General features: G+C 61.1%; 93 protein-coding genes, 1 tRNA gene and 1 pseudogene (2 of these 95 only partly in view). 45 read left to right on the forward strand and 50 right to left on the reverse strand.

Features of this window, described 5'->3' with window-relative positions:
• Positions 1–304 carry the 5' portion of a cytochrome b gene (locus ACVWSC_RS08720; RefSeq protein ID WP_442113255.1) on the reverse strand. Its footprint begins 245 nt before the window's first position, so only the first 304 of its 549 coding nucleotides appear in the window; its start codon is at positions 302–304; its stop codon lies beyond the left edge, outside the window.
• A gap of 169 nt (positions 305–473) precedes the next feature.
• On the opposite strand from ACVWSC_RS08720, the gene ACVWSC_RS08725 reads away from it, so the two are divergent.
• Positions 474–1,757 (forward strand): arsenic transporter, encoded by a 1,284-nt coding sequence (locus ACVWSC_RS08725; protein WP_442113256.1) that lies wholly within the window; start codon positions 474–476, stop codon positions 1,755–1,757.
• Positions 1,758–1,833: 76 nt separating this feature from the next.
• On the opposite strand, the gene ACVWSC_RS08730 is transcribed toward ACVWSC_RS08725, so the two are convergent.
• The gene (locus tag ACVWSC_RS08730; protein WP_442113257.1) at positions 1,834–2,778 is read right to left on the reverse strand and encodes a DUF1853 family protein; all 945 of its coding nucleotides are present in this window, start codon (positions 2,776–2,778) and stop codon (positions 1,834–1,836) included.
• A gap of 136 nt (positions 2,779–2,914) precedes the next feature.
• Here ACVWSC_RS08730 and ACVWSC_RS08735 point away from each other — a divergent pair, with 136 nt between their 5' ends.
• The 10 genes from ACVWSC_RS08735 (at position 2,915) to ACVWSC_RS08780 (ending at position 14,593) form a co-directional block, all read left to right on the forward strand.
• On the forward strand, positions 2,915–3,805 hold the full coding sequence (locus ACVWSC_RS08735; protein ID WP_107022970.1) for an NAD(+) kinase: 891 nt from the start codon (positions 2,915–2,917) through the stop codon (positions 3,803–3,805).
• The gene (locus ACVWSC_RS08740; RefSeq protein ID WP_442113258.1) at positions 3,805–4,776 is read left to right on the forward strand and encodes a metallophosphoesterase; all 972 of its coding nucleotides are present in this window, start codon (positions 3,805–3,807) and stop codon (positions 4,774–4,776) included. The genes ACVWSC_RS08735 and ACVWSC_RS08740 overlap by 1 nt, the downstream gene beginning before the upstream one ends.
• Positions 4,773–5,645: a rhomboid family intramembrane serine protease gene (locus tag ACVWSC_RS08745; protein ID WP_442113259.1), complete on the forward strand. Its 873-nt coding sequence runs from the start codon at positions 4,773–4,775 to the stop codon at positions 5,643–5,645. Before ACVWSC_RS08740 ends, ACVWSC_RS08745 begins: the two co-directional genes overlap by 4 nt.
• 13 nt (positions 5,646–5,658) lie before the next feature.
• The gene (locus tag ACVWSC_RS08750) at positions 5,659–5,919 is read left to right on the forward strand and encodes a YeaC family protein (RefSeq protein ID WP_133211015.1); all 261 of its coding nucleotides are present in this window, start codon (positions 5,659–5,661) and stop codon (positions 5,917–5,919) included.
• The gene (locus tag ACVWSC_RS08755) at positions 5,916–6,746 is read left to right on the forward strand and encodes a DUF2797 domain-containing protein (RefSeq protein ID WP_442113260.1); all 831 of its coding nucleotides are present in this window, start codon (positions 5,916–5,918) and stop codon (positions 6,744–6,746) included. The genes ACVWSC_RS08750 and ACVWSC_RS08755 overlap by 4 nt, the downstream gene beginning before the upstream one ends.
• A 12-nt stretch (positions 6,747–6,758) precedes the next feature.
• Positions 6,759–9,416 carry an aminopeptidase N gene (pepN, locus tag ACVWSC_RS08760; protein WP_442113261.1) on the forward strand — a complete coding sequence of 886 codons (2,658 nt, stop codon included), beginning with the start codon at positions 6,759–6,761 and terminating at the stop codon, positions 9,414–9,416.
• A 232-nt stretch (positions 9,417–9,648) separates the two neighbouring features.
• The gene (locus tag ACVWSC_RS08765) at positions 9,649–10,692 is read left to right on the forward strand and encodes a WD40/YVTN/BNR-like repeat-containing protein (RefSeq protein ID WP_442113262.1); all 1,044 of its coding nucleotides are present in this window, start codon (positions 9,649–9,651) and stop codon (positions 10,690–10,692) included.
• Between the two features lie 20 nt (positions 10,693–10,712).
• On the forward strand, positions 10,713–13,094 hold the full coding sequence (locus ACVWSC_RS08770; RefSeq protein WP_442114277.1) for an efflux RND transporter permease subunit: 2,382 nt from the start codon (positions 10,713–10,715) through the stop codon (positions 13,092–13,094).
• A gap of 103 nt (positions 13,095–13,197) precedes the next feature.
• Complete coding sequence (locus tag ACVWSC_RS08775; protein WP_442113263.1) at positions 13,198–13,488, forward strand: DUF5629 family protein; 291 nt, start codon at positions 13,198–13,200, stop codon at positions 13,486–13,488.
• Positions 13,454–14,593: a lactonase family protein gene (locus ACVWSC_RS08780; protein ID WP_442113264.1), complete on the forward strand. Its 1,140-nt coding sequence runs from the start codon at positions 13,454–13,456 to the stop codon at positions 14,591–14,593. Before ACVWSC_RS08775 ends, ACVWSC_RS08780 begins: the two co-directional genes overlap by 35 nt.
• A gap of 222 nt (positions 14,594–14,815) precedes the next feature.
• Here ACVWSC_RS08780 and ACVWSC_RS08785 read toward each other — a convergent pair whose 3' ends face one another.
• The 19 genes from ACVWSC_RS08785 to ACVWSC_RS08875 all read right to left on the reverse strand — a co-directional run bounded on the left by ACVWSC_RS08785 (position 14,816) and on the right by ACVWSC_RS08875 (position 37,138).
• Entirely contained in the window at positions 14,816–15,409 is a 594-nt protein-coding gene (locus tag ACVWSC_RS08785) for a glutathione S-transferase (RefSeq protein WP_442113265.1), read from the reverse strand.
• Complete coding sequence (locus tag ACVWSC_RS08790; RefSeq protein WP_442113266.1) at positions 15,406–19,053, reverse strand: AAA family ATPase; 3,648 nt, start codon at positions 19,051–19,053, stop codon at positions 15,406–15,408. Before ACVWSC_RS08790 ends, ACVWSC_RS08785 begins: the two co-directional genes overlap by 4 nt.
• Complete coding sequence (locus ACVWSC_RS08795) at positions 19,050–20,291, reverse strand: exonuclease SbcCD subunit D C-terminal domain-containing protein (RefSeq protein WP_442113267.1); 1,242 nt, start codon at positions 20,289–20,291, stop codon at positions 19,050–19,052. Before ACVWSC_RS08795 ends, ACVWSC_RS08790 begins: the two co-directional genes overlap by 4 nt.
• A gap of 51 nt (positions 20,292–20,342) precedes the next feature.
• Positions 20,343–21,971: a BatD family protein gene (locus ACVWSC_RS08800; RefSeq protein WP_442113268.1), complete on the reverse strand. Its 1,629-nt coding sequence runs from the start codon at positions 21,969–21,971 to the stop codon at positions 20,343–20,345.
• Positions 21,968–23,686: a tetratricopeptide repeat protein gene (locus ACVWSC_RS08805; protein WP_442113269.1), complete on the reverse strand. Its 1,719-nt coding sequence runs from the start codon at positions 23,684–23,686 to the stop codon at positions 21,968–21,970. The genes ACVWSC_RS08800 and ACVWSC_RS08805 overlap by 4 nt, the downstream gene beginning before the upstream one ends.
• Positions 23,683–24,759: a vWA domain-containing protein gene (locus ACVWSC_RS08810; protein ID WP_442113270.1), complete on the reverse strand. Its 1,077-nt coding sequence runs from the start codon at positions 24,757–24,759 to the stop codon at positions 23,683–23,685. Before ACVWSC_RS08810 ends, ACVWSC_RS08805 begins: the two co-directional genes overlap by 4 nt.
• A complete protein-coding gene (locus ACVWSC_RS08815) occupies positions 24,752–25,246 on the reverse strand; it encodes a DUF4381 domain-containing protein (RefSeq protein WP_442113271.1) in 495 nt (164 codons plus the stop codon). The genes ACVWSC_RS08810 and ACVWSC_RS08815 overlap by 8 nt, the downstream gene beginning before the upstream one ends.
• Positions 25,243–26,187: a DUF58 domain-containing protein gene (locus ACVWSC_RS08820; protein WP_442113272.1), complete on the reverse strand. Its 945-nt coding sequence runs from the start codon at positions 26,185–26,187 to the stop codon at positions 25,243–25,245. Before ACVWSC_RS08820 ends, ACVWSC_RS08815 begins: the two co-directional genes overlap by 4 nt.
• Positions 26,188–26,191: 4 nt before the next feature.
• Positions 26,192–27,151 (reverse strand): AAA family ATPase, encoded by a 960-nt coding sequence (locus ACVWSC_RS08825; protein ID WP_442113273.1) that lies wholly within the window; start codon positions 27,149–27,151, stop codon positions 26,192–26,194.
• A gap of 204 nt (positions 27,152–27,355) precedes the next feature.
• Positions 27,356–28,288, reverse strand: coding sequence for a phosphatidate cytidylyltransferase (locus tag ACVWSC_RS08830; RefSeq protein ID WP_442113274.1), 933 nt, complete (start codon positions 28,286–28,288; stop codon positions 27,356–27,358).
• Positions 28,289–28,290: 2 nt separating this feature from the next.
• The gene (locus ACVWSC_RS08835; RefSeq protein WP_442113275.1) at positions 28,291–28,911 is read right to left on the reverse strand and encodes a lysophospholipid acyltransferase family protein; all 621 of its coding nucleotides are present in this window, start codon (positions 28,909–28,911) and stop codon (positions 28,291–28,293) included.
• A 15-nt stretch (positions 28,912–28,926) separates the two neighbouring features.
• Positions 28,927–29,376: a hypothetical protein gene (locus ACVWSC_RS08840; RefSeq protein ID WP_442113276.1), complete on the reverse strand. Its 450-nt coding sequence runs from the start codon at positions 29,374–29,376 to the stop codon at positions 28,927–28,929.
• Positions 29,373–30,719, reverse strand: coding sequence for a phosphatase PAP2/dual specificity phosphatase family protein (locus ACVWSC_RS08845; protein WP_476461746.1), 1,347 nt, complete (start codon positions 30,717–30,719; stop codon positions 29,373–29,375). The genes ACVWSC_RS08840 and ACVWSC_RS08845 overlap by 4 nt, the downstream gene beginning before the upstream one ends.
• Positions 30,719–32,476 carry a bifunctional alpha/beta hydrolase/class I SAM-dependent methyltransferase gene (locus ACVWSC_RS08850; protein WP_442113278.1) on the reverse strand — a complete coding sequence of 586 codons (1,758 nt, stop codon included), beginning with the start codon at positions 32,474–32,476 and terminating at the stop codon, positions 30,719–30,721. Before ACVWSC_RS08850 ends, ACVWSC_RS08845 begins: the two co-directional genes overlap by 1 nt.
• A gap of 10 nt (positions 32,477–32,486) precedes the next feature.
• Positions 32,487–33,110, reverse strand: coding sequence for a CDP-alcohol phosphatidyltransferase family protein (locus tag ACVWSC_RS08855; protein ID WP_442113279.1), 624 nt, complete (start codon positions 33,108–33,110; stop codon positions 32,487–32,489).
• A gap of 203 nt (positions 33,111–33,313) precedes the next feature.
• The gene (locus ACVWSC_RS08860) at positions 33,314–34,642 is read right to left on the reverse strand and encodes an MFS transporter (RefSeq protein WP_442113280.1); all 1,329 of its coding nucleotides are present in this window, start codon (positions 34,640–34,642) and stop codon (positions 33,314–33,316) included.
• A gap of 46 nt (positions 34,643–34,688) precedes the next feature.
• Positions 34,689–35,882 carry an L-2-hydroxyglutarate oxidase gene (lhgO, locus tag ACVWSC_RS08865; RefSeq protein ID WP_442113281.1) on the reverse strand — a complete coding sequence of 398 codons (1,194 nt, stop codon included), beginning with the start codon at positions 35,880–35,882 and terminating at the stop codon, positions 34,689–34,691.
• 116 nt (positions 35,883–35,998) lie between these two features.
• Positions 35,999–36,709 (reverse strand): FadR/GntR family transcriptional regulator, encoded by a 711-nt coding sequence (locus ACVWSC_RS08870; RefSeq protein WP_442113282.1) that lies wholly within the window; start codon positions 36,707–36,709, stop codon positions 35,999–36,001.
• A gap of 75 nt (positions 36,710–36,784) precedes the next feature.
• On the reverse strand, positions 36,785–37,138 hold the full coding sequence (locus ACVWSC_RS08875) for a hypothetical protein (RefSeq protein ID WP_442113283.1): 354 nt from the start codon (positions 37,136–37,138) through the stop codon (positions 36,785–36,787).
• 466 nt (positions 37,139–37,604) lie between these two features.
• Between ACVWSC_RS08875 and ACVWSC_RS08880 the strand changes: the two genes are divergently transcribed.
• Positions 37,605–42,470 (forward strand): NAD-glutamate dehydrogenase, encoded by a 4,866-nt coding sequence (locus ACVWSC_RS08880; protein WP_442113284.1) that lies wholly within the window; start codon positions 37,605–37,607, stop codon positions 42,468–42,470.
• Between the two features lie 255 nt (positions 42,471–42,725).
• On the opposite strand, the gene ppsR is transcribed toward ACVWSC_RS08880, so the two are convergent.
• Positions 42,726–43,544 (reverse strand): posphoenolpyruvate synthetase regulatory kinase/phosphorylase PpsR, encoded by an 819-nt coding sequence (ppsR, locus tag ACVWSC_RS08885; protein WP_442113285.1) that lies wholly within the window; start codon positions 43,542–43,544, stop codon positions 42,726–42,728.
• A gap of 176 nt (positions 43,545–43,720) precedes the next feature.
• On the opposite strand from ppsR, the gene ppsA reads away from it, so the two are divergent.
• The 8 genes from ppsA to ACVWSC_RS08925 all read left to right on the forward strand — a co-directional run bounded on the left by ppsA (position 43,721) and on the right by ACVWSC_RS08925 (position 51,808).
• Entirely contained in the window at positions 43,721–46,096 is a 2,376-nt protein-coding gene (gene ppsA, locus ACVWSC_RS08890; protein ID WP_442113286.1) for a phosphoenolpyruvate synthase, read from the forward strand.
• A gap of 107 nt (positions 46,097–46,203) precedes the next feature.
• Positions 46,204–47,202 carry an alpha/beta fold hydrolase gene (locus ACVWSC_RS08895; RefSeq protein ID WP_442113287.1) on the forward strand — a complete coding sequence of 333 codons (999 nt, stop codon included), beginning with the start codon at positions 46,204–46,206 and terminating at the stop codon, positions 47,200–47,202.
• 89 nt (positions 47,203–47,291) lie between these two features.
• Positions 47,292–47,780 (forward strand): ribonuclease E activity regulator RraA, encoded by a 489-nt coding sequence (rraA, locus tag ACVWSC_RS08900; protein WP_442113288.1) that lies wholly within the window; start codon positions 47,292–47,294, stop codon positions 47,778–47,780.
• Between the two features lie 27 nt (positions 47,781–47,807).
• Positions 47,808–48,803, forward strand: a complete 996-nt coding sequence (locus ACVWSC_RS08905; RefSeq protein WP_442113289.1) for a zinc transporter ZntB — start codon at positions 47,808–47,810, stop codon at positions 48,801–48,803.
• Between the two features lie 95 nt (positions 48,804–48,898).
• Entirely contained in the window at positions 48,899–49,153 is a 255-nt protein-coding gene (locus tag ACVWSC_RS08910; protein WP_442113290.1) for a CrfX protein, read from the forward strand.
• 2 nt (positions 49,154–49,155) lie between these two features.
• A complete protein-coding gene (locus ACVWSC_RS08915) occupies positions 49,156–49,980 on the forward strand; it encodes a mechanosensitive ion channel family protein (RefSeq protein ID WP_442113291.1) in 825 nt (274 codons plus the stop codon).
• Positions 49,981–50,093: 113 nt separating this feature from the next.
• Positions 50,094–50,660 (forward strand): RNA polymerase sigma factor SigX, encoded by a 567-nt coding sequence (gene sigX, locus ACVWSC_RS08920; RefSeq protein ID WP_442113292.1) that lies wholly within the window; start codon positions 50,094–50,096, stop codon positions 50,658–50,660.
• A 110-nt stretch (positions 50,661–50,770) separates the two neighbouring features.
• Entirely contained in the window at positions 50,771–51,808 is a 1,038-nt protein-coding gene (locus ACVWSC_RS08925; protein WP_442113293.1) for an OmpA family protein, read from the forward strand.
• 224 nt (positions 51,809–52,032) lie between these two features.
• Here ACVWSC_RS08925 and cobA read toward each other — a convergent pair whose 3' ends face one another.
• The 5 genes from cobA to ACVWSC_RS08950 all read right to left on the reverse strand — a co-directional run bounded on the left by cobA (position 52,033) and on the right by ACVWSC_RS08950 (position 57,754).
• Entirely contained in the window at positions 52,033–52,779 is a 747-nt protein-coding gene (gene cobA, locus ACVWSC_RS08930; RefSeq protein ID WP_442113294.1) for a uroporphyrinogen-III C-methyltransferase, read from the reverse strand.
• A gap of 29 nt (positions 52,780–52,808) precedes the next feature.
• Positions 52,809–54,479 carry a bifunctional protein-serine/threonine kinase/phosphatase gene (locus ACVWSC_RS08935; RefSeq protein WP_442113295.1) on the reverse strand — a complete coding sequence of 557 codons (1,671 nt, stop codon included), beginning with the start codon at positions 54,477–54,479 and terminating at the stop codon, positions 52,809–52,811.
• A 9-nt stretch (positions 54,480–54,488) separates the two neighbouring features.
• Complete coding sequence (locus ACVWSC_RS08940; RefSeq protein WP_442113296.1) at positions 54,489–55,700, reverse strand: nitrate/nitrite transporter; 1,212 nt, start codon at positions 55,698–55,700, stop codon at positions 54,489–54,491.
• A 248-nt stretch (positions 55,701–55,948) separates the two neighbouring features.
• Positions 55,949–56,524, reverse strand: a complete 576-nt coding sequence (locus ACVWSC_RS08945) for an ANTAR domain-containing response regulator (protein WP_442113297.1) — start codon at positions 56,522–56,524, stop codon at positions 55,949–55,951.
• Positions 56,525–56,539: 15 nt separating this feature from the next.
• Complete coding sequence (locus ACVWSC_RS08950; protein WP_442113298.1) at positions 56,540–57,754, reverse strand: CmpA/NrtA family ABC transporter substrate-binding protein; 1,215 nt, start codon at positions 57,752–57,754, stop codon at positions 56,540–56,542.
• Positions 57,755–57,905: 151 nt separating this feature from the next.
• On the opposite strand from ACVWSC_RS08950, the gene ACVWSC_RS08955 reads away from it, so the two are divergent.
• Complete coding sequence (locus tag ACVWSC_RS08955) at positions 57,906–58,928, forward strand: quinone-dependent dihydroorotate dehydrogenase (protein ID WP_442113299.1); 1,023 nt, start codon at positions 57,906–57,908, stop codon at positions 58,926–58,928.
• A gap of 95 nt (positions 58,929–59,023) precedes the next feature.
• Here ACVWSC_RS08955 and rmf read toward each other — a convergent pair whose 3' ends face one another.
• Entirely contained in the window at positions 59,024–59,239 is a 216-nt protein-coding gene (rmf, locus tag ACVWSC_RS08960) for a ribosome modulation factor (protein ID WP_128326123.1), read from the reverse strand.
• Between the two features lie 541 nt (positions 59,240–59,780).
• Here rmf and rlmKL point away from each other — a divergent pair.
• The gene (rlmKL, locus tag ACVWSC_RS08965) at positions 59,781–61,982 is read left to right on the forward strand and encodes a bifunctional 23S rRNA (guanine(2069)-N(7))-methyltransferase RlmK/23S rRNA (guanine(2445)-N(2))-methyltransferase RlmL (protein ID WP_442113300.1); all 2,202 of its coding nucleotides are present in this window, start codon (positions 59,781–59,783) and stop codon (positions 61,980–61,982) included.
• Positions 61,983–62,088: 106 nt separating this feature from the next.
• On the forward strand, positions 62,089–64,485 hold the full coding sequence (locus ACVWSC_RS08970) for a sensor domain-containing diguanylate cyclase (RefSeq protein ID WP_442113301.1): 2,397 nt from the start codon (positions 62,089–62,091) through the stop codon (positions 64,483–64,485).
• Positions 64,486–64,489: 4 nt separating this feature from the next.
• Here the strand turns inward: ACVWSC_RS08970 and dacB are convergent, their stop codons facing one another.
• The gene (gene dacB / locus ACVWSC_RS08975) at positions 64,490–65,953 is read right to left on the reverse strand and encodes a D-alanyl-D-alanine carboxypeptidase/D-alanyl-D-alanine endopeptidase (protein ID WP_442113302.1); all 1,464 of its coding nucleotides are present in this window, start codon (positions 65,951–65,953) and stop codon (positions 64,490–64,492) included.
• 313 nt (positions 65,954–66,266) lie between these two features.
• Between dacB and ACVWSC_RS08980 the strand changes: the two genes are divergently transcribed.
• On the forward strand, positions 66,267–66,611 hold the full coding sequence (locus ACVWSC_RS08980; protein ID WP_133211096.1) for a YggL 50S ribosome-binding family protein: 345 nt from the start codon (positions 66,267–66,269) through the stop codon (positions 66,609–66,611).
• 40 nt (positions 66,612–66,651) lie between these two features.
• Here the strand turns inward: ACVWSC_RS08980 and ACVWSC_RS08985 are convergent, their stop codons facing one another.
• The 6 genes from ACVWSC_RS08985 to ACVWSC_RS09010 form a co-directional block, all read right to left on the reverse strand.
• Entirely contained in the window at positions 66,652–70,311 is a 3,660-nt protein-coding gene (locus ACVWSC_RS08985) for a transporter substrate-binding domain-containing protein (RefSeq protein ID WP_442113303.1), read from the reverse strand.
• Between the two features lie 8 nt (positions 70,312–70,319).
• Positions 70,320–70,946, reverse strand: a complete 627-nt coding sequence (locus ACVWSC_RS08990; protein ID WP_442113304.1) for a response regulator — start codon at positions 70,944–70,946, stop codon at positions 70,320–70,322.
• 303 nt (positions 70,947–71,249) lie between these two features.
• Positions 71,250–72,581, reverse strand: coding sequence for a deoxyguanosinetriphosphate triphosphohydrolase (locus tag ACVWSC_RS08995; protein ID WP_442113305.1), 1,332 nt, complete (start codon positions 72,579–72,581; stop codon positions 71,250–71,252).
• A gap of 110 nt (positions 72,582–72,691) precedes the next feature.
• Positions 72,692–73,024 (reverse strand): hypothetical protein, encoded by a 333-nt coding sequence (locus ACVWSC_RS09000; protein ID WP_442113306.1) that lies wholly within the window; start codon positions 73,022–73,024, stop codon positions 72,692–72,694.
• Positions 73,021–73,398: a phage holin family protein gene (locus ACVWSC_RS09005; protein WP_442113307.1), complete on the reverse strand. Its 378-nt coding sequence runs from the start codon at positions 73,396–73,398 to the stop codon at positions 73,021–73,023. The genes ACVWSC_RS09000 and ACVWSC_RS09005 overlap by 4 nt, the downstream gene beginning before the upstream one ends.
• Positions 73,399–73,406: 8 nt before the next feature.
• On the reverse strand, positions 73,407–73,721 hold the full coding sequence (locus ACVWSC_RS09010) for an ElaB/YgaM/YqjD family protein (protein WP_442113308.1): 315 nt from the start codon (positions 73,719–73,721) through the stop codon (positions 73,407–73,409).
• A gap of 301 nt (positions 73,722–74,022) precedes the next feature.
• Between ACVWSC_RS09010 and ACVWSC_RS09015 the strand changes: the two genes are divergently transcribed.
• Positions 74,023–75,231, forward strand: coding sequence for an ammonium transporter (locus ACVWSC_RS09015; protein WP_442113309.1), 1,209 nt, complete (start codon positions 74,023–74,025; stop codon positions 75,229–75,231).
• Here ACVWSC_RS09015 and ACVWSC_RS09020 read toward each other — a convergent pair whose 3' ends face one another.
• A complete protein-coding gene (locus ACVWSC_RS09020) occupies positions 75,232–77,190 on the reverse strand; it encodes a monovalent cation:proton antiporter-2 (CPA2) family protein (RefSeq protein ID WP_442113310.1) in 1,959 nt (652 codons plus the stop codon).
• A gap of 178 nt (positions 77,191–77,368) precedes the next feature.
• On the opposite strand from ACVWSC_RS09020, the gene ACVWSC_RS09025 reads away from it, so the two are divergent.
• From ACVWSC_RS09025 to ACVWSC_RS09040, 4 genes are all read left to right on the forward strand, one after another.
• Complete coding sequence (locus tag ACVWSC_RS09025; RefSeq protein ID WP_442113311.1) at positions 77,369–77,605, forward strand: glutaredoxin family protein; 237 nt, start codon at positions 77,369–77,371, stop codon at positions 77,603–77,605.
• Between the two features lie 91 nt (positions 77,606–77,696).
• Positions 77,697–78,128, forward strand: coding sequence for a D-Ala-D-Ala carboxypeptidase family metallohydrolase (locus ACVWSC_RS09030; protein ID WP_442113312.1), 432 nt, complete (start codon positions 77,697–77,699; stop codon positions 78,126–78,128).
• An 88-nt stretch (positions 78,129–78,216) separates the two neighbouring features.
• Positions 78,217–78,528 (forward strand): transcriptional regulator, encoded by a 312-nt coding sequence (locus tag ACVWSC_RS09035; protein WP_442113313.1) that lies wholly within the window; start codon positions 78,217–78,219, stop codon positions 78,526–78,528.
• A gap of 50 nt (positions 78,529–78,578) precedes the next feature.
• A complete protein-coding gene (locus ACVWSC_RS09040; protein WP_442113314.1) occupies positions 78,579–79,466 on the forward strand; it encodes a pseudouridine synthase in 888 nt (295 codons plus the stop codon).
• Positions 79,467–79,653: 187 nt separating this feature from the next.
• Here ACVWSC_RS09040 and ACVWSC_RS09045 read toward each other — a convergent pair whose 3' ends face one another.
• Both ACVWSC_RS09045 and acnA read right to left on the reverse strand, forming a co-directional pair.
• Positions 79,654–81,219, reverse strand: a complete 1,566-nt coding sequence (locus ACVWSC_RS09045) for a methyl-accepting chemotaxis protein (RefSeq protein ID WP_442113315.1) — start codon at positions 81,217–81,219, stop codon at positions 79,654–79,656.
• 251 nt (positions 81,220–81,470) lie between these two features.
• Complete coding sequence (acnA, locus tag ACVWSC_RS09050; protein ID WP_442113316.1) at positions 81,471–84,212, reverse strand: aconitate hydratase AcnA; 2,742 nt, start codon at positions 84,210–84,212, stop codon at positions 81,471–81,473.
• Positions 84,213–84,464: 252 nt separating this feature from the next.
• On the opposite strand from acnA, the gene rlmM reads away from it, so the two are divergent.
• Together rlmM and tusA are read left to right on the forward strand one after the other, a co-directional pair.
• On the forward strand, positions 84,465–85,529 hold the full coding sequence (gene rlmM, locus ACVWSC_RS09055) for a 23S rRNA (cytidine(2498)-2'-O)-methyltransferase RlmM (RefSeq protein ID WP_442113317.1): 1,065 nt from the start codon (positions 84,465–84,467) through the stop codon (positions 85,527–85,529).
• A gap of 47 nt (positions 85,530–85,576) precedes the next feature.
• Positions 85,577–85,819, forward strand: coding sequence for a sulfurtransferase TusA (gene tusA, locus ACVWSC_RS09060; RefSeq protein ID WP_330080494.1), 243 nt, complete (start codon positions 85,577–85,579; stop codon positions 85,817–85,819).
• Here the strand turns inward: tusA and ACVWSC_RS09065 are convergent.
• Positions 85,816–87,213: an MATE family efflux transporter gene (locus ACVWSC_RS09065; RefSeq protein WP_442113318.1), complete on the reverse strand. Its 1,398-nt coding sequence runs from the start codon at positions 87,211–87,213 to the stop codon at positions 85,816–85,818. The two genes, tusA and ACVWSC_RS09065, sit on opposite strands and share 4 nt — an antisense overlap.
• A 157-nt stretch (positions 87,214–87,370) precedes the next feature.
• Between ACVWSC_RS09065 and pdxB the strand changes: the two genes are divergently transcribed.
• Positions 87,371–88,513, forward strand: a complete 1,143-nt coding sequence (gene pdxB / locus ACVWSC_RS09070) for a 4-phosphoerythronate dehydrogenase PdxB (RefSeq protein ID WP_442113319.1) — start codon at positions 87,371–87,373, stop codon at positions 88,511–88,513.
• 536 nt (positions 88,514–89,049) lie between these two features.
• Here pdxB and ACVWSC_RS09075 read toward each other — a convergent pair.
• Complete coding sequence (locus ACVWSC_RS09075) at positions 89,050–89,223, reverse strand: PA1571 family protein (protein WP_442113320.1); 174 nt, start codon at positions 89,221–89,223, stop codon at positions 89,050–89,052.
• Positions 89,224–89,506: 283 nt separating this feature from the next.
• On the opposite strand from ACVWSC_RS09075, the gene ACVWSC_RS09080 reads away from it, so the two are divergent.
• The 4 genes and pseudogenes from ACVWSC_RS09080 to mqo all read left to right on the forward strand — a co-directional run bounded on the left by ACVWSC_RS09080 (position 89,507) and on the right by mqo (position 95,097).
• Positions 89,507–91,279, forward strand: a complete 1,773-nt coding sequence (locus ACVWSC_RS09080; protein ID WP_442113321.1) for an ABC transporter transmembrane domain-containing protein — start codon at positions 89,507–89,509, stop codon at positions 91,277–91,279.
• 783 nt (positions 91,280–92,062) lie between these two features.
• Positions 92,063–92,173: pseudogene (locus ACVWSC_RS09085) on the forward strand (hypothetical protein); the annotation flags it as partial.
• A 228-nt stretch (positions 92,174–92,401) separates the two neighbouring features.
• On the forward strand, positions 92,402–93,106 hold the full coding sequence (locus ACVWSC_RS09090; protein WP_442114278.1) for a methyl-accepting chemotaxis protein: 705 nt from the start codon (positions 92,402–92,404) through the stop codon (positions 93,104–93,106).
• Positions 93,107–93,495: 389 nt separating this feature from the next.
• Complete coding sequence (mqo, locus tag ACVWSC_RS09095) at positions 93,496–95,097, forward strand: malate dehydrogenase (quinone) (protein ID WP_442113322.1); 1,602 nt, start codon at positions 93,496–93,498, stop codon at positions 95,095–95,097.
• A 75-nt stretch (positions 95,098–95,172) separates the two neighbouring features.
• Here the strand turns inward: mqo and ACVWSC_RS09100 are convergent, their stop codons facing one another.
• The 3 genes from ACVWSC_RS09100 to ACVWSC_RS09110 form a co-directional block, all read right to left on the reverse strand.
• Positions 95,173–95,547 (reverse strand): glycine zipper domain-containing protein, encoded by a 375-nt coding sequence (locus tag ACVWSC_RS09100; RefSeq protein ID WP_442113323.1) that lies wholly within the window; start codon positions 95,545–95,547, stop codon positions 95,173–95,175.
• A 226-nt stretch (positions 95,548–95,773) separates the two neighbouring features.
• Positions 95,774–95,850, reverse strand: a tRNA-Pro gene (locus ACVWSC_RS09105).
• A 60-nt stretch (positions 95,851–95,910) separates the two neighbouring features.
• On the reverse strand, positions 95,911–96,132 hold the full coding sequence (locus ACVWSC_RS09110; RefSeq protein WP_442113324.1) for a YgdI/YgdR family lipoprotein: 222 nt from the start codon (positions 96,130–96,132) through the stop codon (positions 95,911–95,913).
• Between the two features lie 181 nt (positions 96,133–96,313).
• Here ACVWSC_RS09110 and moaB point away from each other — a divergent pair, with 181 nt between their 5' ends.
• Positions 96,314–96,853 carry a molybdenum cofactor biosynthesis protein B gene (gene moaB, locus ACVWSC_RS09115; protein ID WP_442113325.1) on the forward strand — a complete coding sequence of 180 codons (540 nt, stop codon included), beginning with the start codon at positions 96,314–96,316 and terminating at the stop codon, positions 96,851–96,853.
• Positions 96,854–96,872: 19 nt separating this feature from the next.
• Positions 96,873–98,060, forward strand: a complete 1,188-nt coding sequence (locus ACVWSC_RS09120; protein WP_442113326.1) for a molybdopterin molybdotransferase MoeA — start codon at positions 96,873–96,875, stop codon at positions 98,058–98,060.
• Here ACVWSC_RS09120 and ACVWSC_RS09125 read toward each other — a convergent pair.
• Together ACVWSC_RS09125 and ACVWSC_RS09130 are read right to left on the reverse strand one after the other, a co-directional pair.
• Positions 98,049–99,296, reverse strand: a complete 1,248-nt coding sequence (locus tag ACVWSC_RS09125) for a glycosyltransferase family 4 protein (protein WP_442113327.1) — start codon at positions 99,294–99,296, stop codon at positions 98,049–98,051. The genes ACVWSC_RS09120 and ACVWSC_RS09125 overlap by 12 nt on opposite strands.
• Positions 99,297–99,360: 64 nt before the next feature.
• Positions 99,361–100,815: a mannose-1-phosphate guanylyltransferase/mannose-6-phosphate isomerase gene (locus tag ACVWSC_RS09130; RefSeq protein ID WP_442113328.1), complete on the reverse strand. Its 1,455-nt coding sequence runs from the start codon at positions 100,813–100,815 to the stop codon at positions 99,361–99,363.
• 277 nt (positions 100,816–101,092) lie between these two features.
• On the opposite strand from ACVWSC_RS09130, the gene yegS reads away from it, so the two are divergent.
• Positions 101,093–101,992: a lipid kinase YegS gene (yegS, locus tag ACVWSC_RS09135; RefSeq protein WP_442113329.1), complete on the forward strand. Its 900-nt coding sequence runs from the start codon at positions 101,093–101,095 to the stop codon at positions 101,990–101,992.
• Here yegS and ACVWSC_RS09140 read toward each other — a convergent pair.
• The 3 genes from ACVWSC_RS09140 to ACVWSC_RS09150 form a co-directional block, all read right to left on the reverse strand.
• Positions 101,976–102,635 (reverse strand): response regulator, encoded by a 660-nt coding sequence (locus ACVWSC_RS09140; RefSeq protein WP_442113330.1) that lies wholly within the window; start codon positions 102,633–102,635, stop codon positions 101,976–101,978. The two genes, yegS and ACVWSC_RS09140, sit on opposite strands and share 17 nt — an antisense overlap.
• A complete protein-coding gene (locus ACVWSC_RS09145) occupies positions 102,625–103,521 on the reverse strand; it encodes a sensor histidine kinase (protein ID WP_442113331.1) in 897 nt (298 codons plus the stop codon). The genes ACVWSC_RS09140 and ACVWSC_RS09145 overlap by 11 nt, the downstream gene beginning before the upstream one ends.
• 445 nt (positions 103,522–103,966) lie before the next feature.
• Complete coding sequence (locus ACVWSC_RS09150; RefSeq protein WP_442113332.1) at positions 103,967–104,464, reverse strand: histidine kinase; 498 nt, start codon at positions 104,462–104,464, stop codon at positions 103,967–103,969.
• 349 nt (positions 104,465–104,813) lie between these two features.
• On the opposite strand from ACVWSC_RS09150, the gene ACVWSC_RS09155 reads away from it, so the two are divergent.
• Positions 104,814–105,749, forward strand: coding sequence for a chemotaxis protein CheV (locus ACVWSC_RS09155; protein ID WP_442113333.1), 936 nt, complete (start codon positions 104,814–104,816; stop codon positions 105,747–105,749).
• Positions 105,750–105,794: 45 nt separating this feature from the next.
• Positions 105,795–106,598 (forward strand): MOSC domain-containing protein, encoded by an 804-nt coding sequence (locus ACVWSC_RS09160; RefSeq protein WP_442113334.1) that lies wholly within the window; start codon positions 105,795–105,797, stop codon positions 106,596–106,598.
• A gap of 107 nt (positions 106,599–106,705) precedes the next feature.
• Here the strand turns inward: ACVWSC_RS09160 and ACVWSC_RS09165 are convergent, their stop codons facing one another.
• The gene (locus ACVWSC_RS09165; RefSeq protein ID WP_442113335.1) at positions 106,706–108,634 is read right to left on the reverse strand and encodes a transglycosylase SLT domain-containing protein; all 1,929 of its coding nucleotides are present in this window, start codon (positions 108,632–108,634) and stop codon (positions 106,706–106,708) included.
• Positions 108,635–108,855: 221 nt separating this feature from the next.
• On the opposite strand from ACVWSC_RS09165, the gene ACVWSC_RS09170 reads away from it, so the two are divergent.
• A complete protein-coding gene (locus ACVWSC_RS09170) occupies positions 108,856–110,781 on the forward strand; it encodes an ATP-binding cassette domain-containing protein (protein ID WP_442113336.1) in 1,926 nt (641 codons plus the stop codon).
• 91 nt (positions 110,782–110,872) lie between these two features.
• Here ACVWSC_RS09170 and ACVWSC_RS09175 read toward each other — a convergent pair whose 3' ends face one another.
• The gene (locus ACVWSC_RS09175; RefSeq protein ID WP_442113337.1) at positions 110,873–111,313 is read right to left on the reverse strand and encodes a universal stress protein; all 441 of its coding nucleotides are present in this window, start codon (positions 111,311–111,313) and stop codon (positions 110,873–110,875) included.
• Between the two features lie 109 nt (positions 111,314–111,422).
• On the opposite strand from ACVWSC_RS09175, the gene ACVWSC_RS09180 reads away from it, so the two are divergent.
• The 3 genes from ACVWSC_RS09180 to fadA form a co-directional block, all read left to right on the forward strand.
• Positions 111,423–111,860, forward strand: a complete 438-nt coding sequence (locus tag ACVWSC_RS09180) for a hypothetical protein (RefSeq protein WP_442113338.1) — start codon at positions 111,423–111,425, stop codon at positions 111,858–111,860.
• A 574-nt stretch (positions 111,861–112,434) separates the two neighbouring features.
• A complete protein-coding gene (fadB, locus tag ACVWSC_RS09185; RefSeq protein ID WP_442113339.1) occupies positions 112,435–114,582 on the forward strand; it encodes a fatty acid oxidation complex subunit alpha FadB in 2,148 nt (715 codons plus the stop codon).
• A gap of 29 nt (positions 114,583–114,611) precedes the next feature.
• Positions 114,612–115,040: the start of an acetyl-CoA C-acyltransferase FadA gene (gene fadA, locus ACVWSC_RS09190; RefSeq protein ID WP_442113340.1), read on the forward strand. 747 nt of this gene lie beyond the right edge of the window; only the first 429 of its 1,176 coding nucleotides appear in the window; the start codon lies at positions 114,612–114,614; its stop codon lies beyond the right edge, outside the window.

Consider the following 115,040-nt stretch of genomic DNA (forward strand, 5'->3'; position numbering starts at 1 on the left):
TCATCAACAGGTACAAGGCCAGGTGCATCAGGTGTGCAAGGCCGGTCTGCCAGGCGGGCGGTGCCGGGACGATGGGCGGCGTCGGCCGGCTCAGGCGCAGGGCCAGGCGTAGCCAGACCAGCACGAACACTGTCAGACCGAGCATAAAGTGCAGGTCTTTCATCAGGTTGCGTTCAACACTGTCTTTGGGGAACAGCCCGCGCAGTTCGATCAGGGCGTACACCGCTGCCAGCAGCACCAGCATTAACCAGTGCAAAGTAATCGACAGGCCGCTGTAGCGTGCCTGGGGTGTGTTCACGGTCATGGTCTTTCCTCGTGGTCAGGTCAAAGTCCACGCTCTGTTGGCGCAGTTAAAGTCACTGTAATCGTTGGGGGGACGATTGCTTGCTTATTGCAACAAAAAATTGCTAACCGTGAATTGATCTGTCGCTAGAATTCGCCGCTTCATCGAATTCGTTTTCAAGGCTTGTGTAATGCTGATGGCATCGCTGATTTTCCTGCTGACCATTACCCTGGTGATCTGGCAGCCCCGTGGTTTGGGCGTCGGTTGGAGCGCCACGGGCGGTGCGCTGTTGGCGCTGCTCAGCGGTGTGGTGCAATGGAGTGACATTCCGGTGGTCTGGCAGATCATCTGGAACGCCACCGGTACCTTCATCGCCCTGATCATCATCAGCCTGTTGCTCGACGCGGCCGGCTTCTTCGCCTGGGCGGCGCTGCATGTGGCGCGCTGGGGGCGCGGCAGTGGGCGGCGCCTGTTCTGCTTTATCGTGTTGCTCGGGGCATTGGTCTCGGCGTTGTTCGCTAATGACGGCGCGGCGCTGATCCTCACACCGATCGTAGTGGCGATGCTGTTGGCCTTGCGCTTCAGCCCGGCGGCGACCCTGGCGTTTGTCATGGCCGCCGGTTTCATTGCCGACACTGCCAGCTTGCCGTTGGTGGTGTCGAACCTGGTCAACATCGTTTCGGCCGACTTCTTCGGTATCGGTTTCAACCGCTATGCCGCGGTGATGCTGCCGGTCAACCTGGTCAGCGTGCTGGCGACCCTGGCGGTATTACTGTGGTATTTCCGCCGCGACATCCCGGCCGACTATGACCCGCTGCAGTTGGATCGGCCACGAAGCGTGGTGCAGGATCCGGCAACCTTCGTTGCCGGTTGGCTGGTGCTGGTGATTCTGCTGGTCGGTTGTTTTGCCCTGGAACCGCTGGGCATCCCGATCAGCGCAATCTCTGCGGTGTGCGCCCTGGTGTTGCTGTTGGTGGCGGCGCGCGGGCACAAAATTTCCACCCGCAAAGTGCTCAAGGAAGCGCCCTGGCACATTGTGGTGTTCTCTCTGGGCATGTACCTGGTGGTTTACGGCCTGCGCAATGCCGGGCTGACCGACTACCTGGCGGGTTGGCTCGACAGCTTCGCGGCGGGCGGCGTGTGGGGCGCAGCGATGGGCACGGGGCTGCTGGCCGCGCTGTTGTCGTCCGTCATGAACAACTTGCCGACGGTGTTGATCGGCGCGCTGTCGATCGATGCCAGCTCGGCCACGGGGGTGGTCAAGGAGGCGATGATCTACGCCAACGTGATAGGCAGCGACTTGGGGCCGAAAATCACCCCGATCGGCAGCCTGGCCACCTTGTTGTGGTTGCATGTATTGCAGCGCAAGGGCGTGACCATTGGCTGGGGTTACTACTTCAAGGTCGGAATTGTGCTGACGGTGCCGGTGTTGTTGCTGACCTTGGCGGCGTTGGCGCTGCGCTTGGGGCTGTAGGAGCGGGCTTGCCCCGCGATAGCGGTGCGTCAGACGGATTGCGATCGCGGGGCAAGCCCGCTCCCACCGGTTGCCCTCAGCCCGGCAGATTCGGCCACAGGTCAGACACCAGAAACACCCGCTGCGCTTCCTCCCACTCGCCGTCTACGCCCTGCACCAGGCGTACCAGCAGTTGTGCAGGTGCCAGTGGGTCGAGGGCGCGCAGCCAGTCGCTCATCCGCGCCTCGCTCCAGTTCTGTCCTTCGGCACAGCGTGCCGGGGCCAGCCAGGCCTCGCGTGGCAAGGGTTGCCAACACCCCTCCAGACGCTGCTCGACGAACGCCGGCCAGTCGCGTTGATGCAGCCATTGCCCGCACAAATGCTGCGGGTGCGCACCTTCAGGCGCGTCGGCATGCCCGGGCCAGGGGTAGAACAGGTAGCCCGCCAGCCACAGGTGGGCGCTCAACTGCTCGATGTTCAAGGCGCTCAGGGCCTCGCGGCTCTCGGCCCGGGCAGATATTGGCAACTGGTGATCGGCCAGGTGCGCAAGCTTGCGGTCCAGGCGGTCGTGGCAGCCGGGGCCCAGCCAGTGCGCAGGATCGTGGCCATCGCCACCCGCTGGCCCCAGGTAGAGCTTGATGGCCAGTTCCTGGTGGTGCACACCCTCGGCATCACGCAGCAGCAGGTCCAGCTCGCCGAGGGTGTGGCCTGCGGTGCGAATCGGCAAGTTGGCGGCCAGCAGCTCGACCCCGGGCGCCTGTTGCAAGGCAAACTGCCATAGCCTTTCGTAGTACAACCCTAAACGCCGCGTGGTGGCCTGCGCCAGCCAGTGTTGCAGTGCGCTGCTGTCGCGATCCAGCGCATACAGCCATTGCTGCAGGCGCTCAGGGTGCGCAACCCAGTCACTGGCGGCCAGCGGATGGCGTTGCGGCCAGGGTGTTTGCTGCAGCATCGGCGGGGCAAGGATCACCCACGCCAGGTCGCGCACCTGAGGCTGGCGCAGCTGGCGGGGCAGGTCGGTCAGGCCGGGGAACGGGTTCATCCAGCGAGCATAGCGCTTTAGCCTGCCGGGCCGCTGATTTTCTCCAGCGTTTGCTGCCACCCGGCGCTTTCGCCCATAATCGAACTCTTTGGCGTACCTCGCCTTTTTACCCGCCGTAGCGCCTAGCAGGAGCCCCATGGAGCAATTTCGCAATATCGGTATCATCGGCCGCCTCGGCAGTTCCCAGGTGCTCGATACCATTCGCCGACTGAAAAAATTCCTGCTCGAGCGCCACCTGCACGTCATCCTTGAGGACACCATCGCCGAAGTCCTGCCCGGCCACGGCCTGCAGACTTCATCGCGCAAGCTGTTGGGCGAGGTTTGTGACCTGGTTATCGTCGTTGGTGGTGATGGCAGCCTGTTGGGTGCGGCCCGCGCCCTGGCCAAGCACAATACCCCGGTACTGGGCATCAACCGCGGCAGCTTGGGCTTTCTCACCGATATCCGCCCGGACGAGCTGGAGGTGAAAGTCGCCGAAGTGCTCGATGGCCATTACCTGGTGGAGAACCGCTTTCTGCTGCAAGCTGAAGTACGCCGCCATGCCGAAGCCATTGGCCAGGGCGACGCGCTCAACGATGTGGTGCTGCACCCTGGCAAATCCACGCGGATGATCGAATTCGAGATCTACATCGATGGCCAGTTCGTCTGCAGCCAGAAGGCCGACGGCCTGATCGTCGCAACGCCGACCGGTTCGACCGCCTACGCGCTGTCGGCCGGTGGCCCGATCATGCACCCTAAACTCGACGCCATCGTCATTGTGCCGATGTACCCGCACACCCTGTCGGGGCGGCCGATTGTGGTCGATGGCAACAGCGAGCTGAAGATCGTGGTGTCCAAAGACCTGCAGATCTACCCGCAGATCTCCTGTGACGGTCAAAACCACTTCACCTGCGCGCCGGGCGACACCATCACGGTGAACAAGAAGCCGCAGAAGCTGCGCCTGATCCACCCGCTGGATCACAATTACTACGAGGTCTGCCGGACCAAACTCGGTTGGGGCAGCCGCCTGGGTGGTGGAGGCGAGTGATGCTCGATCCAGCCCGTAGTTACGACTTGATTGGTGACGTGCACGGTTGTGCACACACCTTGGAGCGTCTGCTCGATGCCCTCGGCTACAAGCGTCAGGGCGGCGTGTGGCGCCATGCCCAGCGCCAGGCGTTGTTCCTCGGCGATATCATCGACCGTGGCCCGCGGATTCGCGAGGCGCTGCATATCGTCCACGACATGGTCGATGCCGGTCAGGCACGCTGCATCATGGGCAATCATGAGTACAACGCCCTGGGCTGGAACACCCCGGCCTTGCCGGAAACCGGCAAGCAGTTCGTGCGTGAGCACAACCCGCGCCACGGGCGCCTGATCTACGAGACCCTGACCCAGTTCGAGAAACACCCGGGCGACTGGCACGATTTTCTCGAGTGGTTCTATGAGCTGCCACTGTTTCTCGATGCCGGCCGCTTCCGTCTGGTCCACGCCTGCTGGGACCCGCGGCTGATCGAGCCGTTGCGCCAGCAGCACCCGGACGGCTGCATCGATGAGCACTTCATCCAGGCCTCCGGGGTGCCTGACAGCTTTGCCGCGACAGTCTGCAACCGCTTGCTCCGTGGCACCGACATGCGCCTGCCGGACGGCCTCACCCTGACCGGCGGCGACGGCCTGACGCGGGCGTTCTTCCGGACCAAGTTCTGGGAAGATGACCCACAGACCTATGGCGACATTGTGTTCCAGCCGGATGCGCTACCCGAAAAAGTCGCCAGTACACCGTTGAGCCACAGTCAGAAGAATGCCTTGCTGCGCTATGGCGAAGACGAACCGATGTTGTTCGTCGGGCACTACTGGCGCAGTGGCAGACCCGCGCCGATCCGTTCCAACCTGGCCTGTCTGGACTACAGTGCAGTGCTGTACGGCAAATTGGTCGCTTACCGACTCGATGACGAAACCCGAATCGACCCGCGCAAGTTCGTCTGGGTTGATGTCGACCGGCCGGAGGCCAGCCAATGAGTGCAGTGGTGGTGTTACGCATGCCCTTGAACATCGACCTGAGTGGCTTTGTCGGCCTGCTACGGCGCCTGCAGGTGCCACACCGGGTCAGCGAGGAGGGCGGCGAGCAGGTGCTGTGGGTGGCAGAAAGCCTGGCCGACGATGTGCGCGAGCTGTACCAGCGTTTTCCCGAGGGCGATGCCGATTTCCAGTTGCCCGAGCAGAGCGCTCTGACGCCACCGGCACGACCGGGTTTCGCCCAACAGCTACAAGCCAGCAAAGCCACTGCCGTGGTGCTGTTGCTGTGCCTGATCGTGGCCGGGCTGACTGGCCTGGGTGACAACTACGCCACCCTGAGCTGGCTGACATTTCTCGATTTTCGTGTACAGGGCGACTACCTGTACTTCACCCCGCTGACCGCGAGCCTTGCTGATGGCCAGTGGTGGCGGCTGTTCTCGCCGATGCTGGTGCATTTCGGCATCCTGCACCTGGCCATGAACGCCCTGTGGTACTGGGAGCTGGGCCGGCGCATCGAATTGCGTCAGGGCCCCTGGTCGCTGTTGAGCCTGACCCTGCTGTTCAGCCTGGTGTCCAACGCTGCGCAGTACCTGTTCGGTGGCCCGAGCCTGTTCGGCGGCTTGTCGGGTGTGCTGTACGGCCTGCTCGGGCACGTCTGGCTGTACCAATGGCTGGCGCCCAACCCGGTGTATCGCATGCCGCGCGGGGTGCTGGTGATGATGCTGGTCTGGCTACTGCTGTGCCTGTCCGGGTTGGTCAGCCTGCTGGGCTTTGGCCAGATCGCCAACGCCGCGCATGTTGGCGGGTTGTTGGTCGGCTGCCTCAGCGGGCTCTTGGGCGGGGCGCTGGCCCGGCGTAAACTGACGGCTTGATTTGGGAGACACTATGTCCACTTTTGCGCAAATGATCGAGAACATCACCCCGGAAATCTACGAGAGCCTGAAATTGGCCGTAGAGCTGGGCAAATGGGCGGATGGGCGCAAGCTCACCACCGAGCAGAAAGAACTGTCGCTGCAGGCGGTGATTGCCTGGGAAATCCAGAACCTGCCTGAAGAGCAGCGCACCGGCTACATGGGCCCGCAAGAGTGCAGCTCGAAGTCGGCACCGGTGCCGAACATCCTGTTCAAGTCGGATGCGATCCATTGATCGAACTTGGCCGCGGCTCCATCAGTAAAATGTCGGCGCGTCTCGACGCGTCGGGGGTGCAGTACGCTTTTCGTCTGGGCGAGCAGGAAGTGCCGGTCAATCCGTTGATCGGCACCACCGTGCGCCTGGAATACCTCGGTGCCATCCATTGCAGCCACTGTGGTCGCAAGACCAAGACCAGTTTCAGTCAAGGGTACTGCTACCCGTGCATGACCAAACTGGCCCAGTGTGACGTGTGCATCATGGCCCCGGAAAAATGCCATTACGATCAAGGCACCTGCCGCGAACCAAGCTGGGGCGAGCAGTTCTGCATGACCGATCATGTGGTTTACCTGGCCAACTCCTCGGGTATCAAGGTCGGCATCACCCGTGCCAGCCAGTTGCCAACGCGCTGGCTCGACCAGGGCGCCAGCCAGGCGCTGCCGATCGTGCGGGTGGCCACCCGTCAGCAGTCGGGGCTGGTCGAAGACCTGTTCCGCAGCCAGGTAGCCGACCGCACTAACTGGCGCGCCTTGCTCAAGGGCGATGCCGAAGCGGTTGATCTGCTTGCCGTGCGCGAGCAACTGTTCGACAGCTGTGCCGAGGGCTTCAGTGCCTTGCAGGCGCGATTTGGCCTACAGGCCATCCAGCCGTTGACCGACGCGCAAGTGCTGGAAATCCGCTATCCGGTCGAGGCCTACCCGAGCAAGATCGTCAGCTTCAACCTGGACAAGAACCCCGTGGCCGAAGGCACGTTGCTGGGGATCAAGGGCCAGTACCTGATCTTCGATACCGGTGTGATCAATATTCGCAAGTACACGGCGTACCAGCTCGCCGTGCATCAGTAAAAGGACCGCCACATGCGTACCGAACAGCCGCAAGTGATCTACCTCAAGGACTATCAGGCGCCCGAGTACCTGATCGACGAGACGCACCTGACCTTCGAACTGTTCGAGGACCACACGCTGGTCCACGCGCAGCTGGTCATGCGCCGCAACCCAGAGCGTGGTGCCGGCCTGCCGCCACTGGTGCTCGACGGCCAGCAGCTGGAACTGCTCAGTGTTGCCCTCGACGACCAGGCGCTGAACGCTGGCGACTATCAGATCGATGACAGTCACCTGACCGTGCAGCCCAAGGCGGCCAGCTTCACCCTCGACACCAGTGTGAAGATCCACCCGGAAAGCAACACCGCGCTGGAAGGCCTGTACAAGTCCGGCAGCATGTTCTGCACCCAGTGTGAAGCCGAGGGTTTTCGCAAGATCACCTACTACCTCGATCGTCCGGATGTGATGAGCACCTTCACCACCACGGTGATCGCCGAACAGCACCGTTATCCGGTACTGCTGTCCAACGGCAACCCGGTGGGCAGCGGCCCGCAGGACGACGGCCGTCACTGGGCGACCTGGGAAGACCCGTTCATGAAACCGGCCTACCTGTTTGCCCTGGTAGCTGGTGATCTGTGGTGTGTCGAAGATAAGTTCACCCGCCAGTCGGGCCGTGACGTCACCCTGCGCATTTATGTCGAGCCGGAAAACATCGACAAGTGCCAGCACGCCATGACCAGCCTGAAGAAGTCCATGCGCTGGGACGAAGAGGTGTATGGCCGCGAGTACGATCTGGATATCTTCATGATCGTGGCGGTCAACGACTTCAACATGGGCGCCATGGAAAACAAGGGCCTGAACATCTTCAACTCCAGTTGCGTACTGGCCCGTGCCGAAACCGCAACCGACGCCGCACACCAGCGGGTCGAGGCGGTGGTCGCCCACGAATATTTCCACAACTGGTCGGGCAACCGCGTGACCTGCCGCGACTGGTTCCAGCTGTCGCTCAAGGAAGGCTTCACGGTGTTCCGCGACTCGGAATTCAGTGCCGACATGAACTCGCGCACGGTCAAGCGCATCGAAGATGTCGCCTACCTGCGCACTCACCAGTTCGCTGAAGATGCCGGGCCGATGGCCCACGCCGTGCGCCCGGACAGCTTTATCGAAATCTCCAACTTCTACACCCTGACGGTGTACGAGAAGGGTTCGGAAGTGGTGCGCATGGTGCGCACCTTGCTCGGCGCTGAAGGCTTCCGTAAAGGCAGCGACCTGTATTTCGAGCGCCATGATGGCCAGGCTGTGACCTGCGATGATTTCATCAAGGCCATGGAAGATGCCAACAGCGTCGACCTGACCCAGTTCAAGCGTTGGTACAGCCAGGCGGGAACACCGCGTCTGGCCGTCAGCGAGGCATACGACAGTGCCGCGCAGACCTACAGCCTGACCTTCCGTCAGAGCTGCCCGGCGACCCCCGACAAAGTCGAGAAGCTGCCGTTCGTGATTCCGGTCGAGATGGGCCTGCTGGATGCCCAGGGCAACGATATTGCCCTGCGCCTGCAAGGTGAAGCGGCCGCTGGCGCCACCTCGCGGGTGCTGTCGGTCACCGAAGCCGAGCAAACTTTCACTTTCGTCGACATCGCCGCCAAGCCGTTGCCATCGCTGCTGCGGGGGTTCAGCGCGCCGGTCAAGCTGAGCTTCCCGTACGATCGCGACCAGCTGATGTTCCTCATGCAGCATGACAGCGATGGCTTCAACCGTTGGGAAGCCGGTCAGCAGTTGTCGGTACAGGTCCTGCAGGAGCTGATCGCCCAGCATCAGCAGGGCAGTGCCATGGTGCTCGATCAGCGTCTGGTCAGCGCGCTGGGTGCGGTGCTGGCCAACGAGCAACTGGACCAGGCCATGGTCGCCGAGATGCTCTCGCTGCCAAGCGAAGCCTACCTCACTGAAATCAGCGAAGTAGCCGATGTCGATGCGATCCACGCGGCCCGTGAGTTCGCCCGTAAGCAGATCGCCGACCAGCTGTTCGACGCGCTGTATGCCCGTTACCAGGCCAATCGCGGCGTCTCGCGCGACACCCCATACGTCGCCGAGGCCGAGCATTTTGCCCGTCGCAGCCTGCAGAACATTGCGCTGTCGTACCTGATGCTCAGTGGCAAGCCTGACGTGTTGGCGGCCACCCTGGAACAGTTCGACGCCTGTGACAACATGACCGAGCGCCTGACCGCGCTGGCGGTGTTGGTCAACTCACCGTTTGAAGCCGAGCGGGCCAAAGCGCTGGACGTCTTTGCAGAAAACTTCAAGGACAACCCACTGGTCATGGACCAATGGTTCAGCGTACAGGCGGCCAGCACCCTGCCGGGTGGCCTGGCGCGGGTCAAGGCGCTGATGCAGCATCCGGCGTTCACGATGAAGAACCCGAACAAGGTGCGCGCCTTGGTCGGTGCCTTTGCCGGGCAGAACCTGATCAACTTCCATGCCGCCGATGGCTCTGGCTATCGCTTCCTCGCGGACCTGGTGATCGAGCTCAACGCCCTCAACCCGCAGATCGCTTCGCGGCAACTGGCGCCGCTGACTCGCTGGCGCAAGTACGACGCTGCTCGTCAGGCGCTGATGAAGGGCGAACTGGAGCGCATTCTGGCGTCTGGCTCGCTGTCGAGTGATGTTTATGAGGTGGTGAGTAAGAGTCTGGTCTGACTTGGGCTCTGATCGCGGGGCAAGCCCGCTCCTACAGGTATTGCCAAACCTGTGGGGGCGGGCTTGCCCCGCGATGCTTTCTGCGCTTAACAAAAGATAACGTCCCATTCGTTGTCAGCCCTTCGCAAACCCCGATAGGATGGCTCTCAGCTATTGCGGGGCTCTGGAACACGGTTTTTGGCAGTACCTGCAAATAGATTGACCCAAATAACAATAATCGGGGGACAGATCTATGACCGTGCCTTATCCGGCAGGTACCGGCGCAGCGCGCGCCCGTCCATGGGCATTGGCCGCCAGCGGATTGCTGCTGCTGGCCATCGGCTTGTGGGCCAATACGGCGGAGGCGGCAGCGGCTGAGCAGCCGGTCTACTCCACTGAATCGGCCAAGGCTGAAAAAAGCCTGTTACTTGATGTGACCCGTGCCGGTAACCGTCTGATTGCCGTTGGCGACCGCGGCCATATTCTGTTCTCCGATGACCAGGGCAAGTCCTGGACCCAATCCAAAGTCCCGACGCGGCAATTGCTCACGGCCGTGTACTTTGTCGATGACAAACACGGTTGGGCCGTTGGCCATGATGCGCAGGTGCTGGTCAGCGCTGATGGCGGCGTGACCTGGACCAAGCAATTTGAAGACCTGCAGCGCGAAGCGCCGTTGCTGGATGTCTGGTTCAAAGACACCCAGCACGGCTTTGCCGTGGGCGCTTATGGCGCATTGCTGGAAACCACCGACGGCGGCAAGCAGTGGCACGATGTTGCTGATCGCCTGGACAACGAAGACCAGTTCCACCTCAACGGCATCGCCCAAGTCAAAGAGGCCGGCCTGTTCATCGTTGGTGAGCAGGGCAGCATGTTCCGCTCCAGCGACGACGGCCAGACCTGGCAGAAGCTCGAAGGCCCTTACCAGGGTTCGCTGTTTGGCGTTATTGGCACGGCCCAGCCGCGCACGCTGCTGGCCTATGGGCTGCGTGGCAACCTCTATCGCTCCACGGATTTCGGTGACAGCTGGCAGCAGATCGAACTGAAAGCTGCCCGCGGCGCGCTCGAGTTTGGCCTAGCAAGCGCTACGCTTCTCGATGATGGCAGCCTGGTATTGGTCGGCAATGGCGGCAGCGTGCTGCGCAGCAGCGACGACGGCCAGAGTTTCAGCGTATTCAACCGTGCCGATCGCGTCGCCCTCGCCGGTGTCAGCGGTAAAAACGGTGGAGGCCTGGTGCTGGTTGGCCAGGGTGGTGTGCATCTGGCTTCGGCCCAAGGCGGCGAAGGGGTGCAGCCATGACTCATCAGGAGCAGTTCAATATGAATCAGCAGCAGCATCATCAAGACAAGGCGACGCTGCTTGAACGCCTGATCTTCAACAACCGCCCGGTGGTGATCTTCATCTGTCTGCTGGTCAGTGTGTTCCTGTTCTGGCAGGCCATGCAGATTCGCCCTTCGACCAGCTTCGAGAAGATGATTCCGCTGCAGCATCCGTTCATCGAGAAGATGATCGAGCACCGCAATGACCTGGCCAACCTTGGCAACACTGTGCGGATTTCGGTGGAGGCCACCGATGGCGATATCTTCAGCAAGGACTACATGGAGACCTTGCGCCAGATCCACGACGAAGTCTTCTATATTCCTGGCGTTGATCGTTCCGGCCTGAAGTCGCTGTGGAGCCCCAGCGTGCGCTGGACCGAGGTGACCGAAGAGGGCTTTGCCGGCGGTGAAGTGATTCCCAACACCTACGACGGTTCGGCTGACAGCCTTGATCAGTTGCGCAACAACGTGCTCAAGTCCGGGCAGGTGGGGCGCCTGGTTGGCAACAACTTCAAGTCGAGCATCATTGATGTGCCGCTGTTGGAGTCGTACCCGGATCCTAAAGATCAGAGCAAGCTGATCAAACTCGACTACCAGCAGTTCTCCCATCAGCTGGAAGAGAAGATCCGCGACAAGTTCCAGGCCCAGAACCCCAACGTCAAAATCCACATCGTTGGCTTTGCCAAGAAGGTCGGTGACCTGATTGATGGCCTGGTGATGGTGGCGATGTTCTTCGGCATCGCCCTGGTGATTACCTGGGTGCTGCTGTACTGGTTCACCTGGTGCATCCGCAGCACCATCGCGGTACTGATCACCACCCTGGTGGCGGTGGTGTGGCAATTGGGGCTGATGCATGCCGTAGGCTTCGGGCTGGACCCGTATTCGATGCTGGTGCCATTCCTGATCTTCGCCATCGGTATTTCCCATGGCGTGCAGAAGATCAACGGTATCGCCCTGCAATCGAGTGAGGCTGAAAATGCCCTGACCGCCGCGCGCCGTACATTCCGGCAGTTGTTCCTGCCGGGGATGATTGCGATTCTTGCCGACGCCGTGGGCTTCATTACCTTGCTGATCATCGACATCGGGGTGATCCGTGAGCTGGCCATTGGCGCATCGATCGGTGTGGCAGTGATCGTCTTCACCAACCTGATTCTGCTGCCGGTGGCGATTTCCTATGTCGGCATCAGCAAGAAGGCCATCGAGCGCAGCAAAAAGGACGCCACCCGCGAACATCCGTTCTGGCGCCTGCTGTCGAACTTTGCCAGCGCCAAAGTGGCACCGGTGTCCATCGTCCTGGCCCTGCTGGCCTTTGGTGGCGGCCTCTGGTACAGCCAGAACCTGAAGATCGGCGACCTCGATCAGGGTGCGCCGGAATTGCGTCCGGATTCGCGTTACAACAAAGACAACAGCTTCATCATCGACAACTACTCGACCAGCTCCGACGTGCTGGTGGTGATGGTCAAGACCCCGACCGAGGGCTGCTCGATCTACTCGACCATGGCGCCGATCGACGAGCTGATGTGGAAGATGGAGAACACCCCGGGCGTGCAGTCGGCGATCTCGCTGGTGACCGTGTCCAAGCAGATGATCAAGGGCATGAACGAAGGCAACCTGAAATGGGAAAGCCTGTCGCGCAACCCGGACGTGCTCAACAGTTCCATCGCCCGTGCCGACGGCTTGTATAACGCCGACTGCTCGCTGGCACCGGTACTGGTGTTCCTCAACGACCACAAGGCCGAGACCCTGGACCGTGCAGTCAAGGCGGTGCAGGAGTTCGCCGATACCCACAACAAGGAAGGCCTGGAGTTTCTCCTGGCAGCCGGTAACGCCGGTATCGAGGCGGCCACCAACGAGGTCATCAAGTCGGCCGAGCTGACCATCCTGATCCTGGTGTACATCTGTGTGGCGGTGATGTGCATGATCACCTTCCGCTCCTTTGCCGCAACCTTGTGCATTGTCCTGCCGCTGGTGCTGACTTCGGTGCTGGGCAACGCGCTGATGGCGTTCATGGGCATCGGCGTCAAGGTGGCGACCTTGCCGGTGGTGGCGCTGGGCGTGGGGATTGGTGTGGACTACGGTATCTACATCTACAGCCGCCTGGAGAGTTTCCTGCGTGCCGGGCTGCCGTTGCAGGAAGCCTACTACCAGACCCTCAAGTCCACGGGTAAAGCGGTGCTGTTCACCGGCCTGTGCCTGGCGATCGGGGTGTGCACCTGGATCTTCTCGGCGATCAAGTTCCAGGCCGACATGGGCCTGATGCTGACCTTCATGCTGCTGTGGAACATGTTCGGGGCGCTGTGGCTGCTGCCCGCACTGGCACGTTTCCTGATCAAGCCGGAGAAGATGGCTGGCAAAGCGAGCAATTCGATCTTCGCGCATTGACCGTGCTTTATCGCGGGGCAAGCCCGCTCCTACCGGTAGGAGCGGGCTTGCCCCGCGATGCTTTCAGGTATCATGCATTTCTTTACCTGACGACACCCATCCCATGACAACCCTCTCCACTATTCTGCAGTCCGCCGACATGCTGCTGGTCGACGGCCTGCACGCCTTTGACTTCACCTACGACGCCACCGGCCTGCATATCGAATGTATGGATGGACGAGCGCTGAAGAAGTGGTCGTTCTCTCCCGAGCAGATCGCTGCCGCCCGCAAGGACGGCGAGGAATGGCTCATCGCAACCGACAGCACCGAGCATCGGCTAGTCTGTATGAGTGCCTTTCGCGCCCCGGATGAGGATGACGATGAAACGCCAACTGAAGACGTTGCTGATCGCTAGTGCCATGAGCGTGTTTGCCACCGCCCACGGCGCGCAGTTGCTGGTGGGCAGCTACACCGATGGCAGCAGCGAAGGGCTCTACCGTTACGCGTTCAACAGCGACAGCGGCCAGATCGACCCCACGCCGTTGCAGGTGCTGCAGAGTGAGAACCCCTCCTGGTTGACCCTGTCGGTGGACAACCGCCTGCTGTTTGCGGTCAACGAAAATGGCGCCGGCAAGGGCCAGGCCAGCAGTTTTTCCATCAGCAGCAAAGACGGCAGCCTCAAGCCACTCAACCAGGTCAGCAGCGCTGGCGATGAGCCAACCCACGCCAGCCTCAGCCATGACCAGCGCTACCTGTTCGTGGCCAACTATGGCGTGCAGCCGACCCCGGGCGGTAGCCTGAGCGTGTTGCCGGTAGCCAAAGACGGCAAACTGGCAGCCTCGGTGCAGCAGGATCAGCACAAAGCCAGCGGCGCCAACCCGCAGCGCCAGGCCGGGCCGCATGTGCATTCGGTGGTGTCTTCACCCGATGGGCATTACCTGTTTGCCAGCGATCTGGGCGCCGACAAGGTGTTCATCTACCGCTACGACGGCGCCAGCCCCAAGCATCCCCTGAGCGCCGCCACCCCCGCATTCGTTGAGCTACCGCCGGGCAGCGGGCCACGCCATCTGCTGTTCAGCAGTGATGGTAAACAGGCCTATCTGACCCTGGAGATGAGTGCTCAGGTTGTGGTGTTTTCCCACGAGGACGGCAAGCTGGTCGAGCTGCAGCGCTTGCCGCTGACCGAGCAGAACGACGCCTCGGCCAAGGCTGCGGGTGCCTTGCACCTGTCGGCGGATGGGCGCTTTCTGTATGTCAGCAACCGCGGTACGGCTAACGAATTAGTGGTGTTCGCTGTGGATGAAGACAGCGGCAAACTGATGCAGGTGCAACGCCGCAGCGTCGAGGGCGACCATCCGCGTGAATTCACCATCGACCCGTCGGGCAAGTTCCTTTTGGTGGCCAACCAGAAGAGCAACGAGATTGTCGTCATTCGCCGTGATCCGCGTAGCGGCATGCTCGGTGACACGGTGCAGAAGCTGCCCCAGGATGCGCCCTCGGACCTGAAGTTTGTCGAGTGACAATCGGCGCATGTAAAGATTCTGGTAATAGCCTATCGCCATGTGATTGAATTTGACGCTAAATTTTTGACTCTTCTCACACAGGGAATGAAGCATGGTCTGGCGCATCGTGGCGGTATTGCTGTTTCTGTATTCGTCGCCGATTCTGGCTGTGTAATGAAGGGACCGCGGGGCAAGCCCACTCCCACCCGGTAGGAGCGGGCTTGCCCCGCGATCGATTGGTTACTTGGCCATAATCGCCTTGAACAACGCCGACTCCAGCCAACCCTGAAGCCAGGCACGCAGCTGCGGGTAAGGCGCGTTGGCGAACCAATCCGGCTCTACCCCGGCAAACTGGCGCATCAACGGCAGCAAGGCGGCATCGGCCAGGCTCGGGTGTTCGGCGAACAAATAGCGCTGCTGCGTCAGCCGGGCTTCCAGCTCGGCTAACCAGCGTTCAGCCTGTTGCCGATAATCCTCACGGGACTGTTGTGGGTAACGCTCGGCGTACTTGTACAGATTGACCTGCACCTTGAAGTCACGGTCATTGCGCACGATCAGGGCTTCGGCTGCTTGCGCCGCCTGCGGGTCGGCGCGCAGCAACCAGTCTTGCGGGTCATGCCGGGCCAGGGCCCAGCGCATGATGTCCAGGCTTTCATCGAGCACCTCGTCACCCGCGTGCAACACCGGCACCGTGCCTTTGGGCGACAGCTCAAGCAGCTCTGGGGGTTTAGCCTTCAAGCTGACTTCGCGGATGTCCACCGGGCACTCGCTGTAACGCAGGGCCAGGCGTGCACGCATGGCCCATGGGCAACGACGGAACGAATAAAGAATCATCCGTTGACCTCGATTGAACTCAAGCCATTGCCCTGACGGCGTACCTGGATCTGTACCGGGATGCGTTCGTGCATCTCCTGCACATGGGAAATCACCGCGACCTTACGCCCTTGCGCCTGCAGGCCGTCGAGGGCGTCCATGGCCAGCTGCAACGACTGCGGATCGAGGCTGCCAAAGCCTTCGTCAATAAACAGCGATTCGATCCGCAAGGTGCTCGACGCCATCGATGCCAAACCCAGGGCCAGGGCCAGCGACACCAGGAAGGTCTCGCCACCGGACAACGAATGCACCGAGCGCAGTTCGTCACCCATTTCGGTATCCAGCACCAGCAGGCCGAGCAGGCTGCCACCGCGCTTGAGACGATAGCGCCGAGCCAGTTGCCGCAGTTGCGCGTTGGCGTGATGCACGAGCAAATCGAGGTTGTAGCCTTGGGCGATTTTGCGGAAGGTGTCGCCGCTGGCCGAACCGATCAGGGCATTGAGACGCGCCCAGCGCTGCCATTGCGCGTAAGCCTCGGCAATGCGCTCGGCCAGGGCCTGATTGGCCTGTTGGCGACGCTGGTCGTCGGCTTGTTCGGCGCGCAGCTCGGCGCACGCCTGTTCGCTGGCGGACAGTTGCGCCTGCAAGGTGTGCAAGGCGTGCTCCAGGTCTTCAGCGGGAAGTTCCAGTGTGCCCAGTGCTTGATGCTGCTCCAGACGTTGTTGCCGCTCCTTGAGCAGCACCTGCGCTTGCTCCAGGGCTTTTTCGCTGTCGAGCAGGCGCTGGCGCAGCTGGCTGACGGCGTTGTCATCCAGGGCCAGTAAGTGCTCCAGACCGCTGTCATCCAGTTCAGGATGCTGTTGGCGCCATTGTGCGATCTGTGCGCTGGCTTCGGCGAGTTCCTGCTCCAGGGCGCTCATGCGCTCGCCTTTGGCCTTGAGTTCAGTCGCCAGTTCAATCAACCGAGCCTGGGTCTCCTGCAGCTGCTGGCCAGCCTGAGTGTCTTGCTGGCGAGCGTTGGCTACCGATTGCTCCAGGTGATGCTGCCACTGCTCCGCAGCAGGATGCTCACCGAGCAGACCGGCAAGGTTGGCCTGACTCTGTTGCTGTTGCTGCTCAAGGGCGGTGCATTGCGCCTCGAGCTCCTGCAGCTTCTGCGCCCGGGTCTGTTGCTGAAGCTGGGCTTTATCCAGTGTTTGCTGACGCTCATTGTGTTCGAGCTGCTCATCCTTGTGCCGTTGCTGCAGGTCCAGGCGTTGGGCCAGTTGCTGGTCGAGGCGCACGAAGGTGGCGGCCGGTTCACGGCGCAGTTCCTCGAGGGTTTCGGCGGGTAGCAAGCTGGCAAAACTGGCCAGTTCCTGCTCCAGGCGCTGTTCATCGGCGCCCAGCGCTTGCTGTTGCTGCTGCAGCAGTTGGTTGGCCTGCTGATTGGCGTCGGTGGCGGCCTGCAATTGCTGTTGCAGACGGGCGGCGTTTTTCTGCACGCTCAGCAGGGCGGCCTGACGCTGCTCGTCGCGGCTGATGTCATCGCTCAGGCGGCGCAGTTGCAACGCCAGCCAGGCGGTTTGTTGACCGACCTGCTGCTCGTTGAGTGCGGGGTACAGCGCATGGGCCTGCAAGCCGGGCGTCAGGCGTTGCAGTTGCTCGCTCAGTTGCTCCTGCTGGTGCAGGTATTCCTTGATCTGCCCATTGACGCCGCCCAGTTGCGTGCGCAGCTCGTCCAGTTGCTTCTTCAATTCATCGACGGCGTGCTGGGCGTTGCGCTCCTCATCCTGATCATGTTGCCCCAACTGCTGCAGCAGGGCTTCAGGCTGATGGTACGGGTGCTCCTGGCTGCCACACACCGGGCACGGCTGATCGTCTTCGAGCTGGGCGCGTAAGGTTTCCACGGTCTGGCTGCGGGCCAGGCGCTGGCGTTCGAGCAATTGGCGGGTGACGGTCAGCGCCTGTTCGGCGGCGGTCAGCTGGCTCTTGCCGCTCAGGCCCTCACTGATCAGTTGCTCACGCTGCTTGAGAGCGGCCTGTTGGCGCTGTTGCAGGGCGGCCAGGCGCTGTTCCAGCTCCTGGTGCTGCTCCCAAAGCCGGCTGAGGTCTTCTACCTGACGCTGTTGCTGGCGATTCTGCTGCAGCAGTTCGCCCAGCAAGCCGATCTGTTCGGCCATGCTCTCGGGCTCGGCCTGGGCTTCCTGGTAGAGCAGGGCGATGGCGGCTTGTTGCTGTTGCAGCTCAGCGCTGGTCTGCTTGACCCGTTCCTGCAGCCCCGGCAGTTCGGCGCGCCCCTGGTTCAGGCGGTTGCCCAGTTGCATCAGCTGTTGCAGGCGATCACGGTAAGCGCTCCAGGCATCGCCCAGACCGGCAAGGGATTCGCTGTGCAGCAGTTGTGCGCTGATCTGCGCGAGCTGCTCTTCAGTGCGCTGCTGTTGCGCGGTCAGCTGAGCGATCTGCTGTTGTCCTTCGCTGCAGGCCAGCGCTGCTTGCTGTTTCAGGGTCTGGTAGTTGCTCAGCTCGGCAGACAGGCGCGCCAGGGTATTTTGCTCGGCGAACGCCTGACGCAGCAGTGGCGCGCTGTCACTTTGCTGGCTCAAGGCCTGGTTCAGGGCCTGCTGGGCCGTGTGTTGCTCGTCCTGCAATTGCTGCTGCCGCGCCAGCAATTCGTTGTGCTGCTGGGTCAACGTGCTGATGCTGTCGGCCAGGGGCGAACGTTGAGCGTTCAACGCCTGCTGGCGGGCGAACTGATGACGCTGCGGCGCCAGTTGTTCCAGGCGTACCAGATTGAGGCGTTCGCCCTGCAGGCTGTCGCTGTGCTGCTGGGCACTGTGCAACTGTTCGGTGCTGGTCTGCACCTGGCTTTGCAACTGCGACAACTCGGTCAGCCAGGCACGTTGCAGTTCAAGCTGGCGCTGTTGGGCTTGCTCGGCCTTGAGCCGCTCCAGCGCCTGGCCGTAGCGTTGGTCGAGGTCTGCACGCGCTTCGGGGGCCATCGGCATCACCCCGGCGGCCTGGTCTTGCAGGGCTTTATGGGCCTCTTCGGCTTCTTTGCTCTTGCTGTAGGCGCGTCGCCCCAGCTGGCTGTAGATCGCCGTGTTGGTGAGCTTTTCCAGCAACTCGCTGCGGTCTTTGTCGTCAGCCTTGAGGAAGGCGCTGAACTCGCTCTGGGCCAGCATCACGGCCCGGGTGAACTGTTCGAAATTCAGGCCCAGGCGTGCTTCGATCAGTTGCTTGTATTCGCCTTTGCTCTGGTTGCTCAGCAGTTGATCGCTGTCCAGGTCATGCAGGCTCTGGCGGCTGCCTTGCAGCTTGCCGTTGGCTTTGTCGCGGGCGCGGTTGGCTTCCCAGCGCGCACGGTAGCGGCGGCCATCGATGCCGACGAAGTCAACTTCAGCAAAACCGCTGCCGGTGCCACGGCGCAACAGGGTGCGCGGGTCGCTGGTGAGGATGTCACTGTCGACTTCTGGCAGCTTGGTTTCGCGGCCGATATTGCTCAGCCGCGGTACCGCCCCGAACAAGGCCAGGCACAAGGCATCGAGCAGTGTACTTTTACCGGCGCCGGTAGGGCCGGTGATGGCGAACAAGCCTGCGCTGGCCAGCGGCTCGGCGGTAAAGTCGATGTCGAACGGACCCGCCAGGGACGCCAGGTTCTTCAGGCGGATGGCGAGAATCTTCATGGCTGTTCCTCTTGCTGTTGAACGTCCTGTAGCAACAGGGCGAAGTCGGCCAGGGTCTGTTCGTCCACGGCGTTGCCGTAGGCCTGGGCCCAGGCGCGGCTGAACAGTTCTTCAGGCGTCATCTGACCAAGCTCCATCAGCGTGGTGTCATCGAGCGCGTCGCCTTCGCGGCTGCCAGCGTACTCGGCGGCAATTCGCACCAGGCGCACGGCTTTGCCCTGCAGGGCGCTCTCCAGTTGCTGGCGCAGGTCGGGTTGCGGTTCATCCAGGCGTACCCGCACCTCCAACCAAGGCTGACGCTGCGGGTCGTCGAGCAGGTCGACCACCGGCAACTCGGCCAGTTGTTCAAGTACCTCGGCCAGCGGCGCAGGGCCCAGGCGTTGCAGGTGCACGGCGCGAGGAATCAGGCGAGATTCGACACTGCTCAGGGTGCTGCCATCGAGCTCGATTTCGAGGATCTGGTGTGGGTAGCCAATCTCGGAAAAGGACAGCGGAATCGGTGAGCCACAGTAGCGGATGCGTTCTTCGCGATTGACCCGTTGAGGCTTGTGCAGATGCCCCAGGGCCACGTAGCTGATGTCTTTGCTGAACAGGCTGGCGGGCAAGGCCTCGGCGTTGCCGATGATCAGGCTGCGTTCGGAGTCTTCCGACACCGAGCCACCGGCCATGTGCGCATGGCTGACGGCAATCAGCGCCTGGCCTGGCTTGCGCCGTTCCAGCGCAGCGGCGATCAGGCGCTCGTGCACCTGGCCGATACCGCGCAAGTAATCATCGCCCAGGTGCGCGCCGGTGACCTCGGCAGGCCGCAGGAACGGCAGCGCCAGGCACCATGCCGCAACCTTGCCGCGAGCATTGGTCAGGGGAATCAGCAGGCGCTCGCTGTCGAGCACGCCGTCGTCGAGCCATTGCACCCGGCCCAGGGCGTAGGTGCGCAAGCGGCGCATCAAAGGCGCTGGCAGCTCGATGCGTGAGCCGGAATCGTGGTTACCGGCGATCATCACGATGTTCAGCTTGGGCTGCTGCTCATGGGCCTGGACGATGAAGTCGTAGAGGCGCTCCTGGGCTTTGACCGGTGGATTGACCGTGTCGAAGATGTCGCCAGCGATCAACAGCGCATCGGGTTGGCGCAGCTTGAGCTGGCCGAGCAGCCAGTCGAGAAAACACGCGTGTTCGAAATCGCGTTCCTGGCCATGCAGGGTTTGTCCCAGGTGCCAATCAGAGGTGTGAAACAGACGCATGAAGGGTTCCGCAGATTGCTGGCGCAGCGCATCGGGCGCTACGCCTTGGGGTTATTTGGGGTACAACGGTGGCAGACTGCCGTTTTCGCTGGCGCTCGGCTGGACCTGTGCGGCCGCCGGGATGGTGCCAATGGCACGCCACAGTTCATCGCCTTGCCAATACTGCCCGCTTTCGCTGTAAAGGGCACCGTTGAGACCGTCCAGCGCATCGGACAGCGGCACGAAACGCGCGGCCATATCGGCCAGGGTTTCCGGCTGTTGCCGGGCCCAGGCGTCCAGGGCCTGACGCGTTGCTTGCGGGTCATTGGCCTGGCAAGCGCGCTTGAGGTCGTCAAGCAAGGTGCGTGGGCTCGGCCCGCTCTGCGCGGCGCGCAGCACCGCCGGTTGCGAACGGGCGCGCCACCACAGGGCGAAGCCGAGCAGGGTGGTCAGCGTCATTATTGCCGTGCTCAATTGCCACGGCCACAGTGGCCGGGTGGTGACACTGACCGGGTCGATGTTGGCGGGCTTGTCGGCGCTCAACGCCGGGTTGTCCTGAATCTGCAGGCTGCGTGCCGGTAGGCTGCTGTGCTCAAGGTGGTCTTCGCGGGTGTTCCACCAGAACACTTCCTGCGCGGGCAGTTCCAAGGTGCCGCTGTGGGTCGGCACCAACGCTTCACGTTCTTCGCGGATACCAAGCAAGCCACGGTCGTTGACCTGGTTGCGCAGTTGCGGCTGGTCCGGGTAACGGCGCAAGCCGGTCACTTCGGTGGCGGGCAGCGGCGGCAATTGGGCGCTGGACAGGCCTTCGGCCTGCACGGTAATGGTGCGGGTCAACGAGTCGCCAATCTGGATCTGTTGCTGGCTTGGGTCGGGGCTCCAGTGTTCTTCCAGGCTCAGGTTGCTGGTCGGCAGCCAGGGGGCGTTGGCTGGATAGTCGGCAGGGATCGGGTTGACCGTCAGCACCAATGGGGTGGAGGTGACCTGAACCTGCTTGCCGACTCTGGGGGTGTTGAGTTCCTGCTCGGCATCATTCTGCGCAGCGGTGGCACTGAACACCAGGGCGGGAACGGTGAGATCGCCGCTCTGCTGTGGATAGATCGCGTAGCGCATTTCGATCACGCCGTGGCGCACGCCGTCGATGACTTTTTCAAAGGTGCGCGATTCGCCCAGCGGTTCGACCTTGGCGTTACTGATCTGCAGCGGGCTCAGGCTGCTGTCATCGTACAGCGGCACCGAGTGGTAGATGCTCAGGGTCAGGACGGCCTGGGCCTGTACATAGACTTCGGGTTGATCGAGGCTGGCATCAATGAACACCGGGCCGTGGTTTTCAGTGCTGGGTTGTTCGGCCAACACCTGCAGGCTGATCGGTTCGCTGCGCAGCTCGCCCATTTGCAGCGCTGGAATTTCCACCGTGCCGTTTTGCCGCGGCAGCAAGGTGATGATCCAGCGGGTGCCGCCACTGTTCTGCTCGTCGAGGCTGTTCAGGCTGTTGACCTGACGGGTATCGCGCACTTCGAAACTGGCTTGCAGCGGGCTCAGGTCCGGTTTGCCGAACTGGGTGACATCCTGGGTCTGTAACGTCAGTTCAAGGGTTTCACCGGCATTCAGGCGCGTGCGATCGACGCTGGCGAGCAGCGCGGCAGCGTGCACCTGCAGGCTGAGCAAGAGGCCAAGTAGCAAGACGCAAAGGCGACTCATCGATGGGGTTCCTGATGTTGTTGCTGTTCGTACCAGAATTTACGCCGCAACAGCTCGGCCGGGTTATCCGGGATCTGCCGCAGCCATTGTTCCAGGGCCTGGCGCTGTTCGGCATCCAGCGTGCTTTCGAGTGGTCGCTGCGGTGGCCGGGTGGTTTCTTCGTCATCACCGTTGTTGGCCTGCTGTTGCGCCTGTTCTGTGTTGCTGGCATCGTCTTTGTTCGGCTCGCTGGGTTGCTGTGTGTGCTGCTCGCTGGCCGGGTCCTGGTTGTTCTGGGCACTGCTGCTGGTGTCGGACTGGGTATTGCTGTCGTTTTGCGGGTTGTCTTCGGGCGGTTGCTCAGGTTGTGCCGCCTCGCGCTGTTGCAGCGCCTGTTCGACCAGCGCCTTGTTGCTCAAGGCAGGCTGCATCTCTGGCTGAAGCTCCAGCGCCTGCTCATAGGCATCGATTGCCGCTTCAAGTTCCCCGCTACGGGCCAGGGCATTGCCGCGATTGTAGTGATCGGCCGCGCTGTTGCCTTGGGCGAACAGGCGCGCGGCGCCGTCAAAGTCACCGGCTTCATAGAGGGCCAGGCCTTTCCATTGGCGGTGTTCAAAGTGCTCTGCGGCTTCTTTTGGCCGCTGTTGCTCCAGCAGCCGCTGGCCTTGCTGGTCAGGCCGCAACCACAGGTCGTTGAATTCGAAGGCATAGCTTGGTTGTGGCAACACCAGCAACAGGGGCAGGCAAAACAGCCAGCCACGACGACCCGCGCAGGCGGCCAGCAGCAACAAGGGTATGAGCAGCCAGTAGCCCTGGTCGCTCCAACTGTCCAACTGCAGCGTCTGGCCATCGTCGCGCAGGCTCTTGGGGTTTTCGAACAGGCGCAGACCGCGCAGGTCGAGGTCGTCGATACGGGCGTTGCGGTAGCGCCCGCCGGTGCTGGCGACAAAGGCCTTGAGGCTGGCACTGTCCAGGCGCGGCAGGAGAATGCCGCCCTGGTCGTCTTTGAGGAATTCGCCGTTGGCTTGCTTGACCGGTGCGCCCTCAGCGGTACCGATGCCGAGCATCAGCAGGCTCGGGCCCTGGCGCCCGAGTGCTTGTTTGATGCCTTGGCGCTCCTCGGGACTCAGTGATGAGCCGATCAGTAGCAAGCGGCCCTGGCCAAGGTCGGCCTGGGCCAGCAGCGCCAGGCCCTTGCGCACGGCAAGGTCGGCGCGCTGACCGGGCTGGGGCATGATCGACGGGTCGAGGGCCTCCAGCAGGTTGCGGCTGGTGGTCAGGTCGTCCGACAGCGGCACCAGCGTATGCGCGCTACCGGCGTAGACGATGATGGCGGTCTGGCTGTCGCGGCGGTGCTCAAGCAGGTCGAGAATTTTGCGCCGCGCGCTTTCCAGGCGGTTGGGGGTGACATCTTCGGCGAGCATCTGCGGGGTCAGCTCAAGCAGGATCACCAGCGGGTCGGCGGGACGCTGGCGGGTTTCTTCCAGGCGCTGCCAGCTCGGCCCGACCAGCGCCAGCACGCTGAGCAGCCAGGCCAGGCCCAGCGCGATCCACGGCAGCTTGCTGTCGCGGCCATTGCCACCGCCAAGCAGCACGGCATGAAAACTGGGCGGCAGAATCATCTGCCAACGCCCGGCACGCTTTTGCCGATGCCAGAGTTTGAACAGCAACCAGGCCAGCAGCGGCAAAACCATCAGCCAGACCGGGCGCAGCCATTGCGGCCAGAGCTCAATCATCGCCGTCTCCTCAGGCGCAGGCGTTTGAGCCGCTCACGCCACTGCGGGTGCGGAACCAGAAAGCTGGGTCGGCGCAGCAGGCGTTGCAGGCGGTTGTCCGGCCATTGTTCGTGGAGCACCAGCAACACGCTCAAGAGCAACGCCAGGGCCAGCGGCCAGCTGTATAAAGCCTCGGCTGTGCGGGTCTGGGTGGGTTGCTGGGCAACGGGTTCGAGGCGGTCGAGCGCTTCATCGATGGCCTGCAGTTCCTCGCCATCGCGGGCGCGGAAATAGCTGCCACCGGTCAACTCGGCAATTTCCTTGAGCGAGGCTTCGTCCAGGTCCAGGCTGGGGTTGATCCCGAGCAAACCGCTGGTACCGGAGGTTTCCGGGTCGGCACCGATGCCGATCGTGTAGATCCGTACGTTCTCCTGAGCCGCCAGGCGCGCAGCGGTCAGCGGGTGGATCTGCCCACCGTTGTTGGCGCCGTCGGTCACCAGCACCAGTACCCGGCTTTGCGCCGGGCGCTGGCGCAGGCGTTTAAGCGCCAGGCCAATGGCATCGCCAATCGCGGTGTTTTTGCCGGCAATGCCCACTTGGGCTTCATCGAGGAAAGTGCGTACGGTGCGCCGGTCAAACGTCAGCGGGGCTTGCAGGTAGGCCTGGCTGCCGAACAGGATCAGGCCGACGCGATCGCCCTGACGGGCTTCAAGAAAGTCGCCAAGCAGGGCCTTGACCAAGGCCAGGCGACTGACTTCTTCGTCTTGCCAGTGCATGTCGGGATAATCCATGGAGCCGGAGACATCCACCGCCACCAGCAAGTCGCGGCCGCTGGCCGACACCGGCACGGGCTCGCCCAGCCACTGCGGGCGGGCGGCAGCGAACAGCAGCAACAGCCAGATCAATACAAACGGCGCTTGCTGGCGCCAGGTCGGCAGATTCAGGCGTGCGCGTCGTCCGGCCAGGCCTTCCAGTTCATTGAGAAAACTGACCTTGAGGACCGGCTCGCCGCTGTCGGCAGCCGGCAGCAGCAAGCGCGCCAGCCAAGGCAGCGGCAACAGCAGGAAAACCCACGGCCAGGCCAGTTCAAACATGTTTGCGTATCCAGGTTTCGACGGCCTGATTGAGCCCGGCGATGGCCTTGTCATCAAGTTTGCATTCAGGCTTGTAGGCGCCTTCGACCAGCACCATCCAGCGGGTCAGACCGGCAGCCGGGCAGCGGTTATCGAGAAACGCCAGCCACTGGCGACCGTTGAGGGTATGGCTGTGGCTGCCTGGGTAATGGTTGCGGCACAGGCGCTTGAGCAACGCATTGATGCTTTGCAGCCAGGCACCGGCCGGCTCACCGTTGTAGGGCTTGGGCAGGCGCGCCAGTTCGGCCAGGGCCTCGACGCGGATCGGGTCCAGCGGCAGCTCGGCACGCACGATGGGCTGCTTGCCCGGACGCCAGTGGCGTAAGCGCCAGGCGCCCCAGCCCAGCAGCGGCAGCAACGCCACTAGCACCCACCAGCCAGGCGCCAGCGGCCACCAACTGACCGGTGGCGGGGCGATCAGCGGCTGCAATTGCTCCAGCGGGTTCACTGGCCTTTCCCCGGTCGTTGCGCGTTCAGGTATTCGCGCAGTTGCTCGATCATTTCGCTTTGCGTGCTCAACGGCATCAGCACCACCCGCAGCTTTTGCGCCAGCAGTTCCCAGCGCTCGATGCGTGCTTCGCTCTGTTGACGGTAGCTGCGGCGCAGGGTCGGGTCGAGGGTGTCCAACTCCAGTTGCGCGCCGTGCTGGGCAAAGCGCAGCAAACCGGCGGCGGGCAGGGCATGGTCCAGCGGGTCGGACAAAGGCAGCAGGAGCAGGTCGCAATGGCGCGACAACAGGCTCAGTTGCTGTTCCACCGCCGGGCTCAGGGCGCGCTCGTCGCAGATGATGATTGCCAGGCTGCCCGGGCGCAGCACCTCGCGGGCGCGGCGCAAGGCCAGGCCCAGGCTGTCGGCCTGCGGCTTGGCTTCGGTGTGCAGTGCCTGATTGACCCGCGCCAGGCGGTTGAGCAGTTGCAGCAAACTCTGTTTGCTGCGCCGGGGCTTGATTTCGTAATGCTCGTTGTCGCCAAACACCAGGCCGCCGATGCGGTCGTTGTGGCCCAGGGCGGCCCAGCCAATCAACGCTGCGGCCTGGGCGGCGAGCACCGATTTGAACATCAGGCCGGAGCCGAAGAACAGGCGCTGGCTTTGCTCGACCAGAATGAAGATCGGCCGCTCACGTTCCTCGTGAAACAGCTTGGTATGCGGCTCCTGGGTGCGCGCGGTCACACGCCAGTCGATGTTGCGCACATCGTCACCGGCCTGGTAGACCCGTACCTGGTCGAAATCGACGCCGCGGCCACGCAATTTCGAGTGGTGCAAACCCACCAGCGGGCTGCGCTGGCCGGGCCGGGAAAACAGCTGCACTTCGCGCACGCGATGACGCATCTCGATCAGCTCGGCGAGGCTGATACGGATTCCGGGCGCGGCCAGCAAGCGTTCAGGCATGGCGTCAGGCGACGGCGACGACGTCGAGGATGCGCTGGATCACTCGGTCCTGGTCGATCCCGGCGGCTTCGGCCTCAAAGGAAAGAATGATGCGGTGGCGCAGCACATCGAACAGCACGGCCTGAATGTCTTCGGGGCTGACGAAGTCGCGTCCGGCCAGCCAGGCGTGGGCACGTGCGCAACGGTCCAGGGCAATCGAACCACGCGGGCTGGCGCCGTAGGCAATCCAGTCGGCCAACTCCGGGTCGAACTTGGCCGGAGTACGCGTGGCCATGACCAGTTGCACCAGGTATTCCTCTACCGCGTCGGCCATGTACAGGCCGAGGATTTCCTTGCGAGCAGCGAAGATCGCCTGCTGGCTGACCCGGCGTTCGGGCTTGGCCTCGCCATTGAGCGCTTCACCGCGGGCCTGCTGGAGAATCCGCCGTTCCACCGAGGCGTCCGGGAAGCCGATTTTCACATGCATGAGAAAGCGGTCGAGCTGGGCTTCGGGCAGCGGGTAGGTGCCTTCCTGCTCGATCGGGTTCTGGGTTGCCATCACCAGAAACAAAGGCGACAGCTCGTAGGTGCTACGCCCGACTGAAACCTGGCGCTCTGCCATGGCTTCAAGCAACGCCGACTGGACCTTGGCCGGTGCCCGGTTGATTTCGTCAGCCAGTACCAGGTTGTGGAAAATCGGCCCTTGCTGGAACACGAAGCTACCGGTTTCCGGGCGGTAGATCTCGGTGCCGGTGATATCGGCCGGGAGCAGGTCGGGGGTGAACTGAATACGATGGAACTCGGCTTCGACACCTTCAGCCAGCTCTTTGATGGCTTTGGTCTTGGCCAGGCCAGGGGCGCCTTCGACCAGCATGTGGCCGTCAGCCAATAGCACTATCAGCAAACGCTCGACGAGTTTTTCCTGGCCAAGGATCTGGGTTGAAAGAAAGGTGCGCAGCGCGATCAGCGCCTCACGGTGTTCCATCGTTGACGGTTCCTGGAAAAAAGCCAGGGCGGTCTCTGAGAAGGGGCCCGGGCAGGGGCTCATACTTTAAAGCATCCGGGCCTTGGGCTCCTAATGGCGGCAGGTAAATTTGTGCAAATCGGTAGGAGCGGGCTTGCCCCGCGATTGCGGCGTGTCAGCCCTATTGCATCGCGGGGCAAGTCCGCTCTTACCGCTATTGCTGTCTCAGGTCCACCAATAACGCACCAGATGGAAGAAGATCGGCGCCGCAAAGCACACTGAGTCCAGCCGGTCGAGCATGCCGCCGTGGCCTTCGATCATATGCCCCCAGTCTTTGACCCCGCGGTCGCGCTTGATCGCCGACATGACGATGCCACCGGCAAAGCCCAACAGGTTGATCAGCAGCGCAATCAGGAACGACTGCCAGATGTTGAATGGGGTGATCCACCACAGCGCGCCGCCAATCAGCGAGGCCAGCAACAAACCACCGACAAAGCCCTCGACGGTTTTTGACGGCGACAGGTTGGGGGCGATTTTGCGTTTGCCGAAGAGCTTGCCGCAGACGTACTGCAGCACATCGGAGAGCTGCACGACGATCACCAGGTAGGCGATCAGCAACAGATTGCGGCCCTCGAAGCCGGCGATGTCCAGGGTCAGCAAAGCCGGCACGAACGAAATGCAATACACCGCAATCATCAGCCCCCACTGCACCTTGGAGGCGCGCTCGAGAAAGTGCGCGCTGTCGCCGCCCAGTGAGGCCAGGATCGGCAGGAGCAGGAACACGTAGACCGGGATCAGGATCGAGAACAATCCGTACCAGTCGGCATAAATCAGCAGGTACTGCAGCGGCAGGGCCAGGTAGAACGCCGCCACCAATGCCGGGTAATCGCTGCGCCGGGTCGGGGTCAGGGTGAGGAACTCGCGCAGTGCATAGAACGATACGGCGTAGAACAGCAGGATCACCGCGCCGTTGCCCAGCCAGAAGGCGATGCCGATCACCAGCACCATCACCCACCAGGCATTGATCCGCGCATTGAGGTTGTCGATCACAGCGTTAGGCGCGGCACGGGTTCGCCACTTGAGCAGGTAGCCGACCAGCGAGGCCAACACCAGGATCGCGCCGATCCCGGCAAACAACATCAGGGTCTGGTTATCCATGTTCAGCAATGCTCCGGGGCCAGTTCGAGCAACGCATCGCGGCTGCGTTGTAAAAATTGCGCTTTGCTTTCACCGTCTTGCAGCTGCAATGGCGCACCGAAACTGGTGGTGCACAGCAAAGGCAATGGCAGCACCCGACCTTTGGGCATGACGCGGTTGAGGTTGGCGATCCACACCGGAATCAGCTGCACCTGGGGGTGCGCTGTGGCCAAGTGATAGAGCCCGCTTTTGAACGGCAACAGGCCGTCCTCCTGATTGCGTGTACCTTCGGGGAAAATGATCAGCGAGTCGCCACCTGCCAGGGCGTCGAGCATGGGTTGCAAGGGGTTGGCTTGTGGGTCGTGGCGCTCACGGTCGATCAGTACGCCATTGAACACCCGATTGATCACATAGCGGCGCAGGGTGCCGGTTTGCCAGTAATCGGCGCCCGCCACCGGCCGTGTGGCTTTACGCAAGGCCGGCGGCAGCGAGGCCCATAACAGGACAAAGTCGCCGTGGCTGCTGTGATTGGCGAAGTAGATGCGTTGTACCGGCTCGGGCCCGCAGCCCAGCCACAGGCTGCGGGCACCGGTGATCGAGCGGGCGGCTGAGGTGATGAGGTGCGCGACCAAAGGTTCGAGCATGTGGATTCCTTATCCTTAAATGGTCCACCACGGGCTGGCCAGCAGCCCGCTCAGGGTCAGAAGAATTTGTGCGCCGAGCACCATTGCCTGGCGGCGCAGCAGGGTCAATGCACCGCGACTGCGGTCCGGCCACGGCCGGTCGTCGCGTTTGCCAGCTTGCAGTCCCAGCGTAGTCAGGGCCTGATCCAGCGCCTGGGTGCGTTCGCTCAGTGTGGCCGGGCTGTCGGCCATGCGTTGAAACAGATCAGCATCGAAGGCCACCCTGAATGCGTAATACTTTTGCATCGCGCCCAGTACCAACAGTGCGCAGCCTATGATCAACAACCAAGGGTTGTAGAGGCCCTGCAACCACGGGGCGAGCCCGAACGCCACACCCAGCAACGACAGGCCGGTGGAGAATTGATCAAGGCTACGTCCGCGGCGCAGCAGGCTGGCCACGCAGTAAAGTTGCATATCCGTGCTCATTCAGCTCCCTCAGGTTTTTTGCTCAGTGGTACCAGGGCCTGACGGTGCGTGGTGTGCAGGACGATGCGCGGGCGTGCCTGTTGAATCATCGCGATGGCCGCCTCAACGCTGCTGGCGCGGCCGCTGTGCAATAGCCATGCGGCAACGGCCGTCGCACTGCGCGAATACCCCAAGGCGCAGCACACCAGTACCGGGCCTTGTTGCTGCAGGCGCTCCAGTGCCTGGGCCAGTTCCAGGCACTGCGCGCTGGTCGGCGCGCTCAGGTCGAGCACCGGCACGCTGTGATAGGCCCGTGTGCCAGGGGCCAGGGGCAATTCTGCGCAGACATCGAGCACCGCCTTGAATGAGCTGTGCCGCAACGCTGCGGTCGTAGGGATGCGCCCCAGCCAGACACCGTCAACGATCTGATCGGGCTGCGGGTGCTTGCGGGTCCACAGCCGTGAATTGATCCAGGCCGCCGCCAGGTACGGCGCCAGCAACCACTGTGCAGCACTGCTTAAATGGCCATCCGGGGCTTTTTGAAAACCGCCGGCACCGAACAGCGCATAGTTCAGCGCCACCAGCAGCAGTGCCGTTGCGGGCCAGAACAGCCACAACCCGCCGCCACCCAGGGTGATGGCTGCCAGGGCAAACAGCCCGGCACCGAGCGCGTAGCGCAGTGCCAGGCGCCAGCGTTGGCGGTCCCGCGTCAGCTGCATGGATTGCAGCATGCCCGGGCGGTCCAGCGGCCACAGCCACACACATAACCACCCGGCCAGGGCGCCAGTGGGCACATCGATGAAGTGATGCTGGTAGGTGGTCAGCACCGACACGCCAATCAAGGCAAACCAGCCATGCACCAGCCAGCGCCACAGGCCCTGGCAGTGCTGGGCGAAGCACACCCACAGCACCACCAGTAGGGCGATGTGCAGTGAAGGGGCCTGGTTGAACGGTTTGTCGAAGCCCGCCAGCACGGCAAACAGCCAGCCGAACACACCGTCCAGTTCTGGCCGCTCGAAGGTGAAGCGCAGCGGCCAGAGCAAGAAGCAACTGACCGCGATCACCTGGGCGGTGAGCAGGCGCAAGGCATGGCGTTTGAGGGCCAGGCGGCTGCGCGGCAGCAGTAGCGAGAAGCCGTAGAGCAGGTCGATGGACCAGTACGGCACGATGCTCCAGGCCCAGAACGGCATGTGCTGCTCCCAGCCGAACACCAGACTGCCGACATCATCGCGCTGGCTGGTAACCCAGGTGGCGAAACCATACGTGCTGAAAAACAGCGGCGCCAGCAACAGCAGCCAGAGTACGGCGGGTTTGAGCAGGCCCGGTTCGCGAGCGGGTAACGGGGCGACGGCGCTCAGGCTCATCATTGCACCCGCTGCGCCAGCGATACGCTGAAGATCCCCCATTCATCGATGCGCTGGGTCACCTTGCGAAAGCCTGCCGCCTCTACCAACTGGTCCATCTCGGCCTGGCTGCGGCGGCGCATGACCCAGGCCTGGCCAGCACGGTGGCTGGTCAGGGCGCGGGCGATCAGTTCCAACTGCGGGTGCCAGGGTTGGCCGGTGTACACCAGATAACCGCCCACTGGCACGGCATCGGCCAACCCGGCCAGGGAGTTGCCGACCATTTGGTTGTCAGCAAACAGTTCATACAACCCGGACACCACCGCCAGCGTCGGCTTGGGCTCAAGGGCCGCCAGGCTCTGGCGGTCGAAGGCGTCGCCTTTGATAAAGCGGGCGATCTCGCCCAGGCCTTTTTCAGCGATCAGCGCGCTGCCATCGCGCACGTTGATGTCGCTGTAGTCGCGCAGCAGGATCGACTCCGGAAGCGACTCAAGGCCCTGTACGGCTTCGAGGATATAGCGGCCATGACCGGCGGCGATGTCGACGATACGCACCGCCTGCTGTTGCTCACGCAACTGGGCGATGGCCAGGCGCAGCAGTTCTTCGACGTGCAATTTGCGTTGGCGGATACCGCGCCAGCCAATCGAGTCGAGGTAATTGCGGTCGATCAGCCGGCCGACAGGGGACAGCCCGGTCGCACGATTGCGGTACACGTAATCGAGGGTGCTGCCCGAGTCGAAGCCGGTTTCGACGCCCAGTTTGACCCCGGCGGACAGTTTACTGCCCAGACCGAGGCTGGCACGGGTGCTGCGCCAGTAAAGGTCGCGCAGGGAATTGCGGGGCAGCGGGGTGGCCAGCGACTCGGCCTCGGCACAAGTGGCACCCAGGCGGTCGGCATCCAACAGCGACGGACGACTCAGTGGCATGGCGAACATGTGCAGGATGAAACGGCGCATGCTGGCCAGCGCCGGTGCGCGGTCTCGTTCGCCGAGGGTGTCGTGGAAAAAGCCCGGCAGAATGTGCTTTTCCTTGTGCACGCTGCCCAGGCGGTCGAAGAACTGCTCCTGGGGTTTGCGGTGCACGACGAAATCGGCGCCGGAGATCAGCAGTTGGGTCGGCACCTGAATGGCCTGGGCGTCGGCCACCACACGCTCGGCGGCTTCGTACAGGCCGAGCAGAACATTGACCGAGATGCTTTTGGTGATCAACGGGTCCTGGTCATAGGAGGCCACACGCTGCGGATCGTGGCTGAGAAAGCGTGCCTTGACGTAGCTGTTGACGAAGAAATTGCCACGCAGTTTGCGCAACAGGGCAAGGCCTGGGCGGGCGAAGGGCACGTACAGCTTGACCTTGAACGCCGGCGAGGCGAGCACCAGGGCGCGGATACGCGGGGCGTAGTCGTGCACCCAGGTCGCAGCGATCACGGCGCCGACGCTTTGGGCGATGACTGCAATGTGCTCTTCGCTGATGTCATGGGCGTCGGCCAGGTGCTCGCAAAAGGTCTGCACGTCGCGGGCGCTGGTGGCAAAGCTTGGGCTATCACCGCGCTCGCCCGGCGACTGGCCGTGGCCGCGGGCATCCCAGGCAAAGAAGTCGCTGTCGGCCAGGTCCAGTTCATCCACCAGGTGGGCGATGCGCCCGGAATGTTCGTGGCCGCGGTGAAACAGCAGAATCGCCTTGCGCGGCTCGTCAGGGTTGGCCGCGGTTGCCGGCCAGTGACGATAAAACAGCTCGACGCCGTCGTGGGTGGTGAAAGTCCGAGCCTGGGATGGGCGCATTGCATTTTCCTTATGCTGATGGAGCGTTTTCCTTGATTTCTTGCAAGCCTTGGCGCACCCGGTTGATCAGGGTAAAGACCAACAGCACGGCGATTGCCGCGAACACGCCGTTGATCCAGGCGGCGCTGAGCCAGCCCAAAGCAATGGCCGCAGCCAGGGCGCCGAGCACGAAGGCACGGTCGCTTTTGCCCATGGGGCCGTCATAGCGGCGCGAGGCACCGACCATTGGCCCGAGCACGCCAGTGTACTCGCTGAATACCGCCAACAGTGCGACCACCACCACGGCAGCGATGCTGACATCGGGAATCAGCGCGAACGGCAGGATCAAGGCACTGTCGGCGACTATATCGCACAGTTCGTTGAGGTAGGCGCCCAGGTGCGATTGTTGGCCGAACTCGCGGGCGAGCATGCCGTCGATGGCATTGAGGCCCATGCGCAGCAGCATCCACACCGGGATCAGGACGAATAGCCAGGTGTGTTGGGCAAACAGGGCAATCAGGCCGCCCAGCAGTACTGAAACCGCACCGGCGAGCAAGGTGATCTGGTTGGCGGTGATGCCGCGGTCATAAAGGCGCTTGACCAACGGGCGCAGGAGGTTCTGGAAGGCAGGTTTGAGTTGGTAGATGGACACCATCGGCGCAGGTCTCGACCGGTCAGAGAAGGGGGCAGGTCAGGAGGGTGCCAGGCGTAAGCGTGCTGCGCCCACCTGGGTGCAGTGTAACCAATAGCCGCGGTAGTTTCATGGATTCCCGGTAGGAGCGGGCTTGCCCCGCGATTGCGGTTTGTCAGACGCATCGCATCGCGGGGCAAGCCCGCTCCTACCGGGAGGATGAGGGATCAGTTCTTGAAGCTGGAGTGCTTGCGACCCTGGTCACACAGGGCAAACACCACCACCAGTACAGCGGCGACGGCGAGGATGATCGCTACACCATCAGTGGAGTGCGTAGCAGAGCTGGCCACCAGCGCCAGGCCACCCAGCGGTGCCAGGCCACCGGCCACAGCGGTACCGATTTCACGCCCGGTGCCAAAGCCCGAAGAGCGGGTCTGGGTCGGGAACTGACGGCTGAGGAACGAACCCTGCGGGGCGAACATCATCGGTGCGAGGATGCCGGTACCGATGGCGATCGCCAGGTAGATCATCATCGGCTCGCCAGTGTTGAGCAAGGCTAGGAACGGGTAGGCAAACAGCACCGAGAAGATCCCGCCGAGCATCAGTACCGTCTTGCTGCTCCACTTGTCGCACAGCCAGCCGAAGAACGGCACGGCAACAATCGCTACCAGGCTGGCAATGGTTACCGACAGCGAGGTGACATGCGCTTCGACGCCTTTGTACTGGGTCAGGTAGGCCAGTGAGAAGGTCTTGAAGATGTAGCTCAGGGCGTTGTAGCCGATGGCAACGAAGAACACCACGGCCAGGCCTTTGAGGTCGTTCTTGAACAGCAGCTTGAGCGGCGACACCTGCGGTTTGTTCGGAGCCTTGTCGAGTTCTTTGAAGTCCGGGGTTTCCGGAATGCTTCTGCGCACCCACAAACCGACGGCTACCAGCACGATGCTGCAGATGAACGGGATCCGCCAGCCGCCGGAGAGCAGGAAGTCGTTGCCGTTCATGGTCAGTACATACACGGTCAGCGAAGACAGCAGCAGGCCCAGGTTAAGCCCCAGCGCCGGCCAGGCACCCTGGCTGCCGCGCTTGCCTTCGCTGGCGTGCTCGTAGGAAGTGACCGCTGCCGCCGACAGCTCGGCACCGGCGCCCAGGCCCTGGATGATACGTACCAGCACCAGAATGATCGGCGCCCAGATGCCGATCGAGGCATAGCTGGGGATCAGGCCGATCAACATGGTGCACACGCCCATCAGGCAGAAGGTAATGACCAGCACCTGTTTACGGCCAAAACGGTCGCCGAGGTAGCCGAACAGGATGCCGCCGAACGGGCGGGCGATAAAACCAATGGCAAAGGTGGAAAACGCCAGCAGCGAAGCCACGGCCGGATTGCTCGGGTCGAAGAACACCTTCGAGAAGACAATCGCTGCCATGGTTGCGTACAGGTAGAAGTCGTACCACTCCAGCATCGAGCCGAAGATGGTGGCAGCAGCGACCTTACGCAGGCGTTTTTTATTCTGTTCCGGGGTTTCTGTCGCGGCCACGGCCGCCTCATGTACCGACATCGGAGGTTTCCTTTTTGTCTTTGTAGTTATCGTGTTCAGCAGGGGTTCAGCGCGCTTTGAAAATTCTGTCGGCGATCATCTGGCCGATCGGAATCGCCGAAGTGGCAGCCGGCGATGGGGCGTTGCAGACATGCACCATGCGCGGCGTTTCAGCGAACAGGAAGTCGTGCACCAGGGTGCCGTCGCGCATCACCGCCTGGGCGCGGATACCCGCTTCGTAGGGCAGCAGGTCTTCGATGTTCAGCGACGGGCAGTACTTGCGGCATTGCTCCAGGTAGCCGCCCTTGAACAGCGAATTCTTCATTTCGGTGGTGCCGGAGCCGAGGTTGGCCCAGATGGTTTTCCAGAAGCCGGGGAACCGTGCGTACTCGGCCACATCGCGCCAGTTCACAGAGAACTTCTTGTAGTTCTCCCGGCCCAGGCCCAGCACGGCGTTGGGGCCAACGGTGACGCTGCCGTCGATCATCCGCGTCAGGTGCACGCCGAGAAACGGCAGCTCAGGGTCAGGAATTGGGTAGATCAGGTGGTTGACGATGTCGTTCTTGCTGGCTGGCAGGCGGAAGTACTCGCCGCGAAACGGAATGATCTGATGGTCGATCTTGACCCCGGCCAGGGCGGCCAGGCGATCCGATTGCAGACCGGCACAGGCCACCAGCTGGCGGGCTTGCCAGACCTGGTCGTCGCTGCTGATGGTCACCGCGTCGGTGCTTTCGACAATCGCACGCACGCTGGTCGACAAGCGTACTTCGCCGCCCGCGGCCTGGATTACCCGGGCCATGGCCTGGCACACCTGCTTGTAGTCGACGATGCCGGTGGCATCGAGAAACAACCCGCCAAGGCCGACGATGTTCGGTTCACGACGCTGCAGTTCGGCGGCGTCCAGACGCTCGACTTTCAGGCCGTTTTGCTGCGAACGCTCGTACAGCGCTTGCATACGCTGCACTTCCAGCGGCGTAGAGGCCACCAGCAATTTGCCGCAGACGTCGAATTTGATCTTGTGCTCGGTGCAAAACGCTTTGGTCGCTTCGGCGCCGCGTTTGCACAGGTCAGCCTTGAGGCTGCCGGGGGCGTAGTAGATGCCTGCATGGATAACACCGCTGTTGTGCCCGGTCTGGTGTTTGGCCAGGCTCGCTTCCTTTTCCAGGATCAGCAGCGAGGCGCCGGGCTGGCGTTCGAGCAGCGCCATGGCGGTGGCGAGGCCGACGATGCCGCCGCCGATGATGCAATAGTCGTAAATCATGCAGGTGTCACCTTGGTTTGTTCTTGTCAGAGAGTCTGCTTATCAGGTTGTCAGACTAAGTCGGTCAAGCAAAAGGCGCTGTACGTCAGCGCCCGTGGGTTACGGCAATTGAGGGTTCAGTTGATGCTTGGCAATTCCAGCTTCAGACGCTTTGCCGAAGCGCGCAGGTGAGCTTCGGCGCAGGCGGCAGCCGCCTGGCAGTCGCCATCGGCAATCGCCTGGTACAGCGCTTGGTGTTCGCGGTTGGCATCTGCCGAGCCACCCACCGAGTGCGCCGCCGAGTTCTCCCAGGCGGTCTTGCGTGCGGCGGCCAATTGGCCGCGCAGAAAATCATGGAAGGCCACGAAGTAATCATTCTTGCTGGCGTCGGCGATGGCGCGGTGGAACTCGACGTCGGCAGCGGCTGCGGCGGCGAAGTCGCTGCGTTTGTCGAGCATCTCCTGCAGGGCTTTGTTCATGCGCGCAAGGTCGGCGGCATCGCGGCGTTGCGCGGCAACCGAGGCGGCCTGGGTTTCAATCCACAGGCGCACTTCGAACATCTGCACCAGGTCGGGCCTGCGGCCCTGGCCGGAAGGAAAGCGAAATACCGTGCCGGTAGGGGTCTGGGAAATGTACGAACCCAGGCCGCGACGGGCGACCAATACCCCATCGGCCTTGAGCTGGGCCACCGCTTCGCGCACCACCGAGCGGCTGACGTTCAGCTGTTCGGCCAGTTGCTGTTCAGTGGGCAGGCGCGACTCGGCCGCCAGGCGTCCGGAATCGATCTCTGCGCGGATGGCTCCGACGACGCGTTCAACCAGCGTATCGGGGCGCTGAAGCTCAAGCATGGGGGTATTGCTCATTAATCAGGTTGTCAGACAATGCCCTTGCCGCCGTTGCTTGTCAAGAAACGGCCTGTGCGCTTACAGCTCGCTGACGTAAGTGCCAGTGCCCTTGAGGATGTTCTGCAGGGTCTCTTCGACCTCGGCCAGGTCGGTGCCGTTGCTGCTCAGGGTGATTTCCAGATGATCGTCTCCACCGAGGGCGTCGACGTCCAATGGCGCAACCTCAATCAGCAGCCGGGTTGCGCTGAGGGTAACTTTCAAGCCTTCGACCGGGGCGTAGTGGTCATCGAGGGTGATGTCCACGCGCTCTTCATCCGGGTAGCGGGTCATCAGAAACATCCGGCCCTTGTCACTGTGGCAGCACAGGGTGGCCATGTTGTCTTCTTCGTCATCGCATGGGGTGGCAAAGAGCAGGGCGGTGGTCAGTTGCATGAGTGGCTCGATCAATAAGTTGAAACACGATTCTGCCAGTGTTCGGCTTGGCAATACATCAATGTGTTCGCTGTCTTTCGCATCCCACCCGTCCGGTGGGAGCGGCGGTGCGGCGATCCGACTTGCCCCGCGATTGCGGTGTGCCTGTCCCATCGCATCGCGGGGCAAGCCCGCTCCTACATGCACCTCAATGACCGAATATGTCGCAGCACCGCAAGCAGGGGCGGGCGCGCTGTCGTTAAGCTGCGCTGTCGATGGTTACCCGTAAAGACACAGCTCCGCCACGAGCAGTCGTTTTTGCAGATGCCCATCCGTGGAACGGGGCAATGTGACTGATGAGTCGTGTTTTGCACCTGTTCCGCATGGTTTTACCGTCCTCCTGCTACGGGTTGGCTATCGTTGATCCGTAGATGGCGGACGTGCGCGACGCTTTACTCAATTACAAAGCCCAAGCGGAGTACCACAGATGGCGTTTTTCACCGCAGCCAGCAAAGCCGACTTCCAGCATCAACTGCAAGCGGCCCTGGCGCAGCACATCAGCGAACAGGCACTGCCACAAGTGGCGTTGTTCGCCGAACAGTTCTTCGGCATCATCTCTCTTGACGAATTGACCCAGCGCCGCCTGTCGGACCTGGCCGGTTGCACCTTGTCTGCCTGGCGCATCATCGAGCGCTTCGATCCCGCCCAACCGCAGGTTCGCGTCTACAACCCCGATTACGAACGTCATGGCTGGCAGTCGACCCACACTGCGGTTGAAGTCCTGCACCATGACCTGCCCTTTCTGGTCGACTCGGTACGTACCGAGCTGAACCGCCGTGGTTACAGCATCCACACCCTGCAGACCACCGTGTTGAGCGTGCGCCGTGGCGACAAGGGTGAACTGCTGGAAATTCTGCCCAAGGGCACCCAGGGTGAAGGCGTTCAGCAAGAATCGCTGATGTACCTGGAAATCGACCGCTGCGCCAACAACGCCGAACTCAACCTGCTGACCCGCGAGCTGGAGCAGGTGCTGGCCGAGGTGCGTGTCGCGGTCGCCGATTTCGAGCCGATGAAGGCCAAGCTGCGCCAGATCATCGAGCTGGTCGAGCAGACCCCTTACCCTGCGGTGCAGGGCGAAAAAGCCGAGGTCAAAGCGTTCCTCGAGTGGCTGGTAGGCAACCACTTCACCTTCCTGGGTTACGAAGAATTCGTCGTGCATGGCGATGCCCAGGGCGGTCAGCTGGTGTATGACGAGCAGTCGTTCCTCGGCCTGACCCGCCTGCTGCGCGCCGGCCTGACCGCCGACGAGCTGCGCATCGAAGATTACGCCGTCACTTACCTGCACGAGCCGTTGCTGCTGTCATTTGCCAAGGCCGCCCACCCAAGCCGCGTCCACCGTCCGGCGTATCCGGACTACGTGTCGATCCGCCAGCTGGACGCCGAAGGCAAGGTCATCAAAGAATGCCGCTTCATGGGCCTCTACACCTCGTCGGTGTACGGCGAGAGCGTGCGTTCGATCCCGTACATCCGCGACAAGGTCGCCGAAGTCGAGCGCCGTTCCGGCTTCGATCCTAAAGCGCACCTGGGCAAAGAATTGGCCCAGGTACTGGAAGTGCTGCCGCGCGACGACCTGTTCCAGACGCCTGTGGATGAAATGTTCAGCACGGTGATGTCGATCGTGCAGATCCAGGAACGCAACAAGATCCGCGTGTTCCTGCGCAAAGACCCGTACGGTCGCTTCTGCTACTGCCTGGCCTATGTGCCGCGTGACATCTACTCCACCGAAGTCCGGCAGAAAATCCAGCAAGTGCTGATGGAGCGCCTGAAGGCCAGCGACTGTGAGTTCTGGACCTTCTTCTCCGAATCGGTGCTGGCGCGTGTGCAACTGATTCTGCGCGTTGATCCGAAAAATCGTATCGATATCGACCCGCAGCAGCTGGAAAACGAAGTCATCCAGGCCTGCCGTTCGTGGCAGGACGACTATGCCAGCCTGACCGTCGAGAGCTTCGGCGAAGCCCAGGGCACCAACATCCTGGCCGACTTCCCGAAAGGTTTCCCGGCCGGTTACCGCGAGCGCTTTGCTGCGCACTCGGCGGTGGTCGACATGCAGCACCTGCTGACCTTGTCCGAGCGCAAGCCGCTGGTCATGAGCTTCTACCAGCCGCTGACCCAGGCCGGTAAACAGCAGTTGCACTGCAAGCTGTATCACGCCGATACGCCACTGGCGTTGTCGGATGTGCTGCCGATTCTGGAAAACCTTGGTTTGCGCGTACTCGGCGAGTTCCCTTATCGCCTGCGTCACGCCAATGGCCGTGAGTTCTGGATCCACGATTTTGCCTTCACTTACAGCGAAGGCCTGAACCTGGATATCCAGCAACTCAACGACACCTTGCAGGATGCGTTTGTCCACATCGTCAAAGGCGATGCGGAAAACGACGCCTTCAACCGACTGGTACTGACCGCCGGTCTGCCGTGGCGCGATGTGGCATTGCTGCGTGCCTACGCCCGCTACCTCAAGCAGATTCGCCTGGGCTTCGACCTGGGCTACATCGCCAGCACCCTGAACAACCACACCGATATCGCCCGCGAACTGACCCGGTTGTTCAAAACCCGCTTCTACCTGGCGCGCAAGCTCACCACGGATGACCTGGACGACAAGCAGCAGCGTCTGGAGCAAGCGATTCTTACCGCGCTGGACGATGTTCAGGTGCTCAACGAAGACCGCATCCTGCGTCGCTACCTGGACCTGATCAAGGCCACCCTGCGGACCAACTTCTATCAGACCGATGCGCAGGGGCAGAACAAGTCGTACTTCAGCTTCAAGTTCAATCCCAAGCTGATTCCCGAGCTGCCTAAGCCGGTACCGAAGTTTGAGATCTTTGTGTATTCGCCGCGCGTCGAAGGCGTGCACCTGCGCTTTGGCAACGTGGCCCGTGGCGGCTTGCGTTGGTCGGACCGTGAAGAAGACTTCCGCACCGAAGTGCTGGGCCTGGTAAAAGCCCAGCAGGTGAAGAACTCGGTGATCGTTCCGGTTGGCGCCAAGGGTGGCTTCCTGCCACGCCGCTTGCCGCTGGGTGGCAGCCGTGACGACATCCAGGCAGAGGGCATTGCCTGCTACCGGATCTTCATTTCCGGTCTGCTGGACATCACCGACAACCTCAAGGACGGCGCACTGGTGCCGCCGGCCAACGTCGTGCGTCACGACGATGATGACCCGTACCTGGTGGTAGCCGCCGACAAAGGCACCGCGACCTTCTCCGACATCGCCAACGGCATCGCCATCGACTACGGCTTCTGGCTGGGCGACGCATTCGCTTCCGGTGGTTCGGCCGGTTACGACCACAAGAAAATGGGCATCACCGCCCGCGGTGCCTGGGTGGGGGTGCAGCGTCACTTCCGTGAACGCGGTATCAACGTCCAGGAAGATCCGATCACCGTAGTCGGCGTTGGTGACATGGCCGGTGACGTGTTCGGCAACGGCCTGCTGATGTCGGACAAGTTGCAACTGGTGGCGGCTTTCAACCACTTGCACATCTTCATCGACCCGAACCCCGAGCCTGCCAGCAGCTTTGCCGAGCGCAAACGCCTGTTCGACCTGCCGCGTTCGGCCTGGAGCGACTACGACACCAGCATCATGTCGGAAGGCGGTGGTATCTTCCCGCGCAGCGCGAAAAGCATTGCCATCACCCCGCAGATGAAAGAACGCTTCGCCATCGAAGCCGACAAGCTGACCCCGACCGAGCTGCTCAATGCCTTGCTCAAGGCACCGGTAGACCTGTTGTGGAACGGCGGTATCGGCACCTACGTCAAGTCCAGTGAAGAAAGCCACGCCGATGTCGGCGACAAGGCCAACGACGCCCTGCGCGTGGATGGTAACGAGTTGCGCTGCAAGGTGGTGGGCGAGGGCGGTAACCTGGGCATGACCCAGCTGGGTCGTGTCGAGTTCGGCCTCAATGGTGGCGCCACCAACACCGATTTCATCGACAACGCCGGTGGCGTGGACTGCTCCGACCACGAGGTCAACATCAAGATCCTGCTCAACGAAGTGGTGCAGGCCGGCGATATGACCGAGAAGCAGCGTAACCAGCTGTTGGGCAGCATGACCGAGGAAGTTTCCGGTCTGGTGCTGGGCAACAACTACAAGCAGACGCAGGCGCTGTCGCTGGCGGCCCGTCGGGCCCGTGAGCGGATTGCCGAGTACAAGCGCCTGATGGCCGATCTGGAAAGCCGTGGCAAGCTGGACCGCGCCATCGAGTTCCTGCCGACTGAAGAGCAACTGGCTGAACGCTTGGCGGCCAACCAGGGGCTGACCCGTGCCGAGCTCTCGGTACTGATCTCCTACAGCAAGATCGATCTCAAGGAAGCCTTGCTCAAATCGCTGGTGCCGGATGACGACTACCTGACCCGCGACATGGAAACCGCGTTCCCGCCATCGCTGGTGAACAAGTTCGCCGAAGCCATGCGTCGCCATCGTCTGAAACGCGAGATCGTCAGCACCCAGATCGCCAACGATCTGGTCAACAACATGGGCATCACCTTCGTGCAGCGCCTGAAGGAGTCCACCGGCATGAGCCCGGCGAACGTCGCCGGTGCCTATGTGATCGTGCGTGACATCTTCCACCTGCCGCACTGGTTCCGTCAGATTGAGGCGCTGGACTATCAAGTGCCTGCGGAAATTCAGCTGACCCTGATGGACGAGCTGATGCGTCTGGGCCGCCGCGCGACCCGCTGGTTCCTGCGTAGCCGCCGTAACGAGCAGGATGCTGGTCGTGATGTGGCGCACTTCGGACCGAAGATCGCTGCGTTGGGTCTGAAGCTTGATGAACTGCTCGAGGGGCCGACCCGTGAGCGCTGGATGACCCGTTACCAGGGCTTCGTCGAAGCGGGCGTGCCGGAGTTGTTGGCGCGCATGGTTGCCGGTACCACGCACCTGTACACGCTGTTGCCGATTATCGAAGCGTCCGACGTCACCGGCCAGGATCCGGCTGAAGTGGCCAAGGCCTTCTTCGCGGTTGGCAGTGCGCTGGACCTGACCTGGTACCTGCAGGAAATCAGCAACCTGTCGGTGGAAAACAACTGGCAGGCCCTGGCCCGCGAGTCGTTCCGCGATGATATCGACCTGCAGCAGCGGGCGATCACCATCTCGGTTCTGCAGATGGCCGATGCTCCGCAAGACATGGACGCCCGTGTGGCACTGTGGCTTGAGCAGCACCGTGTGATGGTCGAGCGGTGGCGTGCCATGCTTGACGAGTTGCGTGCCGCAACCGGTACCGATTACGCCATGTATGCGGTGGCTAACCGCGAACTGGTGGATTTGGCCATGAGCGGTCAGGCGGCAGTGATGCCTTCCTGAGTCTGAGCTGAAACAAAAAGCCCCGGCAATGCCGGGGCTTTTTTTGGGTTCTGCACGGATTTCCGGGGGGGCGGATTGGCTTTGAGGGCTGCGAGCTTATCCTACGCAATACCTCCACTCAGCCTCCTGAAGTCGCAAACTGTGTCGCCTGATCCATCGCAGAGCTGCCTGTAGGGCTTGTCCCGGTAGGAGCGGGCTTGCCCCGCGATCTGGCGCGATATAGCAAATCGCGGGGCAAGCCCGCTCCCACCGGTGTTACTTGAACCGGCGCTCTACGCCTTTTTCCACAAGGATTTTCGCTGCAATCTCTTCCACCGAGAAATGCGTGGAGTTGATGTGTGGGATGCTCTCGCGGCGGAACAGGTTCTCTACCTCGCGCACTTCAAACTCGCACTGGGCAAAGCTGGCATAGCGGCTGTTGGGCTTGCGCTCATGACGAATGGCCGTCAAACGGTCCGGGTCGATGGTCAGGCCGAACAGCTTGTGCTGGTGGTTTTTCAGGGCCTGAGGCAGTTGCAGGCGTTCCATGTCGTCTTCGGTCAACGGATAGTTGGCCGCACGGATGCCGAATTGCATAGCCATGTACAGACAGGTTGGGGTTTTGCCGCAACGCGACACGCCCACCAGGATCAGGTCGGCCTTGTCGTAGTAATGGGTGCGGGCACCGTCGTCGTTGTCCAGGGCAAAGTTGACCGCTTCGATCCGCTCCATGTAGTTGGAGTTGCCACCGATGGAGTGGGATTTACCCACCGAATACGACGAATGTGCGGTCAGTTCCTGTTCCAGCGGCGCCAGGAAGGTCGAAAAAATGTCGATCATGAAACCATTGGAGGTGGCCAGCACCTCTCGGATATCCTGATTGACAATGGTGTCGAAGATGATCGGGCGAACACCGTCCTTTTCAGCGGCGCTATTGATTTGCTGTACCATAACCCGGGCTTTTTCCACGCTGTCGATGTACGGACGCGTGAATTTATTGAACGGAATGGTATCGAACTGCGCTAGAAGACTTTGTCCCAGCGTCTCGGCTGTGATGCCGGTGCCATCGGAGATAAAGAAAGCAGATCGTTTCATTTGCGCCTTGGGCCTTAAGCTGATGACGAATCTTGGATATGATAGGTTCGGTTTACCGAACACGGCGTTCGGCATTCTCACTTATTTTCCAGGTCCAGGCCACAAGCGCCCGGCCAAGCCAGAGTAGGCAGGCGGGCGACCTGAGCTTTTCCAACACAGTTAGTGGAGAGATCACCTTGGTAGAGTACGTAGTTTCCCTCGATAAGCTCGGCGTCCATGATGTGGAGCATGTGGGGGGCAAGAACGCATCCCTCGGCGAGATGATCAGTAACCTCGCGGGCGCCGGTGTATCGGTCCCCGGCGGCTTTGCCACTACGGCTCAGGCGTACCGTGATTTTCTCGAACAGAGCGGGCTCAATGCCCAGATCCATGCCGCGCTCGACGCGCTGGATGTCGATGATGTCAACGCCCTGGCCCGTACCGGTGCGCAGATCCGTCAGTGGATCATGGAAGCCGAATTCCCCGAGCGTCTGAACACTGAAATCCGCGCTGCCTTCGAGCAGATGTCCCAGGGCAACCCGAACATGGCCGTTGCCGTGCGTTCGTCGGCTACCGCTGAAGACTTGCCGGATGCGTCGTTCGCCGGTCAGCAGGAAACCTTCCTGAACATCCGTGGCGTCGACAACGTTATCCGCGCAGCCAAGGAAGTATTCGCTTCGCTGTTCAACGACCGCGCCATTTCCTACCGTGTGCACCAGGGCTTTGACCACAAGCTGGTGGCCCTGTCGGCCGGTGTCCAGCGCATGGTGCGTTCGGAAACCGGTACCGCCGGTGTCATGTTCACCCTCGATACCGAATCGGGCTTCCGTGATGTCGTGTTCATCACCGGCGCCTACGGCCTGGGCGAAACCGTGGTGCAAGGCGCGGTCAACCCGGACGAGTTCTATGTCCACAAGGGCACGCTGGAGGCGGGTCGTCCGGCCATCCTGCGTCGCAACCTGGGCAGCAAGGCCATCAAGATGGTCTACGGCGAAGAAGCCAAGGCCGGCCGCTCGGTCAAGACCGTTGATGTCGACAAGGCCGATCGCACCCGTTTCTGCCTGAGCGACGCTGAAGTCAGCGAGCTGGCCAAACAGGCAATGATCATCGAGAAGCACTACAAGTGCCCGATGGACATCGAATGGGCCAAAGATGGCGACGACGGCAAGCTGTATATCGTTCAGGCCCGTCCTGAAACGGTGAAGAGCCGTGCCCAGGCCAATGTCATGGAGCGCTACCTGCTCAAGGAAACCGGTACCGTGCTGGTCGAAGGCCGTGCCATCGGTCAACGTATCGGCGCCGGCAAGGTGCGGATCATCAAAGACGTCTCGGAAATGGACAAGGTCCAGGCCGGCGACGTACTGGTTTCGGACATGACCGACCCGGATTGGGAACCGGTCATGAAGCGCGCCAGTGCCATCGTCACCAACCGTGGCGGTCGTACCTGCCACGCGGCGATCATCGCCCGTGAACTGGGCATTCCGGCAGTCGTTGGTTGCGGTAACGCGACCCAGCTGCTCAAGGATGGCCAGGGCGTCACCGTTTCCTGTGCCGAAGGCGACACCGGTTTCATCTTCGAAGGCGAGCTGGGCTTTGACGTGCGTCAGAACTCGGTTGATGCCATGCCCGACCTGCCGTTCAAAATCATGATGAACGTCGGCAACCCTGACCGTGCATTCGATTTTGCCCAGTTGCCCAACGCCGGTGTCGGCCTGGCGCGTCTGGAGTTCATCATCAACCGCATGATCGGCGTGCACCCCAAGGCGCTGCTGAACTACGCTGGCCTGCCAGCCGAGCTCAAAGAGAGCGTCGACAAGCGCATCGCCGGTTACAAGGATCCGGTCGGCTTCTACGTCGAGAAGCTGGTTGAAGGGATCAGCACCCTGGCCGCAGCGTTCTGGCCGAAGAAGGTCATCGTGCGTCTGTCGGACTTCAAGTCCAACGAATACGCCAACCTGATCGGCGGCAAGCTGTACGAGCCGGAAGAAGAAAACCCGATGCTGGGCTTCCGTGGTGCGTCGCGTTACATCAGCGAAACCTTCCGCGACTGCTTCGAGCTCGAGTGCCGTGCGCTCAAGCGCGTGCGCAACGAAATGGGCCTGACCAACGTCGAGATCATGGTGCCGTTCGTGCGTACCCTGGGCGAAGCCAGCCAGGTGGTAGACCTGCTGGCCGAAAACGGCCTGGCGCGTGGCGACAATGGCCTGCGCGTGATCATGATGTGCGAGCTGCCGTCCAACGCGATTCTGGCTGAAGAGTTCCTCGAGTATTTTGATGGTTTCTCCATCGGCTCCAACGACCTGACCCAGCTGACCCTGGGCCTGGACCGTGACTCGGGGATCATTGCCCATCTGTTCGACGAGCGTAACCCTGCGGTCAAAAAGCTGCTGGCCAATGCAATCCAGGCCTGTAACAAGGCCGGTAAATACATTGGTATCTGCGGCCAAGGCCCATCCGACCACCCGGACCTGGCCAAGTGGCTGATGGAGCAGGGTATCGAAAGCGTCTCGCTGAACCCGGATTCGGTACTCGAAACCTGGTTCTTCCTGGCCGAAGGTCAGGCAGATAATTGATGTGTTGAACCGAAACCTTCACCAGCCCTCAGGGGTGGTGAAGGTTTCGACCGTATTCCAGGGCGTGCTCCAGTGATGGATCTCGCCCTTTTTCGTGCAAGAAACCTATGCAAAGCAGCAGTTCTCTATTTCCCGTGGCCCTGCTCAGCGCTGAGCGTCGCGGCGATCTGAGCGAGGATGTGTACCGGATCAAAGCCGGTAACAGCCCGGATCGCACCGTTGAGCTGGCCGTCACCCGTCTCGGTATGGCCGATCAGGCCCGCGTGCGAGGTGCCCCGGTAATTTTGCTGCATGGCAGCTTTTCCAATCGACGATTCTGGTATTCGCCCAAAGGCGTTGGCCTGGGCGCCTACCTGGCACGTGCCGGTTTTGATGTGTGGATTCCGGAAATGCGCGGTCACGGCCTGTCACCGCGCAACCATGCCTATCGGCACAACCGCGTCGCCGACTACGCCCGTTACGATTTGCCGGTCATTGCCGCCTTCGTCAGTGAGCAATGTGGCCGTGCGGCGCACTGGGTTGGTCACTCCCTGGGGGGGACCACACTGGCAGCGGCGCTCGGCGGGCAGTACCTCAGCGCCGAACAGGTAGCCAGCGCGGCCTTTTTCGGCACCCAGGTCAGTCGTACCTATTGGCCATTGAAATTGCCACCGGTGGAGTGGGGCGGGCGTTTGCTGCTCAAGCGCTTTGCGCAACTCTCCGGTTCGCGGCTCAAACGTGGCCCGGAGGACGAGCCGATTGGCCTGGCGCTGGAGAGCATGCGCTGGTACGGATTGTTCGGCCGCTTTGGCGACAAGGAGCGCGACTGGTGGGCCGGTCTTGCCGACGTCAATGTGCCGGTGTTGGCGGTGGCGGCGGCCAATGACCATCAAGATCCGGTATGGGCCTGCCGTAAGCTGTTCGAGCAGTTGGGCAGCGAACACAAGCAGTTTGTGCGCCTGGGCAGCGATTCCGGGTTCGATAATTTCGGGCATGTCGACATGCTGGTCAGCAAGCCTGCGCAGGTTCAGGTCTGGCCGCTGGTCGAGCGCTGGCTGCACAATCCCTTGCTGCCACTGCTGGAAGAAGCCGCGCCAGGCGTTTCGCCGGAGCCCGGTTATCGCTAAGATGCCTAAAGCTGCAGCGCTGCACCTCGTCTCTTCAATGACACTGCGACATTCACATCCGTTGTCTTGGCACTCGACAGGAGTTACCCATGCATTACCTCACGCCCGATTTGTGCGACGCCTATCCGGACCTGGTTCAGGTGGTGGAGCCGATGTTCAGCAACTTCGGTGGTCGCGATTCCTTCGGAGGACAAATCGTCACCATCAAGTGCTTCGAGGACAACTCCCTGGTCAAGGAGCAGGTTGATCTCGATGGCAAGGGCAAGGTGCTGGTCGTTGACGGTGGCGGTTCGCTGCGTCGTGCGCTGCTGGGTGACATGCTTGCCGAGAAAGCTGCCAAGAATGGCTGGGAAGGCCTGGTGATCTACGGGTGCATCCGCGATGTGGATGTCATTGCCCAGACCGACGTTGGTGTCCAGGCCCTGGCCAGCCACCCGATGAAAACCGACAAGCGCGGTATTGGTGATCTCAACGTGGTCGTGACCTTTGCCGGGGTCACCTTCCGCCCGGGTGAGTACATCTATGCCGACAACAATGGTGTGATTGTCTCGCCAAGCCCGCTGAAAATGCCGGAATAAGCACACAAACCGCGAAGTGGAGCTGGAATGTTCGAGGAACAGAACGCGCAGTGGGGGCTGGTGCATGCCTTGCTGCTCGATGGTAAAGGCGGCGCGCGTTCGATTGCTCGAACTGAACTGGATGACTTGCAGTTGCAGCCTGAGCAAAGTCTCTGGCTGCACTGGGATCGCAGTCATCCACAAACCCGCACCTGGCTGCGCGACGACAGTGGCCTGAGCGAGTTTGCCTGCGACCTGCTCCTTGAGGAAAACACCCGCCCACGCTTGCTGGCCTTGCCGGAAGAGCAAATGCTGCTGTTTCTGCGCGGGGTCAACCTCAATCCGGGGGCTGAACCTGAAGACATGGTCTCGGTGCGTATCTTCGCCCAGGCGCAACGGGTGATTTCCCTGCGTCTGCGGCCGTTGCGTGCCAGCGACGAGTTGCTCCAGCAGTTGGCCGAAGGCCGCGGCCCGAAAACCGCTTCGGAGCTGTTGCTGAGCATGGCGCAGTTGCTGACCGAGAAGGTCCAGGCGCTGGTCAGCGACCTCTCGGAAGTGGTCGATCTGGAAGAAGAAAAGCTCGAAGCCGACCCGCGATACGCCCCGGAGCAGGGCTCATTGCAGCAGATCCGTCGGCGCGCTGCTGGCCTGCGCCGCTTCCTCGCCCCGCAGCGCGAGCTCTATGCGCAGATGGCGCGCGGTAAATGGAGCTGGTTCGCGATCGACGATGGCGATTACTGGAACGAGCTGAACAACAGCCTGATCCGCTACCTCGAAGAACTGGAGCTGACCCGCGAACGGGCTGCCCTGGTACTGGAGAGTGAAGACCGGCGCCGGGCCGAGCGAATGAACCGGACGATGTATCGCTTCGGCATCATCACCTGTATTTTCCTGCCCATGAGCTTTGTCACCGGCCTGCTAGGCATCAACGTCGGTGGTATTCCCGGTGCTGAAAGCCCCTACGGCTTCCTCTTTGCCAGCCTCATTGTATTGGGCCTGGCGCTGGGGCAGTGGTGGTTGTTCCGCCGTCTGCGCTGGGTATAAAGCAGTGCATTGGGTGAACGTACGGTCATTAACTGTCTACTGGGTTCATGTGACCTGCGCCGTGACCACCTCGTCTTTGACAGATATTGCGCGAGGTGCCCATGCACGATCCGTTTGAAGAATCTCTGCGAGACCTGCTCAAGGCTTCGCCGTCCGGTCACGACCGTGACGACGACGCCTGCCTTGGGCGTGTCCTGAAAACCGCCAACCGTCAGGTGGGTGCGGGCGATCTGTTCAGCCTGCTTGGCCGCTGGAGCCAGGCGTTGATGATCGCCGTCAACAACGGCTCGGCGCATGTTGCGCCGGTCCGCCGTAACGCTACCGCTCGTAAAGCTGATAAGGCCGATTGACTATGGAACTGAATCTCTGGACCCAGAGCTTGCTCGCCGCGATGACCGCGTTGTGGACCAAAGTGGCGAACTTCATCCCCAATCTGTTTGGCGCGCTGGTTGTGGTGCTGCTGGGTTTTGTCGTGGCCAAGCTGCTCGACACCTTGCTCTCGAAATTGTTGGCCAAGCTGGGCCTGGATCGCCTGATGGGCGGCACCGGCTTGACCAAAATGCTCGACCGCGTCGGCATCCAGGTACCGATTTCGACCCTGATCGGCAAAATCGTCTACTGGTTCGTGTTGTTGATTTTCCTCGTCTCGGCCGCTGAATCGCTTGGTCTAGAGCGGGTTTCGGCGACCCTCGACATGCTGGCCCTGTACTTGCCGAAAGTGTTCGGTGCAGCGCTGGTGCTGCTGGCCGGTGTACTGCTGGCACAACTGGTCAATGGCCTGGTGCGCGGCGCCGCCGAAGGCATCGGCCTCGAGTACGCCGCCGGCGTTGGGCGTATCGCCCAGGGCCTGGTGATTATCATCAGTATTTCAGTGGCAATCAGCCAGCTCGAGGTCAAAACCGACCTGCTCAACCATGTAATCGTCATTGGTTTGATTACCGTTGGTCTGGCCGTCGCCTTGGCGATGGGCCTGGGTAGCCGCGAAATTGCCGGGCAGATTCTTGCCGGAATTTATGTGCGCGAACTCTACCAGGTGGGCCAATACGTGCAGGTTGGAGAGGTCGAAGGGCAAATCGAGGAGATCGGCACGGTCAAGACGACCCTGCTGACCGATGATGGCGAATTGGTTTCGTTGTCCAATCGAATTCTCCTCGAGCAGCGAGTCAATAGCCGCTAACCGGGTAATCCTGCTAATGTATGCCGCCGCGAAATTACCCCAGGCAGGGGTAAGCGGCGACATTGACCTGACTGTCGGCCAGATTCGTTTTGAATAAAGTTCACTCGCTGCCCATGCGTTACGACCCCCGCGAGCTCACTGATGAGGAGTTGGTGGCGCGTTCGCATGAGGAGCTGTTTCATGTTACTCGCGCGTATGAGGAGCTCATGCGGCGCTACCAGCGGACTCTTTTTAACGTGTGTTCGCGTTATCTGGGGAACGATCGGGACGCTGATGATGTCTGTCAGGAGGTGATGCTCAAGGTGCTCTATGGCCTGAAGAACTTTGAGGGCAAATCAAAGTTCAAAACCTGGCTCTACAGCATCACCTATAACGAATGCATCACCCAGTACCGCAAGGAGCGGCGCAAGCGTCGACTGATGGATGCCTTGAGTCTTGATCCACTTGAGGAAGCCTCGGATGACAAGGCACCGAAACCTGAAGAGAAAGGTGGGCTGGATAAGTGGCTAGTGCATGTTAATCCGATTGACCGGGAAATTCTGGTGCTACGATTTGTCGCAGAACTGGAATTCCAGGAAATCGCCGATATCATGCATATGGGTCTGAGCGCAACGAAAATGCGGTACAAACGTGCGCTAGACAAGCTACGTGAGAAATTTGCGGGCCTTGCTGAAACTTAGTAGTGCGCAAATATCTCTAACGTACCGGCAAGTTCTGCTAAACTTGCCGTCGAGTTGTCCCCCGGATGTTGGTGGGACTGCTTAACTATCACCAGATGGGGATTTAACGGATGAAATTGAAAAACACCTTGGGCTTGGCCATTGGTTCTCTGGTAGCCGTCACTTCGCTCGGCGCTCTGGCACAAGGCCAAGGCGCGGTTGAGATCGAAGGTAACGTTACCAAGCAGTACTACGATAGCGAGCGCAATTTCAAGAACGACGGCACCAACCCTGGTGTTCGCCTCGGTTACTTCCTGACCGACGACCTGTCGCTGGACCTGGGTTACAACGAAACCCATAACGTCCGTGGCGATTTCTTCAACAAAGACATCAAAGGTTCCAAGGCCAAGCTCGACGCTACCTACCACCTGGGTACCGTTGGCGACGCAGTGCGTCCTTACGTTTCCGCTGGTTTCGCTCACGAGAGCCTGGGCCAAGCGACCAACAACGGTCGTGACCACTCCACCTTCGCCAACCTGGGCGCTGGTGCCAAGTGGTACATCACTGACATGTTCTTCGCCCGTGCTGGCGTTGAAGCCATGTACAACATCGACAACGGCAACACCGAGTGGGGTCCGACCGTTGGTCTGGGTCTGAACTTCGGTGGTAGCGGTGGCAAAGTTGCTCCTGCTCCAGCTCCAGTTGCTGAAGTCTGCTCCGACAGCGACAACGACGGCGTTTGCGACAACGTCGACAAGTGCCCAGACACCCCAGCCAACGTTACCGTTGACGCTGACGGCTGCCCGGCTGTTGCCGAAGTCGTACGTGTTGAGCTGGACGTCAAGTTCGACTTCGACAAGTCGGTCGTCAAGCCAAACAGCTACGGCGACATCAAGAACCTGGCTGACTTCATGAAGCAGTACCCACAGACCACCACCACTGTTGAAGGTCACACTGACTCCGTCGGTCCTGACGCTTACAACCAGAAGCTGTCTGAGCGTCGTGCAAACGCCGTTAAGCAGGTTCTGACCAACCAGTACGGCGTAGAATCGAGCCGTGTTGAGTCGGTTGGCTACGGTGAAACCCGTCCGGTTGCTGACAACGCCACCGACGCTGGTCGCGCTGTTAACCGTCGCGTAGAAGCACAAGTAGAAGCTCAAGCCAAGTAATTGGTAAGCGCTCTACAGAAAAGCCCGGCTTAGGCCGGGCTTTTTTTTGCTTTATGGATTGGCTTTGGCTTTGAGGGCTGTGGGCTTATCCATTCGATGGGGTGGCTGGGCTGGCCCCTTTTGTCTTGGCAAAAGGAACCCTGCATCCGACCCTACCAGTGGGAGCGGGCTTGCCCCGCGAGGCGATGTGGCTGAAAGATCGCTATCGCGGGGCAAGCCCGCTCCTACCGGGAAAAGCCTGCAGCAGTGAGCTGAGTAAGTGCCTGCTCGGCAGCCACTTCACCGATCACCAGGATCGCCGGGCTGCGCAGCTCAAAGCGCGCGGCATCTTCACACAGGTGCAGTAGCGTGCTGCGCTGTTCGCGTTGCTGGGGCAGGGAGGCGTTCTCGATCATCGCCACTGGCGTGTCCGCCGCGAGGCCACCAGCAAGCAGACCCTGCTGGACTTCACCGAGTTTGCTGACGCCCATGTACACCACCAAGGTGGTCTTGCCCTGAGCCAGCGCCTGCCAGTTCAACGGGCTGTCATCCTGGGTGTGTGCGGTAACCAGGGTTACGCCGCGGCTAACTCCACGCAAGGTCAGGGAAATGCCGCATTGAGTGGCACCGGCCAGCCCTGCGGTAATGCCGTTGACCAGTTCGGTTTCAATGCCGTGAGCCTGCAGCCAGGCCGCCTCTTCACCGCCACGCCCGAAAATGCACGGGTCACCGCCTTTGAGTCGCGCCACGCAACGGCCCTGGCGGGCATAGCGCAGCATCAGGCGTTGGATGAAGGCCTGAGGTGTGGAGCGGCAGCCACCGCGTTTACCGACCGCTATGACCCGCGCCTGAGGGCAGTGGGCGAGTATTTGTGGGTTGACCAGATCATCGATCAGCACCACGTCGGCTTCGTGCAAAGCGCGGACGGCTTTGAGGGTCAACAGCTCCGGGTCGCCAGGACCAGCACCTATCAGCCAGACTTTTGCATTCATCGGGTTTTCCTCATCGGCAAAGGGCGCTGTCAGCCTTTTAGCAGGCAGATCAGCAGGATCAGGTTGAGTAACAGCGACATGAGCGCCAGGCCACGCCAGACCTTCAACGGTTCGCGCTCAAGTAGCGGGCGAGGGCGGACTGACAGGTGCTGGCGTTCGCCTTGTTCCAGCAGCAAAAGCCATTGTTCGGCGGTTTCAAAACGTTGTTGCGGGTCGGCAAGCAGTGCTTGCTCAAGGTTGTGTTCCAGCCATTCGGGCAGGTCGGGACGGTGCCGCGCTGCGCTGGCCGGTTGGCTGAAACGTGGGCGTTGAAACGCTTCGATCTCGCCGTAGGGGTAATGGCCGGTCAGCAGGTAGAACAGCGTGACGCCTACGCTGTACAGATCCTGTTGGGCGCTGGGCGGCTCGCCGTCGAAGGCTTCCGGGGCAATGAATGACGGAGTGCCCGGCAGTTCATGGGCGCGGTCTTCAGAGAGCCCGGGGCAGAAGGCTAAGCCAAAATCCAGCAGGCGCAGTTGGCCGTCATCACCCAGGTGCAGGTTCTCCGGCTTGATGTCGCGATGCAGGATGTTGCGCCGGTGCAGCAGGCCCACGGCCTGTAACAGCTGTTGGGCCAACGATTGCCACTGCGCCAGGGGGAGCGGGCCATTACGCTGGAACAACTGCGCCAATGTTTGTCCTGGGTATTCGCGCATCAGGTAGTACAGGTGCTGGCGTTGACTGGCTGGGTGTACTTCCGGGAAGTAGCGCCCGGCAACCCGGCGCAAGAACCATTCTTCGAGCAGCAGGCTTTGCACTGCGCCCGGTTCGTTCTCGCGTGGGGTGGGCAGGGTCTTCAACAGCCAGGCGATTTGCTGGTGGTCATGGACGCGGTAGAGCAGTGATTGCCGGCTTTGATTGAGCAGTTGCGCCACGCTCCAGCCGTCGATGGATTGGCCGTTGCGCAAGGTATCCGGCAGCGGCCATTGCTGCAACTGCGCCAGCGAGTCGCCGAGGTTGCTTTCGCCCAGGTGGTCGATGCGCACCAGCAGGGCGCTGGCGTTGTCCTGGCTGCCGCTGTGATGGGCGGAGCTGACCAGCGTCTGGGCTGCGTCCTGCAGGTCGATCTGTTCACGCAGCACCGCCCTGATTTGCGACTCGCTGAGGCTGGCCCAGACGCCATCGCTGAGCAGCACGAAACATTCTCCGGCGTGCAGGTCGCCTTCCAGATAGTCGACCTGCAGGTGCTGATCAAGGCCCAGGGCGCGTTTGAGCACATGCTGCATGCCCGGTTGGTCCCAGACATGATCTTCACTGATGCGCTGCAACTGGCCTGCACACCAGCGATAGATCCGGCAGTCGCCGACATGCGCGAGGGTGAAGCGCCGCCCGCGCAGCACCAGGGCACTGAGGGTGGTGAGCAGGGGTTGACCGCCGCCATTGGCGCGCAACCAGCGGTTCTGCGCCAGCAGCAGGCGGTCTAGGGCCTGGGCCACGCCCCAGGTCGGTGGCGTGGCGTAATAGTCCAAGGCCAGCGACTGCAGGCTGGCACGCGCTGCCAGGCCGCCGTCGGCGCATTGGCTGACGCCGTCGGCGAGGGCAAACAGATAGCCTTTGCTGGCGGCCAGCTCCGGGTTTGGCGTTACCAGGCGCAAGGCGTCCTGGTTCTCTTCCCGCGGCCCTGTGGCGCTGGCTTGGGCGAAGCTCAGTTGCAGGCTCATGGTGCGGCCTCAGACCCGTGCTGCGGTGACTGCAGCCGAGCCCCAGGTGGTGCGCCAGCGTTGTTTGACGCCAATCAGGCCGAACCAGGCCAGCACGCCCAGGCTTGCGAACAACCACAAGCCCAGTTGGTAGTCGCCGCTGTGCTGCTTGATGGCGCCCAGGCCTGCAGCAAGCAGGAAGCCGCCGATCCCGCCGGCCATGCCGATCAGGCCAGTCATGACCCCGATTTCCTGACGAAAGCGTTGCGGCACCAGCTGGAATACCGCGCCGTTACCCGCACCAAGACCGAGCATGGCGCTGACGAACAAGGCCAAGGCCGCGACCGAGCTGGGCAGGTTGAAGCCGACTGCGGCGATGCACAGCGCGGCGACGGTATACATTGCCAGCAGCGTGCGGATGCCCCCGAAGCGATCGGCCAGGGCGCCACCCAGTGGGCGCATCAGGCTGCCAGCGAATACGCAGGCGGCGGTGTAATAGCCTGCGGTGACCGGGCTCAGGCCGTACTGGTCATTGAAGTAGCCGGGCAGGGCGCTGGCCAGGCCGATGAAACCACCAAAGGTGACGCTGTAGAAAAACATGAACCACCAGCTGTCGCGATCTCCCAGGGCTTTGAGGTAGTCGGCCATGGCCTTGGGTTTTGGGCGTTGTGGCGCATTGCGTGCCAGCAGGGCGAACAGCACCAGGGTCAATACCAGTGGGATCACGGCAAAGCCGAACACGTTGTTCCAGCCAAAGCTGGCAGCCAGCACCGGTGCCAGGAGGGCAGCGAACACGGTGCCGGAGTTACCGGCGCCAGCGATACCCATGGCCTTGCCCTGGTGTTGCGCGGGGTACCACTGCGAAGCCAGTGGCAGAGACACGGCGAAGGAGGCACCGGCAACGCCGAGGAACACCCCGAGCAACAAGGCGTGCTCATAGCTGTGAATCCCCAGGTTCCAGGCGCAGAACAGGGCAATGATGACGATCACCTGGCCAATCAGGCCGGCGGTTTTCGGTGACAGGCGATCCACCAGAATGCCCATGCCAAAGCGCAGGATGGCACCGGCCAGAATCGGCGTGGCGACCATCAGGCCGCGTTGTTGGGTGGTCAGTTGCAGGTCGGTGGCAATCTGCACCGCCATGGGGCCGAGCAGGTACCAGACCATGAAGCTGAGGTCGAAATACAGAAAGGCGGCGAACAGCGTGGGGATATGCCCGGACTTCCAGAAACTCGTATTCATCGAACACCTCGTTAAGCGTTACACCCAAGGGGAAGAAACGAAAAAGACGTCGCCATCCGGCTCGCTGCTGCGAGGGGAGTGCGACGTCTTTGTCGTGTAAGGGGGCAACCGCCGTTGGCTACCTGTACTCAATGCTCAGCAAAACCCGGGCCAGAACGTCTGGGAGTCCACGGTGGGAGCGGGCTTGCCCCGCGATTGCGGTGTGCCTGAACGCTGGCTATCGCGGGGCAAGCCCGCTCCTACAGGCGTTAGCCGAGTAAATCGCTCATGGCGATGATCTGTTCGGCGACCTGGATCAGTTTCTGCTGTTTGCTCATGGCCTGGCGGCGCATCAAGGTGTAAGCCTGCTCTTCGTTGCAGTCTTTCATTTTCATCAGCAGGCCTTTGGCCAACTCGATGCGCTTGCGTTCGGCCAGTTGCTGGTCGCGTGCTTGCAGTTGGGCCTTGAGTGCCTGGTCGCTTTCAAAGCGCGCCATGGCCACGTCGAGTATCGGCTGCAGGCGCGCGGCATGGATGCCTTCCACGATGTAGGCGCTGACCCCGGCCTTGATCGCCTGGCGCATTACGCCTGGATCATGCTCGTCAGTGAACATGACAATCGGGCGCGGTTGGTCGCGGCTGACCAGGATCACTTGTTCCATGACATCCCGGCCCGGTGACTCGGTATCGATCAGCACTACGTCTGGGTGCACCAATTCGACGCGGGCTGGCAGGTCGATGGTCAGCCCTGACGCCTCGATCACTTCAAAGCCGGCTTCAACCAGTGCGGCCTTCAGGCGCCCGACTTTTTTCTCGGTGTCATCGATCAACAGGATTCGCAGCATCGGGGCGTCTCCTTATCAGCGACGGGCAAGGGCAGCGGGCGTTTCGGCCAGCGCATGCAGGGCGAAGCTGCGGGCGTAAGCGGCAGGGTCGCTACCGTCCCAGTAGCGGCCATCGATCAGTTGGCTACGGCGCATGTTTTGTTCTGTGCAGGGCACGCCAATGGCAGTGGCGGCGTCACGGTACAGGGCCAATTGTTGCACCTGGCTGGCCACGGCCAGGTAGTCAGGGTCTTCGCGCAACAGGCCCCAGCGGCGGAACTGGGTCATGAACCACATGCCGTCAGACAGGTAAGGCAGGTTGGCCCGGCCATGGTCGTGCAGGCGCAAGGCATGCGGGTCGTGCCAGTGATTGCCCAGACCGTCGTGGTAATGGCCGAGCAGGCGCGGTTCGATACTGTTCAGTGGGCTGTTCAGGTAGGCCTTGCCGCTGAGCAATTGCGCGGTGCTGCGGCGATTCTCCGGGCTCTGCTCAATGAACCGGCTGGCGGCGAGGATGGCCTTGATCAGCGCCCTGGCGGTGTTGGGGTACTGCTCGACAAAGCTGCGCGTGCAGGCAAGGACTTTTTCCGGGTGATCAGGCCAGATTGACTGGCTGGTGGCCAGGGTAAAACCTTGGCCCTGTTCGATCGCATCGGCTGACCAGGGCTCGCCAACGCAGAAACCGTCGATGCGCCCAGCCTGCAAATGGGTGAGCATTTGCGCGGGGGGCACAACCACGCTGTTGACGTCATGGAGCGGGTGGATGCCCTGGCTGGCGAGCCAGTAATACAGCCACATGGCATGTGTGCCGGTCGGAAAGGTTTGGGCGAAGGTGAGTTTTGTGCCGCTTTGGTGCACGAAACGCTCCAGCGCTTCAGGGCGGGTCACGCCTTTGCGCTGCAGGGCAGAGGACAGATTGATGCCTTGGGCGTTTTGGTTCAGGCCCATCAGCACGGACATATCCGTTGCGCCGGTACCACCAATCCCCAGGTGCACGGCGTAAACCAGGCCGTACAGGCAGTGGGCAGCATCCAGCTCGCCGCTGACCAGTTTGTCGCGCAGGCCGGCCCAGGAACTCTGGCGCTTGAGGTTCAGGCTCAGGCCGTAGGGCTGGGCGAAGCCCTGGGTCGCAGCGACGACCACGGAGGCGCAGTCGCTCAACGCCATGAAGCCGATGTTCAGGCTGTGCTTTTCCGGCGCATCGCTGCCGTTGACCCAGGCCAGTGGGGTGGTGGGGGTGTCGTTGTTCACAGTGTCGCGCCTGTGTCGGAGGGCGGGCCGGGTCGCGTGCGGAGCCGGTGTTACAGGTCAACAAAGCAACCCATATGCCAAGGCGGCGCTGTCCCCCGGACCGCGCCGTCTATATAATCGCCCCCTCACTCACGTCGAGCTAAGCCCGCCCATGTATACCCTGGCCCGCCAGCTGTTGTTCAAGCTCTCCCCGGAGACCTCCCACGACCTGTCCCTTGACCTGATCGGCGCCGGTGGCCGTCTGGGTTTGAACGGGCTGCTGACCAAGGCCCCGGCCTCGTTGCCGGTCACGGTAATGGGCCTGGAGTTCGCCAACCCGGTTGGCCTGGCGGCAGGCCTGGACAAAAATGGCGCGGCCATCGACGGTTTTGCCCAGTTGGGTTTCGGCTTTGTCGAAATCGGCACGGTCACCCCGCGCCCTCAGCCTGGCAACCCCAAGCCGCGCCTGTTCCGTCTGCCCGAGGCAGAGGCGATCATCAACCGCATGGGCTTCAACAACCTGGGTGTGGACAACCTGCTCAACCGGGTGCAGGCGGCCAAGTACCGTGGTGTGTTGGGCATCAATATCGGCAAGAACTTCGACACCCCGGTCGAGCGTGCAGTAGACGACTACTTGATCTGCCTGGACAAGGTCTATAACCAGGCCAGCTACATCACCGTCAACGTCAGCTCGCCCAATACCCCGGGCCTGCGCAGCCTGCAGTTCGGCGATTCGCTCAAGCAGTTGCTCGATGCCCTGGCTGAGCGCCGCGGGCAACTGGCTGGGCAATATGGCAAGCACGTGCCCCTGGCGATCAAGATTGCCCCCGACATGAGCGACGAAGAAACCGCTCTGGTAGCCGCGGCGCTGATCGAATCGGGCATGGATGCAGTCATTGCCACCAACACCACCCTCGGTCGCGAAGGGGTCGAAGGCTTGCCACATGGTGATGAAGCTGGTGGTTTGTCCGGTGCGCCGGTGCTGGAAAAGAGCACCCATATCGTCAAGGTGCTGTCGGCTGAGTTGGGTGGGAAACTGCCGATCATTGCCGCCGGTGGCATCACCGAGGGCAAGCATGCCGCTGAGAAGATCGCCGCTGGCGCCAGCCTGGTGCAGATCTACTCGGGCTTCATCTACAAGGGCCCGGCGCTGATCCGTGAGTCGGTAGATGCCATCGCTGCCATGGGGCGCTGAATCGCAGGGATAAAAAAGGGCCCCTTGAAGGGGCCCCTGGGCCTTAGCCCGCCGCCCGGATGGGGCGCGCATGGTGAATGAATTCAGATCCTCGTTCAGCCAACGGCGTGAAGTTCGTTGAGTCTGTGTATACCCGCAGTGCCGGTCATACCGTCCCAGTTGTCGCCACGTCCTTCGCGCCAGCCGTTAATCCAGGCTTGGCGTACCGACGGTAGAGTAAAAGGGCAAAGCTCGCGGGATTTGCCGGCAACCCCATAGTGGTAGCCTCGTGTAAATGCTTTTTCCAACGGATCACGCTTAAGTCTTCTCATAGGGTGTTGCCCTCACTTGTTGACTGTAATGTCCCGTCGGCCTCGTCTGAGGCCGGGCAGAATCGTTCTGCCGGTGTGCGCTCGCTGCCGGCGTGGCGAGCAGAAGTGTTGCCCCGTTGCGGTGACAACCTGAGATGAGTTCTAACCAATGCACGACACAGTGTGAATGATCGTTTTGTCATAAGGGCGTAACCTTTCCTAGGGTCAAAGGATAAGTAAATAAATGCTTCGGCCCAGGACGGGACGAAAAGCCCGCTATGATCAGGGTTTGATCGGCGTTGAAGTCACTTGGCCATTGCCTGGTGATAATTTGTAACAAGGCTGTCAATACGACGAAGGGTCATTTTTCACCCGGCTCGTCATGAAATTTTCATTCTGCCCGGTAATCAAAGACGTTTCTGCCCCTGGCAAAAGGTCTGGATGCCCGGGTGGCCCGGCACGCTTGCAGTGCCATTCGAGCGCTCGCTGGAACGGCGCTCGATTAAACACAGGAAGGCAATGCGCTTGCCCTCCACTTATTGCTCAAGGCACTGGATACCACATGTCGGACCGTTTCGAACTCTACCTAACCTGCCCCAAAGGCCTTGAAAGCCTGCTTGCCGAAGAGGCGCGTGGCCTTGGCCTTGAAGAGGTGCGTGAACACACCTCGGCCATCCGCGGCTCGGCCGACATGGAAACTGCCTACCGCTTGTGCCTATGGTCACGCCTGGGCAACCGTGTGTTGCTGGTGCTCAAGCGCTTCAACATGAAGAACGCCGACGACCTGTACGACGGCGTGCACGAGGTGGAGTGGCAAGACCATCTGGAAGCCAGTGGCTCGCTGGCTGTCGAATTCAGCGGCCACGGCTCCGGCATCGACAACACCCATTTCGGTGCCCTCAAGGTCAAGGATGCCATTGTCGACAAGCTGCGCACCCGTGAAGGCGAGCGCCCGTCGGTCGACAAGCTCAATCCGGATCTGCGCGTGCACCTGCGCCTGGATCGAGGCGAAGCCATCCTGTCGCTGGACCTCTCCGGGCACAGCTTGCACCAGCGCGGTTACCGCCTGCAGCAAGGCGCCGCGCCGCTCAAGGAAAACCTTGCCGCCGCCGTGCTGATTCGTGCGGGCTGGCCGCGTATTGCCGCTGAAGGCGGTGCGCTGGCTGACCCGATGTGCGGTGTGGGCACCTTTTTGGTGGAGGCAGCGATGATTGCTGCCGACATCGCCCCTAACCTCAAGCGTGAGCGCTGGGGCTTCAGTGCCTGGTTGGGCCATGTGCCGGCGCTGTGGCGCAAGCTGCACGATGAGGCCCAGGCGCGGGCGCAGGCGGGGCTTGCCCGGCCACCGTTGTGGATCCGTGGCTACGAGGCCGACCCACGGTTGATCCAGCCGGGTCGCAACAACGTCGAACGTGCCGGGCTCAGTGACTGGGTCAAGATCTATCAAGGGGAAGTGGGCAGTTTTGAGCCGCGTCCTGACCAGAACCAGAAAGGCCTGGTGATCTGCAACCCACCCTACGGCGAGCGCCTGGGTGATGAAGCCAGCCTGCTCTACCTCTACCAGAACCTCGGCGAGCGCTTGCGTCAATCGTGCCTGAACTGGGAGGCGGCGGTGTTTACCGGTGCTCCGGACCTGGGCAAACGCATGGGCATTCGCAGTCACAAGCAGTACGCGTTCTGGAACGGCGCGCTGCCGTGCAAGTTGTTGCTGATCAAAGTGCAGCCGGACCAGTTTGTCACTGGCGAACGCCGTCAGCCTGAGCGTGACGCCCAGGGCAATGACACCCCGCGCAGTGCTGCAGCAGTGGCCAGTGAACCGGCACGCTTGAGTGAAGGCGGGCAGATGTTCGCCAACCGTTTGCAAAAGAACCTCAAGCAGCTGGGCAAATGGGCCAAGCGCGAGCAGGTCAGCTGCTATCGCCTGTATGACGCCGATATGCCGGAGTACGCCCTGGCAATCGATCTGTATCAGGACTGGGTGCACGTGCAGGAATATGCCGCTCCGCGTTCAGTCGACCCGGAGAAGGCCCAGGCTCGCTTGTTCGATGCCTTGGCTGCAATTCCCCAGGCATTGGGTATCGACCAGAGCCGGGTGGTGGTCAAGCGCCGTGAACGCCAGAGCGGCACCCGTCAGTACGAACGCCAGAGCACTCAGGGGCAATTCCTCGAAGTCAGCGAGGGCGGTGTCAAACTGCTGGTCAACCTCACCGATTACCTGGACACCGGCTTGTTCCTCGACCACCGGCCGATGCGCATGCGCATCCAGCGTGAGGCGGCGGGCAAGCGTTTCCTCAACCTGTTCTGCTACACCGCAACGGCCTCTGTACACGCCGCCAAAGGCGGCGCGCGCAGCACCACCAGCGTTGACCTGTCGCGTACTTACCTGGATTGGGCACGACGCAACCTGTCGCTCAACGGCTTCTCCGACAAGAACCGCCTGGAGCAGGGTGATGTGATGGCCTGGCTGCAAGCCTGCCGTGACGAGTTTGACCTGATCTTTATCGACCCGCCGACCTTCTCCAACTCCAAGCGCATGGAAGGTGTTTTCGACGTTCAGCGTGACCACGTCGAATTGCTCGATCTGGCCATCGCGCGCTTGGCGCCGGGCGGCGTGCTGTATTTCTCCAACAACTTCCGCAAGTTCCAGCTCGACGAGCGTCTGGCCGAGCGGTACGCGGTAGAAGAAATCAGTGCCCAGACCCTGGACCCGGATTTTGCCCGTAACAGCAAGATTCACCGGGCGTGGCGCATTCAAGCACGTTAAGTGCGCGCTTGTGCTGGGTTGCAGATTGCTTGATTAGTGGCGAATAGCTATAACTGAGGGAGGTTTTGGCAAACGCACAATGCTGGCGTTATGAGTGCAATCAACTATGTCGATGCATGGCGTTCGTCCAAAAATGCTCGGCTTTCTCAGCGAAGAAGTGTCCGCCTGGCTGGTTGCCCTTGTGGCATTGGCCGTCGGCGGACTGTTGACCGCGTTTCTGGCGTTGGCAACCTACGAGTTGTACCGACAACAGCTGCGTCAACGCTTCGAGTTGCTGGCCAGCGAGCGTTACAGTCGTATCGAAGAACGCTTCGAGGATCAGGTGCAACGCCTGGATGGGTTGCGCCGGTTCTTTGTGTATGCCAACGAAATTACCCTCGACGAATTCAATGGCTATGCCCGTCCGTTGTTGCACCGCACCCAAGCCTATTCCTGGGCGCCGCGGGTGCCGGGTGCAGCGCGTGCAGAGTTCGAGCAGCGCGCGAGCCAGGTCCTGGGGATTTCCTACGCGATTCGACAGCTGTCCGATCGCGGCGATTTGTCGGTATCGCCCGCGCGGGCGCAGTATTACCCGGTGCTGTTTACCCAGGCCTTAGGCCCGCAGCGTCAGCCATTCGGCTTGGATCTGCTCTCGCAACCCCTGCGTGAGGACACCCTGCAGCGCGCCTCCAAGCCGGGCAGCATGGCGGTCTCGGCACCGCTGAACCTTGCCGATGTCGATCCCGCCTATGCCCGTGGTGTGCTGATGGTGGCGCCAGTGTTTTCCCCGCTCAATCCATCGCCTGAACCTCAGGGCTACGTCATGGCGGTGATCAGCGTGCGTCAGTTGATGGCCGAGGGCTTGCCCAATACCGCCCAGGACAATCTGGTAGTGCGTATTCGCGACTTGTCCGGGCCGGATGCTCAACACGAAGTGTTATTCCAATCGGACAACAAGGGCGCCGCTTCGCCGCTGGCGGCTACTCACTTGTTGCACCTGGCCGATCACGATTATCAGCTCGACATCCGCCCAAGCCAGGCCTTCATGCAGGCCAACCGCTCTTCGGCCGTCACGGCTGTGGTGTTTCTTGGCGGCTTGCTCAGTGTGATGCTCAGTGCCTTGCTGTTCAGCTTGTTCAGCCAGCGGCAACGCGCATTGACCCTGGTGGAGCAGCGTACCGGCGAGCTGCGCGTCAGTGAGAGCTCCTTGCGCACAACCCACAACCAGCTGCGCAGTGTGCTGGATGCCGCGACCCAGGTCGCGATCATTGCCACCAACCTGCGCGGCGTGGTCAGCATGTTCAATGCTGGCGCCGAGCGCATGCTTGGCTACAGCAGCGCCGAAGCAGTGGGCAGTCTGACCCTGGAGGCGTTGATCTCGCCTCAAGAGCTGCAGCGTCGGGCGCGGGAGCTGACGCAGCGCTACGGCCGCGACATCACCCCGGCCCAGGCCATCTTCGCGCAGACCGTTCAGGAAGGTGGCAACGAGGCGGGCGAATGGACACTGCAGCGCAAAGACGGCAGCCACCTGTTGGCCAATATGCTGGTGACGGCGGTGCTCGATGAGCACGGCCTGTGGGTTGGCCACCTGGCGATCTGCATCGATGTCACCGAGCGCAAGCGCGTGCATGATGCGCTGGCCGCCCGTGACCGCCTGCTGGACAAGCTCAGTGCCGAGGTGCCAGGCGGGATCTATCAATTTCGCCTGCGAACCGACGGCAGCTCTTGCTTCACCTACGCCAGTGAAGGGCTGCGAGACATCTACGAACTTGAGCCCGAGCAGTTGCGCCAGGACGCTACTGCGGTGTTTGAGCGCATCCACCCGGATGATCTGCTGCGTGTGCGGACCTCTATCCGCTTTTCGGCCGACCATATGACGCCGTGGCGTGAGGAATACCGGGTGTTGCTGCCTGAGGCTGGGCAGCGTTGGGTGCGGGGGGAGGCGACACCGGAGCCGGAAGAGGATGGCAGCACGCTCTGGCACGGTTACCTGACCGATATCTCGGACCTGAAACGTGTTGAGGAAGAGTTGCGCGCGCTGTCGGTGACGGATGCGTTGACGGGCATTCATAACCGCCGCTACTTCCAGGAACGCTTGAAGACCGAGCTTGAGCGCGCTCAACGCGATCAGCTGGATCTGGCGGTGATCATGCTGGATATCGATCACTTCAAGCGCATCAATGACCAGTTCGGACATGCCGTGGGTGACCACGTGTTACGCAGCCTGTGCCAGCGCATCGGTCAGCGCTTGCGGCGCACCGACGTGTTCTGTCGTTTGGGCGGTGAGGAGTTCATGGTGTTATGCCCGGGCAGCGACGCCGAACAAGCGCATTCCCTGGCGCTGGAGTTGTGGCAGGGGGTGCGCAGTGTCGAAGTGGAGGGCGTGGGCCAGGTGACGGCCAGTTTTGGTGTGGCCGGCTGGCGCCCGGGAGAGGGCGCCGATGCCTTGCTGCTTCGTGCCGACTCCGGTGTTTACGCGGCCAAACAGGCTGGCCGCGATCGGGTCGAAGCAGAGCTGCCGTGAGCGATCAGGGTTGAATCGCTGCGGTGCTGTTAACCAGTTTCGGCTGGCGGTACAGGTCGAGCAGTACCTGGTCGAGCACGGCTGAGGCGCCCCATGGTTTCGGGTCGTTGAGGATCGCGGCGACTGCCCAGGTGTTGCCGTTGCTGTCGCGGCTAAAACCGGCAATGGCCCGCACGGTGTTCAGGGTGCCGGTCTTGATATGGGCTTCACCGGTCATGGCGGTGCGCTTGAGGCGCTTGCGCATGGTGCCATCCATGCCGACCAGCGGCATCGAGCTGATGAACTCGGCGGCATATGGGCTTTTCCACGCCGCTTGCAGCAAGGCGGCCATTTCCCGGGTGCTGACCCGCTCGGCACGCGACAGTCCGGAACCGTTCTCCATGATCAGGTGCGGGGCGGTGATGCCTTTTTTCGCCAGCCACTGACGTACCACGCGTTGCGCGGCACGCGCATCGTCGCCATCGGCATCGGTGCGGAACTGCGCGCCCAGGCTCAGGAACAGCTGCTGGGCCATGGTGTTGTTACTGTACTTGTTGATGTCCCGAATGATCTCGACCAGATCCGGCGAGAAGGCACGCGCCAGCAGGCGGGCGCCTTTCGGGACGTTGTCGACCCGGTCGCGGCCCTGGATGGTGCCACCCAGCTCATTCCAGATGGCCCTGACGGCGCCTGCGGCATAGGTCGGGTGATCGAGCAGCGACAGGTAGGTCTGCGAGTTGCAGCCATCGCCCAGTTGCCCGCTGACCACGACGGTCACGCCATCGGCCTGAGTGATCGGGTTGTAGCGCACGTCACCAGTGCATTGTTTGCTGTTGACGGCCTTCACCTGGTTATCGATGCGGATGCTGGCAATCGGTGGTTCGACCGAGACCAGCACCTTACCGCCGTCATTGCGGGCGACGAAGCGCAGGGCCTTGAGGTTGACCAGCAGCGAGTCGGGCTTGACCAGGAACGGCTTGTTGTCGTCGCCGCCGTCATCGTTGAACTGCGGCAGTACCGGCTGGACGAAGTGGCTACGGTCGAGCACCAGGTCGCCGCTGATGGTTTGCACGCCGTTGGCACGCAGGTCGCGCATCAACAGCCAGAGCTTTTCCATGTTCAGTTTCGGGTCACCGCCGCCCTTGAGATACAGGTTGCCTTGCAGGGTGCCGTTACGCAGCGGGCCGTCGCTGTAGAACTCGGTTTTCCACTGGTGGGTCGGGCCGAGCAGTTCCAGGGCGGCATAGGTGGTGACCAGCTTCATGGTCGAGGCCGGGTTGACCGAGACATCGGCGTTGAACACGGTGGGGGTGCCTGGGCCGTTGAGCGGCAGCATCACCAGCGACAGGGCGGAGTCTTGCAGCTTGTTGGTTTTCAGCGCTTGCTGGACTTTAGCCGGCAGCGTGGTATTGACGGCAGCGGCCTGGGACGGGAGTGCAATGGGCAGCAGCAGGCCGGCAAGCAGAAGAGGGCGAAGAGATTTGATCATGTGCAATAAAACCCTGCGAGCGAGGGGTGAAAAAAACGGAGCGAGAAAAGGTGAAGGCCCCGGAACGAAAAATATAGCGCGCATTATGCCCCAAGGCGCACAGCGATGGGGGAACCGCAAGGGGCGGCTTATCGGCTTTTATTTCCCCCGGTAGGCGCGGGCTTGCCCCGCGATTGCGGTGTATCAGGTAAATCGCGATCGCGGGGCAAGCCCGCTCCCACCGGTGGGCAAGCCGTCGAGGAACCTTTTATTCCGGCAGCTTCGTGGTGAAACTGGTAAAGTGCGCGGCGTTATTACTCAAGAGGATTGTTTCATGGCCACTAACCGTTCCCGCCGTCTGCGCAAAAAGCTCTGCGTGGGTGAATTCCAGGAGCTGGGTTTCGAGCTGAACCTGGAGTTCAAGGAAGACCTGTCCGACGAAGCCATTGACGCCTTCCTCGATGCGTTCCTCGACGACGCCATGGACGCCAACGGTCTGGACTATGTTGGCGGCGACGACTTCGGCCTGGTCTGCTCGGCCAAGCGCGGCTCGGTTACCGAAGAGCAGCGTGCCACTGTTGAAGCCTGGCTCAAGGCGCGCAGCGAACTGACCAAAATTGAAGTCAGCCCACTGCTGGACGCCTGGTATCCGGAAAACCCGATCAATCCGGTTGCCTGATGCCTGTTGAAACGGCGGCCCTGGTGGCCGCCGTTTTGTTTCAGCCTGCCTGCGTTGCGGCGTCGTTTGCATCTGTGTGATGCAAGTGCTGGCGCAGGGCGCACTCCACGGCCGCAATGGCCGTTGTCACCTGTTGCTGGTGAAGCTCAAGCGTAGATGCGGGGGCGTTCGTCAGGCAATCCGATTCCAGTTGTTCGCAGGCATCAACCAGCGTGCTGGCTTGAATAATCCGCGCAGCGCCAAGTACACGATGCGCTTCGTTTTTCAATTGTTCGGACTCAAGCGTCGGGTCCAGCGCCTCGAGGATTAGCCGATCCTTGCTGAAACTGCGCTGAAGTTGTTCGAGCAGGGCGCGTAAGTCGCTGGCACTGCTACCTACCACGGGCTGCAGGCCCTGCAAGTCGAACGGGGCAAGCGCGTTGGCGGGTTCACTGCGGGGAAGTGGTTGTACGTTGGCCAGGCGTTGGCCCAAGGCTTTGAGGCTGATCGGCTTGAGCAGACAGTCATCCATGCCAGCTTGCTGGCACTGATTGCGCACTTCTGGCTGGGCGTTGGCGGTGTAACCCAGAATGGTGCAATGCGGCCACTGCCGTTGACATTCTTCGCTGCGCACCGCCCGGGCGAACTGATAGCCATTGATGCCGGGCATGTTGCAGTCAAGGATCAATACGTCGAAGGTCCCGCGCCGCCACAGTTCCAACCCTTCCTGGCCATTGTCGACGCTGCAATGTGCCAACCCCAGGTAGTTGAGCTGTTGGGTCAGTAGCAACAGGTTGGCGGGGTGGTCATCGACCACCAGCACGTTCAATGCCGCAACGCTGATGTACGGCTCCGGGTTGGAGGTAGCCAGTTTGGCGTGGCTGGGCATCAGTGTCACCGGCAGGCAGACATGCGCGCGGGTACCTTGGCCGAATTCACTGTGCAAGGTAAGACTGCCGCCCATCAGATTGCACAGGTCGCGACAGATGGAAAGGCCCAGGCCGGTACCGTTGCGCGCCAGCATGCTGTCGGGATTGGCCTGAACGAACGGCAGGAACAGGCGTTGCTGGTCCTGTACGCGGATACCGATACCGCTGTCCTGGACGCTCATGTCGAGCGTGGCTTGTCCGGGCTCTGGACCGGCCTTGAGGGTCAGTTCAATGACAACCTGGCCATGTTCAGTGAATTTGATAGCGTTGCTGACCAGGTTCGAGAGAATTTGCTTGAGCCGCAGCGGGTCGAGCAGTACGTAGGCGCGCGCGCTGGGGTCGATACCCACCGTCAACTGCAGGTTTTTCTGGCGGGCCAGGCCGTCGAAGACTCGACCGACAGACTCGACCAGTTGCGCCGGGCACACACGCTCTGGTGCCAAGGTCAGATGCCCGGATTCGATCCGGGCAATGTCGAGTATGTCGCCGATCAGGGCCAGCAAGTCTTTGGCCGAGTTATAGGCGACTTCGACAGCTGGACGATCCAGTTGGCCCTGGTTGGCTTTTTCCAGGGTCAGCTCAAGCATGCCGAGAATGGCGTTCATCGGGGTGCGGATTTCATGGCTGATGGTTGCCAGAAAGGTACTTTTTGCCCGATTGGCATCATCGGCCTGCTGCTTGGCCAGGCTCAGGTCCTGAATCAGCTGGCGTCGCTCGCTGATGTCGATCCAGCCACCGATAATGCCTTGAACCTCACCCAGCGAGTTCCGGTAGGGCAGGATCCAGTGATAGATCGTCACCGCGCGGTCGTTGAGCAACAGCGGCCGGTCGACGATCAGCGGCTTGCCTTCGCGCATTACCTGGCGGTAATCGGCCTGCATTTGGCTGGCATAGCAGGTGTCGCCCAGCACGCCGTCTTCCAGGCGCTTGCCGAGCACTTCATCGTGCTGTAACTGCAGCGCTTGCAGATAGCTGTCGTTGCAGCTTTGCAGGATGCCCTCGCGATCGCGCACGTAGATGGGATGGGGCGTGCCGTTGAGCAGTGTGCGCATGAATTCAAGCTGGTCGCCCAGCGCACGCTCGGCGGCTTCGCGTTGTTTGATCTGGCGCCGCATCCAGGCGTTCCACGCCAGTGACAACAGCAGCAAAACGCTGATGCCCAGGACGATTTGCAGGATCAGTTGATGGTAGGTGGTCCAGTACGCATCGTTTTCGCTGCTGTAGCCGCGCCAGCGGCTGTTGATCACGCCCAGCTCTTCAGGGGCAATACTGAGCAACGCTTTGTCCAGGATCGAGGTCAGCTCCTGCGCATGCCCGGCTGTGGCCATTGAAAAGGTTGCCGGTTCGGCGCCAACCGAAGCCCGGATGGCCAGGTCATGGCGGTTGGCAAGGCTGAAATTGGCATGCACCAACGCCGTGATCGCCGCATCCACATAGCCGCTGGCAAGGGCTTCGATGGACTGCTCGCTGCTCTCGGTCGCGATCAACTGAATGCCCGGCACACGCTTGCGCAGGCTTTCAACCAGAGGGCTGTCGCGCACCACGGCCACCCGCCGGCCGGGTAATTGCTCTAGCGTGGCAGGTTGTTGCGGCCCTTTGCGGGTGATCAGTACATAGGAGTTTTCCAGGTAGGGGCGGCTGATGGTCAGGGTGGCTTGCCGACGTTCGCTGGGAGAGATAGCCGCAATCACGTCGGCCCGGCCATGGTTGACCCGATCGATCATGTCACTGATCCCGCTGGCGCGTTGAATGTCGAAGCGCAGCCCGGTGCGCAGGCGAATCAGTTCGAGCAGATCGGCGGCAATGCCGCGAAAACTGCCGGCATTGTCGAAGAACGTCAGGGGCGCATCGGCTTCGTTGACCACGACGCGCACCACCGGATGCTGGCTCAGCCAGCGCTCCTCGCGCTGGGAAAGCTGCAGTTTTCGGTCGGTTAGCAGCACGTCGCTGCCGGCGCTCCAGCGTTTGAAGATGCTGTCTCGCGTGGCACGTGAGAGGTTATCGAGCGTGGTATTGATCAATTGCAGCAAAATGGGGTTGTTTTGCTGCACCGCAAAGCTGAAGCCGACCGGCTCGTGTTTGCCGAAGTTGGCCATCTTGACGTTCTTCAAGTGGCCCTGGTTGATCAGGTAGTGGGTAGAAATGGTGTCGCCGAGAAACACATCGGCTTGGTCGAAAGCCACGGCATTAAGGGCATTCTGATAGGAAGGATAGGCCTTGATCGTGGCGTTGGGGTAGTTGGCGCTGACCTCGGCAAGCGGCAGATAGTGATACACCATGCTCAGGCGCAAGCCCGCAAGACCCGTGTCAAGGGGGCGGCTTTCGTTCTCGCGGGTAACGAGCACCGGCTGATCTACCGCGTAGGGCCTGGACAGCATCAGCCCTGGCGTAGCGGCTTCGTAACCGTTGGCACTGCCGAGCATATCAATCTGCCCCAGCGTCAGGGCGTTTACCGCCTCCTGACGACTGGCGAAGCGCCGCACCTTGATCGGCACACCCAGGGCCGCTTCCACTATGCCTGCAACGTCAGCCGTCAGTCCCTCGTAGTCTCGGCCGCTGGCGGTCATGTCGAAGGGCGGGTAGTCCGGTGCTGAAGTACCCAGCAGCAACTGCTCTTTGCTTTGCAGCCAGCGTCGTTGTGCCGGGCTCAACGAGAGATTCATCGGCTCCGGTTGCGAGCGACTGAGTAGCTGGTAAGTGCTGGCCGGAGCATCGTCGGCATGCGCCGAGGCGAACAGACACAGGCAGGCCAGAACGCTGGCCAGGACATAGTGGAGGATGCGGCTAGGCATGGATTGGCTCAAACCAGGGCATTGCGTTTAGCCATTTCAATAAGTTCGACCAGTGAGTTGGCTTTGAGTTTTTGCATCAAGCGCTTCTTGTAAGTGCTCACGGTCTTGTTGCTGAGAAACATGCCTTGGGCAATTTCCTTATTGCTTCGGCCTTGGGCAAACAGTTGCAGTACCATCAACTCCCGATCATTGACCTGCTTGAACAGCTCAAGCTCACTGTGTTCATCGCTATTGGGGCGCAAGTTGTTGATGGCCTGGCTGGGGAAGTAGTTGTAACCCGACAGTACCGCTTTGATTGCACTGAGCAGCTCGCTCAAGTCTTCCTGTTTGCACACATAGCCGGCCGCGCCTGAATGCATGCAGCGAACAGCAAACAGTGCCGGTGATTGCGCGGTGAGTACCAGAATCTTCAGGGGCGTGGCCATGCTGTGAAAGCGCGATAGCACTTCCAGTCCGTCGAGTCGGGGAATGCTGATGTCGAGAATGATCAGGTCCGGTAGGCATTCGCGAACCATTTGCATGGCATCCACGCCATTATCGGACTCACCAACTACGTTATAGCCCTCGTTTTCCAAGAGCATGCGTACCGCCAGGCGGATGACCGGGTGGTCGTCGATGATAAATACAGAGTGCATGTTGACGGTTCCAGATAAGGTGCCAAAGGTAAGCGGGCACCTTAACGCAGATGGAACAGGTCGCACATGAACTCAAAGGGAGGTTGGTGCTATATCGGAAATGTCTGACTCTAATCGCAGTATTGGACTACAGGTGATATTTCGTATTGTTGCTGTGAGAGTCGGTACTGGTAACTTTGTGTATCTTTTTCCGGGCTTTGTTTAATTTAAAACTGTTGTGTAGTTAATGTCCTACATGCAGGTGCATGAACACGAGGTTGGCTCCCCGGCCACATGCTCACACACCTGCCATTCGCACGCCTCTCAGGTCGGGCTCGATCGTCCCGTCATTTCTCGCGCCATTTCGCTGGCATAGCTGTCTGTCATCCCGGCGATGAAGTCGATCATGCGCAGGAATGAGGTATGCAGCGGCGCATTCGGGTTGGGGGCATTGTTACCCAGCAGGTCGAGGATGCGCCGGCTCTTGAACGACGGTGTGCGGCCACCGTGTTGTTCCAGGGCCGCGCCGCAGAAGGAGTTGAGCAGGATCTCGAGGGTGGTGTAGGCGCCAATTTCATGCAGTGTTTTGCGCTTGTCCTGGAAGATTTTCTTGCGCGCCATGTCTTTGGCTTGCAGCACACAACGTTTGGCCGGCCCGTGCATGTGTTCGACCAGATCGCCCTGCAGTTGCCCGGCCAGCAACGCATCCTGCTGCTCGACAAAGGCGCGGGCGGCGGCATTGGTCAGGTGTTCGATGGCCTTGCCACGCAGAATCGCCAGCTTGCGCCGTCGTGAGTCGCCCGGGCCCAGTTGCCGATAGGTTTCTGGCAGGTCGTCACCGACCAGGCTCAATAGCAGCGACTCCACCTCTGGGTAATCGAGCAGTTCCATCTCCAGGCCGTCTTCCAGATCGATCAAGGCATAACAGATGTCGTCGGCTGCCTCCATCAGGTACACCAGCGGGTGGCGGGCCCAGCGTTGCTCCTCAAGCTGTGGCAGGCCTAGTTTGCGGGCAATCTGCTCCAGCAGCGGCAGCTCGCTCTGGTAGCAGCCGAACTTGTGTTTCTTGTAGCCCAAGGCATCGGCGTGGCGGGCGGTCCAGGGGTATTTCAGGTAAGTGCCGAGGGTGGCATAGGTGAGGCGGGTGCCGCCGTCGAATTGGTGGTATTCCAGCTGGGTGAGTACGCGAAAGCCCTGGGCGTTGCCTTCGAAATTGAGAAAGTCGGCACGTTCGGTCTCGCTCATGGCGTCCAGCCAGCCACGCCCGGCAGCCTGTTGGAACCAGTGGCGGATGGCGTCTTCACCGGAATGGCCAAACGGCGGGTTGCCGATGTCATGGGCCAGGCACGCCGACTGCACGACCATGCCCAGGTCGCTGGGTTCGCACCATTGCGGCAGCCGGTCGCGCAGGGTTTCGCCAACGCGCATGCCCAGCGAGCGGCCCACGCAACTGACTTCCAGCGAGTGGGTCAGGCGCGTGTGGATGTGATCGTTGCTCGACACCGGGTGAACTTGAGTCTTGCGCCCCAGGCGGCGGAAGGCGCCGGAGAAGATGATTCGGTCGTGGTCCTTGTGAAACGGGCTGCGCCCGAGTTCTTCGGGGCTGTGCAAGGTTTTACCGAGACGCTCGCGGGTAAGCAGGGTGTGCCAGTCCAAGGCCAATTCTCCGATACAGGGGCAGGCCTCTAGCTTCCCGTGTCGGCGCAGCGCCTGCAAGCCCATTGTCAGGGGGCTTGCAGGCGTGATCACCCTTCAATCGAGTGACCCTAGCGTTTGTTGGCGCCAGCCTGCATGACCAGTTTCAGCAACGGCAGCAAGCTGCTGCCCAGGCGTATCATCCGGCTCAGGCTGCCGTTGCGGGTGCCTTTGCCGGTGAAGAAACCCAGCACCACCACCGCAGCGATTCCCCACAAGGGCGCATGCTTGATGCCGAGCCCGCCTTGCAGGCTGTCGCCCACGGCACGCAAGCGGCTCAGGGGCGCCAGCATCTGGCTGGACTCGTGGCGTATTTCCTGGCGGTGCATTTCCAGGCGCAGGCGCACCAAGGCCTTGCGCAGCTCGCGCCGGTTGGTGGTTTTCGGTAGCTCAGGCAGGCTCATGGCAACAGGCGCTCCCGGTCTTTGGCAAGTTCTTCAAGCGTTGCACTGAAGGGCGACGACTCGTCGTACACCGCAGCTTTGAGGCGCAAGCCACAGAACAGCGCTGCCAGACCGTAGAACACGCAGAGGCCAATCACCCCGGCGAGACGGTAGTTGTCCCACAGCAGCACCAGCACCAGGGCCGACAATGCCACCAGCAACAGCAGGGTAAACACCAGTGCCAGCCCGGCAAACAACAGCAGGCTCAAGGTACGGGCTTTCTGCTCCTGCAGTTCGATGCCGAACAATTCGACATGACCGTGCAACAGCCCCAGGACCGCAGCACCAAGGCGTTTGCTTGATGCCGGGGCGGTGTCGTTCGCTTCGCTTTGCATAGCCAACCTCAGCGCCGATTGGCGAGCAGGCCGATCAAGAAACCGACGCCTGCGGCGATACCAATCGATTGCCACGGATTGCTTTGTACGTAGTCTTCGGTCGCGCTGAGGGCCGCCTCGCCGCGCTCACGCACAGACTCCTGGGTCAATTGCAGAGTTTCCCGTGCGCGCAGCAGGCTGTCGTGAATCTGACTGCGTAGCTCGTCAGCCTGATCGCCGGCCAGGGTCGCGGTGTGTTCCAGCAATTTTTCGGTGTCACGAACCAGGGCCTGAAAGTCAGCCATCAATACATCTTGAGCAGTCTTTGCCGATTTGCTGGTCATGGGGCTCTCCCTAAGGGTGTGTGGCTATTTTGAGTTGCGGGCGCGGGCGAAGGTTCAGTGAAAAAAGCCTTGGTACAGGATTTGCTGTTCCAGGGTGCACTCAGCTCCGGTGCCTGCGCCAAATCAGCGCGTGAACATACGCCGGGCCTGTAAACCTTAACCCAATCCACGACAAACCCAAGGAAAAACTCCAGCGATCAGCAGGGCCAGCCACAGCGGTGGTGATTCGATGGCCCAGTATGGTGCAAAAAGGAGTCACTCCGCGCTGTCTTGGTGCTTTTTCTGAAGGCCTGCCCATTCCATGGAAAATCTGCAAAGCGCGGTGGACACCCTGGTCCACGGCTCCAACACACTGTTCATTCTGCTAGGCGCCGTTATGGTCCTGGCCATGCACGCTGGTTTTGCCTTTCTTGAAGTGGGCACCGTTCGGCACAAGAATCAGGTCAATGCCTTGTCCAAGATTCTCAGCGATTTTGCCGTATCGACCCTGGCGTATTTTTTTGTTGGCTACTGGATTTCCTATGGTGTGAGCTTCCTGCAGCCGGCCGCGGTGCTCAGCAACGACCACGGTTATAGCCTGGTGAAGTTCTTTTTCCTGCTGACCTTTGCCGCAGCCATTCCGGCGATTATTTCCGGTGGCATTGCCGAGCGCGCCCGGTTTGCCCCGCAGTTGTGCGCCACGGTGCTGATTGTGGCGTTTGTCTATCCGTTCTTCGAAGGTGTTGTCTGGAACGGTAACTTCGGCCTGCAGGCTTGGTTGCAGGCGCAATTCGGTGCCAGCTTCCATGATTTTGCCGGCTCTGTCGTGGTGCATGCCATGGGCGGCTGGCTGGCGCTGACGGCGGTGCTGCTGCTTGGCCCGCGTAATGGTCGCTACCGCGAGGGCAAGTTGGTGGCGTTCGCACCGTCGAACATTCCGTTCTTGGCCCTGGGCTCGTGGATTCTGATCGTCGGTTGGTTCGGCTTCAATGTCATGAGCGCCCAGACCCTGCAGGGGGTCAGCGGGTTGGTCGCGGTGAACTCGTTGATGGCCATGGTTGGCGGTACGGTGACGGCGTTGCTGGTCGGCCGCAACGACCCGGGCTTTCTGCACAACGGGCCATTGGCCGGGTTGGTGGCGGTGTGTGCGGGTTCGGATCTGATGCACCCGGTGGGTGCGCTGGCCACTGGCGCGATTGCCGGGGCTTTGTTTGTCTGGTGTTTCACTGCGGCGCAAAACACCTGGAAGATTGACGACGTTCTTGGCGTCTGGCCACTGCACGGCTTGTGCGGGGTGTGGGGTGGCATTGCTTGCGGGATTTTCGGTCAAACCGCGCTGGGTGGCCTGGGCGGCGTGAGCCTGATCAGCCAGTTGATCGGCAGATTCGCCGGCGTGCTGGTGGCGCTGTTGGGCGGCTTTGCGGTGTATGGCCTGATCAAGCTGTTGCTGGGGTTGCGCTTGAGTCAGGAGCAGGAGTACTACGGCGCCGACCTGTCGATCCACAAGATCGGCGCCACCAGTCAGGATTGATCAGCGCCCGGCGACCAGGCGTGATTCACAGGCGGCCAGGGCGGCAACCGGACCGCTCAGTAGCACCGCATCACCGGCATGCAGGCAGGTGTCGGCGTCCACGGCCAGTTCTTCACCGTTGCGCTGCACCGCCTGGATCTCGACACCCAGCTGTTCCAGGTCCAGCCCGGACAGTGGACGGCCACAGGCGTAGGCGTCGGGCTGCAGGTTGACCGCATGCATCATGGTCTTGGGCAGGCCTTCGCTGTCGACCGGGCTGGTCTGGGCGCCTTGATAGAAGGCTTGCAGCATGCGGTAGCGGGTCTGACGCACTTCATCGATACGCGCTTGTACCTGATCCATCGGCAGGCCAAGCATGACCAGTGCATGGGACGCGAGCATCAGGCTCGACTCCAGCAGTTCCGGTACCACCGCCGTGGCGCCGGCCTTACGCAGTTCTTCACGCTGACTGTCGTCGCGGGTACGTACCAGGATCTGCACATCGGCGTGACGTTCGCGCGCCGCTTTCAGTACGCTCATGGCGATATCGGTCTTGTCCACGGCAATTACCAGCAGGCGTGCACGCTCAAGGCCGATGGCACTGAGCAATTCTCCGCGGCGTGAGTCACCGTAGTGCACGCAGCTTTCGCCAGCCGCGGCTTCCTGCACCCGTACCGGGTCATCATCGAGGGCAATGAACGGGATGTTTTCCCGGCGCAGAAAACGTCCGATCGATTGTCCGACCCGGCCATAGCCGCAGATCAGCACGTGTCCGCTCATTGCCGCACTTTGCGCTTCGATGGCTTCCAGTTGTACTTCCTGGTTGGGCTTGCGGTGCAGGCGGGCAGCGATGCCTGGCGCGGCGCGTAGCAGCAATGGAGTGACCAGCATCGAGCAGAAAGTGGCGGCTAGCAGCAGGTTGCCGATGGCTTCGGGCAGTAGTTGGGTTTGCTGCATTTGCGCCATCAGGGCGAAACAGAATTCACCCCCCTGGGCCAGGGCCAAACCACTGCGCCAGGCGGTTTCAGCGTCACTGCCTTGCACGCGGACCAAGGCGGCGACCACACAGCCTTTGACCAGCAGCAAGCCCAGGGTCAGGGCGAGGATTTCCAGGCCGTGGCTGGCGAACAGCTGCAGGTCGATGAGCATGCCAATACTGACGAAAAACAAGCCCAGCAGAATGTCGCGGAACGGACGGATATCGGCTTCGATCTGATGACGGTAGTTGCTTTCGCCCAGCAGCATGCCAGCCAGGAACGCCCCCAGCGCCGGTGACAGGCCAAGCAAGTGGGTCAGCCAGGCGGTGAGCAGGACGATCACCAGGGCCAGCAATACGAACAGTTCGGCCGAGTGAGAACTCGCCACTTCGTGAAACAGGCGTGGCAGCAGCCAGCGACTGGCAAGCAACAAGCCGACGAAGAGGATCACGGTTTTGCCCAGGGTCAGCGGCAGTGCCCAGTACCAGGCCTGACCACCTTCACCGGCAAATACCGGAACCAGGGTGAGCAGCAAGACGGCAACCACATCCTGGAACAGCAAAACGCCAATCGCGTTCTGGCCATGGCTGCTAAAAATCTCGCCAAGGCTGGTCAGTTCCTTGCTGACGATGGCCGTCGACGACAAGGCCAGGCCTGCACCCAATAACAGCGCTGCGTTGGCAGGCATGCCGAGCAACGCCAGGAGCCCAGCCAGCAGTACTGCCGAGCAGGCAACCTGAAGGCTGCCCAGGCCAAACACAACTTTGCGCAAGGCGAGCATTTTCGACAGGGAAAATTCCAGGCCCAGCGAGAACAGCAGGAACACCACACCCATTTCGGCAAGGTCTGGCAGTTCCTCACTTTCGTTCACCCAATTGAGGGCAGTGGGGCCGACAAACAGACCGACGCACAAGTAGCCCAATACCGGTGGCAACTTCAGGCGCCGGAAGAAGGCAATGACGACCAATGAGGAGGCCAAAATGATCAATAGGTTGGCAAACACAACATACTCCATGTAGGGAGGCCGCAAAAAACCAGTAAGCATGGGCCATGCTTGTTCAGTGGGCGCTGATCTGAATCACACTTTAGTCGGGATTGAACCACGGGTGCTCTGCGCTCGACGCCCCCCGACGGCAGACCTAGAATAATGGTCCCTTTTTACTTCTTGCCGGTACTGATAAATGCTGCCTGAATGCCAACTCTACGGCACCCTGGGTTGCCACCTGTGCGAAGTGGCCGAAGCCCTGTTAATGCCATTTGTCGAACATGGTCTGCTGGTTGAGCTGGTGGATATTGCCGAAGACGAGTCCATGGTGGAGCGCTTTGGCCTGCTGATACCGGTGCTGCGCCGTTGTGACAACGGCGCACAGCTGAACTGGCCGTTCGACGCCGAGCAAGTGGTGGCCTTTCTGCGTTGAGACAGGTTTCAGGGTGACGTTTCCTGTCGTGCGCGACAGCAGCGCGCTGTGCACACTCCTTGGGCGCTTTTATGCATACCAAGGAGCAGGCATGAATCTAAGTGAACACTTCACCCTGGCCGATATGACGGTCTCGCAGAGCGCCGCGCGTAGCAATATCGACAACACGCCGGACGCCAACACCGTCAACAATCTTCGTCGTCTGTGTGCGCTGCTGGAGCAGGTCCGGCTGTTGGTCGGCAGGCCGGTGCTGGTTACCAGTGGCTATCGCTGTGCAGCGTTGAATCGGATGGTCGGAGGTGCACCGCGTAGCGCACATGTACAAGGGCTGGCAGCAGACATCAATGTCTCGGGGCTGACGCCCGCAGTACTTGCGCGGCGTTTGGCGGACAGCGCCTTGATGTTTGACCAATTGATTCTCGAGTTCGATAGCTGGGTACATCTGGGCCTTGCCGAGGGGGCCGAGCGTCGTCAGATCCTGACGATCCGCAAGGGCACCGGCTACCTGCGAGGGCTGGTCTAGGTAGGGTCTGATTGACGCGTCTGAAAACTCTGCATATGCTGTATATAAATACAGTATAGGGGTGGCGCTTGCCTCAAGGATGTACAGCATGGTCAATGTCGAACAACTGAAATACACCGTCAACCGTATGCCGGTCGCCATGGTCAGCGAGGCGGTGCTCGAGTTGCGCCTTGACGGCCTGGTGCTGGAGGGCAAAACGCCCTTTAACAAGTTGCACTTCAATACCTGCTTCGCCGAGATCGAAGCGCTGTTCCAGCGCGCTGGTTATCACCGTCCGCTGGATGTGGTTGGCTATCAGGGATTGTTGTATGCCCTTTACGACCCCAGTCGCTGGGAGGCTGTTGATGTGCTGCGCTGGCTCAAGGAGTTCGTCGAGGCGGCTGCAAGCGAGGCTGGCTGAGGCGCCGGGCATGCGGGATAATGCTTGGTCTATCTGTCACGAGCGTTCCCATGGCCACTGCCTCCTTCGACCCGGCTAAGCATCAAGCCAGCACTGTCTGCCTGCCCGTTGGCAACTGGGAGACCGTGCTCGACTGCCTGAGCGAGCATTTCAAGGCCATTGGCCGCGAGCAGTGGCTTGACCGGATTGCGCGCGGCCGCGTGCTGGACGCCCAAGGGCAGCCGATCAGCGCTGCGCTGGCCTACAAGCCAGGCCTGCGCATTCACTATTTTCGTGAAGTGCCCAACGAGAAGCCGATCCCGTTCCACGAGCAGATTTTGCATGTCGACGAGCATCTGGTGGTGGTAGACAAGCCGCACTTTCTACCGGTGACGCCCACGGGCGAATACGTTGAGCACACTTTGCTGCGGCGGCTGATCCGCCGTCTGGATAACCCGCACCTGGTGCCCTTGCACCGGATTGACCGCCACACTGCCGGGCTGGTGCTGTTTTCTGCCAACCCCCAGAGCCGCGCGGCGTATCAATCGTTGTTCCCCAATCGCCAGATCGACAAACGTTACCAGGCGATTGCCCGGGCCTTGCCGCTGCTTGAGTTTCCGTTGACGCACAAAAGCCGCATGGTCAGTGGCGAGCCGTTTTTCCGCATGCAGGAAGTCGAAGGGCAGAGCAACAGTGAAACCCTGGCCCAGGTGCTGGAAAAGAACGGTGAGTTGTGGCGCTACGGGTTGTCGCCGATCACCGGCAAGACCCATCAACTGCGTGTGCACATGACGGCATTGGGCGCGAGCATCTGCAATGATCCTTTTTATCCGCAAGTTGTGCCGGATCAAGATGATTACAGCAAGCCGCTGAAGTTGTTGGCGCAGAGCCTGCGTTTCAACGACCCCCTAAGCGGCGAAGAGCGCTATTTCGAAAGCCGGCTGACCCTTGACTGGTAGTAGGGGCAAGCTTACAGACTGTGTAGGAGCAACTTGCACCACCTGTGGGAGCGGGCTTGCCCCGCGAACACGGGCGAAGCCCGTGCCATTCACCGCAGTGCCTGCTTCGCGGGGCAAGCCCGCTCCCACAGGATGATCAAGACAGTTGCTCCCACAGAGGGTGTAAGGCCGTTGCTCCCACCCTTTGTCAGCGGTTGAAGCGTTCGACCAGCGAGTACTGCGTGGTCGCGGTGCGGGTCAGTTCTTCGCTGAGCAGCGCCGAGTGCTGCGCCTGTTCGGAGGTCTGGTCCGCCAGGTCGGCGATGGTGCTGATGTTGCGGCTGATTTCATCGGCAACCGCTGTCTGCTCTTCGGTAGCTGCAGCAATCTGCGTGGTCATGTCGGTGATGTTGGCCACCGCTTCGCTGATACCGACCAAGGCCTGGTCAGCCTCCATGACCCGCGCTACACCTTCCTCGGCCTGACGATGCCCGGCTTCCATGGTTTGCACGGCATTGGTGGCGGTTTGCTGCAGCTTGGCAATCAGGCCGTGGATCTGGCCGGTCGATTCGCTGGTGCGTTGTGCCAGTTGGCGAACCTCGTCGGCCACCACGGCAAAGCCGCGGCCCATCTCGCCTGCACGTGCAGCCTCGATGGCGGCGTTGAGTGCCAGCAGGTTGGTCTGGTCGGCAATGCCCTTGATGACATCGACTACACCACCGATTTCATCGCTGTCACGCGCCAATTGGGTCACGGTCAGGCCGGTTTCGCCGACTGCCGCCGACAGGCGCTGGATGGCGTCACGGGTTTCGCCCGCGATATCGCGGCCACGGCCAGTCAGGCGGTTGGCTTCCTGGGTGGCGTCGGCAGTGCGCTGCACGTGGTTGGCCACTTCCTGAGTGGTGGCGGCCATTTGGTTGACGGCGGCGGCGACTTGTTCGGTCTCGACTCGCTGGCGCTCCAACCCCGAAGAACTGTTGTGGGCCAGGGTATCGGATTGCCGGGCCTGTTCGTTCAGGTGTTCTGCGGTGTCCTGCAGACGGGTCAGGCAGGTTTTCATCCGTGCGTCCTGACTGAGCATGGCCATTTCCAGACGGGCCTGAACGCCGCGGCTGTCGGTGTACATCTGGGCAATCAGCGGGTCGGAGGTGGCCTGTTCGGCCAGGCGTAGCAGACGCTTGAGGCCACGTTGCTGCCAGCTCAGGCCCAGCAGGCCGAGCGGCACTGAAAGGGCTGCCGCCAGGGCAAAGCCCCAGGAATGACCAAGCCAGTTACCGATCAGGAAACCAACCTGGCTGACCAGAATGAACGGCAGCCAGTCTTGTACGACTGGCAGCCATTTGTCACGGCGCGGGATCGCTGTGCGCCCTTGGTTGATGCGCTGGTACAGGGCCTCGGCCCGACGTACCTGTTCGCTGGTTGGCTTGACCCGAACGGACTCGTAGCCAACCACCTGGTTGTTTTCGAACACCGGGGTGACATAAGCGTTGACCCAATAGTGGTCGCCGCTTTTGCAACGGTTCTTGACGATGCCCATCCATGGCAAGCCTTGCTTGAGCGTGCCCCACATGTGCGCAAATACCGCTGGCGGAACATCGGGGTGGCGTACCAGGTTGTGCGGCGCGCGCAGTAGTTCCTCGCGGGAAAATCCGCTGATTTCGACGAAGGCATCGTTGCAATAGGTGATAACACCCTTGGTATCGGTGGTCGAGATCAAGCGTTGTTGAGCTGGGAAAGTCCGTTCGCGCTGGGTTATTGGCTGGTTGTTACGCATAAGCTGTTCAATCCGCAAGGCTTTCGTGGTGTATCGGCAGTGTGAAGGTTTTGTTGAATGAATATTTTCGATCCTTGATCTGGCTCAAGGATTCACGGCAGGGCTTACGCTATGTGATGCGCGCAAACTTCAGCGATTTCGCTGCATTCTTTCATATTTTTGACACAAAAGTCGGCGAGTGACCGCTCAGTCTAATGGCGCTTTCACCCTGTAACCGTGGAAGGCCCGGCCGTTGCGGCCGGGCCGCGATTTCACGCTGCGATCAATTGCCGCAGCACGTAGTGCAAGATCCCGCCGGCCTTGAAGTACTCCACTTCATTGAGGGTGTCGATACGGCACAACACCTCGAACTGTTCCTGACGCCCATCCTGGCGGGTGATGTTCAGGCTGAGGTTCATGTGGGGCTGAATCTTGGCATGGCTCAAGCCGAGGATATCGATGCGCTCGCTGCCATCGAGGGCCAGGGTCTTGCGGGATTGGCCTGCGATGAACTGCAAGGGCAGCACACCCATGCCAACCAGGTTGGAGCGGTGAATACGCTCGAAGCTTTCCGCCAGCACCGCTTTGATCCCCAGCAAATTGGTACCTTTGGCCGCCCAGTCGCGGCTTGAGCCGGTGCCATATTCCTGACCGGCAATCACGATCAGCGGCGTACGTTCGGCCTGGTAGCGCATGGCCGCATCGTAGATCGCCATTTTCTCGCCGCTCGGCACGTGGAGTGTATTGCCGCCTTCTTCGCCGCCCAGCATCTCATTGCGGATGCGAATGTTGGCGAACGTGCCGCGCATCATCACTTCATGGTTGCCACGGCGTGAGCCGTAAGAGTTGAAGTCGCGCGGTTCCACGCCTTTGTCACGCAGGTAACGTCCGGCCGGGCTGTCGGCCTTGATATTGCCGGCAGGGGAGATGTGGTCGGTAGTCACCGAGTCACCGAGCAGGGCCAGGACCCGGGCGCCAGGAATGTCTTTGATCACTGGCAACGGCCCGGTGATGTCGTCGAAGAACGGCGGGTGCTGGATGTAGGTGGAGTCGTCCTGCCAGACGTAGGTGGCTGCCTGTGGCACTTCAATCGCTTGCCATTGAGCGTCGCCGGCGAACACTTCAGCGTATTCCTTGTGGAACATCGCCGTGTCGACGCGGGAAACCGCTGCGGCGATTTCCTGCTGGCTTGGCCAGATGTCACGCAGGTACACCGGCTGGCCATCGGAGCCGATACCCAGCGCTTCGCTGCTCAAGTCCAGGCGCACGCTGCCGGCCAGGGCATAGGCGACCACCAGTGGTGGCGAGGCCAGCCAGTTGGTTTTCACCAGCGGGTGCACCCGGCCTTCGAAGTTGCGGTTGCCCGACAGTACCGAAGCGACGGTCAGGTCAGCAGCAGTAATGGCTTTCTCGATCGCATCGTCCAGCGGTCCGGAGTTGCCAATGCAGGTGGTGCAGCCATAGCCGACCAGATCAAAGCCCAGTTCATCCAGGTAGGGTGTGAGGCCGGCGGCCTTGTAGTAGTCGGTGACGACTTTCGAACCAGGGGCCAGTGAACTCTTGACCCAGGGCTTGCGCTTGAGACCTTTCTCGACCGCCTTTTTCGCCACCAGGCCCGCCGCCATCATCACGCTGGGGTTGGAGGTGTTGGTGCAGGAGGTGATGGCGGCAATGACCACAGCACCGTCGCGCAGTACGTGGCTTTGGCCGCCATGCTCATAGCTGGCTTCACCGGCCTGATCGGCATTGCCCACGGCGACACCGCCGCCGCCTTCACTTTCCAGGCGGCCCACATCTTTGCTCGAGGCGCGCAGCTGCAAGCCGAGAAAGCTGTCAAAGGCCTGGCTGACCTGCGATAGCGCGACGCGGTCCTGAGGGCGTTTGGGGCCGGCCAGGCTGGCTTCAACTTCGTGCATGTCCAGGGCCAGGTTGTCGGTGAACAGTGGCTCCTGGCCGGGCAGGCGCCACAGGCCCTGTTCCTTGCAGTACGCTTCAACCAGTTGCACCGTTTGTTCAGGGCGCCCCGACAGGCGTAGGTAATCTAAAGTGACCTGGTCGACCGGGAAAAACCCGCAGGTGGCGCCGTACTCGGGGGCCATGTTGGCGATTGTGGCGCGGTCAGCCAGCGGCAGGTCCGCCAGGCCATCGCCGTAGAATTCGACGAATTTGCCCACGACACCTTTCTTGCGCAGCATCTGGGTGACGGTCAGCACCAGGTCGGTGGCGGTGATGCCTTCGCGCAATTTTCCGGTCAGCTTGAAGCCGATCACTTCCGGGATCAGCATCGACACCGGTTGGCCGAGCATGGCCGCTTCCGCTTCGATACCGCCGACCCCCCAACCCAGCACACCCAGGCCGTTGATCATGGTGGTGTGCGAGTCCGTGCCGACCAGGGTGTCGGGGAATGCGTAAGTACGGCCGTTTTCTTCGCGGGTCCACACCGTGCGTCCCAGGTACTCCAAGTTAACCTGGTGGCAAATACCGGTACCTGGCGGCACTACGCTGAAATTATCGAAGGCATTCTGGCCCCAGCGCAGGAACGCATAGCGCTCACCGTTTCGCTGCATTTCGATATCGACGTTCTCGGCGAACGCCTGCTGGCTGGCATAGCGGTCGACCATCACCGAGTGGTCGATGACCAGGTCCACCGGCGACAGCGGGTTGATCCGTTGCGGGTCGCCACCGGCCCTGGCCATGGCCGCGCGCATGGCGGCCAGGTCGACCACCGCCGGAACACCGGTAAAGTCTTGCATCAGCACCCGTGCCGGGCGGTACTGGATTTCGCGGTCTGAGCGGCGCTCTTTGAGCCAGTCGGCGAGGGCGCCGAGGTCGGCGCGGGTGACGGTTTTGTTGTCCTCCCAGCGCAACAGGTTTTCCAGTAGCACCTTCAGCGACATCGGCAGGCGCTGCAAGTCGCCCAGCTGTTTAGCGGCTTCAGTCAGGCTGAAGTAGTGGTAGGGGCGGTCAGCGACCGTGAGCGTCTTGAGGGTTTTCAGGCTATCGAGCGAGGGCATTACCAACTCCTTCTGCGCCGGTGCTCGGCAATCTTCCTTGCTGTCGCCGATGCACCGCCTCTGTGGGGTCCGCACGGCACGGACCTGGCTGAACGGTCAGGTTAGCCCCGTTTGGCGCACCTGACCAAGTACTGGACCGGCGGGGCATGTCACAGGTTCCGATCTTCCTTTATCATTCGCGCATTTGCCGGCGCAGTGCATTGCGCCCGGTCAGGGTTGGGGCGATTGGCCGCCAACCGTCCTGGAGTGAAAATGAATACCCTGTTTATGCATTGCCGGCCCGGCTTCGAGAGTGAAGTCTGTGCCGAAATCGCCGAGCACGCCGCACGCCTGGACGTTGCCGGTTACGCCAAGGCCAAGCCGCAAACGGCCTGTGCCGAATTCATCTGCAACGATGATGAAGGCGCTGAGCGTCTGATGCGCGAACTGCGCTTTGCGCAACTGATTTTCCCCCGTCAGTGGGCGCGTGGCAGTTTTGTCGAGTTGCCGGAAACCGATCGTATCAGCGTGCTGCTCGACGCACTGGCGCAGTACCCACAGTGCGGCAGCCTGTGGCTGGAGGTGATGGACACCAACGACGGTAAGGAGCTTTCGACGTTTTGCCGCAAGTTCGAGGTACCACTGCGCAAGGCCCTGAGCAAGGCTGGACGTTTGCTTGAAGACCCGAGCAAGCCGCGCTTGCTGTTGACCTTTGTCAGCGGTCGGCGGGTGTTTGTCGGTGTCGCTAGTGCCGACAATTCGGCGATGTGGCCGATGGGTATCCCACGCCTGAAGTTTCCGCGTGAAGCACCAAGCCGCTCGACCCTCAAGCTGGAAGAGGCCTGGCATCATTTCATTCCCAAAGATCAATGGGATGCGCGGCTGTCTGACGACATGACCGGTGTCGACCTGGGTGCAGCACCGGGTGGCTGGACCTATCAACTGGTGCAACGCGGTATGCTGGTGACTGCCATCGACAATGGGCCTATGGCTGAGAGCCTGATGGATACCGGTCTGGTTCAGCACTTGATGGCCGATGGCTTTACCTACAAGCCCAAGCAGACCGTGGACTGGATGGTCTGCGATATTGTCGAAAAGCCGGCGCGCAGTGCTGCGTTGCTGGAGACCTGGTTGGGTGAAGGTTTGTGCCGGGAGGCGGTGGTCAATCTCAAACTGCCGATGAAGCAGCGGTATGCCGAAGTGCGGCGTTTGCTCGATCGCATTGAAGAAGGCTTCAAGGCTCGCAAGGTCAAGGTTTCGATTGGCTGCAAGCAGCTGTATCACGACCGTGAAGAAGTGACCTGCCACTTGCGCCGTCTGGACTTGAAACCACGCTGACTGGCATTCGCGGGGCAAGCCCGCACCTACTGTTTCCGGAGTTATAGATGACCGATTTCACCCCAGATGCCGTGCTCGACGCCACCGGCTTGAACTGCCCCGAGCCTGTGATGATGCTGCACCAGCACGTGCGCGATCTGGCCGCCGGTGGCCTGCTCAAGGTGATTGCCACCGATCCCTCGACACGCCGCGATATCCCCAAGTTCTGCGTGTTCCTTGGCCATGAGCTGGTCCAGCAACAGGAAGAGGCGGGCACTTACCTGTACTGGATCCGCAAGAAACTCGATTAAGGCCTCTGCGCGCGGCGAATATGCTTGGCACTGCTACGTGCCAGGCGAATCGACAACATCAGCGCCGCGCAGGTCAGGCCAGCGATCAGCCCTTCCCACAAGCCGTTAGGGCCGCTGGCCGGGCCGAAGTAGTCGGTCAGGCCCAGCACATACCCCACCGGCAGGCCGATGCCCCAGTAAGCGAACAGGGTCAGGATCATGGTCACCCGGGTATCCTGATAGCCTCGCAGCGCACCGGCGGCGATTACCTGAATGGCGTCGGAGAACTGGTAGAGCGCGGCATACACAATCAGCATCGCGGCGATCTGGATAACCGCGGTGTCCGGGGTGTAGATCGACGCGATCGGTTCGCGCATCAGCAGGATCAAAGCGGCCGAGAAGCAGGCAAATACCAGCGCCGCCGCCAGTCCCACCAACGCCGCAAAGCGCGCCTGATACGGTTCGCCCGCGCCAATCGCCTGGCCCACGCGTACGGTCACTGCCATGCCCAGCGAGTAGGGAATCATGAACAGCAGTGAGCTGATGTTCAGGGCGATCTGATGGCCGGCCACCACGGTCGGGCCGAGGCTGCCGATCAGCAAGGCGATCACCGCAAAAATGCTCGATTCGGCGAATACCGCGATGCCGATGGGCAGGCCAACGCCGATCAAGCGCTTGATCACCGCCCATTGCGGGCGCTCAAAACGCACCAGCACGCGGCTGTTCTGGTAGGCGGGCGCCCAGCGGCTCCACGCGGCCATGCTCAGGGCCATGAACCACATGACGATGCCGCTGGCCCAGCCGCAACCAACACCACCCAGCGCCGGGAAGCCGAGGTGGCCATAGATCAGTATGTAGTTCAGTGGGATGTTCAGCAGCAGCCCCAGGCAGCCAATGACCATGCTCGGGCGGGTAAGGCCCAGGCCATCGCTGTAGCAGCGCAGTACGTAATAGAGCGCCATGCCGGGGAAGCCGAAGGCGATGCCTTGCAGGTAGCCCATGCTCGGCTCGATCAACTGCGGATCAACCTTCATGACCTGCAACACGGGTTCGGCACCGAGCAGCAGCGCACTGGCAATCAGGCTGACGGCGACCGCCAGCCATAGTGCCTGGCGCACCAGCGGACCGATTTCGCTGTGTTGGCCGGCGCCGAAGCGTTGTGCCACCTTGGGAGTGGTGGCGAGCAGGATGCCGGTCATCAGCAGGAACACCGGAATCCAGATCGAGTTACCCAGTGCCACTGCCGCCAGGTCGCGTGGGCTGACGCGTCCGGCCATGACCGCATCGACAAAACCCATGGCGGTGGTGGCCAACTGGGCAATGATGATCGGCGTGGCCAGCATCATCAGGCTGCGCAGCTCAGCGCGTATGCGCGGACGGCGGGAAATGGGCGGGGTGTGAGGGGTGGTGGTCATGGCAGTCACGAGGCAGGCGTCCACAAAAATAGTGCACAAAGCCGCTTAGTCTACACTTTTTGACGCATCGGTCAGGAAGCTTGGCCGGCATCTGTGCATTCGGCTGGATAAGCGCCCTGGCAAAGGCCTACACTGCGCACCCCGATAGGAGAGCGCCATGCTGATTGTTGCCGACGAGAATATTCCGCTGCTCGATGCTTTCTTTGCTGGCTTCGGTGAAATCCGCCGCTATCCAGGGCGTGCCATCGATGCCGCCTGTGTGAAAGATGCCGACGTCCTCTTGGTGCGCTCGGTGACGCGTGTCGATCAGGCGCTGCTCGAAGGTAGCAAGGTCCGTTTCGTTGGCACCTGCACCATTGGTACCGACCATCTGGCGCTGGATTACTTCGCCCAGGCAGGCATTCAGTGGTCCAGCGCGCCAGGTTGCAATGCCCGTGGCGTGGTCGACTATGTGCTGGGCAGTGTACTGACCCTGGCCGAGCTCGATGGCGCTGATTTGTCTGCGCGTACCTACGGCGTGGTCGGTGCCGGAGAGGTGGGCGGGCGCCTGGTCGAGGTGCTGCGTGGGCTTGGTTGGAAGGTGTTGGTCTGTGACCCGCCGCGTCAGGCGCGCGAGGGCGGCGAGTATGTCGGCCTGGAGACCGTGCTGGCTGAGTGCGATGTGATCAGCCTGCATACCCCCCTGACGCGTAGCGGTGAGCACGCCACTTGGCATCTGCTAGATGGTGAGCGCCTGGCGTTGTTGCGTCAGGGTGCCTGGTTGATCAATGCCAGCCGCGGCCCGGTGATCGACAATGCGGCGCTGCGCGAACTGCTGCTGGCACGTGAAGATGTTCTGGCAGTGCTGGACGTCTGGGAAGGCGAACCACAGGTGGATCTGGAGCTGGCAGACCTGTGCGTGCTGGCCACGCCACACATCGCTGGCTACAGCCTGGACGGCAAGCAGCGCGGTACCGCGCAGATCTATCAGGCTTTCTGTGCCTGGCGTGGTGAGCCGGCGTCGGTATTGCTGGAAGACCTGTTGCCCCAGCCGTGGCTGGCCGAAGTTGGCCTGCAGGCGGAAACCGATCCGGCCTGGGCGTTGGCCACGCTGTGCCGCGCGGTATATGACCCACGCCGTGACGACGCTGATTTTCGCCGCAGCCTGAGCAGTGATGTGCTTGAGCAGAAGGCAGCCTTTGACGCCTTGCGCAAACATTACCCACCGCGTCGCGAGATCGAGGGCCTGCGGGTGCGGCTGCACGGTGATGCGCCACACCTGGCGCAGATGGTTCATGCCTTGGGTGGTGTGCTGCTGTAAACGGGGGGAGCCTCAGGCAATAAAAAGGCTCTTCACGGATTGTCGGGGAAGGGTTGGCTTTGGCTTTGAGGGCTGTGGGCTTATCCATTTGATGGGGTGGCCCCTGCATTCGGCCCTGCCGGTGGGAGATACCGTCTTGCACCACCTGTGGGAGCGGGCTTGCCCCGCGATCGCGGTGTAGCTGTCACACCGCCTCGCGGGGCAAGCCCGCTCCTACCGGGTCAAGCCGTACAGGCACCTCTGCGATGGGTCAGGCGACACAGTTTGCGACTTCAGAAGGCTGAGTGGAGGTATTGCGTAGTGAGGTGACGGGCAGGAGCCCGTCAAGCGCTTCGGGCCATGGATGGCTCGTTAGCGCGGTCCTCGCGGGAGCAATGCCGCTGTAAAGGCGGAAGGGGCCAGCCCAGCCACCCCATCAAATGGATAAGCCCACAGCCCTCAAAGCCAAAGCCAAAGCCAAAGCCAATCCTGCCCCGGAAATCCATGAGGAACCAATAAAAACCCGGCGCTGGTGCCGGGTTGAAAATTCGCGCGGTTCAGTCTTTCTTGGCGGGGTCTTTGCGGCTCTGCTCCAGCTTTTCGCAGGCTTGCTGGATCATCTCTTCGGTGATGGTGATCTCTTTGCCATTCTGATCAATGACCGAGCCGCCGACCGGCGCTTGCGGGTTGGGCGTGGTTTTCGGCTGGGTGCTGCTTTGTTGCAAGCTCATTTCCTGTCTCCTCATCAGGTTGCAAGCTCAGACTAGAATCGCCCGGTGACCGAACTATGACAGCGCCGTCGGTACTTCCCGTACGATTTGTCCCAGTCCAACAGAAAGCTAGGTAAACCTCCAGTGGTACTTTAGATCGAAACGGTCTAGTGGTGGATGAACTCGACCTTAAAGCTGACTGGGGTCAGTTTTTATACGGATGACTTGTATTACTCAGGGTTCCTTGGCGTAGGACGAGCGGTACGGTGTAGGCTGGGCAAAACAGCTGACCGTCGGACTTTCCATGCTCAACCGCTTCTCCCCCCGCCAGCGTCAGGCGCTGAGCCTGGCTTGGCGCTTCATTCGGCCGTATCGCCAACAGGTGCTGCTGGCGTTGCTGGCGTTAGTGGTCACGGCGGGTATCACCTTGTCCATGGGGCAGGGTATCCGGTTGTTGGTCGACCAGGGCTTCATGACCCGTTCCCCGCATTTGCTCAACCAAACCATCGGCTTGTTCCTGTTGTTGGTATTGGCCCTGGCGATCGGCACTTTCAGCCGCTTTTACCTGGTGTCGTGGATTGGTGAGCGTTGTGTGGCCGATATCCGCCAGCAGGTATTCGATCACCTGATCTACCTGCACCCTGGCTTTTTCGAGCGCAATCGCAGCTCGGAAATCCAGTCGCGGCTCACCGCTGACACCACCTTGTTGCAATCGGTGATCGGCTCATCGCTGTCGTTGTTCCTGCGCAATGCCCTGATGGTGCTGGGCGGTATCGTGCTGCTGTTCATCACTAACCCCAAGCTCACCAGCATTGTGGTGCTGGCCCTGCCGTTGGTGCTGGCACCGATCCTGATTTTCGGTCGGCGGGTGCGCAGCTTGTCGCGCCAGAGCCAGGATCGGGTCGCCGATGTCGGTAGTTATGTGGCGGAAACCCTGGGGCAGATCAAAACGGTGCAGGCCTACAACCACCAGGCGAGCGATCAGCAACGCTTTGGCCGTACGGTGGAGGCGGCCTTTGCGGTTGCACGCAAGCGCATCATGCAGCGCGCCTGGCTGATCACCCTGGTGATCGTGCTGGTGCTCGGGGCGGTGGGGGTGATGCTCTGGGTCGGTGGCATGGATGTGATTGCCGGGCGGATATCTGCCGGTGAGCTGGCGGCCTTTGTGTTCTATAGCCTGATCGTGGGCAGCGCCTTTGGCACCCTCAGTGAGGTGATTGGCGAGTTGCAGCGCGCTGCCGGTGCGGCAGAGCGGATTGCTGAACTGCTGGCTGCGCGCAGTGAAATCACCGCGCCGACGGTGGGGCTGGAGCATTCGCTGCCGCGGGCCAGTGGTCGGCTTGAGCTGCGCGAGGTGCGTTTCGCCTATCCATCAAGGCCGGAGCCGGCGGCGATCGATGGCTTGAGTCTGAAGGTCGAGCCGGGTGAAACACTGGCTTTGGTAGGGCCTTCCGGAGCTGGCAAGTCGACCTTGTTCGACCTGTTGCTGCGCTTCTATGACCCGCAGCAAGGTCAGATCCTGCTTGATGGGCAAGACCTGAGCCGGCTCGACCCGCAGGACCTGCGTCGTCACTTTGCCTTGGTTGCACAGAACCCGGCGCTGTTCTTTGGCACCGTCGAGGAGAACATCCGTTATGGCCGCGCCGATGCCAGCATGGCGCAGGTTGAAGCGGCCGCCCGCAGTGCTCATGCCCATGAATTCATTTTGCAACTGCCCCAGGGCTATCAAACTCACCTGGGCGATGCCGGACTGGGGTTGTCTGGTGGTCAACGCCAGCGCCTGGCCATCGCCCGGGCTTTGTTGGTGGACGCGCCGATCTTGCTGCTGGACGAAGCCACCAGTGCCCTCGATGCCCAGAGCGAACACCTGATCCAGCAGGCCTTGCCGACGTTGATGAGCGGACGCACGACCCTGGTCATCGCCCACCGCCTGGCCACGGTGCAGCATGCCGATCGCATTGCGGTGATCGATCAGGGCCGCCTGGTGGCCATTGGCACGCACCGTCAGCTGATCGCGGAGAGCCCGCTGTACGCACGGCTGGCAGCCCTGCAATTCAACAACGTTACGGAAATGTGACAGGGTTCCGTAGGCTGTCACATTTCTGTAGCAAAGCCTTGAGACTATCTGTGTCAGCTGTTGCGTAATGCTCGAACTTGGCTGCTATCGAACGATGGCAGCTTTTTTTTCGCCTGCGCCAGTTGCCAGCGAACAAGGACAGGGACGTCTTTGCCTGGTCGATACCCGGCGGTATCGCTCTCCTTTATCCTTGTTCCGAGACTCCTTCCGATGTTGCGTAAATCCCTCAGAGTGCAAATTCTCGCGTTACTCGGTGGCAGCCTGTTGGCGATACTGATGATCGCGCTGGTCTGCTTTCAATTGTTGTCGTCCAGCGTGCACGGTTACGGGCAATTGATCGACGGGCCGGTGCGCGCTTCGCAGTTGATTGATGAGGCCAACCTGCAGTTCAAGGTGCAGGTGCAGGAGTGGAAGAACGTACTGCTGCGCGGTAAGCAGCCGGCAGAGCTGGACAAGTACTGGCAGCAATTTCTGGCGCGTGAACAGCAGGTGCAAGACCTGCTCGATCAGTTGATTCAGGGCAGCGATACAACCCTCAAGGCGCGCGCCGAGCAACTCAAGGAAAGCCATAGGCAGTTGGGCCAGGCCTATGAGCGAGGACGTCAGGCGTTCCTTGCAGCTGGTGCTGACCCAGCCGTGGGTGATCAGGCGGTCAAAGGCGTCGATCGTGCTGCCAGCGAGCAGATGAGTGAGCTGGTCAACCAGTTGCGCAGCGATGCCCAGGCGCGTGCGCAGTCCATCAATGAGTCCGCGCAGCGCATTGTCTGGCTGGGACTGTTGGTGATGTTTGGCTCGGCCTTGCTGGTGGGCCTGTTCAGCCTTTGGTTGGTCAATCGCAACCTGATCCAGCCGATCCGCGGCTTGATCGAATATGTCGCGCAGTTGAGTCAGGGGCGCTTCGAGGCGCGGGTCACCAGTGACCGTCATGACGAACTGGGGCGTCTGGCCGTGGCGGCCAATACCTTGCGCGACTTTCTTGCCGACACCATTGCTCGCTTGCAGAACAATGCCGGTGAGCTGGAGAGCGCCAGTGGTGAGTTGCGCAACATTGCCGGCAGCATGGCGCGCGGTACCGATGACCAGTTTCAACGGACTGATCAGGTGGCCACGGCGATGCATGAAATGTCTGCCGCGGCCCAGGAGGTCGCACGCCATGCCGCCGAAGCCGCTCGCGCCGCGGATGACGCCGACCACAGTGCGCAAGCGGGCGAGCAGGTGATGCAAGACACCATCCGCATCATCGCCTCGGTCAATCAGGAGATTGCCGGTACCGCGGCGGTTATTCGCCACCTGGAAGCTGACAGCGCGAGGATTGGCAAGGTGCTGGAGGTGATTCGCGGGATTGCCGAGCAGACGAACCTGTTGGCCCTTAATGCCGCCATCGAAGCGGCACGGGCAGGCGAGGCGGGGCGTGGCTTTGCCGTGGTTGCCGATGAAGTGCGCAGCCTGGCGCAGCGCACGGCTGCCTCGATTGCCGAAATCAATCAGATCATCAGCGCGGTGCAATCCGGTGCGCTTGAGGCGGTCAAGGCCATCGACAGTGGTCAGCAGCGCAGCGAGGAGGGCGCCGAGCAGGTACAGCAAGCCGGGCAGATGCTGCAGCGCATTACCCTGGCGGTTGAAGCGATTCGCGACATGAACCGTCAGATCGCCACCGCTGCCGAAGAGCAGACCAGCGTGGCCGAAGACATTTCCCGCAACCTGGTGGAAATCACCCGGATTGCCACGGCCAATCAGCAGGCGGTGCAGCACACCGAGCAGGCCGGGCACCGGCTGCATGGGCTGTCGGGGCAGCTGGGCGAAGTCACTTCGCGCCTAAGTGCTTGAGTTGAGGGGGATTTCCGCCACTTGGAAGGCCGATTAGCGGCTGCTGTGGCGGAATCTCGCCAGAAAAACCGCTAAAGATGGGGTGCGACGACACGTCCTAGCTATTAGCCGTTGGTCTTGTAAAAGTTGGCCTGATTTGTGCTTAAAGGCGGTCAGGCCCAGGCCATGCAAGCACCCGACGGCAAGCTTCAGTCGCTATCGTCAGGGTGACGACCGTTCCCGATCCATCGAACAACCCCAGCCGCCAACCATTGCCCACGCGTCCAGTGCGCTTGCCTGAGCGTCGAGCACCGCTAAGCTTTGGTATGCGCGAGCAACAACAAGAAACAGGGCGTGCACAACGGGATGAACGGTCTTTGCCAATTACTTCACCTCAATTGGATTGAACTATGAAAAAAATCCTGCTGGCACTCCTATGCCTGAGTGTCATCGGTTGCTCGAAGCCCAACGAGCCCGAGAAAAGCGTCGATGTACTGCTGATCGGTGGCGGCATCATGAGTGCAAGTCTCGGTACTTACCTCAATGAGCTGGAGCCAACCTGGTCGATCGACATCTACGAGCGTCTGGACAAGGTTGCCGAAGAAAGCTCCAACGCCTGGAACAACGCCGGTACCGGTCACTCCGCGTTCTGCGAACTGAACTACACCAGCGAAGGCGCCGACGGCAAGATCGACATCAGCAAAGCGGTTGGGGTCAACGAACAGTTCGAGATCTCCAAGCAGTTCTGGGCCTATCAGGTCGAGCAGAACGTGCTGAGCAACCCTAAGTCGTTCATCAACAACGTGCCGCACATGAGCCTGGTCTGGGGCGACAAGAACGTCGAGTTCCTCAAAAAGCGTCATGAGGCCCTGCAGCACAGCTCGCTGTTCCGTGGCATGGAGTACTCCGAAGACCACGCACAGATCCAGAAGTGGGTACCGATCGTGATGGAAGGCCGCGCTGCCGACCAGAAGATCGCGGCAACCCGCATGGACATCGGCACCGACGTCAACTTCGGCGAAATCACCCGCCAGCTGATCGGCTCGCTGACCAAGCACGACAACGTCAAGCTGCACGTACAGCACGAAGTGCGCGACATCGTGCGCAACGCCGACAACACCTGGACCGTGGTCGTTGCAGACCTGGCCAACAAGGGTGTCGAACGCAGCGTGAAAGCCAAGTTCGTCTTCATCGGTGCCGGTGGTGGCGCCCTGAAGCTGCTGCAGAAGTCTGGTATTCCTGAGGCTGACGGCTATGCCGGCTTCCCGGTCGGTGGCCAGTTCCTGATGACCGACAACCAGGACATCGTTGCCCGTCACAAGGCCAAGCTGTACGGCAAGGCATCGGTCGGCGCGCCGCCTATGTCGGTTCCGCACCTGGACACCCGTGTGATCGACGGCAAGGAAGTGCTGCTGTTCGGCCCATTCGCCACCTTCTCGACCAAGTTCCTGAAGAACGGCTCGCTGCTGGACATGTTCGCTGCGCTGACCACTCACAACATCATGCCGATGACCCATGCCGGTATCGACAACATCGACCTCAGCACCTACCTGATGGGGCAGTTGATGCTGAGCTTCGACGACCGTATGGCAGCCCTGCGCGAGTACTACCCGAACGCCAAGAACGAAGACTGGAAACTGTTGCAGGCCGGTCAGCGTGTACAGGTGATCAAGAAGGATCCGGTGCACGGTGGTGTGCTGCAGTTCGGTACTGAAGTGGTTGCTGCCCAGGATGGCACCATCGCCGCGCTGCTGGGTGCTTCGCCAGGTGCATCGACCGCTGCGCCGATCATGCTCAGCGTGCTGGAGAAGAGCTTCAAGGATCGTATCAAGACCCCTGAGTGGCAGGCCAAGCTGAAGGAAATCGTTCCGACCTATGGCCAGAAGCTCAACAATAACCTTGAGCTGACCAACAAGACCCGTGAGTGGAGCAGCTCGCGTCTGGGCTTGCTGTATGTGCCGGTGTTGCCGGAAGGCGCGGCAGCGGTACAACAGGCTGAGCCTGCGCTGTAACGTTTGAAGCGGTGAAATATCGCGGGGCAAGCCCGCTCCCACGGGAGAGGGGCTTGCCTCGCGATTATTTGGGTATCAATGACGCTTTTTGCGGTGATCGTCCGCCAGGTTATTGCCCAACGCACCACCCGCCGCGCCACCCAGGCCGGCGCCAATGGTCGAACCGGTGCTGCCGCCCAGTTTGCCGCCAATCAGCGAACCACCTGCCGAGCCCAGACCACCGCCAATGGCGGCCTTGGTCTTGTTGCCATTCTTAGCAGCCATGGCGCTGCCCGCTGCACCGCCAACGCCGGCACCGATTGCCGCACCGGTGCTGCCGCCCAGTTGTTTTCCGACTACGTTCCCCAATGCACCACCCAGGCCACCGCCCAAGGCAGTCTGGCCGTCGCCGGCCATGGCACCTTGTGTGCACAGCAGGCCGAGAGTCAGGATGGCAAGCGACTTACGCATTTTGTTTCAACCTCTAGATTCAAAAGGCGCGCATTCTGCTGGCCGCGCCGCTGTTGCGCAATGCTGGCAACTCGAACTCACTGTCTTGATCATCCGGTGTGGGAGCGGGCTTGCCCCGCGATGCGATGTGTCTGAAAACCCGCAATCGCGGGGCAAGCCCGCTCCTACCGGGGGAGTCCTGTGAGCCATAAAAAAGCCCGCCGAAGCGGGCTTTTTACTGAGTAACTGGTCGGAGAGACAGGATTCGAACCTGCGGCCTTCTCGTCCCGAACGAGACGCGCTACCTGGCTGCGCTACACTCCGATGGAGAAAATATTACTCAAATCGTTCCCCTCGACAAGCCCCGTCGGGCTGTCGCCGCGATCAGAGATCCTTGACCGTACGCACTTGATCTTTGTTGATGCGGGTGTGTTTGCCATCGAGCTGTTCGAACTCGTAGAAACCGGTCTCATCGTCATATTCCGGCGTGTCGACTGCCTGGATTTCTCGGCCGTCGTTGAGGGTGATGACGGTTGGCGAGGCGCAGCCGGCCAATGTACCCAGGCCCAGGGCGAGCAAGAATGCAGGAAGAGTCCGTTGAATCATTTTATTTCTCCAGTAAAGGATGGGCGTAATGTGCTTGAGACGCATGGCGACGGCGCAAGTTCCTTGTCATTAGCAGCATAGCCAGTGCGGGCACGATTGCCCGCCGCGCACGTTGCCTTGAGCAGGAGTTCGAAGGGCTGTGATATAACACCGCCCATACTCTCCAAAGGATCAAGGTCCCATGAAAGCCAAGGCAGATGTACCTTTCGTGCCGTTGAACATTGCGGTGTTGACCGTCAGCGATACCCGCACCCTGGAAACCGACACCTCTGGGCAGGTGTTTGTCGATCGTCTGACCGAAGCCGGCCACGGCCTGGCGGCGCGGGTGTTGCTCAAGGACGATCTGTACAAAATTCGCGCCCAGGTTGCCACCTGGATTGCCGATGAACAGGTGCAGGTGGTGTTGATCACTGGCGGTACCGGATTTACCGGTCGTGACAGCACGCCTGAAGCGGTTGCGTGCCTGCTGGACAAACAAGTCGATGGCTTTGGCGAGCTGTTCCGTCATATTTCCCTGGCTGATATCGGTACCTCCACGGTGCAATCGCGCGCCTTGGCCGGGCTGGCCAATGGCACCCTGGTCTGCTGCCTGCCCGGCTCTACCAACGCTGTGCGCACTGGTTGGGACGCAATCCTTGCCGAGCAGCTCGATGCCCGTCATCGTCCGTGCAACTTCGTCACCCACCTCAAGCAGGCTGAACCCTGCGCTAGCCGTGGTTGAGCCGGTGAACGCGCCGTTGATGCCCGTTGAAGACGCACTGGCACGTTTGCTGGCGTTGGCTGAGTCCACGCCCATCGTGGAAACCGAGCAGGTTGATCTGGCTCAGGCCGAGGGGCGCGTGCTGGCCGAAGCATTGGTGGCCAGCCTCGACCTGCCGCCTTGGCCAAACAGCGCAATGGACGGCTACGCCTTGTGCCTGGCGGACTGGCAGGGTGATGCCTTGCCGGTCAGTCAGCGTATCTTCGCCGGTCACGCCCCCGAGCCGCTGCAGCCAGGCACCTGTGCGCGCATCTTTACCGGTGCACCGTTGCCGCCCGGCGCCGACTGCGTCGAAATGCAGGAAAACGCCGAGGTGCAGGACGATCAGCGCGTGCGTTTCAGCGAGCCGATGCACGTCGGTCAGAACATTCGTCCACAAGGTCAGGAAACCCGCGCGGGTGAGTCGGTGCTGGCGGCCGGAACACGTCTGGGGCCGATCGAGCTGGGGCTGGCGGCGACGCTCGGCTGTGCCGTGCTCACGGTGGTGCGCAAGGTCAAGGTGGCGGTGCTGTCGACCGGTGATGAACTGGTGGAGCCAGGCTTGCCCTTGGGGCCAGGGCAGATCTACAACAGCAACCGACGGTTGTTGATCAGTTGGTTGCAGCGCCTGGGCTGCGAGGTGATTGATGGCGGGATTCTCGCCGATGACCTGCTCAAGACCCGTGAATGCCTGGCAGCGCTGGGGCAGGTCGACCTGATTCTCTCAACCGGCGGTGTATCGGTAGGGGAGGCTGATTATTTAGGTCTTGCCCTGCGCGAAGAGGGTGAGCTGGCGCTGTGGAAGCTGGCAATCAAGCCTGGCAAGCCGCTGACGTTCGGCCACTTTAAAGGTGTACCGGTGATTGGCCTGCCGGGTAACCCGGCGTCGACGTTGGTGACCTTCGGTTTGCTGACCCGTCCTTACTTGCTGCGCCGTCAAGGTGTGCAAGAGGTGACGCCGCTGCAGTTCCCGGTGCCTGCCGGTTTTGACTGGCCCAAAGCCGGCAATCGCCGCGAGTACCTGCGAGCACGTCTGGAGCAGGGCAGTGCGCTGATCTACAAGAACCAGAGTTCGGGTGTGTTGCGCAGTGCTGCCTGGGCCGAGGGCTTGGTGGAGGTGCGCGAAGGCACGACACCCGCCAGGGGTGACACGGTCCAGTTCATTCCCTTGAGTGAATTACTCGGCTGAGCGGCCGAGCAAGTTGTTGTCGTTGAATTGGCCCAGCAGGGGCGCGCGTTGGCTCAGGCGCGCATGCACGCTTTCCAGCTGGGCGGTGGCAATGCTCCAGTCGTGGCGGTCGTTGACGAACTGGCGTGCATTCTCCGATAACTGGCACATGCGCCAAGGCTGGTTGAGTAACTGAGTGATCATCAGCGCCAGTTGATCAGCGTCATCGCTGCCCAGGTAGTGTTCGCCATGGGTTAGTTGCAGCCCGGACGCGCCTTTGAGCGTGGTCACCACCGGCAGCCCGGCAGCCATTGCCTCGAGGATTTTGATTTTCGAGCCGCCACCATAGCGCAGCGGCGCGAAAAAAATTGCCGAATGGCGCTGCAGCTCGCGCAAGTCCGGCAGGTAGCCGACCCATTCGATACGCGGGTCGCTCCAGCGTGATTTCCAGCTTTGTGGCAAGGCATGCCCGACCACCGCCAGGCGCACCGCCGGGTTGCTCTGCCAGACTTGCGGAAGAATGTCTTCCAGGGCCCATTCAATGGCTTCGAGGCTGGCGCTGTACTCGAAATTGCCGACGAACAACAGGCGCTGGCTGCGCGGTGACGGGTGGATATCCTGGTAGTGCGCGCAGTCCACGCCATTGACCACCAGTGAGGCGGGGTAGCCAGTCAGGCGGCTGATGTGCTCGACATCTCTGGGGCTGACCGCCACTACCTCCTCGGCCTGGCTCAGCACGCGGTTTTCCCAGCGCCGGTAGCGCCAGCGGTCAAACGCATTGAACGGCCGCAGCCACAGCGGCAGGCGATCATGGCAGGCGGCGCCAGACACCGATTCGATGGTGTGTTCACTGAGTAGAAACGGCAGGCGCCGGGCCTGCAAGGCCTTCTCGAACGGCTGAAAGCTATAGCTGTGCTCGATCTGGATGACATCCCAGTGTTCTTCCAGCAGTTGCTCGAAGCAATGGCGCAAATGCGGTGCCAGGCCGTTCACGCTGGCGCGCATCGGGTAGCCGGCGTATACCGCGGCGAGCAGGTTCAAGGGGCTGTGCAGGGGGCGCCTGGGCAGCACGATCAGGCGTTCGAGCAGGGGCTCGAGCGCCTGACGTGCCGCCTCGCTGGGCGGAACTTTCGATTGCACCAGCAAGGTGATGCGATGACCCCGCTGCGCCAGATTGCGCAGCAGGTGGTATTGCCGGGTTTTGCCGCCGCTGGTGGTTGGCCAGGGCAGGTAAGGCAGTGTCCAGAGTACGCGCATGACCCCTTTCCTCTATATACCAGGCGGGTAACGGCATGCCGATATGAATGGACGCGCCAGGATGTCAGTTGCTCGCTGGCTCCGGGGCGCGTCCATAGATATCAGTAAAGCGCACGATGTCGTCCTCGCCCATATATTCGCCACTTTGTACTTCGATCATGACCAGGTCGATCACCCCGGGGTTGGTCAGGCGGTGTACTCGCCCCGGTTTGATAAAGGTCGATTCGTTGGTGTCGAGCAAAAACTCGTCTTCGCCGTTGGTCACACAGGCCATGCCGCTGACCACGATCCAGTGTTCGCTGCGGTGATGATGCATCTGCAATGACAACGAGGCCTGCGGGCGTACCACGATGCGCTTGATTTTGAAGCGCGGGCCTTCCTCCAGCACGGTGTACATGCCCCACGGGCGATTCACGGTACGGTGCAGGCGATAGGCGTCGTGGCCCTGGTGCTTGAGTTGTTGGGCAATCACCTTGACCTCCTGGCTGCGCGCGGCATCGGCGATCAGCAAGGCATCAGGGGTGTCGATGATGATCAGGTTGTCCAGGCCCACGGCACCGACCAGGCGGCGTGGCGAGTCGATGTAGCAGTTGGACACGTCGTGCAACACCGTCTCACCATTGCAGTGGTTGCCGTTGTGGTCGGCTTCTTTCAAGCCGCGGACCGCTTCCCAGCAACCGATGTCGCTCCAGCCCAGGTCGGCGGGCAGCACGGCGACCTGGCTGGAGGTTTCCATGACGGCGTAATCGATGGAAATGTCGGGCACCCGGTCGAAGGTCTGTGGGTCGAGTTCCAGTTGCAATTCGCATTCGCCCTGTTTGCGCGCGCTTTGTTGCAGACAATGCTGGACGCTGGCGAGCAAATCAGGAACGTGGCGGTCCAGTTCAGCCAGAATGGCGTCCACGCGCATGCAGAACATGCCGGCATTCCACAGGTGTTGGCCGCCGTCCAGGTAGCGTTGGGCGGTGATGGCGTCGGGCTTTTCGACGAAACACTGCACTTTGTAGCCCTGGGCGTTCAGTGCGTCGCCCTTTTCGATGTAGCCAAAACCGGTTTCGGCGTGGCTGGGTACGAGGCCGAAGGTGGTCAGCCAGCCTTCATCTGCCAGGTTGCGGGCTTGCTCGACTGCACGCTCAAAGGCTGGCAAATCGCTGATCAGGTGGTCGGCAGGCAACACCAGCAACTGAGCATTGTCACCGTACAGGCTGGCACAGTGCAGGGCCGCAGCGGCAATCGCCGGAGCGGTGTTGCGCCCGAAGGGCTCGAGGATGAAGTCCAGCGCCAGATTGGCACTGTTCACCTGGCGATATTCATCTTGCGTGCGGAAGTACACTTCACGGTTGGTCACCGTGACCACGCGCTCGACCCCGGGCAGTGTGCTAGCGCGTGAGAAGGTCTTCTGCAGCAGGCTCTGGCCATCGGGCAGGCGCATGAAGGGTTTAGGCATGGTTTCGCGAGAAACCGGCCAAAGGCGAGTGCCGGCACCGCCGGCGATGATGCAGGGGATCAGAACGCTCATTTCACAGCCTTGAGTCAGGGCACTGAGACTACAGTGCAGTAAAGGGAAATCGAAACCTGGCAGGCGTTTGCGTAATGAGTCAATAAAATGACTTTTACCATCGGCATCCTCCTTGAAGGCCAAATATTTGTCGAATGATGCACCCGGGCGGGCGCTCTTTCAATGATATTTGTGTGAATAGTCGGCATTTTTCTTTTTCAGCCAGCCATCGGGCAGGGAGCAAACACCCGCCTGCAGTGGTCCAGATGCTCGTTGATCAGTGTGTGGGGGAGACGACATGACGCAGCAGAAAGCCCTGGTGATCCTGCATGGCAAGCAGGCCATGAACGAACAAGTGCGCGCGGCCGTCGGTGCTCAACGCGAGCGTGGCTGGCAACTGGACGTACGCCTGACCTGGGAGGCTGGCGATGCGGCGCGCCTGGTAACCGAGGCGTTGGCGGCTGGGTACACGCATGTGGTGGCCGGTGGCGGCGATGGCACGCTGCGTGATGTTGCAGAAGCCATGGCGCAGGCGGGTACTGAGGCAAGTCTGGTGCTCCTGCCGTTAGGTACGGCCAATGATTTTGCCCGCGCCGCTGGCGTGCCGCTGGAGCCTGAGCAAGCGCTGGCGCTGCTGCAGAGTCCGGCCCGGGCCATTGATCTGGGACGGGTAGGGGATCAGGTGTTTCTCAATATGGCCACCGGCGGGTTTGGCAGCCAAGTGACTGCCAATACCTCCGAAGACCTGAAAAAAGTGCTGGGCGCGGCGGCCTACCTGTTCACGGGGCTGTCGCGCTTCAGCGAACTGAGCGCCGCCTCTGTTGACCTGCACGGTCCGGATTTTCATTGGCAAGGCGACTTGCTGGCGCTGGGGATCGGCAACGGTCGGCAGGCGGGAGGTGGGCATGTGTTGTGTCCGCAGGCGCAGGTTGATGACGGGTTGCTGGAAGTCAGCATCCTGCCAGCGCCGCAGGAAGTTGTAGGCACTTTACGTAGCCTGCTCAGCGATGGTCTGGGTCTAGAAAACCTGTTCGTACGGGCGCGCCTGCCCTGGGTCGAAATCAAGAGTTCGCAAGGACTGGACATCAACCTCGATGGTGAGCCGCTGCAAGGCGACAGCTTGCGTTTTGAAGTGTTGCCTTCAGCTTTGAACGTGCATTTGCCGTCGGATTCACCGCTGCTCAGTCGTCAAGGCTGATGATTTGCTCGCGCACGGCAAACAGCACAAGGCCGGCAACGTCGAAGATCTGCAGGCGCTTCATGATCTGCGAGCGATGGGTTTCGACGGTCTTAATACTTAAGCCGAGCCCGTGGGCAATCTCGCGGGTGGATTTGCCACGTACGATCAAGCGCAGGATTTCCAGCTGGCGGGCCGTCAAGTTGTGGGTTTGCGCTGGCGCTGGTTTGACGCTTTGAGTCCGCACCAGGGCCTGGTTGATCACCGTGTGGGCAATGGCCGGGCTCAGGTAGCGCTCATCGCCACACAACGCTGCCAGCGCCTGTTCCAGTTCGGTGGCGGTGGTGTCCTTGAGCAGGTAGCCGTGGGCGCCGCTTTCCAGAGCCTGCATGATCAGCTCGGGGTCGGTGTGCATCGACAAGATCAGCACTTTGCTGCGGCAGCCACTGGCGCGCAGCCCGGTCAGTGCCTCAAGTCCGCTGGTCGAGCGCATCGAAATATCCAGCAGGACAATGTCTGGGTCCAACTGCTGCACCAGTTCAGCTAACTGGCTGCCGTCATTGCCTTCGCCCACCACGGTATAACCGGGAATATCTGAAACCAGGGCGCGAACGCCGGCGCGAATCAGTGAGTGGTCATCTACCAGCAGCAATTTACAGGTCATGGGCGTTACTTGTGTGAGCGCGTTCAAGGGTGCGTGGTGGCCAAGGGAACAGCGCACTGATTCGCGTGCCCTTGCCGGGTTGGCTGCTGACTGACAGCGTGCCATCAAGCAGTGTGACGCGTTCAAGCATGCCGGCCATGCCGCGTTGTCCTTGATCCGCCGGGTTGCTGGCCGGCAGGAAGCCTTTGCCGTCATCACTGATGGACAGGGCCAGGCCTGCCGGTTGGCGCTCTATCGCCACGACCAGATTGTGGGCGTCGGCATGGCGAAGCATGTTGGTGACCGCCTCTTGGGTGATACGGAACGCGGCGATGGCCATTTCTTCTGAAATCCCGCCCAAGCGCTGGCGGCACTCGAGGCTCCAGTGCACGTTGGTGTTTTCCAAGGTACGCAGCAGGTGGGCGCGCAAACTGGCTTCCAGGCCCAGGCTCGCCAGTTGGCGCGGGTTGAGAATGGCGGAGACATCGCGAACGCTGGTCAGGGTATCGTCCAGGGTGCTGCGCAGGGTGCTGCAGTGTTCCTGCAGCTCTTGCGGCACGCGGCGTTGCAGCCAGTCGGCCTGGAGCTTGGCTGCCGTCAGCAATTGACCAATATCGTCGTGCAACTCGCGGCTCAAACGTTGGCGCTCATTTTCCTGAACCTTGAGCAGGCGATCGGCAAGTTCTGCCGGGCGCATGGCAATCGAGCGCGCCCAGCGGCACAAGTGCCAGGCGATGCTCAGCATCGCCACGACATGCAGTATCAGTACCGCGCCTGGCATTGGTAGCGCGTAGAGGTAAAGCACCAGGTTGGCGATGATCGAGGCCAGGCACAGGATTGCGGTCAGCCCGCGTAATAGAGCGGCTCCGGGGCGCCAAAGCTTGAATCTGATAAGGCCTGAGAGCATAAGAAATGAAGCCACTGAAATATCGCTGAAGAAAGCCTTGAAAAGGTCAAACTAGAGGCGTTGCTGTATTACCTTCACTCTTATTTAAATGTGAGGGTAGACGGCTGACGAATACTTGCATCAAGAGAAAAAGTCCTTGGCGGTATGACCGGTCGAGGTTCGATTCCCCGTTAATTGCGCGCATGGTATCACTTCAGATCGCGGGCGGGGCGAACTCTTATAACTGTCTGAAATGCCGGGTTTTACAGGCCAATACCGAAAGCGTTGTGCGTAAAAATGTAGCACTTTGCCATCGCTGTATTAACGGTAAAGCTTCCACAAATTGAATTAAATCTGCAGTTGTGCAAACGACTGCAGACATGATTGGCGAGTGAGGGAAGTTGGCTGTTAGTGCAGAGCGTAGAGTGCTCTGATTGCCGTGGGCTGGCTCTTTGTCTATTACCCTTTAGTTGCCTGCGTCAAAGCGTCCAGTTGCTTTGTGCGGCGTGTGCTGTGGGTGTTCGCAGAGCATCATGCTCGTGCTGCAAGAGGCGCAGGGTGACGCCGGGTTCAGGGCTGCTGCCAGCTTATCCAGCAGTGCGGCCTGTTCATCTGTATCCAGCCCCAGGCGACCGGTGCTGGGATCCACCAGTTCCAACTGCCAGGCCAATAGCGTCAGGCACTCTTCGAGTGCAGGCAGCGCGCTGCCAGGCAAGTGTGACGGCTGCTGGGCGGTGTCCAGCAAGCGTTGCAATTGGTTGCTGTAATTGGCTACCTCAACGAGCCCCAAAGTCTCGGCGCGAGTCACCAGGGTTGCCAGGGTGTCATTGAGGCAATGGCAGGCATCTGGATCATTGTCGATCAGTTCCAGGTGCTGCAGGCACTCTTCGGCCTGGGTCAGCAAGACCTGGGCATCCACCAGAAAGTCCTGGACCAGGCTGCTGTTCAGTGATTCGTTAGCCATCATTTGGCTCCAGCGCAAAGGGCTGGAGCAGGTGCTGGCCATAATGAGGCGATGACTGACAAAAGCCTGACTCCGTTCATGCAATGAGAATGGCGTCACATTAATGGCTAATGGATATCGCGAACATCAGGTCTCGCCCGATTGCTGCTAAGGGTTTCCCTGATGGGATGGGCGGTTTGCGACGCTTTGCGGGCAAAAGCGACAGAAGGGGACTAGGTGCAGTTAACCATGATGTTAAAATGACATCAATGACTGCTTGAGCATTTTCTTCAGGGGTCAAGCTGCGCCTGATCTGGCCGATACAAGGCCATTGGATTCATTTCTTGGAACAAGCCTGGGGGTTCTTTAGATGGCTGGCATTCTCGACACGGTAGACCAAAGAACGCAGCTGGTGGGTGAGAACCGCCTGGAAATCCTGATGTTCCGCCTGGCTGGCCGGCAGTTGTTCGCGATCAACGTGTTCAAGGTTCAAGAAGTGCTGCAGATGCCCAAGCTGACCCTGATGCCGCAGCGTCATGCTTTTGTCTGTGGGGTGGTCAATTTGCGCGGGCAGACCTTGCCAGTGATCGACCTGTCCCAGGCGATCGGTATGCGGCCACTGACGCCTGGTCCTGGTAGCACCATTATTGTTACCGAATATAACAGGTCGGTGCAGGCGTTTCTTGTCGGCGGGGTCGATCGCATTGTCAATATGAACTGGGAGGCCATTATGCCGCCGCCCAGCAGTGCTGGGCGCCAGCATTACCTGACGGCCATCAGCAAGGTCGATGAGCAGTTGGTGGAAATCATCGACGTTGAGAAGGTGCTGGCTGAGATCGTGCCGTACAGCGCCAAAGTCTCGCGTGACAAGCTTGACGACCCGGTGCTGGCGCGTGCCCGTGGCCGTGAGGTGCTGTTGGTGGACGACTCCACCGTGGCCTTGGCGCAACTGCGCGATACCTTGTCGCAGTTGGGGGTAAAAATGCATGTCGCCAGCGATGGTCTCAAGGCGTTGCGCATGCTCAAAGCCTGGGCCGACGCCGGGGAAGACATGTGTGAGAAGTTGCTGATGATTTTCACCGACGCTGAAATGCCAGAGATGGACGGTTATCGCCTGACCACGGAAATTCGTAACGATGCGCGCTTGCGAGCGTTGCACGTTGTGCTGCACACCTCGCTGTCCGGCAGTTTCAACGAGTCGATGGTGAAAAAGGTGGGCTGTGACAACTTCCTGTCCAAGTTCCAGCCCGACAAGTTGGTCGATGTCGTGCGTCAGCGCTTGATGCTGGATGAAGCGACAGTCTGAGTCGGTATAAGCTAGGGCTTTGAACCGACGTAGGGAAGGTCACCCATGCAACTGAGTGCGTTGTACCGATATCCGCTCAAATCTGCGCGCGGCCAGGCGTTGCAGGCTTCTTCGTTGGGTCTGTTGGGGTTGGAAGGCGATCGCCGCTGGATGCTGGTAGAGCGCGACAACGGTCGTTTCCTGACCCAGCGCGCCTATCCGCAGATGAGCCAGTTGACCGCATTGCATGGACCTGATGGCGAGCTGACCTTGCAGGCGCCCGGGCGCCCTGCGTTGCGTGTTGCCGTACCGCCGCCAGACCAAGACCTGCGTGGCGTGACCATCTGGCGCGATACCTTCCGTGTGCCTGATGCGGGTGAGGCTGCGGCGCAGTGGCTCAGCGAATTTATCGGCAAGGAGGTGCGCCTGGTGCATGTGCCGGAGCAGCGTACGCGATTCTTGCCTGGTGGCTATGGTCAGAACAGTGACCGCGTGGCGTTCGCCGACGGCTTTCCTTTGCTGCTGATCGGCCAGGCATCGCTGGATGACCTGGTGCAACGTGTCGGGCGTCCGCTGGAGATGCTGCGGTTCCGGCCCAATCTGGTAATCGAAGGTGCGGCGCCGTTTGCCGAGGATGGCTGGAAGCGAATCCGCATCGGTGACATGGAGTTTCGTGTGCTCAAGCCGTGTGAGCGCTGCATTCTCACCACCATCGACCCGCAGACCGGTGAGCGCAGTGCCGACCGAGAGCCGCTGACCACCCTCAAGACCTATCGGCAGAAGGAAGGGGATGTGCTGTTCGGGCAGAACCTGGTGGCCGATGGCGGTGGCGTGCTTGAGGTGGGGATGCCGGTGACGGTGTTGGAATAATCGCTAATTGCGGGTGGGAGCTGGCTTGCCCTGCGATTGCGGTGTGCCAGTCACATCGCTTCGCGGGGCAAGCCCGCTCCCACAGGCCCGCGATCAGGTACGGTCAATCATTGATCATCAAAGTAGCGCTCGTGCCAGTCGACCAGCGGCTGTGGCGAGTTGAGCTTTTGCCCGTAGATCACCGAGTAAGACAGCACGTTCTGCACGTACTGACGGGTTTCATCAAACGGAATCGACTCCACCCAGACATCGAAGCTCAAGTGATCGGCGCCACGTAGCCATTGCCGTACACGGCCGGGGCCTGCGTTGTAGGCTGCCGATGCCAGCACGCGGTTGCCGTTGAACTGGCTGTGCACCTGGCTCAGGTACGCCGCACCGAGCTGGATGTTCTTGTCCGGATTGAACACCTGGGCCGGGGAGGCCAGCGGGATGCTGAACTTGCGCGCGGTTTCCTTGGCGGTGGCTGGCATCAGTTGCATCAGGCCACTGGCGCCCACGCTGGAGCGGGCATCTTCCATGAAGGCACTTTCCTGACGGGTAATGGCGAACACCCAGCTTGAGTGCAGGCCACGCACCTTGGCTTCGCGCACCAGGGTGTCGCGGTGAGCCATCGGGAAGCGGATATCCAGGTCGTCCCAGTACTGGGCCTGACTGATGGTGCGGATAGCCGGGAAGTACCAGCGCATGTCGTAGGCCAGGCGCGCCTGGGCCACCATTTCGTCACGGCTGAAGTGACGGCTGACGTGGTACCACTCGCGGCGGCCATCGACGATCTGGCCGCGGGCGTGGAATTCCAGGGCGCGGCGGATGCCTGGGGTGTTGCGCACCTTGTTCATCATCGCCTGGCTCAATACCAGTGGCTTGTTGTTCAACTGGTAGGGGGTTTTCGCCCGGTCGGCCGCAAGGAAGCCATAGAAGTCACGCTCGCGGGCAACGGTTTTATACAGCAGTGGAATCTGTGGGTTCTTTGGCTGGGCCAGCTCGAGGCTGCGGGCTTGCCAGTAGCGCCAGCGGTTGCTGCTGGCCAGATCCTGCGGCAGGCGTTTGGTCAGCTCGTAGGCATCTTCCCAGCGCCCCAGGCGCAGGAGTAGGCGCAGGCGCCATTCGGTTACGGTGTTGTCGCGAAGCTCAGGGTCGTAACGGGTCATCAGGTCAAGCGCGCGTGGGTCATAGCGGCGCGCGAGGGTCAGGCCGATCTCCCGGGCGATCGCGACCTTTTCGTCACGCGAAAAATGCATGCGGTTGGCATAGTCGTCGAGCAGGCTCATGGCCCGCTCCGGGTCCTGGCGTGCCAGGCGGCGCAGGCCCAGGCTGACAACGTCGGACATCGCCTCATTGACTGGCACGAAGCGCCCTGGCTGATTGAGCAACTGCGGCTTTTGCGCCACTTCAACCAGCAGCCGCCCTTGTGGTGCCAGGGTGGTCAGGGATTTGCTCAGGCTGGTGGCCAGTCCATAGTTGCGCGCCTGGGCAGCGAGCTTGGTGCGCTCCCAGCGTTTTTGCTCGGTGAGCTGGCCTTCGGCTGCCCAGCGATCGAACAAGGCATCACAGGCTGCTGGCTGCGACTTGCCCACCAGCCACAGTTTTTCCGCCGAGGCATAGCCTTCGGCGCGTTGGCCCTGGATCAACTGACGCTGGCCATTGAGGCAGTCCAGCTCGGTGAAGTTCAGTTTCGGATCGTAGTAGCGGCTGAAGGTTTCCCACTCGCCGCGTTCGGCCAGCCAGCGCAACCAGCGCAGCTTCATCCAGTTGGCCTGGGGCAAGTCGCCGTGCGCGGCGAGAAACTTCTCGATTTCGGCGTTACTGGCGGTTTTCAGGCGTGCGGTCAGCTCGTCGTAGGCCAGGTAGGGTGTCAGCGGGTAGTCGCTCAGTGCCTGGGCGTAGCGCAGGTACGGACCTTTGTCGCCTTTCGCGAGGGCGCGCTTGGCCTCGTCGTAGTACTGGCGCTGCACAGTGATGTCGGTGGCCTGCGCAACGTTGGCCGCAGAGGCCGAGAGAAGCAGGCAGGAAATAATATTGAACAGGCGGCTGCGCATGAGACTTCCGGGCAGTTTGACCATGAAAAGTGACGGCGAAGCCAGCACTGTTGAGGTTACGAGGCTTAAGCTTAGCCGTTTGCCGTAGGCGGATGAAAGCATTGTGCTTGTATCGAGTTGTAATCGGACGGCCTGTCGTCGGATCTAACCATAAGCGTGCCAGCTTAATGTGAAGAAGGCCCAAGTCGGGTAGAATGCGCGCCCGGTTTTTGGAGAAGATCATGACCCTGCTCAAATTAAGCGATGTGTCCCTTGCGTTCGGCGCCATGCCGTTGTTGGACAAGGTGTCCTGGCAGATCGCCCGTGGCGAGCGGGTATGCATTATCGGCCGTAACGGTACGGGCAAATCGAGCATGCTGCGCCTGGTCAAAGGTGACCAGAAGCCCGACGACGGCGATGTCTGGCGTGCACCCGGGCTGAAAATCGGCGAGCTGCCGCAAGAGCTGCCGGTGGCCGATGGGCGCACGGTGTTCGACGTGGTTGCCGAAGGCCTCGATGGTGTCGGTGCCTTGCTGGCCGAATACCACCACCTGAGCCAGAACATCCACAGCGATGCCGACCTGGAAAAGCTGATGCACGTCCAGCACGACCTGGAAGCGCGCGATGGCTGGCGTTTGCAGCAACTGGTCGACAGCACCCTCAGCCGTCTGCAACTGCCGGCCGACAAGACCCTGGCCGAACTTTCCGGTGGCTGGCGCCGTCGTGTGCTGCTGGCCCAGGCCCTGGTGTCCGAGCCAGACCTGCTGCTGCTCGACGAGCCAACCAACCACCTGGACATCGGTGCCATTGCCTGGCTCGAAGAGGCTCTCAGCGGCTTTGGCGGCGCTGTGCTGTTCATTACCCACGACCGGTCGTTCCTGCAAAACCTGGCCACGCGCATCCTGGAGCTGGACCGTGGCGGCCTGATCGACTGGAACGGCGACTACGCCAGCTTTCTGGTACACAAGGAAGCCATGCTGGCGGCCGAAGAAACCGCTAACGCGCTGTTCGACAAGAAGCTGGCGCAGGAAGAAGTGTGGATTCGTCAGGGCATCAAGGCCCGCCGCACCCGTAACGAAGGCCGTGTTCGTGCACTCAAGGCCTTGCGCGTAGAGCGTAGTGAGCGCCGTGAACGTCAGGGCAAGGCGAACATTCAGCTTGATGTTGCTGAAAAATCCGGCAAGCAGGTCATGGTGCTGGAGAATGTCAGCTTCAACCACCCCGGTGGCCCGCAGCTGGTCAAAGATTTTTCCATGGTCCTGCAGCGTGAAGACCGCATCGGTCTGCTCGGCGCCAACGGTACTGGCAAGACCACCCTGCTCAAACTGATGCTTGGCGATCTGGAGCCTACCAGCGGTAAGGTCGAGTCCGGCACGCGTCTGGAAGTGGCCTATTTCGACCAGTTGCGCCATCAGCTGGACCTGGAAAAGACCGTTATCGATAACCTTTCCGAAGGTCGCGACTTCATCGAAATCGACGGGCAGAACCGTCACGTCCTCAGCTACCTGGGCGACTTCCTGTTCAGCCCGCAGCGGGCCCGGACACCAGTCAAGGCGCTGTCGGGAGGGGAGCGTGCGCGCTTGCTGCTGGCCAAACTGTTCAGCAAGCCGGCAAACCTGCTGGTACTCGACGAACCTACCAACGACCTCGACGTCGAGACCCTGGAACTGCTCGAAGAGGTGCTGTCGGCGTTCAAGGGCACCGTGCTGATGGTCAGCCACGACCGGGCCTTCCTCGACAACGTGGTAACCAGCACCCTGGTCTTTGAAGGCGAGGGCAAGGTCCGCGAATACGTCGGTGGTTATCAGGACTGGATTCGTCAGGGCGGTTCGCCGAAGTTGCTCGGTGTCACCGAAAGCAAATCGGGCAAGTCGGAACTCAATACCGCAGTGGTTGAAGCCGTTGCCCCTGCGCCGGTCGCAGCCCCTGCTGCGGTCGCCGAGGCACCGAAGAAAAAGCTCAGCTACAAACTGCAGCGTGAGCTGGAAGCGTTGCCGGGCCAGATCGATGCGCTGGAACAGCAGATGGCCGCGGTGCAGGAAGAGATTTCCGATCCGGCGTTCTACCAGCGTCCAATCGACCAGACCTCCGCCGTGCTGGCGCGCCTGGAGCAGATGCAGGCTGAGCTGGATGTGCTGGTGGAGCGCTGGGCTGAACTCGACAGCTAAGGTGGGACCTGTGGGAGCGGGCTTGCCCCGCGATTGCGGTGTGCCAGCCACATCGCTTCGCGGGGCAAGCCCGCTCCCACAGTCGTTCGGCTTACGGGGTTTTCAGCAGGCGTACGGCCAGCACATCGCACGGTGCGCCGTGCAGTACGTCGTTAGCGGTGGAGCCCAGTAGCAGTGCCAGACCGTGGCGGCCATGGCTGCCGACCACGATCAGGTCGCAGTTCTGATCCTTGGCCAGTTGATGGATCTCCTGGCGTGGCTGGCCGTAGGTCAGGTGTGAATCGCCACGGTGGATCTCAGGGTACTTGTTGAACAGGCGGTCCATGCGCTCTTTGGCCTGGTCGAACTGTTGCTGTTGCAGCTGTGACAGATCCATCGGTACGTCACCACCAAAGGCCATGGCCATGGGTTCAACGATGTGTACCAGCGACACCTTGGTCTGTGTCGGCGCGGCCAGTGTCATGGCGCGTTTGATGACCGGGTCGCATTCTTCGGTCAGGTCGACGGCAACCAGAATGTGTTCGTAGGGCATGAGAGGCTCTCCTGACAGTCGCGATAGTTCAAGTATGGTCGGTTTCGGGCTGATCGCTGGGAACCTCGGCTAACCAGCTCATTTAAAACGCTTTATGGGAATAACAGATATGACGGTCTGGGTGGTGGTGTCAATCCTTGCGCTGATTCTCAGTCCCCTGGCCTGGTTGCGACCTTCGCGCAATCAGAGTGGTCGGATGGCGCTGCGTATGGAAGCCCGGCGCATGGGTTTGACCATGCAACTGGCGCCACAGCAGTGGCCACACTGGTTGCCGAAGGAGCCGCCAAGCCCCTGTGCCCAGTACGTGCGGCCGCGCCGTCAGGGCAGGGCAGACACCTGGAGTTACTGGCAAACCACGCCGGGTACCTGGCTTAACCAATGGCGCGAACCTTGCGCCGATCCTGTGCACGCTGAGCAACTCGCACGTTTGCCAGAAAGTGTTTACAAGGTCGAAGCGGGCCCACAGATGGTCGCGCTGTATTGGGGGGAGCGTGGCGAGCCGGCTGTATTGCAGGATATTGCCGCAGTATTGAAAACCCTGGCCTGATCTCGGGCAATCCGCCTCAAACATTTTGTGTAGGAGCGGGCTTGCCCCGCGATTGAGGGCTGTCAGCCACACAGCATCGCGAGGCAGCAATAAAAAGCCCGATATACGCATCGGGCAGGCGGGCCAGGCAGGCCGGTTCAAGTCTTGATCTCCTCCCAGTGTAGCGGGCTCACCGCTGCTTGCGATTTTTCGTGTCTTTTTATTTACACCTGCCTGGCGTTGATCGGGCGTTTGAGCGTGTAAGTCTTTAACCACTATCGTTGCTATGAATACGGCTCAATCACCGATGCCCGTGTTTGCCCGTGCTCGACAGAAAGTGACCGCAAAGTCGCGTTTTCAGGCCGCTTTCGGGTATTTGACAACGGCGACCTTTTCGTTGAATGTGTGCATACCCAAATCAAACGGGCGTATGAATTGAGCGTTTGTATTGTCAGAATGCTCTTACAGAATCCCGACTATCGCGCTGACGGGTGTGCCTGGCGCAAGGTTCGGCAACACATGGCTAACGGCCAGCCGGGTCTTTCACCAGCGATTGGCGTGTACAGTTCAGCTTCCATATCGTGGAGATCAGTTGATGATTTACGAAGGTAAAGCCATCACGGTTAAGGCTCTTGAAAGCGGCATCGTCGAACTGAAGTTCGACCTCAAGGGTGAGTCCGTTAACAAGTTCAACCGTCTTACCCTGAACGAATTGCGTCAGGCTGTAGACACCATCAAGGCCGACGCATCGATCAAAGGCGTGATTGTCAGCAGTGGCAAGGACGTCTTCATCGTCGGCGCGGATATCACCGAGTTTGTCGACAACTTCAAGCTGCCCGAGGCCGAACTGGTCGCCGGCAACCTGGAAGCCAACCGGATTTTCAGTGACTTCGAAGACCTGGCCGTTCCGACTGTCGCCGCGATCAATGGCATCGCCTTGGGCGGTGGTCTGGAGATGTGCCTGGCTGCCGACTACCGGGTGATGTCCAGCAACGCCAAGATCGGTCTGCCGGAAGTCAAGCTGGGTATCTACCCGGGCTTCGGCGGTACTGTGCGTCTGCCGCGTATCATCGGTGCCGACAACGCCATCGAGTGGATTGCCGCCGGTAAGGAAAACCGCGCTGAAGATGCCCTGAAAGTCGGTGCAGTCGACGCTGTGGTCGCCCCAGAACTGCTGCAGGCCGCTGCCCTGGACCTGATCAAGCGCGCCATCAGTGGCGAGTTCGATCACAAGGCCAAGCGTCAGCCCAAGCTTGAGAAACTCAAGCTCAATGCCATCGAGCAGATGATGTCGTTCGAAACCGCCAAAGGTTTCGTTGCCGGTCAAGCGGGCCCGAACTACCCGGCGCCGGTTGAAGCGATCAAGAGCATCCAGAAAGCGGCCAACTTCGGCCGTGACAAGGCGCTGGAAGTCGAAGCTGCTGGCTTCGTCAAGCTGGCCAAGACTTCGGTTGCCGAGAGCCTGATCGGTCTGTTCCTCAACGACCAGGAGCTCAAGCGCAAGGCCAAAGCCCACGACGAAATCGCGCATGACGTGAAGCAGGCGGCGGTGCTCGGTGCGGGCATCATGGGTGGCGGTATCGCCTACCAGTCGGCGGTCAAAGGTACCCCGATCCTGATGAAGGACATCAACGAAGGCGCCATCCAGCTGGGCTTGAACGAAGCCTCCAAGCTGCTCGGCAAACGCGTTGAAAAAGGCCGTCTGACCCCGGCGAAAATGGCTGAAGCGCTCAACGCGATTCGCCCGACCTTGTCCTATGGCGACTTCGCCAATGTCGACATCGTCGTTGAAGCAGTGGTCGAGAACCCGAAGGTCAAACAAGCCGTGCTGGCTGAAGTGGAAGGCCAGGTGAAGGAAGACGCCATTCTGGCTTCCAACACCTCGACCATCTCCATCAACCTGCTGGCCAAGGCGCTCAAACGCCCGGAAAACTTTGTCGGCATGCACTTCTTCAACCCGGTGCACATGATGCCGCTGGTAGAAGTTATCCGTGGCGAGAAGTCCAGCGATGTGGCGGTTGCCACCACCGTTGCCTACGCCAAGAAAATGGGCAAGAACCCGATCGTGGTCAACGACTGCCCGGGCTTTTTGGTCAACCGCGTGCTGTTCCCGTACTTTGGCGGTTTCGCCAAGCTGGTCAGTGCCGGTGTCGACTTCGTGCGCATCGACAAGGTCATGGAAAAATTCGGTTGGCCGATGGGCCCGGCCTACCTGATGGACGTGGTCGGTATCGACACCGGTCACCACGGTCGTGACGTCATGGCTGAAGGCTTCCCGGATCGCATGAAAGACGACCGCCGTTCGGCTGTCGATGCGCTGTATGAAGCCAATCGCCTGGGTCAGAAGAATGGCAAAGGCTTCTACGCCTACGAAACCGACAAGCGCGGCAAGCCGAAGAAAGTCGCTGACGCTGCAGTGCTTGAAGTGCTCAAGCCAGTTGTCTACGAACAGCGTGAAGTCACTGACGAAGACATCATCAACTGGATGATGGTGCCGCTGTGCCTGGAAACCGTTCGTTGCCTGGAAGACGGCATCGTTGAAACCGCCGCAGAAGCCGATATGGGCCTGGTCTACGGCATTGGTTTCCCTCCGTTCCGTGGCGGCGCACTGCGCTACATCGATTCGATCGGCGTAGCCGAATTCGTTGCCCTGGCAGACAAATACGCCGATCTGGGTCCGCTGTATCACCCCACCGCGAAGCTGCGTGAAATGGCCAAAAACGGTCAGAGCTTCTTCGGTTAAGCGCCCAACGATAAAGAGCGAGAGAATATATGAGCCTGAATCCAAGAGACGTGGTGATTGTCGACTTCGGTCGCACGCCAATGGGCCGCTCCAAGGGTGGCATGCACCGCAACACCCGTGCCGAAGACATGTCCGCGCACCTGATCAGCAAGGTGCTGGAGCGCAACACCAAGGTCGATCCAAACGAAGTTGAAGACGTCATCTGGGGCTGCGTAAACCAGACCCTGGAGCAGGGCTGGAACATCGCCCGTATGGCATCGCTGATGACTCAGATCCCGCACACGGCGGCCGGCCAGACCGTCAGCCGTCTGTGTGGCTCGTCCATGAGCGCCCTGCACACTGCGGCACAAGCCATCATGACCGGTAACGGTGATGTCTTCGTCGTTGGCGGTGTAGAGCACATGGGCCACGTCAGCATGATGCACGGCGTCGATCCGAACCCGCACATGTCGCTGTAC

The sequence above is a fragment of the Pseudomonas sp. NUPR-002 genome (assembly GCF_056322725.1).

What these genes read in the sequence shown, in the direction of transcription:
- ACVWSC_RS09065 (WP_442113318.1), bottom strand. Translation starts at nt 87,213, where the DNA reads ATGACCACCACCCCTCACACCCCGCCCATTTCCCGCCGTCCGCGCATA.
- ACVWSC_RS09155 (WP_442113333.1), top strand. Translation starts at nt 104,814, where the DNA reads ATGGCTGGCATTCTCGACACGGTAGACCAAAGAACGCAGCTGGTGGGT.
- pdxB (WP_442113319.1), top strand. Translation starts at nt 87,371, where the DNA reads ATGCTGATTGTTGCCGACGAGAATATTCCGCTGCTCGATGCTTTCTTT.
- ACVWSC_RS08870 (WP_442113282.1), bottom strand. Translation starts at nt 36,709, where the DNA reads ATGCTTGAGCTTCAGCGCCCCGATACGCTGGTTGAACGCGTCGTCGGA.
- ACVWSC_RS08785 (WP_442113265.1), bottom strand. Translation starts at nt 15,409, where the DNA reads ATGATTCTTTATTCGTTCCGTCGTTGCCCATGGGCCATGCGTGCACGC.
- ACVWSC_RS08735 (WP_107022970.1), top strand. Translation starts at nt 2,915, where the DNA reads ATGGAGCAATTTCGCAATATCGGTATCATCGGCCGCCTCGGCAGTTCC.
- ACVWSC_RS09035 (WP_442113313.1), top strand. Translation starts at nt 78,217, where the DNA reads ATGGTCAATGTCGAACAACTGAAATACACCGTCAACCGTATGCCGGTC.
- ACVWSC_RS08915 (WP_442113291.1), top strand. Translation starts at nt 49,156, where the DNA reads ATGGAACTGAATCTCTGGACCCAGAGCTTGCTCGCCGCGATGACCGCG.
- ACVWSC_RS08780 (WP_442113264.1), top strand. Translation starts at nt 13,454, where the DNA reads ATGAAACGCCAACTGAAGACGTTGCTGATCGCTAGTGCCATGAGCGTG.
- ACVWSC_RS09150 (WP_442113332.1), bottom strand. Translation starts at nt 104,464, where the DNA reads ATGGCTAACGAATCACTGAACAGCAGCCTGGTCCAGGACTTTCTGGTG.
- ACVWSC_RS08830 (WP_442113274.1), bottom strand. Translation starts at nt 28,288, where the DNA reads ATGGATAACCAGACCCTGATGTTGTTTGCCGGGATCGGCGCGATCCTG.
- ACVWSC_RS09100 (WP_442113323.1), bottom strand. Translation starts at nt 95,547, where the DNA reads ATGCGTAAGTCGCTTGCCATCCTGACTCTCGGCCTGCTGTGCACACAA.
- ACVWSC_RS09000 (WP_442113306.1), bottom strand. Translation starts at nt 73,024, where the DNA reads ATGAGCCTGCCTGAGCTACCGAAAACCACCAACCGGCGCGAGCTGCGC.
- sigX (WP_442113292.1), top strand. Translation starts at nt 50,094, where the DNA reads ATGCGTTACGACCCCCGCGAGCTCACTGATGAGGAGTTGGTGGCGCGT.
- ACVWSC_RS08835 (WP_442113275.1), bottom strand. Translation starts at nt 28,911, where the DNA reads ATGCTCGAACCTTTGGTCGCGCACCTCATCACCTCAGCCGCCCGCTCG.
- rlmKL (WP_442113300.1), top strand. Translation starts at nt 59,781, where the DNA reads ATGTCGGACCGTTTCGAACTCTACCTAACCTGCCCCAAAGGCCTTGAA.
- ACVWSC_RS08985 (WP_442113303.1), bottom strand. Translation starts at nt 70,311, where the DNA reads ATGCCTAGCCGCATCCTCCACTATGTCCTGGCCAGCGTTCTGGCCTGC.
- moaB (WP_442113325.1), top strand. Translation starts at nt 96,314, where the DNA reads ATGAAAGCCAAGGCAGATGTACCTTTCGTGCCGTTGAACATTGCGGTG.
- ACVWSC_RS09120 (WP_442113326.1), top strand. Translation starts at nt 96,873, where the DNA reads ATGCCCGTTGAAGACGCACTGGCACGTTTGCTGGCGTTGGCTGAGTCC.
- ACVWSC_RS08845 (WP_476461746.1), bottom strand. Translation starts at nt 30,719, where the DNA reads ATGAGCCTGAGCGCCGTCGCCCCGTTACCCGCTCGCGAACCGGGCCTG.
- ACVWSC_RS09005 (WP_442113307.1), bottom strand. Translation starts at nt 73,398, where the DNA reads ATGCAAAGCGAAGCGAACGACACCGCCCCGGCATCAAGCAAACGCCTT.
- ACVWSC_RS09040 (WP_442113314.1), top strand. Translation starts at nt 78,579, where the DNA reads ATGGCCACTGCCTCCTTCGACCCGGCTAAGCATCAAGCCAGCACTGTC.
- fadB (WP_442113339.1), top strand. Translation starts at nt 112,435, where the DNA reads ATGATTTACGAAGGTAAAGCCATCACGGTTAAGGCTCTTGAAAGCGGC.
- ACVWSC_RS08810 (WP_442113270.1), bottom strand. Translation starts at nt 24,759, where the DNA reads ATGTTTGAACTGGCCTGGCCGTGGGTTTTCCTGCTGTTGCCGCTGCCT.
- ACVWSC_RS08725 (WP_442113256.1), top strand. Translation starts at nt 474, where the DNA reads ATGCTGATGGCATCGCTGATTTTCCTGCTGACCATTACCCTGGTGATC.
- ACVWSC_RS08850 (WP_442113278.1), bottom strand. Translation starts at nt 32,476, where the DNA reads ATGCGCCCATCCCAGGCTCGGACTTTCACCACCCACGACGGCGTCGAG.
- ACVWSC_RS08740 (WP_442113258.1), top strand. Translation starts at nt 3,805, where the DNA reads ATGCTCGATCCAGCCCGTAGTTACGACTTGATTGGTGACGTGCACGGT.
- ACVWSC_RS08970 (WP_442113301.1), top strand. Translation starts at nt 62,089, where the DNA reads ATGTCGATGCATGGCGTTCGTCCAAAAATGCTCGGCTTTCTCAGCGAA.
- cobA (WP_442113294.1), bottom strand. Translation starts at nt 52,779, where the DNA reads ATGAATGCAAAAGTCTGGCTGATAGGTGCTGGTCCTGGCGACCCGGAG.
- ACVWSC_RS09180 (WP_442113338.1), top strand. Translation starts at nt 111,423, where the DNA reads ATGACGGTCTGGGTGGTGGTGTCAATCCTTGCGCTGATTCTCAGTCCC.
- ACVWSC_RS09160 (WP_442113334.1), top strand. Translation starts at nt 105,795, where the DNA reads ATGCAACTGAGTGCGTTGTACCGATATCCGCTCAAATCTGCGCGCGGC.
- ACVWSC_RS08825 (WP_442113273.1), bottom strand. Translation starts at nt 27,151, where the DNA reads ATGGAACACCGTGAGGCGCTGATCGCGCTGCGCACCTTTCTTTCAACC.
- ACVWSC_RS09110 (WP_442113324.1), bottom strand. Translation starts at nt 96,132, where the DNA reads ATGATTCAACGGACTCTTCCTGCATTCTTGCTCGCCCTGGGCCTGGGT.
- ACVWSC_RS09075 (WP_442113320.1), bottom strand. Translation starts at nt 89,223, where the DNA reads ATGAGCTTGCAACAAAGCAGCACCCAGCCGAAAACCACGCCCAACCCG.
- ACVWSC_RS08750 (WP_133211015.1), top strand. Translation starts at nt 5,659, where the DNA reads ATGTCCACTTTTGCGCAAATGATCGAGAACATCACCCCGGAAATCTAC.
- rraA (WP_442113288.1), top strand. Translation starts at nt 47,292, where the DNA reads ATGCATTACCTCACGCCCGATTTGTGCGACGCCTATCCGGACCTGGTT.
- ACVWSC_RS09045 (WP_442113315.1), bottom strand. Translation starts at nt 81,219, where the DNA reads ATGCGTAACAACCAGCCAATAACCCAGCGCGAACGGACTTTCCCAGCT.
- ACVWSC_RS08990 (WP_442113304.1), bottom strand. Translation starts at nt 70,946, where the DNA reads ATGCACTCTGTATTTATCATCGACGACCACCCGGTCATCCGCCTGGCG.
- ACVWSC_RS08860 (WP_442113280.1), bottom strand. Translation starts at nt 34,642, where the DNA reads ATGTCGGTACATGAGGCGGCCGTGGCCGCGACAGAAACCCCGGAACAG.
- dacB (WP_442113302.1), bottom strand. Translation starts at nt 65,953, where the DNA reads ATGATCAAATCTCTTCGCCCTCTTCTGCTTGCCGGCCTGCTGCTGCCC.
- ACVWSC_RS08770 (WP_442114277.1), top strand. Translation starts at nt 10,713, where the DNA reads ATGAATCAGCAGCAGCATCATCAAGACAAGGCGACGCTGCTTGAACGC.
- ACVWSC_RS09010 (WP_442113308.1), bottom strand. Translation starts at nt 73,721, where the DNA reads ATGACCAGCAAATCGGCAAAGACTGCTCAAGATGTATTGATGGCTGAC.
- ACVWSC_RS09145 (WP_442113331.1), bottom strand. Translation starts at nt 103,521, where the DNA reads ATGCTCTCAGGCCTTATCAGATTCAAGCTTTGGCGCCCCGGAGCCGCT.
- ACVWSC_RS08935 (WP_442113295.1), bottom strand. Translation starts at nt 54,479, where the DNA reads ATGAGCCTGCAACTGAGCTTCGCCCAAGCCAGCGCCACAGGGCCGCGG.
- lhgO (WP_442113281.1), bottom strand. Translation starts at nt 35,882, where the DNA reads ATGATTTACGACTATTGCATCATCGGCGGCGGCATCGTCGGCCTCGCC.
- rlmM (WP_442113317.1), top strand. Translation starts at nt 84,465, where the DNA reads ATGAATACCCTGTTTATGCATTGCCGGCCCGGCTTCGAGAGTGAAGTC.
- mqo (WP_442113322.1), top strand. Translation starts at nt 93,496, where the DNA reads ATGAAAAAAATCCTGCTGGCACTCCTATGCCTGAGTGTCATCGGTTGC.
- ACVWSC_RS08795 (WP_442113267.1), bottom strand. Translation starts at nt 20,291, where the DNA reads ATGCGTCTGTTTCACACCTCTGATTGGCACCTGGGACAAACCCTGCAT.
- ACVWSC_RS08980 (WP_133211096.1), top strand. Translation starts at nt 66,267, where the DNA reads ATGGCCACTAACCGTTCCCGCCGTCTGCGCAAAAAGCTCTGCGTGGGT.
- ACVWSC_RS09025 (WP_442113311.1), top strand. Translation starts at nt 77,369, where the DNA reads ATGCTGCCTGAATGCCAACTCTACGGCACCCTGGGTTGCCACCTGTGC.
- ACVWSC_RS08745 (WP_442113259.1), top strand. Translation starts at nt 4,773, where the DNA reads ATGAGTGCAGTGGTGGTGTTACGCATGCCCTTGAACATCGACCTGAGT.
- ACVWSC_RS09140 (WP_442113330.1), bottom strand. Translation starts at nt 102,635, where the DNA reads ATGACCTGTAAATTGCTGCTGGTAGATGACCACTCACTGATTCGCGCC.
- ACVWSC_RS08880 (WP_442113284.1), top strand. Translation starts at nt 37,605, where the DNA reads ATGGCGTTTTTCACCGCAGCCAGCAAAGCCGACTTCCAGCATCAACTG.
- yegS (WP_442113329.1), top strand. Translation starts at nt 101,093, where the DNA reads ATGACGCAGCAGAAAGCCCTGGTGATCCTGCATGGCAAGCAGGCCATG.
- ACVWSC_RS09170 (WP_442113336.1), top strand. Translation starts at nt 108,856, where the DNA reads ATGACCCTGCTCAAATTAAGCGATGTGTCCCTTGCGTTCGGCGCCATG.
- ACVWSC_RS09125 (WP_442113327.1), bottom strand. Translation starts at nt 99,296, where the DNA reads ATGCGCGTACTCTGGACACTGCCTTACCTGCCCTGGCCAACCACCAGC.
- pepN (WP_442113261.1), top strand. Translation starts at nt 6,759, where the DNA reads ATGCGTACCGAACAGCCGCAAGTGATCTACCTCAAGGACTATCAGGCG.
- ACVWSC_RS09030 (WP_442113312.1), top strand. Translation starts at nt 77,697, where the DNA reads ATGAATCTAAGTGAACACTTCACCCTGGCCGATATGACGGTCTCGCAG.
- ACVWSC_RS08805 (WP_442113269.1), bottom strand. Translation starts at nt 23,686, where the DNA reads ATGATTGAGCTCTGGCCGCAATGGCTGCGCCCGGTCTGGCTGATGGTT.
- ACVWSC_RS08875 (WP_442113283.1), bottom strand. Translation starts at nt 37,138, where the DNA reads ATGCAACTGACCACCGCCCTGCTCTTTGCCACCCCATGCGATGACGAA.
- tusA (WP_330080494.1), top strand. Translation starts at nt 85,577, where the DNA reads ATGACCGATTTCACCCCAGATGCCGTGCTCGACGCCACCGGCTTGAAC.
- ACVWSC_RS08765 (WP_442113262.1), top strand. Translation starts at nt 9,649, where the DNA reads ATGACCGTGCCTTATCCGGCAGGTACCGGCGCAGCGCGCGCCCGTCCA.
- ACVWSC_RS08840 (WP_442113276.1), bottom strand. Translation starts at nt 29,376, where the DNA reads ATGAGCACGGATATGCAACTTTACTGCGTGGCCAGCCTGCTGCGCCGC.
- ACVWSC_RS08730 (WP_442113257.1), bottom strand. Translation starts at nt 2,778, where the DNA reads ATGAACCCGTTCCCCGGCCTGACCGACCTGCCCCGCCAGCTGCGCCAG.
- ACVWSC_RS08895 (WP_442113287.1), top strand. Translation starts at nt 46,204, where the DNA reads ATGCAAAGCAGCAGTTCTCTATTTCCCGTGGCCCTGCTCAGCGCTGAG.
- ACVWSC_RS08775 (WP_442113263.1), top strand. Translation starts at nt 13,198, where the DNA reads ATGACAACCCTCTCCACTATTCTGCAGTCCGCCGACATGCTGCTGGTC.
- ACVWSC_RS08800 (WP_442113268.1), bottom strand. Translation starts at nt 21,971, where the DNA reads ATGAGTCGCCTTTGCGTCTTGCTACTTGGCCTCTTGCTCAGCCTGCAG.
- ACVWSC_RS09090 (WP_442114278.1), top strand. Translation starts at nt 92,402, where the DNA reads ATGTCTGCCGCGGCCCAGGAGGTCGCACGCCATGCCGCCGAAGCCGCT.
- ACVWSC_RS09130 (WP_442113328.1), bottom strand. Translation starts at nt 100,815, where the DNA reads ATGAGCGTTCTGATCCCCTGCATCATCGCCGGCGGTGCCGGCACTCGC.
- ACVWSC_RS08790 (WP_442113266.1), bottom strand. Translation starts at nt 19,053, where the DNA reads ATGAAGATTCTCGCCATCCGCCTGAAGAACCTGGCGTCCCTGGCGGGT.
- ACVWSC_RS08905 (WP_442113289.1), top strand. Translation starts at nt 47,808, where the DNA reads ATGTTCGAGGAACAGAACGCGCAGTGGGGGCTGGTGCATGCCTTGCTG.
- ACVWSC_RS09015 (WP_442113309.1), top strand. Translation starts at nt 74,023, where the DNA reads ATGGAAAATCTGCAAAGCGCGGTGGACACCCTGGTCCACGGCTCCAAC.
- acnA (WP_442113316.1), bottom strand. Translation starts at nt 84,212, where the DNA reads ATGCCCTCGCTCGATAGCCTGAAAACCCTCAAGACGCTCACGGTCGCT.
- rmf (WP_128326123.1), bottom strand. Translation starts at nt 59,239, where the DNA reads ATGAGAAGACTTAAGCGTGATCCGTTGGAAAAAGCATTTACACGAGGC.
- ACVWSC_RS09165 (WP_442113335.1), bottom strand. Translation starts at nt 108,634, where the DNA reads ATGCGCAGCCGCCTGTTCAATATTATTTCCTGCCTGCTTCTCTCGGCC.
- ACVWSC_RS09080 (WP_442113321.1), top strand. Translation starts at nt 89,507, where the DNA reads ATGCTCAACCGCTTCTCCCCCCGCCAGCGTCAGGCGCTGAGCCTGGCT.
- ACVWSC_RS08925 (WP_442113293.1), top strand. Translation starts at nt 50,771, where the DNA reads ATGAAATTGAAAAACACCTTGGGCTTGGCCATTGGTTCTCTGGTAGCC.
- ACVWSC_RS08945 (WP_442113297.1), bottom strand. Translation starts at nt 56,524, where the DNA reads ATGCTGCGAATCCTGTTGATCGATGACACCGAGAAAAAAGTCGGGCGC.
- ACVWSC_RS08955 (WP_442113299.1), top strand. Translation starts at nt 57,906, where the DNA reads ATGTATACCCTGGCCCGCCAGCTGTTGTTCAAGCTCTCCCCGGAGACC.
- ACVWSC_RS08855 (WP_442113279.1), bottom strand. Translation starts at nt 33,110, where the DNA reads ATGGTGTCCATCTACCAACTCAAACCTGCCTTCCAGAACCTCCTGCGC.
- ACVWSC_RS08820 (WP_442113272.1), bottom strand. Translation starts at nt 26,187, where the DNA reads ATGCCTGAACGCTTGCTGGCCGCGCCCGGAATCCGTATCAGCCTCGCC.
- ppsR (WP_442113285.1), bottom strand. Translation starts at nt 43,544, where the DNA reads ATGAAACGATCTGCTTTCTTTATCTCCGATGGCACCGGCATCACAGCC.
- ACVWSC_RS08940 (WP_442113296.1), bottom strand. Translation starts at nt 55,700, where the DNA reads ATGAATACGAGTTTCTGGAAGTCCGGGCATATCCCCACGCTGTTCGCC.
- ACVWSC_RS09175 (WP_442113337.1), bottom strand. Translation starts at nt 111,313, where the DNA reads ATGCCCTACGAACACATTCTGGTTGCCGTCGACCTGACCGAAGAATGC.